General features: G+C 62.9%; 108 protein-coding genes, 1 tRNA gene, 3 pseudogenes and 1 riboswitch (2 of these 113 only partly in view). Of the genes and pseudogenes, 47 read left to right on the top strand and 65 right to left on the bottom strand.

Going from position 1 to position 112,789, the window contains the following annotated elements; translation table 11 throughout:
* The 4 genes in view from RX328_RS03765 to RX328_RS03750 are tightly spaced (at most 10 nt apart) and all read right to left on the bottom strand, a layout consistent with a single transcriptional unit that may run on beyond the window.
* Positions 1–114, bottom strand: partial view of an ABC transporter ATP-binding protein gene (locus RX328_RS03765; protein ID WP_213248751.1) — the 5' portion only. The gene continues 666 nt to the left of window position 1, outside the view; only the first 114 of its 780 coding nucleotides appear in the window; it begins with the start codon at positions 112–114; its stop codon lies beyond the left edge, outside the window.
* 10 nt (positions 115–124) lie between these two features.
* Complete coding sequence (locus RX328_RS03760; protein WP_213248753.1) at positions 125–883, bottom strand: ABC transporter ATP-binding protein; 759 nt, start codon at positions 881–883, stop codon at positions 125–127.
* Positions 880–2,031: a branched-chain amino acid ABC transporter permease gene (locus tag RX328_RS03755; RefSeq protein ID WP_213248755.1), complete on the bottom strand. Its 1,152-nt coding sequence runs from the start codon at positions 2,029–2,031 to the stop codon at positions 880–882. Before RX328_RS03755 ends, RX328_RS03760 begins: the two co-directional genes overlap by 4 nt.
* A complete protein-coding gene (locus RX328_RS03750; RefSeq protein WP_213248757.1) occupies positions 2,031–2,906 on the bottom strand; it encodes a branched-chain amino acid ABC transporter permease in 876 nt (291 codons plus the stop codon). The genes RX328_RS03755 and RX328_RS03750 overlap by 1 nt, the downstream gene beginning before the upstream one ends.
* Positions 2,907–3,194: 288 nt before the next feature.
* On the opposite strand from RX328_RS03750, the gene RX328_RS03745 reads away from it, so the two are divergent.
* Positions 3,195–3,947, top strand: coding sequence for an ABC transporter ATP-binding protein (locus RX328_RS03745; protein ID WP_213248759.1), 753 nt, complete (start codon positions 3,195–3,197; stop codon positions 3,945–3,947).
* The gene (locus RX328_RS03740) at positions 3,944–5,467 is read left to right on the top strand and encodes a permease (RefSeq protein WP_213248761.1); all 1,524 of its coding nucleotides are present in this window, start codon (positions 3,944–3,946) and stop codon (positions 5,465–5,467) included. The genes RX328_RS03745 and RX328_RS03740 overlap by 4 nt, the downstream gene beginning before the upstream one ends.
* 3 nt (positions 5,468–5,470) lie before the next feature.
* Here RX328_RS03740 and RX328_RS03735 read toward each other — a convergent pair whose 3' ends face one another.
* Both RX328_RS03735 and RX328_RS03730 read right to left on the bottom strand, forming a co-directional pair.
* A complete protein-coding gene (locus tag RX328_RS03735) occupies positions 5,471–6,436 on the bottom strand; it encodes a Bug family tripartite tricarboxylate transporter substrate binding protein (protein WP_213248763.1) in 966 nt (321 codons plus the stop codon).
* A 94-nt stretch (positions 6,437–6,530) separates the two neighbouring features.
* A complete protein-coding gene (locus RX328_RS03730; protein ID WP_409410749.1) occupies positions 6,531–7,415 on the bottom strand; it encodes an alpha/beta fold hydrolase in 885 nt (294 codons plus the stop codon).
* 205 nt (positions 7,416–7,620) lie between these two features.
* On the opposite strand from RX328_RS03730, the gene RX328_RS03725 reads away from it, so the two are divergent.
* Genes RX328_RS03725 through RX328_RS03715 form a run of 3 tightly spaced genes read left to right on the top strand, consistent with a single transcriptional unit; the run spans position 7,621 to position 10,592 of the window.
* On the top strand, positions 7,621–8,439 hold the full coding sequence (locus RX328_RS03725) for an MBL fold metallo-hydrolase (RefSeq protein ID WP_213248765.1): 819 nt from the start codon (positions 7,621–7,623) through the stop codon (positions 8,437–8,439).
* 44 nt (positions 8,440–8,483) lie between these two features.
* Entirely contained in the window at positions 8,484–9,485 is a 1,002-nt protein-coding gene (locus RX328_RS03720; RefSeq protein WP_213248767.1) for an alpha/beta fold hydrolase, read from the top strand.
* Between the two features lie 54 nt (positions 9,486–9,539).
* Positions 9,540–10,592 carry an amidohydrolase family protein gene (locus tag RX328_RS03715; protein ID WP_213248768.1) on the top strand — a complete coding sequence of 351 codons (1,053 nt, stop codon included), beginning with the start codon at positions 9,540–9,542 and terminating at the stop codon, positions 10,590–10,592.
* On the opposite strand, the gene RX328_RS03710 is transcribed toward RX328_RS03715, so the two are convergent.
* From RX328_RS03710 to RX328_RS03700, 3 genes are all read right to left on the bottom strand, one after another.
* A complete protein-coding gene (locus tag RX328_RS03710; RefSeq protein WP_213248770.1) occupies positions 10,593–11,849 on the bottom strand; it encodes an aminopeptidase in 1,257 nt (418 codons plus the stop codon). It abuts the gene before it with no gap.
* Positions 11,850–12,058: 209 nt separating this feature from the next.
* On the bottom strand, positions 12,059–12,346 hold the full coding sequence (locus RX328_RS03705) for a DUF1330 domain-containing protein (protein WP_213248772.1): 288 nt from the start codon (positions 12,344–12,346) through the stop codon (positions 12,059–12,061).
* 56 nt (positions 12,347–12,402) lie between these two features.
* Positions 12,403–14,274: a DEAD/DEAH box helicase gene (locus tag RX328_RS03700; protein WP_213248774.1), complete on the bottom strand. Its 1,872-nt coding sequence runs from the start codon at positions 14,272–14,274 to the stop codon at positions 12,403–12,405.
* Between the two features lie 303 nt (positions 14,275–14,577).
* Here RX328_RS03700 and RX328_RS03695 point away from each other — a divergent pair, with 303 nt between their 5' ends.
* Positions 14,578–15,294 carry a DNA-3-methyladenine glycosylase I gene (locus RX328_RS03695; protein WP_213248776.1) on the top strand — a complete coding sequence of 239 codons (717 nt, stop codon included), beginning with the start codon at positions 14,578–14,580 and terminating at the stop codon, positions 15,292–15,294.
* Between the two features lie 36 nt (positions 15,295–15,330).
* Here the strand turns inward: RX328_RS03695 and RX328_RS03690 are convergent, their stop codons facing one another.
* Positions 15,331–16,563 (bottom strand): rhodanese-like domain-containing protein, encoded by a 1,233-nt coding sequence (locus tag RX328_RS03690; RefSeq protein ID WP_213248778.1) that lies wholly within the window; start codon positions 16,561–16,563, stop codon positions 15,331–15,333.
* A gap of 59 nt (positions 16,564–16,622) precedes the next feature.
* Here RX328_RS03690 and RX328_RS03685 point away from each other — a divergent pair, with 59 nt between their 5' ends.
* Positions 16,623–17,546 (top strand): LysR substrate-binding domain-containing protein, encoded by a 924-nt coding sequence (locus RX328_RS03685; RefSeq protein WP_213248779.1) that lies wholly within the window; start codon positions 16,623–16,625, stop codon positions 17,544–17,546.
* Positions 17,547–17,677: 131 nt separating this feature from the next.
* Here RX328_RS03685 and RX328_RS03680 read toward each other — a convergent pair whose 3' ends face one another.
* Positions 17,678–18,277, bottom strand: coding sequence for a thiamine pyrophosphate-dependent enzyme (locus RX328_RS03680; RefSeq protein ID WP_213248780.1), 600 nt, complete (start codon positions 18,275–18,277; stop codon positions 17,678–17,680).
* Complete coding sequence (locus tag RX328_RS03675; RefSeq protein ID WP_213248781.1) at positions 18,274–18,840, bottom strand: thiamine pyrophosphate-binding protein; 567 nt, start codon at positions 18,838–18,840, stop codon at positions 18,274–18,276. Before RX328_RS03675 ends, RX328_RS03680 begins: the two co-directional genes overlap by 4 nt.
* 201 nt (positions 18,841–19,041) lie before the next feature.
* Between RX328_RS03675 and RX328_RS03670 the strand changes: the two genes are divergently transcribed.
* From RX328_RS03670 to RX328_RS03660, 3 genes are all read left to right on the top strand, one after another.
* Positions 19,042–19,722, top strand: coding sequence for an RNA polymerase sigma factor (locus tag RX328_RS03670; protein ID WP_213248860.1), 681 nt, complete (start codon positions 19,042–19,044; stop codon positions 19,720–19,722).
* A gap of 238 nt (positions 19,723–19,960) precedes the next feature.
* The gene (locus RX328_RS03665) at positions 19,961–20,482 is read left to right on the top strand and encodes a DUF4142 domain-containing protein (RefSeq protein WP_213248782.1); all 522 of its coding nucleotides are present in this window, start codon (positions 19,961–19,963) and stop codon (positions 20,480–20,482) included.
* Between the two features lie 10 nt (positions 20,483–20,492).
* Positions 20,493–20,813 (top strand): cupredoxin domain-containing protein, encoded by a 321-nt coding sequence (locus RX328_RS03660; protein ID WP_213248783.1) that lies wholly within the window; start codon positions 20,493–20,495, stop codon positions 20,811–20,813.
* Between the two features lie 146 nt (positions 20,814–20,959).
* Here RX328_RS03660 and RX328_RS03655 read toward each other — a convergent pair whose 3' ends face one another.
* A complete protein-coding gene (locus RX328_RS03655; protein ID WP_283772340.1) occupies positions 20,960–21,082 on the bottom strand; it encodes a hypothetical protein in 123 nt (40 codons plus the stop codon).
* A gap of 68 nt (positions 21,083–21,150) precedes the next feature.
* On the opposite strand from RX328_RS03655, the pseudogene lon reads away from it, so the two are divergent.
* Both lon and RX328_RS03645 read left to right on the top strand, forming a co-directional pair.
* A pseudogene (gene lon, locus RX328_RS03650) lies at positions 21,151–23,239 on the top strand (endopeptidase La); the annotation flags it as partial.
* 25 nt (positions 23,240–23,264) lie between these two features.
* Positions 23,265–23,735, top strand: coding sequence for an NUDIX domain-containing protein (locus RX328_RS03645; RefSeq protein WP_213248784.1), 471 nt, complete (start codon positions 23,265–23,267; stop codon positions 23,733–23,735).
* Between the two features lie 56 nt (positions 23,736–23,791).
* Here the strand turns inward: RX328_RS03645 and RX328_RS03640 are convergent.
* Positions 23,792–23,865, bottom strand: a tRNA-Gly gene (locus RX328_RS03640).
* Between the two features lie 69 nt (positions 23,866–23,934).
* Between RX328_RS03640 and RX328_RS03635 the strand changes: the two genes are divergently transcribed.
* The 5 genes from RX328_RS03635 to RX328_RS03615 all read left to right on the top strand — a co-directional run bounded on the left by RX328_RS03635 (position 23,935) and on the right by RX328_RS03615 (position 26,635).
* Positions 23,935–24,204 carry an MGMT family protein gene (locus RX328_RS03635; RefSeq protein ID WP_213248786.1) on the top strand — a complete coding sequence of 90 codons (270 nt, stop codon included), beginning with the start codon at positions 23,935–23,937 and terminating at the stop codon, positions 24,202–24,204.
* A gap of 9 nt (positions 24,205–24,213) precedes the next feature.
* Positions 24,214–25,053 carry a helix-turn-helix transcriptional regulator gene (locus tag RX328_RS03630; RefSeq protein WP_213248788.1) on the top strand — a complete coding sequence of 280 codons (840 nt, stop codon included), beginning with the start codon at positions 24,214–24,216 and terminating at the stop codon, positions 25,051–25,053.
* Between the two features lie 53 nt (positions 25,054–25,106).
* Complete coding sequence (locus RX328_RS03625) at positions 25,107–25,466, top strand: VOC family protein (RefSeq protein ID WP_213248790.1); 360 nt, start codon at positions 25,107–25,109, stop codon at positions 25,464–25,466.
* A 175-nt stretch (positions 25,467–25,641) separates the two neighbouring features.
* Positions 25,642–26,043, top strand: coding sequence for an SRPBCC family protein (locus tag RX328_RS03620; RefSeq protein WP_213248792.1), 402 nt, complete (start codon positions 25,642–25,644; stop codon positions 26,041–26,043).
* Positions 26,044–26,170: 127 nt separating this feature from the next.
* On the top strand, positions 26,171–26,635 hold the full coding sequence (locus RX328_RS03615) for a hypothetical protein (protein WP_213248794.1): 465 nt from the start codon (positions 26,171–26,173) through the stop codon (positions 26,633–26,635).
* 131 nt (positions 26,636–26,766) lie between these two features.
* On the opposite strand, the gene RX328_RS03610 is transcribed toward RX328_RS03615, so the two are convergent.
* Positions 26,767–28,206, bottom strand: a complete 1,440-nt coding sequence (locus RX328_RS03610) for an MATE family efflux transporter (RefSeq protein WP_213248796.1) — start codon at positions 28,204–28,206, stop codon at positions 26,767–26,769.
* Between the two features lie 207 nt (positions 28,207–28,413).
* On the opposite strand from RX328_RS03610, the gene RX328_RS03605 reads away from it, so the two are divergent.
* Complete coding sequence (locus tag RX328_RS03605) at positions 28,414–29,751, top strand: PQQ-dependent sugar dehydrogenase (protein WP_213248798.1); 1,338 nt, start codon at positions 28,414–28,416, stop codon at positions 29,749–29,751.
* A 370-nt stretch (positions 29,752–30,121) separates the two neighbouring features.
* On the top strand, positions 30,122–31,129 hold the full coding sequence (locus tag RX328_RS03600; RefSeq protein ID WP_213248800.1) for an acyltransferase family protein: 1,008 nt from the start codon (positions 30,122–30,124) through the stop codon (positions 31,127–31,129).
* Here the strand turns inward: RX328_RS03600 and RX328_RS03595 are convergent.
* A complete protein-coding gene (locus RX328_RS03595; RefSeq protein WP_317258814.1) occupies positions 31,117–31,299 on the bottom strand; it encodes a hypothetical protein in 183 nt (60 codons plus the stop codon). The two genes, RX328_RS03600 and RX328_RS03595, sit on opposite strands and share 13 nt — an antisense overlap.
* Here RX328_RS03595 and RX328_RS03590 point away from each other — a divergent pair.
* The 4 genes and pseudogenes from RX328_RS03590 to RX328_RS03570 all read left to right on the top strand — a co-directional run.
* Positions 31,240–31,758: pseudogene (locus tag RX328_RS03590) on the top strand (ABC transporter permease); the annotation flags it as partial. The gene RX328_RS03595 and the pseudogene RX328_RS03590 sit on opposite strands and share 60 nt — an antisense overlap.
* Before the next feature lie 259 nt (positions 31,759–32,017).
* Positions 32,018–32,275, top strand: a complete 258-nt coding sequence (locus RX328_RS03585) for an FtsX-like permease family protein (RefSeq protein ID WP_249726166.1) — start codon at positions 32,018–32,020, stop codon at positions 32,273–32,275.
* Positions 32,272–32,996: pseudogene (locus RX328_RS43230) on the top strand (ABC transporter ATP-binding protein). Before RX328_RS03585 ends, RX328_RS43230 begins: the two are co-directional and overlap by 4 nt.
* A gap of 14 nt (positions 32,997–33,010) precedes the next feature.
* Entirely contained in the window at positions 33,011–33,907 is an 897-nt protein-coding gene (locus RX328_RS03570; RefSeq protein WP_213248802.1) for an alpha/beta hydrolase, read from the top strand.
* A 20-nt stretch (positions 33,908–33,927) separates the two neighbouring features.
* Here RX328_RS03570 and RX328_RS03565 read toward each other — a convergent pair whose 3' ends face one another.
* A complete protein-coding gene (locus tag RX328_RS03565) occupies positions 33,928–35,034 on the bottom strand; it encodes a 2'-deoxycytidine 5'-triphosphate deaminase (RefSeq protein WP_213248804.1) in 1,107 nt (368 codons plus the stop codon).
* Between the two features lie 119 nt (positions 35,035–35,153).
* A riboswitch (SAM riboswitch) is annotated at positions 35,154–35,233 on the top strand.
* Between the two features lie 70 nt (positions 35,234–35,303).
* Between RX328_RS03565 and RX328_RS03560 the strand changes: the two genes are divergently transcribed.
* A complete protein-coding gene (locus RX328_RS03560; RefSeq protein WP_213248806.1) occupies positions 35,304–36,497 on the top strand; it encodes an O-succinylhomoserine sulfhydrylase in 1,194 nt (397 codons plus the stop codon).
* Between the two features lie 136 nt (positions 36,498–36,633).
* On the opposite strand, the gene RX328_RS03555 is transcribed toward RX328_RS03560, so the two are convergent.
* Genes RX328_RS03555 through RX328_RS03545 form a run of 3 tightly spaced genes read right to left on the bottom strand, consistent with a single transcriptional unit; the run spans position 36,634 to position 39,680 of the window.
* On the bottom strand, positions 36,634–37,665 hold the full coding sequence (locus RX328_RS03555; protein ID WP_213248808.1) for an SGNH/GDSL hydrolase family protein: 1,032 nt from the start codon (positions 37,663–37,665) through the stop codon (positions 36,634–36,636).
* Between the two features lie 12 nt (positions 37,666–37,677).
* A complete protein-coding gene (locus tag RX328_RS03550) occupies positions 37,678–38,439 on the bottom strand; it encodes an SGNH/GDSL hydrolase family protein (RefSeq protein ID WP_213248810.1) in 762 nt (253 codons plus the stop codon).
* Positions 38,436–39,680 (bottom strand): OpgC domain-containing protein, encoded by a 1,245-nt coding sequence (locus RX328_RS03545; RefSeq protein WP_213248812.1) that lies wholly within the window; start codon positions 39,678–39,680, stop codon positions 38,436–38,438. The genes RX328_RS03550 and RX328_RS03545 overlap by 4 nt, the downstream gene beginning before the upstream one ends.
* Positions 39,681–39,930: 250 nt before the next feature.
* On the opposite strand from RX328_RS03545, the gene apaG reads away from it, so the two are divergent.
* Both apaG and RX328_RS03535 read left to right on the top strand, forming a co-directional pair.
* Complete coding sequence (gene apaG, locus RX328_RS03540; protein WP_028351829.1) at positions 39,931–40,323, top strand: Co2+/Mg2+ efflux protein ApaG; 393 nt, start codon at positions 39,931–39,933, stop codon at positions 40,321–40,323.
* A gap of 980 nt (positions 40,324–41,303) precedes the next feature.
* Complete coding sequence (locus RX328_RS03535; protein WP_213248862.1) at positions 41,304–41,621, top strand: hypothetical protein; 318 nt, start codon at positions 41,304–41,306, stop codon at positions 41,619–41,621.
* 201 nt (positions 41,622–41,822) lie between these two features.
* Here RX328_RS03535 and RX328_RS03530 read toward each other — a convergent pair whose 3' ends face one another.
* Entirely contained in the window at positions 41,823–42,083 is a 261-nt protein-coding gene (locus tag RX328_RS03530) for a DUF1488 domain-containing protein (RefSeq protein WP_213248814.1), read from the bottom strand.
* A gap of 476 nt (positions 42,084–42,559) precedes the next feature.
* On the opposite strand from RX328_RS03530, the gene RX328_RS03525 reads away from it, so the two are divergent.
* The 6 genes from RX328_RS03525 to RX328_RS03500 all read left to right on the top strand — a co-directional run bounded on the left by RX328_RS03525 (position 42,560) and on the right by RX328_RS03500 (position 47,316).
* Positions 42,560–42,793, top strand: a complete 234-nt coding sequence (locus RX328_RS03525) for a hypothetical protein (protein ID WP_213248816.1) — start codon at positions 42,560–42,562, stop codon at positions 42,791–42,793.
* A 200-nt stretch (positions 42,794–42,993) separates the two neighbouring features.
* On the top strand, positions 42,994–43,380 hold the full coding sequence (locus RX328_RS03520; RefSeq protein WP_409410747.1) for a response regulator: 387 nt from the start codon (positions 42,994–42,996) through the stop codon (positions 43,378–43,380).
* Positions 43,381–43,487: 107 nt separating this feature from the next.
* Positions 43,488–44,267 carry a sensor histidine kinase gene (locus tag RX328_RS03515; protein WP_213248817.1) on the top strand — a complete coding sequence of 260 codons (780 nt, stop codon included), beginning with the start codon at positions 43,488–43,490 and terminating at the stop codon, positions 44,265–44,267.
* A gap of 1,003 nt (positions 44,268–45,270) precedes the next feature.
* Positions 45,271–46,034 (top strand): IS5 family transposase gene (locus RX328_RS03510; RefSeq protein ID WP_317258502.1). Its coding sequence is split into 2 segments (ribosomal slippage): positions 45,271–45,606 and positions 45,609–46,034, totalling 762 coding nucleotides; the frame shifts between segments, so codons are not numbered across the junction.
* A gap of 545 nt (positions 46,035–46,579) precedes the next feature.
* Positions 46,580–46,951: a signal transduction histidine kinase gene (locus RX328_RS03505; protein ID WP_213254740.1), complete on the top strand. Its 372-nt coding sequence runs from the start codon at positions 46,580–46,582 to the stop codon at positions 46,949–46,951.
* Between the two features lie 137 nt (positions 46,952–47,088).
* Complete coding sequence (locus tag RX328_RS03500) at positions 47,089–47,316, top strand: hypothetical protein (protein ID WP_213254644.1); 228 nt, start codon at positions 47,089–47,091, stop codon at positions 47,314–47,316.
* Positions 47,317–47,473: 157 nt separating this feature from the next.
* On the opposite strand, the gene RX328_RS03495 is transcribed toward RX328_RS03500, so the two are convergent.
* The 3 genes from RX328_RS03495 to RX328_RS03485 all read right to left on the bottom strand — a co-directional run bounded on the left by RX328_RS03495 (position 47,474) and on the right by RX328_RS03485 (position 50,785).
* Positions 47,474–48,475: an Hsp33 family molecular chaperone gene (locus tag RX328_RS03495; protein WP_213254646.1), complete on the bottom strand. Its 1,002-nt coding sequence runs from the start codon at positions 48,473–48,475 to the stop codon at positions 47,474–47,476.
* Positions 48,476–48,650: 175 nt separating this feature from the next.
* Complete coding sequence (argF, locus tag RX328_RS03490; protein WP_213254648.1) at positions 48,651–49,577, bottom strand: ornithine carbamoyltransferase; 927 nt, start codon at positions 49,575–49,577, stop codon at positions 48,651–48,653.
* A complete protein-coding gene (locus tag RX328_RS03485) occupies positions 49,577–50,785 on the bottom strand; it encodes an aspartate aminotransferase family protein (protein ID WP_213254650.1) in 1,209 nt (402 codons plus the stop codon). The genes argF and RX328_RS03485 overlap by 1 nt, the downstream gene beginning before the upstream one ends.
* 494 nt (positions 50,786–51,279) lie before the next feature.
* Between RX328_RS03485 and RX328_RS03480 the strand changes: the two genes are divergently transcribed.
* Positions 51,280–51,789 (top strand): GcrA family cell cycle regulator, encoded by a 510-nt coding sequence (locus RX328_RS03480; RefSeq protein WP_213254652.1) that lies wholly within the window; start codon positions 51,280–51,282, stop codon positions 51,787–51,789.
* Positions 51,790–52,015: 226 nt separating this feature from the next.
* Here RX328_RS03480 and phoB read toward each other — a convergent pair whose 3' ends face one another.
* The 10 genes from phoB to RX328_RS03430 form a co-directional block, all read right to left on the bottom strand.
* Positions 52,016–52,720, bottom strand: a complete 705-nt coding sequence (gene phoB / locus RX328_RS03475; protein WP_028351834.1) for a phosphate regulon transcriptional regulator PhoB — start codon at positions 52,718–52,720, stop codon at positions 52,016–52,018.
* 73 nt (positions 52,721–52,793) lie between these two features.
* Positions 52,794–53,510, bottom strand: coding sequence for a phosphate signaling complex protein PhoU (gene phoU, locus RX328_RS03470; protein ID WP_213254654.1), 717 nt, complete (start codon positions 53,508–53,510; stop codon positions 52,794–52,796).
* A gap of 11 nt (positions 53,511–53,521) precedes the next feature.
* Positions 53,522–54,343, bottom strand: coding sequence for a phosphate ABC transporter ATP-binding protein PstB (gene pstB / locus RX328_RS03465; RefSeq protein ID WP_213254656.1), 822 nt, complete (start codon positions 54,341–54,343; stop codon positions 53,522–53,524).
* Positions 54,340–55,185 (bottom strand): phosphate ABC transporter permease PstA, encoded by an 846-nt coding sequence (pstA, locus tag RX328_RS03460; protein WP_213254658.1) that lies wholly within the window; start codon positions 55,183–55,185, stop codon positions 54,340–54,342. The genes pstB and pstA overlap by 4 nt, the downstream gene beginning before the upstream one ends.
* A gap of 4 nt (positions 55,186–55,189) precedes the next feature.
* Entirely contained in the window at positions 55,190–56,188 is a 999-nt protein-coding gene (gene pstC / locus RX328_RS03455; RefSeq protein WP_213254660.1) for a phosphate ABC transporter permease subunit PstC, read from the bottom strand.
* 181 nt (positions 56,189–56,369) lie between these two features.
* Positions 56,370–57,380, bottom strand: coding sequence for a phosphate ABC transporter substrate-binding protein PstS (pstS, locus tag RX328_RS03450; RefSeq protein ID WP_213254662.1), 1,011 nt, complete (start codon positions 57,378–57,380; stop codon positions 56,370–56,372).
* 139 nt (positions 57,381–57,519) lie between these two features.
* The gene (locus RX328_RS03445) at positions 57,520–58,821 is read right to left on the bottom strand and encodes an ATP-binding protein (protein WP_213254664.1); all 1,302 of its coding nucleotides are present in this window, start codon (positions 58,819–58,821) and stop codon (positions 57,520–57,522) included.
* Positions 58,822–58,867: 46 nt separating this feature from the next.
* A complete protein-coding gene (locus RX328_RS03440) occupies positions 58,868–59,926 on the bottom strand; it encodes a lysylphosphatidylglycerol synthase domain-containing protein (RefSeq protein WP_213254666.1) in 1,059 nt (352 codons plus the stop codon).
* A 276-nt stretch (positions 59,927–60,202) separates the two neighbouring features.
* Entirely contained in the window at positions 60,203–60,499 is a 297-nt protein-coding gene (locus RX328_RS03435) for a hypothetical protein (RefSeq protein ID WP_213254668.1), read from the bottom strand.
* A gap of 2 nt (positions 60,500–60,501) precedes the next feature.
* On the bottom strand, positions 60,502–61,896 hold the full coding sequence (locus RX328_RS03430) for an OmpA family protein (protein ID WP_213254670.1): 1,395 nt from the start codon (positions 61,894–61,896) through the stop codon (positions 60,502–60,504).
* 167 nt (positions 61,897–62,063) lie between these two features.
* On the opposite strand from RX328_RS03430, the gene RX328_RS03425 reads away from it, so the two are divergent.
* Positions 62,064–63,122, top strand: coding sequence for a polysaccharide deacetylase family protein (locus RX328_RS03425; protein WP_213254680.1), 1,059 nt, complete (start codon positions 62,064–62,066; stop codon positions 63,120–63,122).
* A gap of 180 nt (positions 63,123–63,302) precedes the next feature.
* Entirely contained in the window at positions 63,303–64,103 is an 801-nt protein-coding gene (locus tag RX328_RS03420; protein WP_213254682.1) for an SDR family oxidoreductase, read from the top strand.
* 156 nt (positions 64,104–64,259) lie between these two features.
* On the opposite strand, the gene RX328_RS03415 is transcribed toward RX328_RS03420, so the two are convergent.
* From RX328_RS03415 to RX328_RS03390, 6 genes are all read right to left on the bottom strand, one after another.
* Positions 64,260–64,544 (bottom strand): hypothetical protein, encoded by a 285-nt coding sequence (locus RX328_RS03415; RefSeq protein ID WP_213254684.1) that lies wholly within the window; start codon positions 64,542–64,544, stop codon positions 64,260–64,262.
* Positions 64,545–64,569: 25 nt separating this feature from the next.
* Entirely contained in the window at positions 64,570–66,006 is a 1,437-nt protein-coding gene (gene boxB / locus RX328_RS03410; RefSeq protein WP_065731941.1) for a benzoyl-CoA 2,3-epoxidase subunit BoxB, read from the bottom strand.
* A gap of 158 nt (positions 66,007–66,164) precedes the next feature.
* Positions 66,165–67,853, bottom strand: a complete 1,689-nt coding sequence (boxC, locus tag RX328_RS03405) for a 2,3-epoxybenzoyl-CoA dihydrolase (RefSeq protein WP_213254686.1) — start codon at positions 67,851–67,853, stop codon at positions 66,165–66,167.
* A 107-nt stretch (positions 67,854–67,960) separates the two neighbouring features.
* Positions 67,961–68,299: a DUF309 domain-containing protein gene (locus tag RX328_RS03400; protein ID WP_249727006.1), complete on the bottom strand. Its 339-nt coding sequence runs from the start codon at positions 68,297–68,299 to the stop codon at positions 67,961–67,963.
* Positions 68,300–68,511: 212 nt separating this feature from the next.
* Positions 68,512–69,330 carry an alpha/beta fold hydrolase gene (locus RX328_RS03395; RefSeq protein WP_213254688.1) on the bottom strand — a complete coding sequence of 273 codons (819 nt, stop codon included), beginning with the start codon at positions 69,328–69,330 and terminating at the stop codon, positions 68,512–68,514.
* 208 nt (positions 69,331–69,538) lie between these two features.
* On the bottom strand, positions 69,539–71,095 hold the full coding sequence (locus tag RX328_RS03390; RefSeq protein ID WP_213254690.1) for a benzoate-CoA ligase family protein: 1,557 nt from the start codon (positions 71,093–71,095) through the stop codon (positions 69,539–69,541).
* A 128-nt stretch (positions 71,096–71,223) separates the two neighbouring features.
* Here RX328_RS03390 and RX328_RS03385 point away from each other — a divergent pair, with 128 nt between their 5' ends.
* The 3 genes from RX328_RS03385 (at position 71,224) to RX328_RS03375 (ending at position 72,892) form a co-directional block, all read left to right on the top strand.
* Positions 71,224–72,129, top strand: a complete 906-nt coding sequence (locus RX328_RS03385; protein ID WP_213254692.1) for a helix-turn-helix transcriptional regulator — start codon at positions 71,224–71,226, stop codon at positions 72,127–72,129.
* Between the two features lie 164 nt (positions 72,130–72,293).
* Positions 72,294–72,653 carry a PilZ domain-containing protein gene (locus RX328_RS03380; protein ID WP_213254699.1) on the top strand — a complete coding sequence of 120 codons (360 nt, stop codon included), beginning with the start codon at positions 72,294–72,296 and terminating at the stop codon, positions 72,651–72,653.
* Positions 72,654–72,664: 11 nt separating this feature from the next.
* Positions 72,665–72,892, top strand: coding sequence for a hypothetical protein (locus RX328_RS03375; RefSeq protein WP_213254701.1), 228 nt, complete (start codon positions 72,665–72,667; stop codon positions 72,890–72,892).
* A gap of 151 nt (positions 72,893–73,043) precedes the next feature.
* On the opposite strand, the gene RX328_RS03370 is transcribed toward RX328_RS03375, so the two are convergent.
* The gene (locus tag RX328_RS03370) at positions 73,044–73,835 is read right to left on the bottom strand and encodes an IclR family transcriptional regulator C-terminal domain-containing protein (RefSeq protein ID WP_213254703.1); all 792 of its coding nucleotides are present in this window, start codon (positions 73,833–73,835) and stop codon (positions 73,044–73,046) included.
* A gap of 97 nt (positions 73,836–73,932) precedes the next feature.
* Between RX328_RS03370 and RX328_RS03365 the strand changes: the two genes are divergently transcribed.
* Both RX328_RS03365 and RX328_RS03360 read left to right on the top strand, forming a co-directional pair.
* The gene (locus tag RX328_RS03365) at positions 73,933–75,291 is read left to right on the top strand and encodes an aromatic ring-hydroxylating dioxygenase subunit alpha (protein WP_213254705.1); all 1,359 of its coding nucleotides are present in this window, start codon (positions 73,933–73,935) and stop codon (positions 75,289–75,291) included.
* Positions 75,292–75,474: 183 nt separating this feature from the next.
* Entirely contained in the window at positions 75,475–76,911 is a 1,437-nt protein-coding gene (locus RX328_RS03360; protein WP_213254707.1) for a glutamine synthetase family protein, read from the top strand.
* Between the two features lie 135 nt (positions 76,912–77,046).
* On the opposite strand, the gene RX328_RS03355 is transcribed toward RX328_RS03360, so the two are convergent.
* From RX328_RS03355 to RX328_RS03325, 7 genes are all read right to left on the bottom strand, one after another.
* Positions 77,047–77,775: an ABC transporter ATP-binding protein gene (locus RX328_RS03355; protein ID WP_213254709.1), complete on the bottom strand. Its 729-nt coding sequence runs from the start codon at positions 77,773–77,775 to the stop codon at positions 77,047–77,049.
* On the bottom strand, positions 77,768–78,535 hold the full coding sequence (locus tag RX328_RS03350) for an ABC transporter ATP-binding protein (protein WP_213254711.1): 768 nt from the start codon (positions 78,533–78,535) through the stop codon (positions 77,768–77,770). Before RX328_RS03350 ends, RX328_RS03355 begins: the two co-directional genes overlap by 8 nt.
* A complete protein-coding gene (locus tag RX328_RS03345; RefSeq protein ID WP_213254713.1) occupies positions 78,528–79,475 on the bottom strand; it encodes a branched-chain amino acid ABC transporter permease in 948 nt (315 codons plus the stop codon). Before RX328_RS03345 ends, RX328_RS03350 begins: the two co-directional genes overlap by 8 nt.
* On the bottom strand, positions 79,472–80,389 hold the full coding sequence (locus RX328_RS03340) for a branched-chain amino acid ABC transporter permease (protein WP_213254715.1): 918 nt from the start codon (positions 80,387–80,389) through the stop codon (positions 79,472–79,474). The genes RX328_RS03345 and RX328_RS03340 overlap by 4 nt, the downstream gene beginning before the upstream one ends.
* Positions 80,390–80,642: 253 nt before the next feature.
* Entirely contained in the window at positions 80,643–81,818 is a 1,176-nt protein-coding gene (locus RX328_RS03335; RefSeq protein WP_213254717.1) for an ABC transporter substrate-binding protein, read from the bottom strand.
* 328 nt (positions 81,819–82,146) lie between these two features.
* Positions 82,147–83,034: a sigma-70 family RNA polymerase sigma factor gene (locus RX328_RS03330; protein ID WP_213254719.1), complete on the bottom strand. Its 888-nt coding sequence runs from the start codon at positions 83,032–83,034 to the stop codon at positions 82,147–82,149.
* Positions 83,035–83,364, bottom strand: a complete 330-nt coding sequence (locus tag RX328_RS03325; protein WP_213254721.1) for a hypothetical protein — start codon at positions 83,362–83,364, stop codon at positions 83,035–83,037.
* A 196-nt stretch (positions 83,365–83,560) separates the two neighbouring features.
* Between RX328_RS03325 and RX328_RS03320 the strand changes: the two genes are divergently transcribed.
* Positions 83,561–84,835 (top strand): NAD(P)/FAD-dependent oxidoreductase, encoded by a 1,275-nt coding sequence (locus tag RX328_RS03320; protein WP_213254723.1) that lies wholly within the window; start codon positions 83,561–83,563, stop codon positions 84,833–84,835.
* Between the two features lie 36 nt (positions 84,836–84,871).
* Here the strand turns inward: RX328_RS03320 and RX328_RS03315 are convergent, their stop codons facing one another.
* The 4 genes from RX328_RS03315 to RX328_RS03300 form a co-directional block, all read right to left on the bottom strand.
* Positions 84,872–86,452 (bottom strand): tannase/feruloyl esterase family alpha/beta hydrolase, encoded by a 1,581-nt coding sequence (locus tag RX328_RS03315; protein WP_249727012.1) that lies wholly within the window; start codon positions 86,450–86,452, stop codon positions 84,872–84,874.
* 339 nt (positions 86,453–86,791) lie between these two features.
* Positions 86,792–88,006, bottom strand: coding sequence for an ABC transporter substrate-binding protein (locus tag RX328_RS03310; protein WP_213254725.1), 1,215 nt, complete (start codon positions 88,004–88,006; stop codon positions 86,792–86,794).
* 78 nt (positions 88,007–88,084) lie between these two features.
* On the bottom strand, positions 88,085–88,408 hold the full coding sequence (locus RX328_RS03305) for a 2Fe-2S iron-sulfur cluster-binding protein (protein ID WP_213254727.1): 324 nt from the start codon (positions 88,406–88,408) through the stop codon (positions 88,085–88,087).
* A gap of 10 nt (positions 88,409–88,418) precedes the next feature.
* Positions 88,419–89,654, bottom strand: a complete 1,236-nt coding sequence (locus tag RX328_RS03300; RefSeq protein ID WP_213254729.1) for a cytochrome P450 — start codon at positions 89,652–89,654, stop codon at positions 88,419–88,421.
* A gap of 80 nt (positions 89,655–89,734) precedes the next feature.
* Between RX328_RS03300 and RX328_RS03295 the strand changes: the two genes are divergently transcribed.
* Positions 89,735–90,265, top strand: coding sequence for a MarR family winged helix-turn-helix transcriptional regulator (locus RX328_RS03295; protein WP_213254736.1), 531 nt, complete (start codon positions 89,735–89,737; stop codon positions 90,263–90,265).
* 243 nt (positions 90,266–90,508) lie between these two features.
* Here the strand turns inward: RX328_RS03295 and RX328_RS03290 are convergent, their stop codons facing one another.
* Positions 90,509–91,702: an ABC transporter substrate-binding protein gene (locus RX328_RS03290; protein ID WP_409410884.1), complete on the bottom strand. Its 1,194-nt coding sequence runs from the start codon at positions 91,700–91,702 to the stop codon at positions 90,509–90,511.
* A 162-nt stretch (positions 91,703–91,864) separates the two neighbouring features.
* Between RX328_RS03290 and RX328_RS03285 the strand changes: the two genes are divergently transcribed.
* On the top strand, positions 91,865–92,368 hold the full coding sequence (locus RX328_RS03285) for a MarR family winged helix-turn-helix transcriptional regulator (protein WP_213254738.1): 504 nt from the start codon (positions 91,865–91,867) through the stop codon (positions 92,366–92,368).
* A gap of 318 nt (positions 92,369–92,686) precedes the next feature.
* On the opposite strand, the gene RX328_RS03280 is transcribed toward RX328_RS03285, so the two are convergent.
* A complete protein-coding gene (locus RX328_RS03280; RefSeq protein WP_213251696.1) occupies positions 92,687–94,549 on the bottom strand; it encodes a feruloyl-CoA synthase in 1,863 nt (620 codons plus the stop codon).
* Between the two features lie 114 nt (positions 94,550–94,663).
* On the opposite strand from RX328_RS03280, the gene RX328_RS03275 reads away from it, so the two are divergent.
* Entirely contained in the window at positions 94,664–95,197 is a 534-nt protein-coding gene (locus RX328_RS03275; RefSeq protein WP_213251695.1) for a MarR family transcriptional regulator, read from the top strand.
* Positions 95,198–95,404: 207 nt separating this feature from the next.
* On the top strand, positions 95,405–97,213 hold the full coding sequence (gene atzF, locus RX328_RS03270) for an allophanate hydrolase (RefSeq protein ID WP_213251694.1): 1,809 nt from the start codon (positions 95,405–95,407) through the stop codon (positions 97,211–97,213).
* 131 nt (positions 97,214–97,344) lie between these two features.
* Here the strand turns inward: atzF and RX328_RS03265 are convergent, their stop codons facing one another.
* The 11 genes from RX328_RS03265 to RX328_RS03215 form a co-directional block, all read right to left on the bottom strand.
* Entirely contained in the window at positions 97,345–98,049 is a 705-nt protein-coding gene (locus RX328_RS03265; RefSeq protein ID WP_213251693.1) for a GntR family transcriptional regulator, read from the bottom strand.
* A complete protein-coding gene (gene hpxZ / locus RX328_RS03260) occupies positions 98,046–98,474 on the bottom strand; it encodes an oxalurate catabolism protein HpxZ (protein ID WP_213251692.1) in 429 nt (142 codons plus the stop codon). Before hpxZ ends, RX328_RS03265 begins: the two co-directional genes overlap by 4 nt.
* A gap of 2 nt (positions 98,475–98,476) precedes the next feature.
* Positions 98,477–99,874, bottom strand: a complete 1,398-nt coding sequence (locus RX328_RS03255) for an AtzE family amidohydrolase (RefSeq protein ID WP_249726394.1) — start codon at positions 99,872–99,874, stop codon at positions 98,477–98,479.
* Between the two features lie 7 nt (positions 99,875–99,881).
* Positions 99,882–100,067: a DUF4089 domain-containing protein gene (locus RX328_RS03250; protein ID WP_409410791.1), complete on the bottom strand. Its 186-nt coding sequence runs from the start codon at positions 100,065–100,067 to the stop codon at positions 99,882–99,884.
* Between the two features lie 132 nt (positions 100,068–100,199).
* Positions 100,200–102,002, bottom strand: coding sequence for an ABC transporter ATP-binding protein (locus RX328_RS03245; RefSeq protein ID WP_213251689.1), 1,803 nt, complete (start codon positions 102,000–102,002; stop codon positions 100,200–100,202).
* 115 nt (positions 102,003–102,117) lie between these two features.
* A complete protein-coding gene (locus RX328_RS03240; RefSeq protein ID WP_213251688.1) occupies positions 102,118–103,017 on the bottom strand; it encodes an ABC transporter permease in 900 nt (299 codons plus the stop codon).
* 9 nt (positions 103,018–103,026) lie between these two features.
* The gene (locus RX328_RS03235; protein WP_213251687.1) at positions 103,027–104,040 is read right to left on the bottom strand and encodes an ABC transporter permease; all 1,014 of its coding nucleotides are present in this window, start codon (positions 104,038–104,040) and stop codon (positions 103,027–103,029) included.
* 252 nt (positions 104,041–104,292) lie between these two features.
* Positions 104,293–105,912 (bottom strand): ABC transporter substrate-binding protein, encoded by a 1,620-nt coding sequence (locus tag RX328_RS03230; protein WP_213251686.1) that lies wholly within the window; start codon positions 105,910–105,912, stop codon positions 104,293–104,295.
* A gap of 229 nt (positions 105,913–106,141) precedes the next feature.
* Entirely contained in the window at positions 106,142–107,095 is a 954-nt protein-coding gene (locus tag RX328_RS03225; RefSeq protein WP_213251713.1) for an aminoglycoside phosphotransferase family protein, read from the bottom strand.
* Positions 107,096–107,208: 113 nt separating this feature from the next.
* Positions 107,209–108,579, bottom strand: a complete 1,371-nt coding sequence (gene ugpB / locus RX328_RS03220) for a sn-glycerol-3-phosphate ABC transporter substrate-binding protein UgpB (RefSeq protein ID WP_409410793.1) — start codon at positions 108,577–108,579, stop codon at positions 107,209–107,211.
* Positions 108,580–108,852: 273 nt separating this feature from the next.
* On the bottom strand, positions 108,853–108,993 hold the full coding sequence (locus tag RX328_RS03215; RefSeq protein ID WP_213251684.1) for a hypothetical protein: 141 nt from the start codon (positions 108,991–108,993) through the stop codon (positions 108,853–108,855).
* A 164-nt stretch (positions 108,994–109,157) separates the two neighbouring features.
* On the opposite strand from RX328_RS03215, the gene RX328_RS03210 reads away from it, so the two are divergent.
* Complete coding sequence (locus tag RX328_RS03210) at positions 109,158–111,152, top strand: sensor histidine kinase (RefSeq protein WP_213251712.1); 1,995 nt, start codon at positions 109,158–109,160, stop codon at positions 111,150–111,152.
* On the top strand, positions 111,122–112,789 hold the 5' portion of the coding sequence (locus tag RX328_RS03205; protein ID WP_213251683.1) for a DUF3369 domain-containing protein. Its footprint extends 78 nt past the window's final position; 1,668 of the gene's 1,746 nt are visible here — the first part of the coding sequence; the start codon lies at positions 111,122–111,124; its stop codon lies off the right edge, out of view. The genes RX328_RS03210 and RX328_RS03205 overlap by 31 nt, the downstream gene beginning before the upstream one ends.

Genomic DNA, 112,789 nt, shown 5'->3' with positions numbered 1-112,789 from the left:
CAGGGTGACAATGCGGCCGCGCGGCACCTCCAGGCTGATGCCGCGGATGGCCATGATCGGCCCGTAATAGCTCTCGATATTGCTGAGCTTGAGGATGATGTCGGAAGCGCTCATGGCATCATCCTCATGCGCCGAGATAGGCGGCAACGACGTCGGGATGGCGCTGCACCTCGGACGGCGAGCCCATCGCGAGCACACGGCCATAGTTGAGCGCAATCACGCGGTCGGAGACGCGATTGACCAGCGTCATGTCGTGCTCGACCATCAAGACGGTGATGCCGAGCTCGGTCTTCATGTCGCGGATCCAGAACGACATGTCCTCGGTCTCCTCGACATTGAGTCCCGACGACGGCTCGTCCAGCAGGATCAGCTTCGGCTCGGTACACAGCGCGCGCGCCAGCTCGATCACCTTGCGGACACCGTAAGGGAGCCCCGAGATCAGCTTGTCACGATAGGCTTCGAGGTCGAGAAATTCGATCACCTGCTCGACGCGGCGGCGATGCATCTTTTCGCCGGCGCGCACGCTCGGCAGGAACAACAGCTCCTGCCAGAGCCGCGTGGCGGAGTGGCGGTGCCGGCCGACCAAGAGGTTGCTCAGCATGGTCGCATTCTCGAACAGTTCGATGTTCTGGAAGGTGCGGGCGATGCCAAGCCCTGCAATCTCGTAGGCCGGCTGATTGGTAATGTCCTGGTCCTCGAAGAAGATCCTGCCTGAGGTCGGCGGGTAGATGCGCGAGATCAGGTTGAAGATTGAACTCTTCCCGGCGCCGTTCGGGCCGATGATCGAGAGGATCTCGCCCTTCTCGACCGCGAAGCTGACGGAATCGACCGCCTTCAGACCGCCGAAGTGCAGGGACAGGTTTTCCGCACGGAAATAGCTCATCGGTTCCGCTCCGATTTCACGTAGATCTTCTGGCGTTTGAAGGTGGCGCGCTTGTAGAGCGGGAAGAGCTGGAAGAAGAGTTTTATCTTCAGCCAGCGGCCGTAGAGACCGAGCGGCTCGAACAGCACGAACAGCACGATGATCACCCCGTAGATGGCGCCCTTCAGGCCGTTGGCGGATGCAATGGCGGCGACATTGCTATGAATTTTTCCGGCCGTAATGCTGTCGGCGCCGAAGGTTGCGGCAATTCCGGCGATAATGACGGGCAGGTCATCCTTCAGGTAAGTCAGGAACGGATCTATCATAACCAGGAAGATCGCGCCGAGCACCGCGCCGTGCAGGCTGAAGATGCCGCCGATCAGGATCACGATGATGAACTCGATCGAGAGCTGCAGCGTGAACATTTCCGGACTGATGAAGGACATTTTGTGCGCAAACAGCACGCCGGCAAATCCCGTGATGGCCGCGCTGATCGCAAACGACTTCACCTTGTAGAGCGAGACGTTGACGCCCATGCTGCGCGCCGCGGTTTCGCTGTCGCGGATTGCGACGAAGGCGCGGCCAGTCGGCGAACGCAGCAGATTGAGCGTGCCGACGATGGTCAGGATCAACACGCCAAGGCAGAGAAAATAGAATGTCGGGCCGTCGCGCGGCACCACGGCGCCGAACAAGCTCAAAGTCTTGACCCGCATGCCCTCGTTGCCGTGGGTCACCGTCTCCCAGCGTGCCAGGATTTCCTCGACGATGAAGCCAAAGGAAATCGTCGCAATGACCAGGTAGATGCCCTGCAGCCGCAGCGCCGGGAAACCGACCAGCGCACCGACCACGCCGGTGATCAGGCCGGCGGCCAGGAAGTAGACCGGAAACGGGACGTTGTATTGCTGCAGATAACCCGCCGTGTAGGCACCGATCGCCAGAAATGCGGCATGGCCGAGCGAGGCCTGTCCGGTGAAGCCGGTGAGAATCATCAGCCCGACACCCACAGTGGCGTAGATGCAGACGAACACGAGCTGGCTGACCAGGTAACTCGAAAGCACGAAAGGCGCGATCGCCAAGAATGCCAGCAGGATACCGTAGGAAACGATATAGCCGCTGTGCGGAAACAGTTTGATGTCGTCTTCGTAATCCGTCTTGAAGAGAAAACGCATTAGACCTTCTTCCGCATGTGAACACCGAACAGGCCTTCGGGCTTGAGCAGCAGCACCACCAGAAGGACGATGTAGGGCGCGACGTCCTTCCAGCCCTGCGGCAGATAGAAGCCGGCCATGCTCTCGATCACGCCGATCAGCACGCCTCCGACCACGGCGCCGGGGATCGAGCCGAAGCCGCCGAGCACAGCGGCGGGAAATGCTTTCAGGCCCAGCACCAGGCCGACATTGGAGTGAATGAAGGTGATCGGCGCCAGCAGCACGCCGGCGGCGGTCGCGACCGCCGCAGCGATCGCCCACACGATCGACACCACACGCTTGACCGGAATGCCCATGTAGTAGGCAGCGAGCATGTTCTCCGAACTGGCGCGCATCGCGGTGCCGAGCGTGGTGCGGTTGAAGAACAGGTACAACAGCGCGCAGAGGATGATGGTGGCGGCGATCACTGAGAGCTTGTCGTATGCCAGCACCAGTGAACCAATCCGCAGCACGCCGTCGCTGAACGGCGTCTCGATCTTGAAATCGTCGGTGCCCCAGATCATGCCGACCACGGAGCGCAGGAAGTATCCGAGCCCGATCGTTGCCATGATGATTGAAAACTGCGGATAGCCGAGGATCGGACGCACCACCACGCGTTCGGCCAGCATGCCGAACAGAGCCATGGCTGCTACCGCGCCGGCGAATCCAAGCCAGTAATTAAGGCCGAGCATGCCGATGAATGTGAAGGCGAAGAATCCGCCCAGCATCATCAAATCGCCTTGGGCGAAGTTGATAACCTCGGTTGCCTTGTAAATGAGCACGAAGCCGAGTGCGATCAGGCCATAGACGCAGCCGAGCGCGATGCCACTCACCAGCTGCTGAACGAAGTCCAGCATCATTTCCCTCCCCGATGCCGGGCGATTCTGTCGATCGCCTCTTTCGCATCTTGTGTCTACACGCTGCCGGGCATCGACGATGCCTGCAGCCGCATATGTCCCGTTGCATTGAGCCCAAAGCGCCGACCGCTGTCAACAAAGCGCTGCGAGCGGCGCCGTTAACAATTGCGGAGAAATGCCGCAGCCCGGGAAGTTGCGGGGTTTAGCGCGATTTGGTCCACCAGATTCACCGCGCCGAAAGTTCTTCGGTTCATTGTCCGCGACGAACAACTGGACCGTTCCGAAATCATGAAAGCGGATGTATCGGCGCTCGAGGTGCGAGGGTTAACGAAGCGTTTTGACCGCCCGGCGGTCGATGCGCTCGACCTCACCGTTCGCACCGGCGAGTTCTATGCCCTGCTCGGCCCCAACGGCGCCGGCAAGACCACGACCTTGCGCATGGTCGCCGGTCTGCTGCGGCCCGACGCCGGCGCTGTCTCGATACTGGGCATCGATGCGCTTGCCGATCCCGTCGCTGCCAAGCAGATCATGGCCTGGGTTTCCGACGAGCCCATGATCTACGACAAGCTGACGCCGCTGGAATATCTCGAATTCGTCGCCGGCCTCTGGGGCATCGCTTCAGCGGTTTCCGTAAATTCCGCTCACCAGCTTCTGGCGTCGCTTGGACTGGAGCCGCATCTCCACGAACGCTGCGAGGGATTTTCCAAGGGCATGCGGCAGAAGGTGGCGCTCGCCGGCGCACTGGTTCACGATCCCCGGCTGATTATCCTGGATGAGCCGCTGACCGGGCTCGACGCGCTGTCGGCGCGGCATGTCAAAGGATTGCTGCAGGAGCGCGTCCGCTCCGGCTGCACGGTGATCATGACGACGCACATTCTCGAAGTCGCCGAGCGGATGGCCGACCGGATCGGCGTCATCGCCGCGGGACGGCTGGTGGCCGAGGGTACGCTCAGCGAACTGCGCCAGCAGAATGGCCGCGGCGACACCAGCCTCGAAGACATGTTCATCGCGCTCGTCGACGCCGACGCGGCCGCCGCATGAGCTCGGCCGCCGCGCTCACCTGGTTTGCCCGGCACGAAATCCGGCTGGCCTGGCGCGAATGGCTGGCCATGATGACCGGCAGCCGCGGCAAGCGAAAGCGCGCCATCATCGCCCTGGTCGTGTTCGCCGCCATCATGCATTTGCCGGCCTATGCGGTGATCGGCCGCTTCGCCGATCTGCATGCCCCGCTCGGCAAGCCCGAACTGATCGTCATCACCGCGACCATCTTTCTCGCCTGGGCCTTGATGCTGTCGCAGGCGATCGAATCGGTGACGCGGGTGTTTTACGCCCGCGCCGATCTCGACCTCCTGATGTCGTCACCGGCGAACCTCGCCAACGTGTTCTCGGTGCGGATCGCGGCGATCGCGCTGTCCGTCATCGGAATGGCGCTGCTATTGTCGACGCCCTTTGTCGACGTTCTCGTGATCGGCGGCGGCGCGCGCTGGCTCTCGGCGTTCGGCGTCGTCGTCGCCATTGGCCTTTCGGCTGCAGCGGTAGCGATCGCGATCACCGTGCTGCTGTTCAGGCTGATCGGCCCGAGCCGCACCCGCCTCGTCGCACAGATCGTGGCCGCCGTCATCGGCGCCGGCTTCGTCATCGCGCTGCAGGTCGCGGCCATCCTTTCCTACGGCACGTTGTCTCGTTTTGCAGTGCTGACCTCCGATGCCGCTTCAGTCTATGCGCCTGATCTCGACAGTCCGCTGTGGTGGCCGGCGCGTGCGGCGATCGGCGACGGCATGGTGCTGTCATGGCTCCTGGCCGGCGGGCTCCTGCTGCTCGGCGCCGTGATGGCGGTCTTTTCGCCGCGATTTGCCGATACCGTCGTCCGTGTCGCCGCAACCACGCGCGCTGTCCGTTGCGGGCCGCGCCCGACGGCATTTCGCGGCGGCTCGCGGCAGCGGGCGCTGCGCACCAAGGAATTCCTGCTGCTGCGGCGCGACCCGTGGCTGCTGTCGCAAAGCCTGATGCAACTGCTCTATCTGGTGCCGCCGGCCCTGATGCTGTGGCGAAGTTTTTCCGAAAGCTCTAACGCGATCGTGCTGATCACGCCCGTCATCGTTATGGCGGCGGGCCAGCTTGCCGGCGGCCTCGCATGGCTGACGATATCAGGAGAAGATGCCGCCGACCTGGTCGCAACCGCACCGCTGCCGCCCTCGCGCGTGATCCGCGCCAAACTCGAGGTGGTGCTGATCGCCATCGGCGCCATCTTCACGCCGCTGATCGCAGCCCTTGCGTTTGCCTCCGTGACGCAGGCGATCGTCACCGCGCTCGGCGTCATTATCGCCACCGTCTCCGCCGCTGCGATCCAGCTCTGGTTCCGCGTGCAGGCCAAACGCAGCCAGTTCCGCCGCCGCCAGACTTCGTCGCGACTGGCGACATTCGCAGAAGCCTTCTGCTCAATCGGCTGGGCTGCGACTGCAGCCCTTGCCGTCACGATCCCAATCGCCGCCGTGATCAGCGGCGCGCTGACCGCCGGGATTCTGGCCGCGACGTGGAAGATCAGCCCGCGGCGGGGATGAGCCCTACTGCTTCTCCAGCCCTGCCCGCTCGATCACATCGCCCCAGCGTTTGATCTCCTTCTCGATGAAGGGAATCATCTCGGCCTTCTGCAACGTCATCGGGCGGGTGCCGACCTTTTCGAAATGCGTGCGCACGCGTTGCGACGTCAGCGCCGCGTGCGCGGCTTCCGCCAGTCTGTCGACCACCGCCGCGGGCGTGCCGGCGGGCACCATGATCGAGGACCAGCTCTGGGTGGTCATGTCCTTCATGCCGAGTTCGGCCATCGTCGGCACGTTCGGAAACGCACGCAGGCGTTCCGGCGCGGTGGTCGCCAGCAGCTTCAGCTTGCCGGCCTCGATATGGGGGCCGACCGAAACCGGATAATCGAACATCACGTCGACGCGCCCTGCGATCATGTCGTTCAATGCCGGCGCGCTGCCCCGGTAGGGCACATGCTGCATCTCGATGCCGGCAACCGTCTTGAACAACTCGGCGACCAAATGCGTGGCGGTGCCGACGCCGGAAGAGGAGAACGTCACCTTGCCCGGATTCTGTTTGGCATAGGCGATGAACTCCGGCACCGAATTATATGGCGCACCGTGATAGGCCACGAACAGGTTCGGGCTTTCTCCGACCAGATGCACCGGCAGGAAATTCGTGAGCGGATCATACGATAGGCTTTTGCGCAGTGTGACATTGGCCGCCATGGTGCCCTGCGTGCCGTAGATCATCGTGTAGCCATCGGGTTTTGAGCGCGCCACCTGCTCGGTGCCGACGGTGCCGCCACCACCGGCCCGGTTATCGATCACGACGGACTGGCCGAGCGTCCTCGACATTTCCTCGGCCACGATGCGCGACGTCGTGTCGGTGATGCCGCCCGGTGCGAACGGCACGACCCAGGTGATCGGACGGTTGGGGAATTCCTCGGCTGAAGCCGGTGTGAGTGCCAAAGATGCAAGCCAGATCGCAACGACGTGACGCTTTGCCATGGTGTTCCGCCCCACGAAATTTCGTCCTTCTTGGAGGACTTGTGCAGGGAAGATGACCGCTTTCGAAGCAGCTTGCCATGCGGCAAAGTTCGACTTATCCGCGAACCAGCTCCATCACAGCCGCAGCAAAAGCTTCCGGCGCTTCCTGCGGCAGATTGTGCCCGACGCGCGGCACCACGCGATGGACGCGGCGGCCGGTGAATTTCGACGCGCTGGCAGCACCATCGCTCGCGGGCGCCACGCCATCGTCGGCGCCGTCCAGCGTGATCGACGGCACGGTGATCGGAGGCAGCGTTGCCAGCCTGCGCTGGATGTCGGCATATTGCGGATCGCCCTCAGCCAGACCAAAGCGGTGGCGATAACTGTGGATCACCACATCAACGTAATCGGGATTGTCGTGAGCGCTCGCGGTCCGCTCGAAGCAGGCCTCCTCGAACGACCAGTTCGGCGACCACTGCGTCCACAATATTCGGGCGATCTCGCGCCGGTTGGCTGCAAGGCCGGCGCGGCCGCGCTCGAGCTGGAAGTAGTACTGGTACCACAGCGCCACCTCGCGTTCGGGGCGCATTGGCATCATCGCGTTGGCAATATCCTGGATCAGATAGGAATTGACACAGACGAGCCCGAGGCAGCGCTCCGGCCATAAGGCGGCGCCGACGCAGGCCGCCCGTCCACCCCAGTCATAGCCGGCGAACACGGCGCGGCTTATGTCGAGCGCATCCATCAGCGCCATCATGTCGGCGCCGACCGCCGCCTGCTCGCCCGAGCGCGGCGTTGCGGCATCGCGAAACCGGGTCGGGCCATAGCCACGCAGATAGGGAACAATGACACGGCAGCCTTGCGCGGCCAATTGCGGCGCAACGTCGACATAGGAGTGAATGTCATAAGGGAAGCCATGCATGAGCATCACGGCGGGGCCATCTGCCGGGCCTGCCTCGTAATAGGCGATGCTGAGCGGGCCGGCATTGACCTGGCGCAGCGGCTCCAACCGCTTCGATGATGGGGCAGGCGCAGCGGGGGCGTTTTCGGTCAAGACGAACTCCCTGGTTGGTTTTCACCATATGACAGGGCCGCCTGCCGATGAAGTGATTGCAGCGCAGGGCTGAGCGTGAATGTCATCATGACGGCTGCAAAATTCGGCGATACAGTGTCGCCCACGGTCTTCACCGCTGACGGGTCATGCCATGTTGCGATCCCTTGCCACAGCCCTCGCCTTCCTCGGTTCGCTGATCGTCCCGGCGGCCGCCCAGCAGCAGCCTTTACGCAGCGAGTGCCTCGCGATGGCGAACGCGCCGCCACGCGCCGTTCCGGTCGGCTTGCGCCGTACCGCCGCCAAAGTGGAAGAGGTCGCGATTACCTATGTCGGACACTCCACCTATTACATCGACACGCCCGGTGGCGTGCGGATCGGGACCGATTTCAACGGTGCCTACCGAACGGGGCGGCTTCCCGACGTCGTCACCATGAACCGCGCGCACTCGACCCACTACACATTATTTCCAGATCCAAAAATTACGCACGTCCTGCATGGCTGGGGCGAGAACGGACAGGCGGCGCATATCTCAACACGCGTCCGCGACGTTTATATTCGCAACGTGCCGACCGACATCCGCCGCTACTATGGCGAGGGCTCAAGCGGGGGTATGATCAAGGACGGCAACTCGATCTTCATCTTCGAAGTCGCCGGCCTCTGCATCGGCCATCTCGGACATCTGCATCACAAACTCGACGAGACGCATTTTGCGGCGATCGGCCGGCTCGACATCGTGATGGTACCGATCGACGGCACCTATACGATGTCGCTCGACGGCGTTTCCGACATCACCCGGCGGCTGCGTTCCTCCATCGTGCTGCCGATGCACCGTTTCGCCACACCGCTCGAGGAATTCATGCGCCTGATCGGGCAGCAGTTCCAGATCGATCAGCGGAGCGAGCGGACCCTGAAGATTTCGCGCGACACGCTGCCCGGCACGCCGACGGTGATCATTCTGGAAGGGGTGTGACGCGGCGCAAATGTGCTTTCGGAATCGAAGCAAGGAGGAGAAACTTGAGCGGACCGACGCAGCGGATCATCGAGAGCAACGGCATTCGCCTCAACATCGCCGAGCAGGGCGAGGGGCCGCCGGTGATCCTGTGCCACGGATTTCCGGAATCCTGGTATTCCTGGCGCCATCAACTCTCCGCGCTGGCCGCAGCGGGTTTCCACGCGGTGGCGCCGGACATGCGCGGCTACGGCAAGAGCGATCGGCCGGAGGCAATCGATCAATACACGATCTTCCATCTGATCGGTGACCTGATAGGGTTGCTCGATGCCCTCGAAGTGCCGACCGCCGTTGTCGTCGGCCACGACTGGGGAGCGCACATTGCCTGGCAGGCGGCGCGCCTGCGCCCCGACCGCTTCCGCGCCGTTGCAAGCCTCAGCGTACCGCTTCGGCCGCGCGGCCCTACGCGCCCGACCAGCGTGATGCCGCAGACCGCGGACGCGCAGTTCTACCAACTGTATTTCCAGCAGCCCGGCGTGGCCGAGGCGGAGATGGAGCGGGATCCGCGGGCTTGGGTGCTGAACTCGCTTTATGGCGCGTCGGGCGAAGGCGCCGCGGCATTTCGCGCGGCCGCAGCCCGCGGCGAGAAAACAGGAACCCCCGACATGGTGCCGCGCAACGGCAGTTGGTTGCGCGAAGCTGCGCCCCCGCCGAAATTGCCTGCATGGCTCAGCGACGCGGACGTTGATTTTTATGCCGAAGAATTCAAACGTACTGGCTTCCGCGGTCCGCTCAACTATTACCGCAACATCGATCGCAATTGGGAACTCATGGCGGCGTTTGCAGGCGTCACGGTAAACGTCCCCGCGCTCTTTATCGCTGGCGACCACGACATGGTGGTGGCTGCTCCCCCTGGCATGGACCAGCATATCGCCAACCTCCGGCAAATCGTCACGACGCTGCGTGACGTGCGCATACTTCCTGGCTGTGGGCATTGGACCCAGCAGGAGCGCCCAAGCGAGGTCAATGCCGCGATCATCGATTTCATACGCGGCCTGCCGGGCTGACAGTGTGGCCAACGGAAGGTCACGCCAACAATAAATCGAAGGGAGCGAAAATTCATGGCCGCCAGCACCGCACCCGCCTCCAGAAGCGGGCTCTACGTCGATCCGCGCGAAGACTGGCTGGCGCAGCACACCGAAGAGATCATCGATCCCGCCCGCCCGATCGTCGATCCGCATCACCATCTCTGGGACCGCGGCGGCCTGCGCTACATGATCGAGGAGATGGCTACAGACATCGCCTCCGGTCATAACATTATCGCGACCGTTTATGTCGATTGCCGCTCGATGTACCGCGCGCAAGGGCCGGAAGCGTTTCGCCCGGTCGGCGAGGTCGAGTTCGCCAATGGCGTTGCGGCGATGGCGGCGAGCGGCGGCTATGGCAAGGCTGCGATCTGCGCCGGCATCGTCAGCCACGTCAACCTGCTGCTCGGCGACGGCGCGAAGGGCGTGCTGGAAGCGGAGATCGCTGCCGGCAACGGCCGCTTCCGCGGCATCCGCCATTCCTCGGCCTGGGATGCCGATCCCAACGTCGCCGGTATGTATGCGACGCGGCCGCCGGGGCTGTTACGCGACAGCACGTTCCGCAGGGGCTTTGCCTGCCTCACACCATTGGGCCTGAGCTTCGACGCCTGGCTGTTTCATCCGCAGATCGGCGAACTCACCGATCTCGCCCGCGCCTTTCCCGACACCAAAATCGTGCTCGATCACTGCGGCGGCCCGGTCGGCATCGGCCGCTTTGCCGGGCGGCGCGAGGAAGTGTTCCCGGAATGGAAGGCTTCGATCCAGGAAATCGCGCGATGCGAAAATGTCGTCGTCAAGCTCGGCGGGCTCGCGATGTGCCTGCTCGGCTACGACTTTCACCTGCGCCCAAAGCCGCCGTCTTCGGAACAGGCCGCCACCGCGTGGCGTCCCTATATCGAAACCTGCATCGAGGCCTTTGGACCCGATCGATGCATGTTCGAAAGCAATTTTCCGCCTGATAAAGGTCAGTGCAGCTATCAGGTGATCTTCAACGCCTTCAAGCGGCTCGCCGCGCAGTACAGCGAAGCCGAGAAGACCGCGCTGTTTTCGAAGACGGCGACCAACTTCTACAAGCTCGAGCTGGGCTGATTACGCCCACTCGCCTTTGCGGAATACCGGCACGCGGCTTCCGTCGGCGTGAATGCCGTCGATGTCGGTTTCGGCCGATCCGATCATCCAGTCGATGTGAATGAGGCTCTTGTTGCCGCCCTGGGCCGCAATCTGTTCTGGCGTCAGCTTGTCGCCGCCGACGAAGCACTTCGAGTAGCACTGGCCGAGCGCGATGTGGGAGGCGGCGTTCTCGTCGAACAGCGTGTTGAAGAACAACAGCCCGCTCTTGGAAATCGGCGAGGAATGCGGCACCAGCGCCACTTCACCGAGACGCGCCGCGCCCTCGTCGGTGTCGAGCACCTTCTTCAGCACCTCTTCGCCGCGCGAGGCTCTTGCCTCGGCGATGCGGCCTTCCTCGAACCTGACCGCGATGTTGTCGATCAGCGTGCCCTGATAGGACAGCGGCTTGGAGGAGACGACATGGCCGCTGACGCGCCGGCAATGCGGCGTGGTGAAGACTTCCTCGGTCGGGATATTGGCGTTGCAGGCGATGCCGTTCTTCGCGGTCGAGGCACCGCCCTCCCATTCGTGGCCGTCGGCGAGCCCGATCGTCAGATCGGTGCCCGGGCCGGAATACTTCAGCGCATGGAAGCGCTGGCCGTTCAGCCATTCGGTCCGCTCGCGCAGCACGGCATTGTGTTTTTCCCAGGCGGCGACGGCGCCATCCTGATCGACGCGGGACGCTGCAAAAATCGCATCCGCCAGTTTTGCCACCGCGACGTCCTCGGAGACATCAGGAAAAACCTGTTTGGCCCAGGACGGACTCGGATAGGCGATGATGTTCCAGTTGGTATCGAAATTGACGATCTTCTCCAGCGCCGGCTGATAGGCGATCGAATTGGCCTTGCTGGCGCGCGCCACTTTCACCGGATCCTCGCCCGACAGCAGCATCGGATTGTCCCCGACGATGGCCAGGCGCGCGGTGTTGGCGCCGAATGCCTTCGCCATGCCCTCATAGAGCCAGCCGGCGGCACGATCGAATCCGTCGTTATGGCCGTAGCGGTAGCGCGCCAGCGTGATCGCCTCGTCCGACAGGAGTGGGGTCACCAGACCCGCGCCGGCCTTGTAGGCATGTACGGCAATCCGGCGCACCAGCGGCAGCGCGACCGAAGGCGCGGTCAGCAGCAGGTCCTGCCCCGGCTGCAGCCGCAAGCCGACCTTGACAGCCACTTCGGCGAGGCGGTCGAGCTTTACGGGATCAATCGAGACGGAGGCGTTGCGCTCTAGTGCGGTCATGATTCTTTCGGCCAATGCTGAAGGATTTTTAAGGCTTCGCAAGCTTCGGCATGATGACGCAATCATGTCCAAGCGAGCGAGGCGTCTGACAATAGCAATAGCACAAGAATGGTTCGGCGAAAGCCGGCCTCGTTGATGTTCCGGAATGCCATAATGCCTCGCGGGAACCCCCCGGCGCAGATCAAGTCAACGTGGCAAAGGCGGGCATCCTACAAACCCCTTACCGCCAGCACGATGGCATCGGCGCCGGCTTTGCGATCGACCGAGATCTCCTGATACTCCGGGGAATTCTGAAATTCCCTTGCCGAGGCGTCGTCAGGAAATTCCATGATCACGACCTTGTCGCGCGGCCATTCGCCTTCCAGCACGACCGGATGTGCGTCCGCCACCAGCAGCTTGCCCTTGAACTTCTTGAACACGCCCATGAAGCGCGATTGATAGCGGTCGTAGAGTTCGCGGCGGGTGAATTTCAATTGGGCGACGATGTAGACGCTCATGGCGGCTCCTCATTTGCGGGCTCCGCGACGGGCCGTTGAGGTCTCGGTCATGCCGGTCAGCCGCGAAACTTCTTCTTTTTCTTCTTGCCGAATGCAGGCGCCGCGGGCGCCTCGCGCTCGTGCCTCGGTTTTCCGGCGTGAGCCGGCTTGTCCCGATGCGGTTTCTTCCTATCGTAACGCACTTCCTTGTCAAACCCCGCCCGGTCGGAGCTCTTTGCGGTTTTGCCGTGCGGCTTCGGTGTCCATTCCTTTGCGCGAACCTCCTCGCGCTGCGGAGAATTCGTCATCGGCTCGATGCGAATGCTGTCTTCCTTATCGGGACGGCGAACCCTGGCGGCGAAGCGGTCGGCGACGCGCGCGGAAATCTCGAATTCGGTGACGGTATCGAGAATCCGGATGGCGCCGATATCTTCCTTCTTGATGCTGCCGCGGCGGCACAACATCGGCAGCAGCCAGCGCGCTTCGGCATTCTTCTTGCGTCCGATAGCGGCGCTGAACCACACGGTGTCCTCCGTCATGCGGTGGCGTGCGGAAGATTTGGCCGGCTTCGAACCGAGTCCGGACTCGCGATCGGCCCGCTCGTGGGCACGCTCGGCACGAGATTTGATGCGCTCCTCACCGGGATCGACGATGTCCTCGGGCGACGGGAGCCGCGCGCGATAGAGCCGCGCCAGCGCGGCGGCAATTTCTTCCGCCGACCGTTCGGCAAGCAGCGCCTGCGCGAGTGCCAGATCTTCGGGCGTTGTTTCAGCCGCGAGCAGATCGTCCTTCAGCAGCCGCTCCTGATCGAGCTTGCGTATTTCATCCGGCTGCGGCGCCAAGCCCCAGGCCGCGTCGATGCCGGCGAGCTTAAGCAGCATGTCCGCGCGCCGCCGCCGCGCCGGCGGCACCAGCAATATACTGACGCCCTTGCGGCCGGCGCGCCCAGTGCGGCCGGAGCGATGCTGCATGACTTCCGGATCGTTCGGCAGATCGGCATGGATGACGAGGTCGAGGTTCGGCAAATCGATGCCGCGCGCGGCAACGTCGGTCGCAACGCAAACGCGGGCGCGGCCGTCGCGCAACGCCTGCAGCGCCAGCGTTCGCTCGTTCTGGGTCAACTCGCCCGACAGCGCCACCACCGAAAAGCCGCGCTCCAGCAGCGTTGCCTGCAGGTGCCGCACGGCCTCGCGCGTGTTGCAGAACACCAGCGTGCCCGGCGATTCGAAGTAGCGCAGGATATTAACGACGGCGTGTTCGACATCACCAGCGGCGATCCGGATCGCGCGATATTCGATGTCGGCATGGCCGCCTTCGTCGCCCGCGACTTCGACGCGGAAGGCCTCCTGCTGATATTGCTTCGCCAGCGCAATGATGCCGCGCGGAAGGGTGGCCGAGAACAATAGCGTGCGGCGGTCGTCCGGCGTCGCCTGCAGGATGAACTCCATGTCCTCGCGGAAGCCGAGATCGAGCATCTCGTCGGCCTCGTCGAGCACGATCGCCTTCAATTCCGAGACGTCGAGCCGGCCGCGCCGCAGATGGTCGCAAAGCCGCCCCGGCGTGCCGACCACGATATGAGCGCCGGCGGCCAGCTCGCGCTGTTCGCGGCGCGGATCCATGCCGCCGACGCAGGAAACCACGCGCGCGTCCGCGTGCTGATATAGCCAGCCCAGTTCCCGGTGTACCTGAAGCGCGAGCTCACGCGTCGGCGCGACAATCAATGCAAGGGGTGCGGCAGCCCGCTCGAATCGTTCGGCGCCATCCAGCAGGTTCGTTCCAATCGCCAGACCATAGGCGACGGTTTTGCCGGAGCCCGTTTGCGCAGAAACGAGCAGGTCACGGCCGTCAGCGTCGTCGGCCAGCACCGCCGTCTGCACCGGCGTTAGCCGATCGTAGTTGCGTTCCGCCAAAGCTCGGGCGAGCGGCGCATTTGCGGGCAGTAATGTCACGAGATGTCAGACCTTGGTTGGCGTTGTCGGCCAGGAAATATGAAACGGCGCCTCGAACCGAAATGACTCAAAAGCTGCGCATTGACGACGCGCAGCCGCACGGCCTGACGGATTTAAATGAGGTGGGGATGCTTTAGGCGAAATCCAGCCAGGACGCCATCCATTCTTTGTAGATCAGCCGATCACTTCTGCGACGGTTAACCTTCCAGGCTGCCGGCTGGGAATTCCGGGACGATCCGCTACACTGGGGCTTTCCGGGTATTCAGCCGTGGTTTTCAAATTAGCCAGATGGGGCCATGCACCGTGACGGCATTCAAGACCATCCGCGCCCGCACCGAGAAGCGCAAGGGCGGGCCGAAGGCACTCGCCAAGCTGCTGCCGGCCAAGCCGGACCCGAAGGCGCTCGCCAAGCTCGGCGACGACCGAATCTTATCGGAAATGACCAAGCGGGTGTTCTCGGCGGGCTTTGCCTGGAGCGTGATCGAGAACAAATGGCCTGGGTTCGAGAAGGCGTTTCTCGACTTCAAGCCCGGGCCGCTGACGCTGCAGCCGGACGACTTCTGGGACGACCTGATGAAGGACACCCACGTCGTGCGCAACGGCGCCAAGATCATGTCGGTGCGGGCCAATGCCGGCTTCGTCCGGGATATCGCCAAGGAGCACGGTAGTTTCGGCAAGTTCCTTGCGAACTGGCCGTCGTCGGATCAAGCCGGATTGCTGGAACTGCTGGCCAAGCGCGGCAGCCGGCTCGGCGGCAATACCGGGCAGATGATGCTGCGCTTCCTCGGCTGGGACGGATTCGTCACCTCCCGAGACGTGGTGCTGTGTCTGCGCGACGCCGGGCTCGACATTGCAGAGACGGTTACCTCCAAGCGCGATCTCGCAAAGGTGCAGGCGCAGTTCAATGAATGGGCCGAGGAGACCGGCCTTCCTTATGTGCAGCTTTCGCGGATTTGCGCGCTGTCGATCGGCGAGAATTATTCGGCCGAGAAGTTGGCAAGTTTCGGCGCGGATGAATGATGGGTATCGCTTGCGCTCCACCCATCCTACGGGATCTCATATAACGAAAAATCCATGCGTGCCGTCGCGGCGGAGCTGCTCGACGAGGCCGTATTCCCAGTCGAGATAGGCCTGCATTGCGCTTTCCTTGACATCGGTGCCCTCATAGGGACGACGGTAGCGGTGTGACGGGTCGGGCTTTGGGATCAGGCGCGGCGGCCCGATTTCCAGCGTGGCGTCGTAGCCCCCTTCGAGCGCGTAAGTTTCCCAGCCCATCTGCGCCAGCCAGGACGCCGTCATGTCGGCGCGCACGCGCATGTTGTCCGTCAGCACGATACGGGCACCACGCACCGGCGCCGCCATATCGATCTCCTGCACCAACTGCCCGCCGGCGTAATGGCGGAAACCCGCGATATGGCCAGCCGTATATTCCTCCTCCGAGCGGACGTCGAAGCAGTAGAGCGTACGGTTGGCCTGCTCCCGCAACGCCGCCATTTCCTCTGATCCGATATGCCGGACGCCGGCGCGATAGGCAACGTCGCGCGCATTGGTTTCGCCGCCCTCGATGGCGCCGATCTCGCCGCGCCTGTCGCTGCCGTGTTCGAGACTTTGTTTGGCCAGGGTCCAGCCGATGGTACCGTTGCGCAGCGCCCGCACCTCGTTCGCGACGCCGGCATTGATCAGCGACTGGGTCCCGATAATCGAGCGGGTGCGCCCCGCGCAATTGACGATGATAGTAGTCTCGGGATCCGGCGCGGCGCGGCCGGCGCGCAGCACCAGTTCCGCGCCGGGAACGCTGATGGAGCCGGGAATGTTCATGGTGGCGTATTCATCGAAGCGGCGGACATCGAGGATCTGAATGTTGGCGCCGCTCGCAATCAGGGCGCCGACTTCCTCGGCGGCGAGCGAAGGCGTGTGCCGGCGCGACTCGACCAGTTCGCCGAACGCCTTGGCGTAGGAATTGACATCCTCGAACACCTCATAGCCCGCCGACTTCCAGCCCTGCAGCCCGCCGTCGAGCTGGCGGACATTGGTGTAGCCCGACGCGTTCAGGTGATCCGCGGCTGCGCTGACGAGGCCTTCACCAGCGTCATAGATCACGATCGGCACGTCCTTGCGCGGCAGCCGCGTCTCCGCTTCGAGCGCGATCCGGTCGGCCGCCATGTTGGCGGCAAACAGTGGGTGTCCGGTGGCGAAGACGGCCTCATGCCTGACATCGAGCAGCGCGATTTCCTCGCGCAGCAGCAGCGCGGTGCGGACTTGCGAGGGGCTGACTGAGGGTACGGTCATGGACGGAGATTCCGAAAACGGCATATGATCGCTTGCATAATAGGCACCCTGAGCACCCGATGGATCTCAAACAATTGCGGACCTTCCGGGCCGTAGCCGAACTCGGAAGCCTGAGCAAGGCCGCCGACCGGCTGCGTGCTGCTCAGCCGGCGCTCAGCCGGCATATCAAGCTGCTCGAGCACGAGCTTCGCGTCGAGCTGTTCGTGCGCAACGGGCGCGGCATGCTCCTGACCAGCGCGGGCCGGATGCTGCTCGACCGCACCACCGGCCTGATCCGCCAGATCGAGCAGGTCAGCGACGACCTCAAATCGGCGAACGGCAATCCGTCGGGCCGCGTCATCCTTGGGCTGGTGCCGACGGTCAGTGCCGTCCTGTCCGGACGGTTCGCCCGCCACGTCCTCAACGACTTTCCCGACGTCTCGCTGCGCATCGTGGAGAGCTATGGCGGGCACCTGGTCGAGTGGCTGCACCGCGGGGAGATGGACCTCGCGATCATCTATGGTCCGGCGGTCGACCTCCACCTTCAGGTCCAATCGATCGGCCGCGAGGATATCGTCGCGGTCGGGCCGCCAGGATCCGGCTTGAACAAGCGTAAGCAGGTCGATCTGAAGTGGCTGGTGAAGCAGAAGCTGATCCTGCCCAGCATCTCGCATGGCTTGCGGGCGCTCTTGGAAAAGGCGCTGGCGCGCGAAAAGCTGAAGTTAAACGCCATGATCGAGGTCGACTCCTACCGCGCCCAGATCAGCCTGATGGAGGAAGGGCTCGGCTATACGCTGCTGCCGCCCTCAGCGATCCGCACCGAGGTGGCGGCGAACCGCCTGGAGATGGCCGCGGTCAGTCCCGCCGTGTCGCGCGAACTGATTCTGGCCTCGCCGATCGCCCACCCGCCGTCGATCGCAACGACGACGATCGCGACGCTGATCGTGTCCGAGATTCAACAGCTTTCGAAGGAAGGACTCTGGAAGATCAACATGACGGCGTAGCGAGGGGTACGCATTCCCTTTCCGTCATGGCCGGGCTTGTCCCGGCCATCCACGTCTTTGATCCGGCCATGAAGGACGTGGATGCCCGGGACAAGCCCCGGGCATGACGATCTTTGTAGCAATGCCACTCCTCAATTAAACAGCGCGTCGTCTCCCAGCACCGATTGCCGGAAGCGTGTCGTCAGGATCACGCCATCGGCTGGCGGCATTACGAACACCAGCGCCTCGGGATTGATCTTGATCTGCGCAAAGGCCGTTCCGCGGCCTTCATGAACGAGGTCGCGCAGTTCGGTCACTTCAGCCATCGTGCGTACGATGCGGGAGGTGCGGATGCCGCAAGCGGTCGCGATGGCGGCAAGGTCAACGCCGGAGGCGGTGGGCGTCTTCTGCATGCCGGTCTCGCCGAAGCGCTCGTTGTCGAGGACGGCGATCGTGAGATTCTTCGGCGCCTCCACCGCGATCGTGGCGAGCGAGCCGACATTCATCAGCATCTCGCCATCCCCGGTGACGACGAGCACCTTGCGCTTCGGCTGCGCCAAAGCAAGGCCAAGCCCGATCATTGAGGCACCGCCCATCGCGCCCCACAGCGGGAAATTGTTGGGATGGTCGCCGGCGGCCGAGACGTCCCAGTTCGGCGCGCCGAGCCCGGCGACGACGAGAAGCTCGGCGCGGTCGCGCAACAATTCGTTGACGACATCGCGGCGATGCAGAAGCGCGTTCGGATTGCTCATTTGCGGGCAAGCTCCTTGAAATTCTTGGCGCCAAGCACACGCTGGCCGATCAGGACCGCCACCGGCTTCCAGGTATTGAAAGCGAGGTCCGCCGCGCCCTGCACCGCGGAGGCGACGAGATCAGGCTCGTCGACCTTGTTCACGATCACGCCCATGGCTTCAAGCGAGGGACGCGTGCCCTGCCCCATCGGGATCTGCCACGGATTGAACTCGCCCCAGTCGCCGCGCATGGTGACGATCATCAACAGCGGCATATGGCAGATGACCGGCAGCGACAGCATGTTGATGCAGTTGCCGACGCCGCTCGACTGCAACAGCAGCACACCGCGCTCGCCGCCGAGCCACGCACCCGCCAGCATCGCTACGCCCTCTTCCTCCGTCGTCAGGGTGACGACGCGAATCTCGGGATCGGCCTCGAAGGAGCGGATCAGGCGGCTGTGGCCGGCGTCCGGGACCATCGCAACCTGGCGAATGCCGGTGTCCTTGAGCACGCGGTAGATCTCGTCCGGCCACGTCGGCAGCGCCGGTGTGGCCTCGGCGCGTGATTTTGCTGCTTCCGCCATCAGGCTCAATTTCCTCCGCGATTCCCGGGTTGATTGGCGTGCAGAATAGATCGCGGCGAAGGTTCGAGGAATTTGAATGTCGACATGGCTTCTATCGCAAAATTGAAAGGCTCGGTGCAGCCCTCCATGTGGTCAAAATATTTCGGGAACCTGCCGGCTCCTGCAGCATCCAATCCCGATACCCTGCTATTGGTGGACATCATGCGCCAAGCCCACATACCGAGCATCGCGCCTCTCGATACCGGTGACGCCGAGTTGGTGCGCCGCGCTCTGGCCCGCGACGAGGCGGCGGTACGCGCCATCATGCAGGCCAACAACCGCAGGCTCTATCGCCTTGCCCGCGGCATCCTGCGCAACGATGGCGAAGCCGAGGACGTCGTGCAGGAGGTCTATGTCCGTGCCTTCACCCATCTGGAAAACTTTCGCGGTGATTCCAGCCTGTCGACTTGGCTGTCGCGGATCGCCATGAACGAGGCGCTCGGCCGCCTTCGGCGCCAGCGTCCTGCCGTCGAACTGGACTCCTTGCCGCAGGGCGCGCTGGAGGCCCAGATCATCCAGTTCCCTCTTGCCGCCGACGATCCGGAAAAATCCATGGCCCAGCGTGAAATTCAGCGTGTCGTCGAACACGCCATCGATGAATTGCCGGAAGCGTTCCGTCTCGTCTTCATCACCCGCGTGATCGAAGGAATGAATGTGGAAGAGACCGCCGAGATTCTTGGGCTGAAGCCGGAGACGGTAAAAACCCGATTGCACCGCGCCCGCACCATGCTGCGCGATATCGTCGAGAACAAGATCGGCCCCGTGGTGATGGAGGCGTTCCCCTTTGCCGGCAGGCGCTGCGAGCGGCTGACGGACGCCGTGCTGAAGCGGCTGGGGTATTAGAGGCAACTGACGGCGGGTCGCCTCATCCTTCGAGACGCGCGCTAGGCGCGCTCCTCAGGATGAGGGTGGTTTGGCACCTCATGGTGAGGAGCGCAGCGAAGCCGCGCGTCTCGAACCATGCAGGCCCAACTGCTGCGACAAGGCCGATTTCCGGAACCTCCAGCCGCCTTCTCCATCCAATTCCCTGTGCAACCAACATGCGCCGAGCGCGCGCCCGGCGCCACAGGAGTATCAAACCATGTTCATACGATTGAGCGCGGCGATCGCCGCATTGAGCCTTCTTGGCAGCGCCGCGCTGGCGCAAGGCGCAAAACCAACCGATCCCCAGATCGCGCACATCGCCTACACCGCCGGCGTGATCGACATCAACGCCGCCAAACAGGCGATCGCGAAAGCCAGCAACAAGGACGTCAAGGCATTCGCGGAAGACATGGTGCGCGACCACGAGGCCGTGAACAAGCAGGCGCTGGATCTCGTCAAGAAGCTGAAGGTGACGCCGGAGGACAACGACACCAGCAAGACGCTGTCGAAGCAGGCCACTGAGAAGCTTGCCGAACTCAACAAACTGAAGGGAGCGGAATACGACAAGGCCTATGTCGCCCACGAGGTCGCCTACCACAAGACCGTCAACAGTGCGCTGGAGACGCAATTGATTCCGTCAGCCAGCAATGCCGAGCTGAAGAGCCTGCTGCAGACCGGCCTGAAGATTTTTCAGGGCCACCAGCAGCACGCCGAGCAAATCGCCACCAAGCTGAAATAGGGAGCCCGCCATGCATCCGGGACGCTGTCTGCCTTTCATCGCTGCCCTGCTCCTGGGCGCGACGGTCGTCCCGGCGCATGCGGCGACGATCCAGATCACGATCGACGATCTGGTATTCGCGCCGGCAGAAGTTTCCGCCAAGGTCGGCGACACCATCGAATGGATCAACAAGGACGTGTTCGCGCACACCGCGACCGCGCGCAACGGCGATTTCGATGTCGCCACGCCGCTGAAGAAGACGGTGACGTCGGTGCTGAAGAAGGCCGGTAGCGTCGAATATTACTGCCGCTATCATCCGAACATGAAGGCGGTGTTGACGATTGCGCCGTAAGCTTACCGCGTCATAAGTTCCTCATGATGAGGAGCGCCAAATGCGTCTCCGGACGATGCTTCGCATCGCCGGGAGAACCATGAGGCCTGTCTGTGGCCGGCATCCTTCGAGACGCCCGCTCGGCGCGTGCTCGCTGGCAAAGCCGCTCAGGCGGCGCGCACCGAGTTGAGAAATTTTCCGACCTCGCGCTTCAGCCGGTCGCTTTCGCCCGACATCGCGCACGGCGAAGAAGGCCTGCACAGCCGGTACGATCGTGCTGGCGAGTTCATTAGAGCCAATCCCGTAATTGCCGTCGTTGCGGCCGGCTGCCATCACTTTTTCAAGCCGTGGCGCGGCCAGCCACCATATCGTCTGCCAAGGCGTGCAGCGAATGCGCGTGCTGGATTTCCTGCCGGGTACCCCGTATCCGGTAGCTCGCGTCCTTCACATACCGGAGCCGACGACCGGCTCACCCGAGATCGAAGCTCGTTTTCTCAATCTGCAGCGGCAGGCTATCAAGGCGGCACAATTGCTGCCGCAGGCGCAAGAATTGATCGCGGTGCTGCAAGGCACCACTTCCCCATCGACGCTAGCCGACCTCGCGACTTCATACATGGACATCAAGCCGCAGGAGAAGCAGGAAATTCTTGAGACGGTCGACCTCAGCCTTCGCATGGAAAAGGTCTCACGTCATTTGGCCGAACGCATCGAAGTACTCAGGCTGAGCAACAAGATCGGCCAGCAGACCAAGGCCACGTTCGATCAGCGTCAGAGAGAAGCAATCCTGCGCGAGCAGATGGCAACCATTCAGCGCCAGCTCGGCGAGGGTGATGGAAAGGCGCAGGAGCTAGCCGAACTGACCGAGGCCATTGCCAAGGCCAACATGCCACCCGAGGCGGAAAGCCAGGCGCGAAAGGAACTCCGCCGCTACGAGCGGATGACGGACGGAGCTGCAGAGGCCGGGATGGTACGAAGCTATCTCGACTGGTTGATCGAACTGCCGTGGGGCCTGCCTGAGGAGAAGCCGATCGACATCGTCAAGGCAAGACGGATTCTCGATGAGGATCATTACGGCCTGGAAAAGATCAAGAGCCGAATCATCGAATACCTCGCCGTCAGAAAGCTCGCGCCTGGCGGCAAGGCGCCGATTCTCTGCTTTGCCGGTCCACCGGGCGTCGGCAAAACATCATTGGGCCAATCCATTGCGCGCGCCATGGAGCGTCCCTTCGTGCGAGTCAGCCTCGGTGGCGTTCATGACGAGGCGGAGATCCGAGGCCATCGGCGCACCTATATCGGCTCACTGCCCGGCAACATTATCCAGGCCGTCAAGAAGGCGGGCGCTCGCAATTGCGTGATGATGCTTGACGAGATCGACAAGATGGGCCGCGGGATTCAGGGCGATCCCTCCGCCGCGATGCTCGAAGTGCTCGACCCCGAGCAGAACGCGACGTTCCGCGACAATTATCTCGGCGTTCCATTCGATCTTTCGCGCGTCGTCTTTCTAACCACCGCCAATATGCTCGATACTGTTCCCGGCCCGCTTCTGGATCGGATGGAGATCATCAGTCTCGCCGGCTACACTGAAGACGAAAAACTCGAGATCGCCCGGCGCTATCTCGTTCGGCGCCAACTGCAGGCCAACGGGCTCAAGACGGAGCAGGCCGAGATCGATCCGGAGGCGCTGAGACTGATCATCCGCAGCTATACTCGAGAGGCCGGCGTTCGCAATCTGGAGCGAGAGATTGGCAAGGCGCTTCGCAACGTGGCCGTCCAGATCGCCGAAGGCAGTACCGATCGGGTTCGCCTCTCATCGAACGACATCGCCACTATTCTGGGCGCGCCTCGGTTCGAAAATGAGGTCGCCATGCGTACCAGCATTCCCGGTGTGGCGACCGGATTGCATGGACGCCGGTCGGAGGCGATATTCTCTTTATCGAGGCTTCGCGAACGCCCGGCAAGGGAACGCTGATCCTGACGGGCCAGTTCGGCGAGGTCATGCGCGAAAGCGCGCAGGCGGCTCTGACCCTGGTCAAGAACCGCACATCTCAGCTTGGCATCGAAACCGCGCAGTTTGGAAAGACCGACATTCAATTCACGTCCCGGCCGGCGCTACACCGAAAGACGGACCAAGTGCGGGCGTCGCGATGTTCATCGCGCTGGCGTCCCTGCTGACGGATCGCACAGTGCGGAGCGATACCGCCATGACCGGCGAGATTTCATTGCGCGGTCTGGTGTTGCCTGTTGGCGGCATCAAGGAGAAAATCGTCGCCGCTGCGGCTGCAGGCCTGACCCGTGTGATGCTACCGGCCAGAAATCGCCGCGACTTCGAGGACATACCGGCGAGCGCCCGCTCCAAACTGGAATTCATCTGGCTTGAGCGGGTCGACGACGCGATCGCGGCGGTTCTGCAGGAAAAGGCCAAGGCGGCCAGTGCAGCTGCGGAATGATTTGGATATTCGCAGGTTAAGTCCGATGGTGGTCACCAGTGCTGGCATCCTGATGTACCGCCGTAAAGGCGGCATAGAGGTTCTGCTCGTCCATCCCGGCGGACCGTTCTGGCGCACCCGCGATCGGGGAGCTTGGTCGCTCCCGAAGGGAGAATTAGATAGCGAAGAGGATCCGGAAGTAGCAGCGCGGCGCGAGTTCGCGGAAGAGCTCGGGATCGAAGCCTCCGGCTCCCTGCAGTCCTTAGGCCAGGTACGACAGCGTGCCGGCAAGATCGTCTGGGGCTATGCGCTTGAAGGCGATCTCGATGTCAGCTCCATCAGATGCAATGAGGTTGCGATGGAATGGCCTCCGCAAAGCGGTCGAATCATCAACTTCCCCGAGATTGATCGGGCAGCGTGGTTTAGCCTGCCCACCGCTAGGGAGAAGATCCTCGCAAGCCAGCAGCCGTTTCTCGATCGATTGGAACGGCTTTGCGGAAAAGCATCAGAAAAATAATCGTTCTTGCCGACCTTTTGGAAGGCCGGCCGCTTCTCACGCGTTCTCGAAGGGGTTGGAGCGGGCGAAGGGAATCGAACCCTCGTATGCAGCTTGGGAAGCTGCCGTTCTACCATTGAACTACGCCCGCGGGTCGCTCTTTCGTATCGAGCATGATCTTGTCGGAAAACCGGCAACCACTTTTCCGGATCATGCTGCCATGATTAGCCGACCGCGCGCCATTCGCCAAGCTGTTCCAGCTTCGGGCGCAGTCTATTCGGTGGGGCAGGCAATCGGCCGCAATCCCTTCATGATCATCGCGCCCTGTCATCGCGTGCTCGAAGCCGGCAATTATGCCGACAAGATTTCGCCGCACGGCGGAGCGATCTCCAATCGCCGGCTGCTCTCGATCGAGGGCGCCAGCCAGACCTCCGGCAAGACGCTGTTCGACGTGCTGCTGCCGGTTGCACCGCCGCGCCCGCATCCTTAAGTAGGCGGGATGATCGCGACCACGCTTCTTGAACGCAAATCGATCTCCGTCTTCGACTTTCGCTGCACGGCAGGACCGGGCGACAAGCCGTTCCCGGAGCAGCATGGCGGCCACTCGATCTCCTATGTGCGCAAAGGCAGTTTCGGCCTTCGCAGCCGCGGCAAGTGCAGCGAACTGGTGGCGGGATCGGTGCTGATCGGCCATCCCGGCGACGAATATACCTGCACCCACGAGCACGTCTGCGGCGACGAATGCCTGTCGTTCTACTTCGCTCCCGAGCTGGTGGAAACCATTGGCGACAGCCGGGCGCCCTGGCAGATCGGCTCCGCGCCGCCATTGCCGGAACTGGTCGTGCTCGGCGAACTGGCGCAGGCGGCAGCAGATGGCAGCAGCGACATCGGTCTCGACGAAATCGGCCAGGTGCTGGCGAGCCGCTTTGTCGAGGTGGTGTCCGGCAAGCCGCGCAAACCCGGCCCTGATGCGGCACGCGACCGCCGCCGCGCGGTGGAAACCGCGCTGTGGATCGACGCCAATTCGCACCGTCAGATCAATCTGGAGGACGCCGCCGCGCAGGCCGGGATCAGCCCGTTTCATTTCCTGCGGCTGTTCTCGCAAGCGCTCGGCGTCACCCCGCACCAATATCTGGTGCGCTCACGGCTGCGCCATGCTGCGCGGCGGCTCGCCGACGACGACAGTCCGATCACCGATATCGCCTATGACGTCGGCTTTGCCGACCTCTCGAATTTCGTGCGCACCTTCCATCGCGCCGCCGGCGCCTCGCCGCTCAAGTTCCGGCAGGCATCGCGGGGCATGCGCAAGATTTTCCAAGAACGGCTGGTGCTCCACTAGCTAGGCTTTCTCCAGGCCGCGCGACATCAGCGCGCTTTTGACTGGAGAACATCATGTACGACCATATCGGATTACGCGTCGGCGACCTCGACGCCAGCGTGCGCTTCTATACGGCCGCGCTCGCGCCCCTCGGCTTCGTGCTGTGCTCGCGGGATGATTCCGGCGCAGGCTTTGGCCCGAAAGGCGCGCCCGCGCTCTGGCTGCATTTGCACAAGGGCAAGGCCGGCACCGGCGCCCATGTCGCATTTCGAGCCAAGGACCATGCGGCAATCAAGCAATTCCACGCCGAGGGCCTGAAAGCCGGCGGCCGCGACAATGGCGGCGCGGGACTGCGCGCGGATTACAGCCCAACCTATTACGCGGCGTTTTTGATCGACCCCGACGGCAACAATGTCGAGGCGGTCTGTACGTAAGGGCGCCCGCTCTCTCCACGTCATTGCGAGGAGCGAAGCGACGAAGCAATCCATGCCACGGCAAGCAGAGAGATGGATTGCTTCGCGGAGCCTGTCATCGGGCGCGCATTTCGCGCGACCCGTCGGCTCGCAATGACGGCTGAACGTCAATCGCCTTTCAAAAGGACTCATCATCATGGCTTCCATCCACAAAGACATCCCCCTCGACGCCTCCCCTAACGACGTCTGGGACGCATTGCGCGATTTCGGCGCGCTGCATACCCGGCTGGCGCCGGGGTTCGTCACTGACACCAAGCTCGACGGCGACGCGCGCATCGTCACCTTTGCTAACGGCACCGTCGCGCGCGAGACGCTGGTCGATTGCGACGACGAACGAATGCGGCTGGTCTATGCAATCAACAGCGATCGTGTGAGGCATTATAGTGCGTCGGCCCAGGTGTTCGCGGATGGCGACGCGCGCAGCCGGTTGGTCTGGATCGTCGACGTATTGCCGAACGAGATCGCGCCCTACGTCTCCTCACAGATGGATCAGGGCGTGCTTGCCATGCAGAAGGCGTTCGGACGAAACGCGGCGTGACCATGCGTTACCGGCACAAGCTGGCGTGATCCTTCTCACAGATTGGCTCCCTGCCCACTCCTAGCCTCACCCCATGCGTCCGAACGGCGCCGCGCCCGCGGCCGGCGGCGCATGAGGAGCAGAAACCATGACTGGAGCTGACAAGGTCGTCTGCCAGGCGGCCACGCTGCTATTGCTGTTCACCCTGACGTCGACGCCGGCAAAGGCGCAATTTGCCGGCATCGGCGGGGGCGAGGATATGATGACGCAGATGGCGCCGATGCTGGAAATGATGAAGGCGAAGATGGGCAAGCGCCGCTTCGCCATGATGATGCAGACCATGGGCCCGATGATAAGCCGCATGATGGAGGGCGGCGGTGGGCTCGGCGGCATGATGGGCGGCGGCATTCGCGGCGGTCTTGGCGGCGGCTATGTGCCCGAGGGTTACGGCGTGAACGCCGGTGGCATGAATTTCGGCGGCATTGGCGGCAGTGACTTCATGGGCATGCTCGGCGGCGCTGGCGGCGGCGAGCTGATGAGCATGGTCCCGCAACTGATGCGCATGGCCAACGTCGGCGGCGGCCGATCGGCCAAGCGTCACCGGCGGCGGTAGTCGTCACCGTCATTGCGAGGAGCGCAAGCAACGAAGCAATCCATATCTCCGCGAGTGGAAAGATGGATTGCTTCGCGGAGCCTGTCATCGGGCGCGCATTCGCGCGACCCGTTGGCTCGCAATGACAATCCTCACGACAGCACAGGCCTAACCACGGGCACCCGCTGCTTCGGCCCCCAGCGCGTCAGCACCACGCTGGCCCACGACAGCACGCCGAGCAGCACCATCGATGCAGCGGCGAGCATGAAGAAGTTCTGCGCGGTGGCGTCGTGCGTCAACAGCCACCAGCCACCGGCGCCGATGAACAACAGCCGCGCGGTCTGCGCCATCACCGGGCCGATCACCTTGGCCGCGCCCTGCGACGAAAAATACATCGCCGTGGCAAGGCCGAGGAAGGCGTACATCGGCGCTGCCGTCGAAAGATATTGACGGCTCGCGGCACGCACGGCCGCATCGTCGGTGAAGAGGTTGACCCAGATGTCGGGGAAGATTGCGATGAAGGTCGCGAACGTGCCGACCGAGGCGAATGCGACGAGCCCCGCCGTCCAGGCAATCTTGCGGGCCCGCGCGATGCGCTGCGCGCCGACGGCCATGCCGACCATCGGAACCGAGGCGATGCCGACCGCAAATGAGATCGAGGTCAGCATGAATTCGAGCCGCGCGCCGATGCCGTAGCCGGCGAGGACTTCGGTGCCAAAACTCGCCAGCATGTGGGTGAAGATACTGATCGTCAGCACCGACTGCAGCGGCGAGAAGCAGGCGATGGCTCCGACCTTCAGGATATCGGTGAACATCGACCACTGAATACGAAGGCCCCTGATCTTGGGAACGACACGCGCGCGGCCGGAAAACAGATACCAGGACATCACGGAGATGCTGATCAGGTAAGCGATCAGCGAACCGGCCGCGACGCCGCGCATGCCGAATTGCGGGATCGGGCCGAGACCCAAGCCAAGCGTGCCACCGAGAATGATCTGGCAAATCGCCGACGAAAGCATCAACAGCGACGGCAGCTTCATGTTGCCGGTGCCGCGCAAAATGCCGGCCATCGTATTCATCAGCCACGGCACGACCGCGCCGCCGAAGAAGATTTGCGTATAGGCCACCGCCTGGGTCAACACGTTGCCGCGGCCGCCGAGCAGTTCGAGCAGCTTTGGCCCGAAGATCAGCATGCCCAGCATGAAGGCCAGCCCGAAGCAAAGGCCAATCAGCAGCGCGTGCGCGGCAAGGGTCGAGGCGCGGTCGAGATCGCCCGCGCCGAGCGCACGTGCGATCGCGGACGCCACGCCGCCGCCCATGGCGCCGCCCGACATGGTCATGGTCAGGATCACGGTTGGAAACACCAGCGCCATCGCGGCGAGCGACTCCACGCCGAGCCGCCCGATATAGGAGGTTTCGGCGATGACGACACACGTGCCCGCGGTCAGCGCGATCACATTCGGCCAGGCAAGCCACAAAAGCGTGCGCAGGATCGGGCCGTCGAGCAGCGCGTTTTTCGCCGGAGCCGCCAGCGGCGGAAGCGGACGCTCGTTCTCGTCTACGGGAATTTCGGCAACGCCGAGATCGGACATTTCTGCTCCCGCGCGCGGACTTGGGTCGTCAGCGGCGCGCTGCTTCCTAGCATGGCGGAGGCTGATTCCACGTGCACGGGGCGCAATGGGGGCCTGCGGGATTGCGTGGCGGGCCTTCGGCCGGCCGTTTCACAGGGAATTCATGCCGGAACACGAACGTTCGGGCCGGCACTGCATTGTACGGGCGATATCCCGGAGAACCCTGCCATGCGCAAGACCCTCCTCCTGGCCATCTGCATCGGCGCGTTGGCGCTGCCGCTGGCCGCCTGTAGCGATCCCAAGGAAACCGCGACCGTGGCGCAGAGCTATGGTCCTTCGCCCAACCTGCCCCCGCCAGAGCATTCCTGGATCCCGACGGTAGACATCGCAACCGTCAGGCGTTGGCCGAACGGCGCCACGCCGACCGCCGCCAACGGCATGACGGTCAGCGCCTTTGCGCTCGACCTTGACCATCCGCGCACCGTCTACACGCTGCCGAACGGCGACGTGCTGGTCGCCGAGACCAACGCGCCGCCGAAGGAGGGCAGCGGCATGAGCATCAAGGGCTTCATCTACAAGCAGGCGCAGAACTGGGCCGGCGCCGGCGTTCCCAGCGCCAACCGTATCACGCTGCTGCGCGATGCCAACGGCGACGGCGTCGCCGAGTTGAGAAGCACCTTCATCAGCGGGCTGAATTCGCCGTTCGGCATGGTGCTGGTTGGGGACGAATTCTATGTCGCCAATACCGACTCGATCATGAAATTCCCTTATCGCGAAGGCGACACCACGGTCAGCGGGCCCGGCGTCAAGCTTGCAGACCTGCCTGCCGGCACGCTCAATCATCATTGGACCAAGGATCTCACCGCCAGCCCCGACGGCACGAAGCTCTATGCAACGGTCGGCTCGAACAGCAATGTCGGTGAAAACGGCATGGATGCCGAAAAGGATCGCGCGGCGGTACTGGAAGTCGATCGAGCCAGCGGTCAATGGCGCGTGTTCGCCTCGGGCCTGCGCAATCCGAACGGCCCCGCTTGGAATCCGCACACCGGCGAACTCTGGGTCGTTGTCAACGAGCGCGACGAGATCGGCAACGACCTGGTCCCTGATTACATGACGTCGGTGAAGGACGGCGCGTTCTACGGCTGGCCGTACAGCTATTTTGGCGACCATGTCGACACCCGCGTCGAGCCGCGACGGCCTGATCTCGTGCAGAAGGCGATGGTGCCGGATTATGCGTTAGGCGCGCACACGGCCTGCCTCGGGCTGGCGTTTAACACCGGCAAGCTGTTTCCGGCCGAGATGGAGGGCGGCGCCTTCATCGGCCAGCACGGCTCCTGGAATCGCAAGCCCCCCTCCGGCTACAAGGTGATCTTTGTCCCCTTCACGGATGGCAAGCCATCCGGACCGCCGCAGGACGTGCTCACCGGTTTCCTCAACGACAAGGGCCAGGCGCAGGGCCGCCCAGTCGGGGTGCGGCTCGACAAGCAGGGCGCGCTGCTGGTGGCTGATGATGTCGGCAACACGATTTGGCGCGTGACGCCGGCGGCGAGGTCGGCATCGCGGTAAAAGCAACACGGTCTCCCGGGGGTCGACCCGGCTGGGAGACCACGCTCCCGAAGGGGGCGCGGAGTTCCGCCCGTTAACAGGAACGAGCCCGCCGGCTCCACGTTGAACCCCTGCCGGTTCCCAAATCGGTGGGATGGCAGCGTGGACGAATGGCCGTGTCATCACAGGTCAATGTGCCCCTCAGCAACTTGCGCGCGATCACCATCGTCATCGTGGTCGCATTTCACTCCGTGCTGCCGTACCTCGCATCGCAACCGGCCGATCCCTTCCGTTCGACGCACCGCCCTATCGCTGGATCGCATTCCCAATCCTCGATAATCAACGCTGGTTCGGCTTCGACCTGTTTTGCGCGTGGCAGGATGTCAGCCTGATGTCGCTGATGTTTCTGCTGGCCGGTCTGTTCACGCCGTGCAGCCTCGGCCGCAAGGGGCCTCGCACCTACACCTTGGAGCGCTCGTGGCGGATCGGCCTGCCGTTCGTTATTACCGTCGGCGTTCTCAGCCCTCTCGCCTACTTCGCGTCCTATCGGCTGACCGCGGCCGATCCCTCCTTCAGCGCCTTCTGGCAACATTGGCGCGCGCTTCCGATGTGGCCTGCCGGGCCGCAATGGTTCTTGTGGCAGATCTTTCTGCTGGGCGCCGTTGCGGCCGCCCTCCACGCGTTCGTCCCGCATTGGCTTAGGGCATTTAGCGCGCTCGCGGCTCGCATTGCCGACCGTCCGCTATTGTTCTTCCTCGCGCTGGCGGCGCTCTCTGCGCTGGCCTATGTGCCGCTGGCGATGGTCTTCACACCGTGGGAATGGACCTTTCTCGGCCCATTTTCATTTCAGCTCAGCCGGCCGTTGCACTACGTGGTCTATTTCTTCGTAGGATTTGCGATAGGTAGCCACCGGCCCGAGCACAGCTTGCTGCGTCCCGATGGTCCGCTTGCACGTCATTGGCTGGCCTGGCTTGCGGCCGCCATCGCTAGCATGTCCGCGTGGGGTGGGCTCACATCGTTGACGATGCCGGAGTGGTGGGCAAGCGCACCGATCTTTCGCCTGGCTTCGGCGCTGGCGTTTCCAGTTGCTTCCGCGGCCGCCGCTCTGTGTCTGCTCGCGATCTGCCTTCGGCTGCTGCAATCGCGCGACCGCCTGCTCGATAGCCTCTCCAGCAATGCCTACAGCATCTATCTGCTGCATTACGTCGTGGTCGTGTGGCTGCAATACGCGCTGCTGGATATCGATCTCAATGCGATCGGCAAGGCAACGATCGTTTTTGCCGCTGCGCTCGCCGCAAGTCTGGCTGCAAGCGCCGGAATAAGAATCGGCGTGAGAGCTCTCGTTTCGCGCCATTCCGAGCCACGAGACGAGAGAGCCATCGCCAATCAACCGCGATAACGGATGCCGATATGTCGCTGGTACTGACACTTGCGTCCCGCAACCTGTTCCACGATCGGCTTCGCTTCGTCGCGACCATGGTTGGAATCGTCTTCTCGGTCGTCCTCGTCATGATCCAAATGGGCCTGTTCCTCGGGTTCGGCCGAATGGTCACGACGATGATCGACCATGCCTCCGCCGATTTGTGGATCCTGCCCAAGGGCGCCAAATGCTTCGAGGATCCTTCGCTGCTCGACGTCAAGCTGCGCGACCGCGTCGCCACGGTCGACGGCGTGAGTTCTGCGGTCCCGCTGGTGATCGGATTTTCGGACTGGCGCCTGGAAAGCGGCGAATTGACGCCGGTCTTCATTGTGGGAGCCGACCTGCGCGACGGCAGCCTGCAACCGTTCAACGTCGTGGAGGGCAACGTGCAGGCGTTGACGCAGGGCGCGAACGTTGTGGTCGACCGCTCCTACTTTGACCGGCTCGGTGTCAGCGGCGTCGACTCGACCGCGGAGATCCGCGGCCGCAAGGTGCGCGTGGTCGCGGTCACGGACGGTATCCGCTCGTTCGCCACAACGCCTTATGTATTTGTGGACTTGAAAAACGCGCGCAACTACACCGGCACGCCGCGCGATCGCGCCAGCAGCGTTCTGGTCCGGCTGAAAAGCGACGCCGACCGGGAGGAGGCGCTCAGCGCCATTCGCGCGCAAGTCGGCGATGCAGAGGTTCTTACCTCGGACGAATTCCGCAGCCGCAGCCGGTCGTTTTGGCTGTTTGGCACGGGGGCCGGAGCCGCGCTGTTTGCCGGCGCAATGCTAGGAGTGATCGTCGGCACCGTGATCGTCGCGCAAAACGCTTTACTCCAGCACCAAGGATCATCTGAACGAATTCGCCACCCTCCGCGCGATGGGTTCCTCGAACGCCTATATCTACACCGTGATCATCTATCAGGCACTCATCAACGCGGTGATCGGATTTGCCATCGCCGCCGGGATCGGCTCGATCGTCGTTCAGATGACCGCCAAAAGCGCGTTGCCGATAGTCATCACGCCATGGCTGATGGCGGCGCTGTTCGCGCTGACGGTGGTGATGTGCGTAGCATCCGGCATTGGGGCAATCATCCGTGTCGTTCGTATTGATCCAGCAACGGTGTTCATGCGATGAATGACTATGTGGTCGAAGCCAAGTCGGTCGAGAAGACGCTGGGTCGCGGCGCCGGCGAGGTGCAGGCGCTGCGCGGCATCGATCTCTCGCTGCGCCGGGGCGAGCTGACACTGCTGATGGGCCCTTCGGGGAGCGGCAAGACCACGCTGCTATTGATCCTCGGATGCATGCTGACGCCGAATTCGGGCACCGTTACCGTATGCGGGACGCCGACAGCGAACGCCGACAAGGAAACACTTGCCAGGATTCGGCGTGAGCATGTCGGTTTCGTATTCCAGTCCTATCATTTGTTCCCGACGCTGACCGCGACCCAAACGTGCAGTTGGCGCTGGATATTCGTGACGAGCACGGCAGGCGCGCGGCGCAGAAGTCGCGGGAGGCCCTTTCGATGGTCGGGCTCGAGCAGAAGGTGGACAGTTTGCCGGGCGGGCTCAGCGGTGGCGAACAGCAGAGGGTTGCGATCGCGCGCGCTCTCGTCGCAAACCCTTCTGTCGTTCTTGCCGACGAGCCGACCGGCGCACTGGATGGAAAAAACGGCCAGGGCATCATGCGTATTCTCGCCGATACCGCCCATGAGCGTGAGCGGGCGGTGCTGGTCGTCACCCACGATCCGCGCGTGGTCCCCTACGCCGATCGCATCGTCGAGATCGAGGACGGTCTTATCGTGCAAGAGCCTACCGACCGGCCGCGCCTGCCCACAGCCGTGCCGTTCAGAGCCTGAGCGCAAGGACGGCCATGAGCCTGCGGGCAGAACTTTTGCGCCTGGGCATTCGCATGTTGCTCAAGCGGCGCGGCGGAAGTCTCGATGTCGAGGAATGGCGGCGAAACATGCGTGCGATGGAGCGGTTTGTGCCGCATCCGCCCGCCCGGAGCGCAACGGTCGAGATCGAGGCCGGTCGGGTGCGGTTTCACCGGGTTACCACGCCGGCATCCCGGCCCGAACGTAACGTGCTCTATCTCCACGGCGGCGCCTATGTTTCCGGCGCGCCGGTCTATTACCGGCACTTCCTCTGGCGGATTGCCGACGCTTTGCAAGCCCGCGTCTGGGCGCTCGAATACCGCCTCGCCCCGGAACACGCCTTTCCGGCAGCGCTTGGGGATGCCGTGGAGGGCTATCGCTGGCTCGTCGACAACACGCCCGATAGCCGCCAGTTGTTCGTGGCGGGAGATTCGGCTGGCGGCGGCCTGGCGCTGGGTTTGCTGTTGAGACTGCGTGATGACGGCCAACGGCTTCCTGCCGCAGCCGTCGCCTTGTCGCCCTGGACCGATCTGGCCCTTACCGGCGCCTCGCTGAAGACGAATGCAGCGGCCGATCCGATGCTGAACGTCGAGGATCTTCCCGGCCTGACGAAGCTCTATCTCGGCGGAGCCGATCCGCGTACGCCCTATGCTTCGCCGCTCTACGGCGATCCCGCCGGATTGCCGCCGGTGCTTATCCAAGTCGGTAGCGATGAAATTCTCCGAGACGACGCGGTCCGCATGGCGGAGAAGCTTCGGTCACACGATCCGCGCAGCAAACTCGAGATCTGGCGGCGCATGCCGCACGCCTGGCAATTGTTCGTGCCGGTGTTGCCGGAGGCCCATCGCGCGATTGCGCAGATCGGCGAGTTTATCTCTAACGTGCGCGACTGAGGCGCGGTCCGGCGCAGGCGTCACACCCGGAAGTGCTTGGAGAGCTTCAACCCCTGGGCCTGATAGTTCGAGCCGATGCGCTGGCCGTACATCGCATCCGGCCGGGACAGCATTTTCTCGTAGACCAGACGGCCGACGATCTGGCCGTGCTCGAGGATGAACGGCACCTCGCGCGAGCGCACTTCGAGCACGGCGCGCGCGCCCTGCCCGCCGGCGCCGGCATAGCCGAAGCCGGGGTCGAAGAATCCGGCGTAATGCACGCGGAATTCGCCGACCAAGGGATCGAACGGCACCATTTCCGCGGCGTAATCCGGCGGCACCTGCACGGCCTCCTTCGAGGCCAGGATGTAGAACTCGCCGGGATCGAGGATGAGGCTACCGTCCGGGCGCGCCGGGATCGGCTCCCAGAATTCGTCGACCGCATAGCCGCCGCGGCGGTCGATATCGACCACGCCGGTGTGGCGCTTGGCGCGGTAGCCGACGAAGCCGCCCGTGTTCTCGCCGGAGAGATCGACCGACAGCGCCACGCCATTCGCGAGATCGGCATCGTCGATATCGACCAATCGCTCGGCGCCATGCAGCGCGTCGAGCTCGTCGGCATCGAGGATGGCGTCGCCGGTGCGGAAACGCACTTGTGATAGCCGCGAGCCCTCGCGCAGCAGCACCGGAAACGTCTTCGGGCTGATCTCGGCATAGAGCGGGCCGTGATAGCCGGCGCCGATCATATCGAAGCGGCGGGTGCCGTCGGCAATCACGCGGGTGAAAACGTCGAGCCGTCCAGTCGAACTCTTCGGGTTGGCCGCGGCCACGATCTGTGGCGGCAGCGCGAGGCTTTCCAGCAGCGGCACGATGTAGACGCAATTAGTCTCCAGCACCGCGCCGTCGGAGAGGTTTATTTCATGCAGCTTCAATTCGTCGATGCGCTCGGCGACGGTCGCGCCGGGACCGGGCAGGAAGCTCGCGCGTACCCGGTAGGCAACGTCGCCAAGGCGTAAATCGAGGCTCGCCGGCTGGATCTGGCTTTCGACAAACGGATAGGCCGGCAGGATCAGGCCCGCATCCGCCATCGCCGCGATCATGCGGTCGGGTAGAATTCCGTTACCGTCGGGCGGAAGCGTGAACGACACGGCGCGGTCCTCTGAGGTGGCCCTGGATGCCCAAATGTCATCCAAACCTCGTAAATATGGGCTTTTAGGGGTTATCCGATGGCTGCCTTGACTGAAAGGGCGCAAGCGAATATCAGCATGACTTATCCCGTGGTGATTTGAGCCGGCCGGCTTGCAGCCACGTTAAATAAATCGCTAAACAGGCCGGGGACACGTGTGATCCCGGCCTGTGGAAATTATTCCAGGCCGGTTTTTTGTGGCCATTTTCCGGTGGTCACGGCGGAGGTCACATGTCTGAAGTTGGTTCTACCAAGCGTTTTCGTCCCGAAACCCGCCTTGTCCATGGCGGCACGCTGCGCTCGCAATTCGGCGAGACGTCGGAAGCGCTGTTCCTCACCCAAGGCTATGTCTACGACAGCGCGGAGCAGTGCGAGGCGCGCTTCAAGGGCGAGGATCCCGGCTTTATCTATTCGCGCTATTCCAATCCCACGATTTCAATGTTCGAGCGCCGCATGATCGAGCTCGAAGGTGCGGAAGCTGCTCGCTCCACCGCCACCGGCATGGCCGCGGTGACGACCGCGATCCTCGCACCGCTCAGAGCCGGCGATCATGTGGTGGCATCGAAAGCCCTGTTCGGCTCGTGCCTGTACGTCGTGCAGGACCTCCTGCCGCGCTACGGGATCGAAACGACGCTGGTCGACGGCCTCGATCTCGACCAATGGCAGCGCGCATTGCGGCCTAACACCAAGACCTTCTTTCTGGAGAGCCCGACCAACCCGACGCTCGACGTGCTCGATATTCCCGCGATTGCCGAGATCGCGCACAAGGGCGGCGCGCGGCTGGTCGTCGATAACGTCTTCGCCACGCCGATCTGGCAGAGCCCGCTTTCGCTCGGCGCCGATGTCGTGGTCTACTCCGCAACCAAACATATCGACGGTCAAGGACGCTGCCTCGGTGGCATTATTCTCTCGTCCGAAGCTTTCATCGCAGAGCACATTCACAACTTCATGCGGCAGACCGGGCCATCGCTCTCGCCCTTCAACGCGTGGGTCCTGCTCAAGGGACTGGAGACGCTGGGAGTGCGGGTACGCGCGCAGACCGACAACGCGGCGAAAATCGCCGAGGCGTTGGCAAGCCATCCGAAGATTTCGCGATTGATCTATCCTGGCCGCGCCGATCATCCGCAAGCGGAGCTGGTGAAGAAGCAGATGCGCGGCGGCTCGACGCTGATCGGCTTCGAGGTGAAGGGCGGCAAGGCCGCCGCCTTCCGCGTCCTCAATGCGCTGCAGATCTCGCGCATCTCCAACAATCTCGGCGATGCCAAGAGCCTCGTCACCCATCCTGCGACCACCACGCATCAACGGCTGACACCGGAGGCGCGCGCCGAGCTCGGTATCAGCGAAGGCTTTATCCGTTTCTCGGCCGGGCTCGAGCATGCCGATGATCTGATCGAGGATTTTGAGGCGGCGCTGGAGAAGGCGTGAGCAGGCGAATGGACGGTGCTTCCGTCGTCATTGCGAGCGAAGCGAAGCAATCCAGAATCTTTCCTACGGGAGCAATGGATTGCTTCGTCGCTAGCGCTCCTCGCAATGACGGCGGATGGTTCGTCCGCACATCACCTCACATCGGCCGATACGCCCGCACGTCCGAGGGCACGGTGACGCCGAGCTTGATCTGGCCGACCGACTTGATGATGTCATCGCCGAGCAGTTGGGCGAAACAGGCATAGCCCCAATCGCTCATATGCAGGCCGTCGGCGATCACGAAATTCTCGATCGGAATCGCCTGCCGCTCGTGCCAGTCCTTCATCACCGCGAACCGCGGGAAGACGCCGACCTTGCGAAGCTCGGCCGTCTTGTTCAGCAGCTTCATCATCTTGCCGGCGCTTTCCGCATGCTCGTTGACCCGCGGCGAATATTGCGGATCGATCAGCACGACGTCGGAGCCTGCAGCCTGAATACGCGTGATGCCTTCGTCGATGAGCTTGGCAGTCTCGGCGGGATCCAGATTGCGCAGCACCGCATTGGTGCCGACCTGCCAGATCACCAGGTCAGGATGCAAGTCGATCACGGAAGTCTGCAGCCGCTTCATCATTTCCGGCGCGTCCTCGCCGCCTTTGCCGGCATTGATGACGGAGATGTCGGCCGTCGGATATTTGCGGCGTAGCTGCGCTGCGAGCCTGTTCGGATACGTAAACTCCGGTGAACTGGAGCCGTACCCCTGGGTCGATGACGATCCGAAAGCGACGATCACCACCGGCTGGCCCGCGACGAGCTTGCTCGCGACACGCGGCAGTGATCCCATCGATTTGGAAGCGCCCTTCGGCGGCAGGCAGGGAACGCGGCTGAAGATGTCGCCGGCCGATTTCGCGACTTCCTTCACCTTGTCGATCGCTTTGCCGGTGACGCCCTTCTGCGCGGCCGGATTGCCGGTGGCCGCTGGCGCAGCCTGCGGCGGGGCGCTTTCAGCCGAGGGTTTCTTTTCCGGGTTGTTTTCGGCTTTGGGGTTATCGGACAGCGCCGCCTGCTGGCCGGTTTGTTGCGAAGGCGTCTGGGCATTCAGCGGCAACACCGAGGCAGGCATCAGCAGCGCGAGGCCCGCGGCCGTGACAGCCAGCAATGTCGACAAACGAAAAGGGCAGTGAGAACTCATTAACGCTAGTTCCTAGTTCTGCTGCGCCTGGTCGAGGCGGGCGGCGTCGAGCACAAATTTCGACAGCGCGCGGCCGAGGCAGGCGTGAACTCTCTTGGCCATATCGGTGCCATGAAAGGTACTGAACAGGTCGAAATCTCCGGCGTCGTTCCAATGACGCATAATAGCGAACCGATCGAACAGCGGAACATTATGCTGCTGAGCCACTACGCGCATATTATCTAGGTACGGCGGTGCGGAAATCATAGTTTCCGTGCGCGGGCTGTATTGCAGATTGACCAAAACCACGTCGGCTCCCGCATTTTGCAGCGCAGCAACTCCCTCGTCGATGGCGCTGCGAAAATCGTCGGGATCAACAGATCGCATAGCATCGACGGTTCCCGTCTGCCAGATGACCAAAGTAGGCTTTTTTGCTTCCACCAGCTTAACGAGGCTGGGATCGACCTCCTCGGCGGTCTTGCCGGTCTGTAGTTCTACGGAGAGGTTGACTGGGGTGGAGGGCAGCTTCTCCTTCAGTGCCGCCTGCAGCTTGGCCGGATAGGCGCTGTTTTCGGAGGACAGGATGGTCGATGAGCGGCTCCCCACCACCAGGACGGTCAGCGGCCGGGCATTCTTGACGGCCTCGGCCACCTTCGGAAGCGTGCTCTCGGTGGAGAGGAGATGGGAGGGAACTTCGCAAGCCTGGGGAGCGGCATCCTGGGCACGAGCCAATCCGGCCGCTGCAAGACCCGCAAGCAGCGTCAGGACCAGCACAGCTCCCGAGCCGGGCCTCATGCGCTTCCTCCCGCCATGTCGGCGTTGATTGCCGTGCTTTTCGTCTTCGAGGCTCCTTTGTCGGCCGAATGCTTGTACCACGAAATCACCCACGCCACGCCCCACATGATGAGGATACCGGCAAGACTGACCAGGGCGTGCGTCAGGGCACCCCCACCAATTTCGGCCAGCACGAAGTGTCCTGCAAAGGCCAGGAAGACGCCGAGACAGAATACCTCAAGCGAATGCTGGCCACACAGGATCAATGGTCGCAGCCAGCGCGATTTGAGGCCCGACCAGTCCTTACGCAGGAAGCGCACGGTGAGCGCGGCCAGCGCCAGGAAATGGGCGAACCGCAGCACGTCCAGGTCGGTCTTGGTGATCGGATACATCCACTGCTCGATCCGCTTGGGCATCAGGAAGCTGAGCTGCGGAATGTGCCAAGTGAGCGTGACGAAGAATGCGGCCACCAGATAGGCGATGCAGATCCACATCGTCACTGGCGATGCCAGGATGCGGGACATGCGCTGCGCGCCGCCCAGCGCACACCAAGCACCGAATACGAACAGCAACTGCCAGCAGAACGGGTTGAAGATCCAGAAGCCGCTCGGATAGGCCGTGAGATACCAGTCGAAGTGCCAGGTCAGCGCGTACAACAGCACCGATAGCCCCAGCGCCACGTCGGCCCGCCACTTCATCAGCCATAGGATGATCGGCAGAAACAGCATCAGCACGATGTAGAGCGGCAGCACGTCCATGTTGACGGGCCGAAATCTCAGCAGCAGCGCCTGGATGATCGTGACATCCGGCTGCTTGAGGAAATCCATGATGCCCATTTCCTCGCTGTAGAGCGGGTTCTCGAAACGGGTGGCGACGTAGGATATTTCGGCGAGGAAGATCGTGAACAGGAACACATGGGCGACGTAGATCTGCCACACGCGCCGCATGATGCGCGCGGTCGCCACCACGAAGCCGGCCTCGAGCATCGCGCGGCCATAGACGAAGGCGGCGGTGTATCCGGAGATAAAGATGAAGATCTCGGTGGCGTCCGAAAATCCGTAATTGCGGATCGTGAACCAGGTCAGGATGTTGGTCGGCAGATGGTCGATGAAAATCAGCCACAGCGCCATGCCGCGAAACAGGTCGAGCCGCAATTCGCGCTCGCCGGCCACCGGGAGCGCAATCGCCGGTGCGGAAGATGCAGCGGCGGCCTTGGCATCGCTGCGTGGCGTTCCGGCGACTGGATCGGCAATGGACGACATCTGGCACCGTTTGGGCAGTTGAGCTTTTTCGCGCGCACTGTCCGGAAAAGATAATATCGGCCCGCAACTTGCACGCCAGATACGCAAGGAATACGCAAGCGGAAGGTACGGGGCCGGGCAGCGCGGCTGCGCTCTAGAACGGAACTATGTTGAAACCGCGATGAAGCAAGCGGCAACCCGGCGCAGCGGCGATTGGTTCCCCCGGCATTCCCGGCTATGATGCGAACAGGATTTCCGGAAGCTTGCCCGCATGTACCGCGCCGTCACCCGCCAGATCGAAGTCACCGTCGAACCGAACTTCCTCCCCGAACGCTCGTCGGTCGACAAGGGTCAGTATTTCTGGTCCTACACCATCGTCATCACCAATACCGGCGCCGAGACCGTGCAGCTTCGTACCCGGCATTGGATCATCACCGACGCCACCGGCCGCAAGCAGGAAGTGCGTGGCGAAGGCGTGGTCGGCGAGCAGCCAGTGCTCGCGCCAGGCGAGCGCTTCGAATACACCAGCGGCGTACCGCTGCCGACCGCGTCGGGCTTCATGACCGGGCGCTATCAAATGGTCAGCGAAAGCGGCGAGCGTTTCGAGATCGACGTGCCGACGTTCTCGCTGGACAGCCCCGATAATAAGCGGGTGTTGAACTAGGGCCATTGCCCACTCCCCGTCATTGCGAGCGCAGCGAAGCAATCCATGATCACCTCGCGCGCGGAAAGATGATTGCTTCGCTTCGCTCGCAATGACGGGTGGACATACGTTCGCCCTCTCGCGGCGCTCATCGCCCGAGGTTTGCATTGTCGTTCGGCCCTCTATGAGATCAGAGGGCGCAGGGAAGACCGGGTGCGCGCCGCACCCGCGGTCTCGTGTGCAATTTGCGCACTAAGAACGCGCACACGAGCATACAGGTACAGCGGGAGCATCCCGGCCTTCCCTGCGCAATGGCTTTACGGCTTACTTCGAGCTCTTCCCGGTGAACGGCTTTCTTGCCACCGTCATCGGCGGGACACTTCCCGCCAACTTAACGCCAGCACCGCGGCGCCAGAACCACACGACTTCGCCGTACGCCTCCTGCGCCTACGTCCTGCGCATTCAGCGTCCATCGCATCTCACCGCACGTTCGTGACGATCGCGAAGCGCCCCTCATCTGCCGTGAGACGAGCGGAGTTATGCGCGTGATTTGGGTGAGAACGAAAGCAGAATATTTTTGCGCGAAGGGCTGGACAGGTTTTAGTGATTTGCCCGTCGGGCAGTCACGCAAGAGATCACATATGCCAGTTGGTAGTCGTAGAGTTGGCAAAGCGAAGCGTGCCCATCATCGAGAAGCGTGATCGCTGATAGATGGTAGGCACGGCTTTCGCGCCTTTGCCCACCCTGCACCGCGATAGCGCCACTACTCCCTCCACGGCCGGCTTCATGCGGCGCGAACTGGTAGGCCGAGGAGCAGAACTCGGAGGGTCACCACCACCTTGCCGTCCTTGACCATCCCGGCAGCAGTCTTTTCCGGCAAACCTTTCAGCATCGACGAAATCCACCACCTGCGATCAATGACATTTACAGCTAGCTCCTGGAACCATTGCCTCGCGAGGCTATTTGGTCTCCTGACACAATTACTTTTGGAAAGAGACATTATGAAAAACCTCGCGATCTATCTGGCAGCCGGCGCAAGTGCCCTTCTTGTGACGGCCGCTTCCGCGGCACCGCTTTCCCCGAATGTATCAGTCGCTCCGGAGAGCAACATTCAGAACGTCCGCATGGTTTGCAATGAGGCAGGCCAGTGCTGGCGCCAACGTGGTGAACGCCGTGTCATTATCCGTGAGCACCGTCATTCATACGGGTATGCTCCCCGTCGCGAGCGTTACATCGAGCGCCGCGGCTATGAGGAACGTGGCGGCATTGGCATCCGCGCGCCCGGCGTCAGCGTCGGAATCGGCACCGATCGCTACTGAGAAAGCCGAAACCGTCTGAATACGAGCAAAGCCGCGGAGAAATCCGCGGCTTTTTCGGATGCGAACGAATCGCTCGGAGTTCAGCCGGCACTCCGATATGCGGCGCTCAACCTGGCCGGTTTTCACACGTGAGGGCGTTTGCTCGCTGCAGCCGTTCCGCGAACCATCGTAACGAACGGCGCTTCATAAAAAGCGCTCGTTTCAAAAATTTCCCGCGACCAGATCGTAAGAGCCCCGGCTTCCACGGACGTAAACCTTCGCGGCCGCCGCGCATATCACATCACGGTTGCAATCGAACGCATTCAAGAAACCGGACTCGTCGGGGCGGGCATCTGGCTGAATCCGCCTCAATGCGCCCTCGTCTATAAAGAATGTCGCTTCCAGCGCACTGTCGTGCCCCCAGAACCGCACGGCTCGCCGGGTTTGATCATATGAGCGGCTATGATTTGGAAACTCAACCATGGATGGTACCGATTGGATCAACAGCGGATGAACAACGCGCCTCACCGGCTCTTGCACGACCTGTGTCGAGGCTTCGTTCAAACCCAGGACGCGCACAGCGAAGCGATATGCGGTTGGTCAATATCGCTGACAAGATTTGGCGTGGCTAAGCTTCGCGCTGCCGTAAGGGCGATGCAGAAGCATACGATGGCGCTGGCATTCAGATGGCTATTCAATGCCGCATTACAATGCCTGCCGGGCAGCCCCGGAAAACAAATTGCGATTCTCCTCGCTATTCGGCAGACAGTCACTATATGTAAGATATCACCGCGCGCCCCGGGCTGTTATCGGTGACTGAGAGCGTTGCGCTCCCGCCTCAACTAAAAGGGCGGTCATATGCCAAAATTCCCTACATTCAATCTTCGTGAGTGGCTGGTACCCCCAGTATTGATGCCGATCTTTCTTGTGCTGCTGGTCGCCGCTGCGATGGTTGTTCAATGGTGATCGAGCGTAGCGCGGTTTCACTGCGGGACGGGCTATCTCTGATTAAACAATTCCAATCGGCGCTTGCGCGCGATCTGGATGCCAGGGCGGTGATCGCCCTGGACGAGGCTCGCAAGATGTTGCCGGGGGATGAGCGCACCGAAGCGTTTCACAAAGCAATCGTCCTTCGAAATGCCGTCGAGATTCACGAACTGCTCTGCGGCAAGCGCAACAGACCGGCCGAATAGCGACACCTGGTGGCTTTTGGAACGCTCTTTTTCAGAGCGGAAGCCTGGTGGAGAGCTGGCGATCAATTGCCCGAATCGCGAGTGTTGATGGCGACTTTATTGCGTCATTGTTGAGCCAGCGTGGATCATATGGACAGCGAGATGCTTGTCCCAAATCGAACGCCTGTCCGGTCGACGGCCGTTTCCCCCCGCGAGCGCTTATGATGGTACTTGATCATTCATGCATTCCCGCTGTCGTTCTCATTGTCGAGGACGAGATGGTGCTCCGCATGCGCGCGGTCGATATTGTGGAAGACGCGGGATACACGCCAGTCGAGGCGCTGGATGCAGCCGAAGCCGTCGCAATCCTGGAATCCCGATCCGACATCGTACTGATGTGCACCGATATCCAGATGCCTGGCCAAATGGACGGCGTCGGACTTGCGCATGCCGTGCATGAGCGTTGGCCGACCATCAGGATCATCGTGGTATCGGGGCAATTGAACCTGCCGCACCTCGATCTTCCTCCCCGCAGCAGGTTTCTCGGCAAGCCACTTAATGCCGAGCAAGTGATAGCCGAAATGCGCGACATGATCGGCTACGCCTGAGACGCCAGCGCTTTTCACTCCGACACGGCCCAAAGCGCGAGATTGCGGCAGAAACCCAGCCCCCCGAAGATCAGTGCGGTACCCATTCTATGATGATACAATCGGCGATGCCTGAAGCCGACCTCCGAACCGACCCGCGTCCTGCAAGCAGGGCAACATCATACCAGGACGATCTGGCGGCAGAAAATGTCAGCCTGCGGCTTCTGCTCGCGCAGGCTGAGATCAATGCGCAGAATTTGCTGGCCACGGCAGGCATCGACGCCAGAGAGCGCGAGGCGGCCGACAAGCTGCAGAAGCTGATCCTCGAGGAGTTGCACCACCGCATCAAGAATACGCTTGCAACCGTCGGCGCCATCGTCTCGCAGAGCCTGCGCGATTTGCCCGAAGCCGGGCACGCGCAGCACGCCATCGAGGGCCGGCTGCTCGCGCTCGGACGCGCGCACGATCTGCTTTTGCAGGCAAGATGGACCAGCGCGAATTTTGGCACGATCGTCCGCAGCGCTACCCAAGCCTTCGATGATCCCGACGAGCCGAAGTTCTCGATTTCGGGACCCGATATCCGGATGACGTCTGGTGCCGTCATTGCGATCGCGATGACACTGAACGAGCTTTGCACCAACACCACGAAATTTGGTGCCCTGTCGGTCCCGCAAGGACGCGTCGACATCAACTGGACGCTCGATCAACAGTCGCAGCGCCTGCGCCTCACATGGACCGAGAAGGACGGTGCGGCGGTCCGCCCGCCCGACAAGCGCAGTTTCGGGACACGGCTGATCGAGACGGTCGGCAGGCAGCTCCGGGGCGACGTGCGGCTGACCTATGCGCCGACCGGTTTCGTCTACGCACTCGACGTGCCGATGGCTTCTCTGACTTCAGCGGCCGCATAAGCTCGTATTCGGGTATTGCGGAAGCCAAATCGTATTTGGGAAAGAACGGCCCCAGCACGGGGGCGTACTGAGGCCCGTCATTCATCGGATACCAAGGGGTATGGCATCCCGTCGCCCCAATGAAACGATCCCGGCGACAACAGTTCCAACCCGTTTTCGTTAGAAACGGTTGCCCGCGACGAAGCTCGTTATGCGGCGCCCCACGCGCACTATCGAGTTCGTGCCCGTGACATCTGATGTGGTGATTTGTCACCGGTGCTCGTTATTCGACCACCCCATGATCCCCATAAAACCTATCCTCTAATGCCCACAGCAGGCGGACATTGCGACACGTCAACAATCCGAAAACAAACAAATAGAAATGACGCCGTGCGCGCTGCGAAAGCAGAGATAAGTCGTCGCCGATCACTCAAGAAACAGCGCGAAGAGCAAACGACTCATCTCTATTTTCGAGAATCCAGTTCGCGGTAAAGGTTTCGTAAATATGATAGGCCTTCCACGGTCAGACGGTGCTCGTCTCGTTCTCCTTCGATATACCTTTTCATAAGATGCTTGGACAGTCGCTCCCGCACACCTTCCAACTCGGAGCGGTCGGCGAGGGCCCCATAAATATTCAGCGCGCGATCAACTGGCAGGATATTCATCGGATTCCTCTAAGATATTTAGGTATTCAAGTAACAGGATGCTCAATCGTTCCCAAAATAGACGCTTAACGCCGTGACTTCTTCTGCCAGACAAGAACCATGTTGGCGCGGGTTACACCCGGCCCGATCGGCTTCGACATCCGGACGTTCGAATGCCTTGCGTGCGATCACCTCCATCGGACTGTGGTCGAACCACTAATCGACTCGGAAGTCCCTTAGGGCGGGCTAACCGCTTGCGGATCTCGGCAGATGTCCAAGTCCTCGAATTAAACTCGGACTGTATGCACTAGGTGGTGTGGACTCTAAGGATTCCTTTTTAGGAGCAAATCAGATTCAAGGCTGCTTTTGGGGAGGCAGCCTTGGGTGTGATGGACCGGTTGGTTTTGAGCGACGCGGCGTGGGAGCGGATGGCGCCGCTGATCATCGGCCGACCTGACCAGAAGGGTTCGACGGGCCGCGACAATCGGATGTTTGTGGAAGGTGTGCTGTGGATCGTGCGTACGGGCTCTCCCTGGCGTGATCTTCCGGAAGCGTTCGGGGAATGGAACAGTGTATTCCGTCGCTTCAGTAGATGGAGCGTCAAGGGTGTTTGGTGGCGCATCTTTGAGGCGATGTCCGATGATCCGGATTTCGAATATCTGATCGTCGACTCCACCATCGTCCGAGCCCACCAGCACGCTGCCGGGGCCAAAAAAGGGGGTCTGAAGATCAGGCGCTCGGCCGCTCGCGCGGTGGCCTGAGCACCAAGATACATCTGGCCGTTCGAGGCTTGGGATGTCCCGTGCGGTTCATCCTTACCGCAGGTCAGAAGGGCGATGCACCGCAAGCCGCCGCATTGATCGAGGGATTGGCCGCCGAAGTCGTCATGGCCGATACGGCCTATGACGCCGATCACTTGCGCCAGGCCATCGCTGCCAAAGGCGCGCTCGCCGTCATCCCTAACAATCCGTCACGCGCGCTCAAATATCCGCTCGACAAGCATCTCTATGCCCAGCGCCATCTCGTGGAATGCTGCTTCTCAAAACTCAAGCAATTCCGCCGCGTCGCAACCCGCTTCGAAAAGACTGCCCGAAACTACCGTGCCGTCGTCACTCTCGCAGCCATCATCTTATGGATGCGGTAAGTGTCCACACCACCTAGTGCTCTTATATTCGACGGACAGGATACCCATCTTCAAATCATCGCCGCCCCCTATGTGGCATCTATCGGTGACTGAGAGACAGTTGCGCTCCCGCCTCACTCGAAAGAGGGCGCAGAGCGATGCAGAAACAACGACACCGTTCCACACAGTACCGACACCGTTTCACACAGACGCAGCCTCTTGAAGAGCGGCTAATTGAACATGCGACGCGGCTGCGCGACGAAGCTAAATCGCTTCCCCCCGGTGTCCTGCGCGAGGCGATTCTAAGGCGGGCTGAGCAGGCGGAAACTGGCGCGCACATGACCCAGTGGCTGCGCTCGCCTGATTCAAAGAGTAACGCGTAACCTGCACAAGCATAAGAACCATGCCGGCCCACAAAACGGCTTCGACGGAGGATGCGCATCGCGACGCGAAATCGCGCGCCGCGGCTCTGTCGCGATGGGACGATGAGCTAGGCGCAGTCCCCGACGAACTGCCGAGGCGAACCAATTTCGGCAACAGGAGGATACCCCATGTCACGTAAAAACATGTCACTGACAAAATTCGGCATCGATGACAGCCCGCACAACATGGACGGGCTACGGCTTTTCGCGCGCGACGGAACTGAACGGGTCGAAGCATTCATAGGCCGCAAGGTGATGGACGTCTGGGTCGAATCCATCGAGCACCGGGGAGAACGGCAGAGTCTGTTTCGCGATCAGTACAACGCGTTGGGCAGACGCAATCTTGCGGCGATTGAGCGGATCGTAAGCGCGAAATACCAACGCGGCGCCGCTCATAACCGCCAGCATCCCTATGTCGAGGTGCTGTTCTCGGATATCACGGAAAGCGGCGAGGCCCTGGACCTGGGGGGCCTTGTACGCCTGCCCTTGCCGCCGGAGTTTCTCAGGCTGGGTTGAGCCGGGTCTGCCAAACGAGGCCCTACGATGTCTGACAGGATCAGCACGATTTCGGCAATGTGCCGCGCTGGCAGCACGGCCAGCGCCCCGCGCGATGCAGATCGACTTAAATATCGCGACGAGCCAAAGGACCAAGAATGAAAAAGCCCATTCTCTCAATTGAAGAACCGGAGTCGAAAAAAGCACCGCGAGCCGACCGGCTTCCTACCGAGGGCTTCGTGATGGTTGTCGACGGCCATTTCAAGTCAGAGTTCGACACTGCCGAGGCTGCCGAAGCAGCGGGCCGGAAACTGAAATCGGCTTATCCGATGCTCCAGATCGAAATCTATGATGCGGTCACCCAGGTCCGTACGTTGTTGAGCTGAGGCATTATCGATTCCGATTGAATCAGAACCGACGCTCTAGATTTTGTTTTGACGCGTTTCCCTCACGCGAAGCGATATCCACTTCGCGCGAAAACACTATACCCCAATCCGGCAATCCGGTTGGTTGCGGCGAACGCCTTGACACCCGGCGATCGCCCTACTCCTCCACGCCCGCTTCGTGCGGGGTGAACTGGTAGACCGAGGAGCAGAACTCGCAGGTCACCATCACCTTGTCATCCTTGACCATCTCGGCGCGGTCCTTGGGCGCAAAACTTTTCAGCATCGCGGAGACCGCCTCGCGCGAGCAGGAGCATTGTGCGCGCAAGGTCAGCGGCGAGAACACGCGCACGCCGCGCTCGTGAAACAAGCGATACAGCAGACGCTCGCCCGACAGATCGGGATCGATCAGTTCGACGTCCTCGACGGTGCCGATCAGCGACTGACCCTCGACCCACGCGTCATCCTCGGCGACGGTATGCGCCAGCGCGCCTTCCGGCGCATCGCCCGGATGCAGATCGGCCTGCCGCGCGCGCTCGGGCGCCTTCGGCAGGAATTGCAGCAGCATGCCGCCGGCGCGCCAGCGATGCTTGCCGCCGTCGCCGCCGCGCCATTCTTCGCCGACCGCGAGCCGCACGCGGGTCGGGATCTGCTCGGAGCGCAGGAAATATTCATGGGCAGCATCCTCGAGGCTGCCGCCGTCGAGCGCCACCAGACCCTGGTAGCGGCTCATGTCCTGCCCCTGATCGATGGTCATCGCGAGATGCCCTTTGCCGAGCAGCGCGCCTGAATCCTGCCCGTCCTTCAACCGCCTTGCGTCATAGCGCGCATAGGCACGGAGCCGATCCGGCGACTGGAAATCCACGATCAGAAACGATACCGGGCCGTCGGTCTGTGTCTGCAAAATGAAACGGCCGTCGAACTTCAGCGCCGAACCGAGCAGCGTCGCCAACACGATCGCTTCGCCAAGCAGTTTTCCGACCGGCGCGGGATAATCGTGCTTGGTCAGGATGTCGTCGAGCGCGGGGCCGAGCCGGGTCAGCCGTCCGCGCAGATCGAGCGAGGCGACCTCGAACGGCAGCACCGCATCATCGACGGGAACGGACGAGGGCGCGCGGATCGGCGCCTCGATTGTGATTTTGATGTCTGATTGTGAATCCATGGCGCCTTATCTGGGGGCTCGGAATGCAAAACGAAAGGGGTGATTCGTGTGCCGGACGCGGTGCAGCGTGCAACGCTGCTCCGCAGAGCCGGGACCCAATTGCAAGTGGTGTGGACCCCGGCTCTGCAGCGCACCGCTAACGCGCTGCGCAGCGTCCGGGGAACGCAACTACGGCTCACGCCACTTCGTTAAAGCACCAGGCCAGAATGCCCTTTTGCGCATGCAGGCGATTTTCGGCTTCGTCGAACACGACCGATTGCGGGCCATCGATCACTTCATCGGTGACTTCTTCGCCGCGGTGCGCGGGCAGGCAGTGCATGAAGATCGCGTCCGGCTTGGCCAGCGACATCAGCTTCGCATTGACCTGATAAGGTTTCAGCACATTGTGGCGATGTTCGCCGTCTTTGTCGCCCATCGAGACCCAGGTGTCGGTGACGACGCAATCGGCGCCGCGCACGGCGGCTTCGGGATCGGTGCCGAGCACGATCGGCGCCTGCGTCGCCTTGATCCAGTCCTTCATCGCCTTGTTCGGCGCGAGCTGCGGCGGGGTTGCGACGTTGAGCTTGAACTTGAAACGCTCGGCCGCATGCGCCCACGAGGCCAGCACGTTGTTGTCGTCGCCGGTCCAGGCCACGGTGCGTCCTTCGATCGGCCCGCGATGCTCCTCGAAGGTCATCAGATCCGCCATCACCTGGCAGGGGTGCGAGCGCCGCGTCAGGCCGTTGATCACGGGCACGGTGGCGTGCGCGGCCAATTCCAGGAGCGCATCGTGATTGAGGATGCGGATCATGATCGCATCGACATAGCGCGACAGCACGCGCGCGGTGTCGGCGATGGTCTCGCCGCGGCCGAGTTGCATCTCGGCACCGGTCAGCATGATGGATTCGCCGCCGAGCTGGCGCATGCCGACGTCGAACGACACCCGGGTGCGGGTCGAGGGGCGTTCGAAGATCATCGCCAGCGTCTTGCCTTCGAGCGGCTTCTTGCCTTTCTCATGCGCTTTCAGCTTCGCCTTCATGGTGGCGCTTAACGCCAGCATGCTGCGCAATTCATCTAACGGCAGTTCGTTGATGTCGAGGAAGTGACGGACGGACTTGCTCATCATCCCGCCGCCTTCTTCAACTGCGAGCTCGACAGCGCGACGCAGGCGCGCTCCAGCATCTGGACCGACTCGTCGATCTCGGCCTCGGTCACGATCAAGGGCGCCAGAAACCGCACCACATTGTCGCCGGCGCCGACCGTCAGCAGCTTCTGGTCACGCAACGCATTGACGAGATCGCCCGACGGCACCACGGCCTTGACGCCGACCAAAAGCCCCTCGCCGCGCACTTCCGAGAGAACAGTGGGATAGCGGTCGACGACGGAGGCCAGCTTCTGTTTCAACAGCAGCGACATCTTCTGCACGTGATCGAAGAAGCCGGGCTTCAGCATCACGTCGAGCACGGCGTTGGCGGCAGCGATCGCCAGCGGATTGCCGCCGAAGGTCGAGCCGTGCGAGCCCGGCGTCATGCCGCTTGCTGCTTCCGCCGTCGCCAGCACCGCGCCGATCGGGAAACCGCCGCCCAGCGCCTTTGCCAGCGACATCACATCCGGCGTCACGCCGACGCGCCTGTAGGCGAAGAGATCGCCGGTGCGGCCCATGCCGGTCTGCACCTCATCGAACGCGAGCAACAGGCCCTTCTCGTCGCAGAGCTGGCGCAGCGCCTTGAAGAAAGACTGCGGCGCCGAGCGCACGCCGCCCTCGCCCTGCACCGGCTCGATCAGGATGCCGGCGGTCTGCGGGCCGATCGCTTTCTTGACCGCTTCGAGATCGCCATGCGGCACCTGGTCGAAACCGTCCATCGGCGGCCCAAAGCCTTCGAGATATTTCGCGGAGCCGGTGGCCGCCAGCGTGCCCAACGTGCGGCCGTGGAACGCGCCCTCGAAGGTGATGAGGCGATAGCGTTCAGGATGGCCCTTGGAGAATTGATAGCGGCGCACGACCTTGATCACGCCTTCCATCGCCTCCGCGCCGGAATTGCAGAAGAACACCAGGTCGGCAAAGCTCTGCTCGCAGAGCCGCGCGGCGAGCTTTTCGCCATCGGGCGACTTGAACAGGTTCGACATGTGCCAGAGCTTCGTCGACTGTTCCTGCAACGCCTTGATCAGGTGCGGATGGCAGTGACCGAGCGCATTCACCGCGACGCCTGAGGTGAAGTCGAGATAACGCTCGCCATTGGTGGAGGTCAGCCAGCAGCCTTCGCCGCGTTCGAAGCCGAGATCGACCCTGGCGAAGACGGGGAGCAGATGCGACGTGGCGCTATTGGTCATGGCAATCACTGAGGTTTGAGACCTGCCTTTGAGACCTGCCGCGGGCGTGCATTGGCGCGAACGCGGCAACAGCCGGTCTTGCGAAAACGAAACGTGCCGCCTCTTAAGGGCGGCACGTGAGAGGCATTCTATGTGGGCGGGGAGCGCTGTCAACACGCCACGGAACGGCCTTTCCTGCCGTGCAAGGGGCTGAAATCCGTAGGATTGCGGTGTGGTGGAAACCACGCAGTGAAATGCCTAGATGTCAGAACATGTGGACGCTCGGGCCCGGACTCTTGCGCCGGAGTCACGCCATATTGTAGCGTTTGGGCTGTCGGATACGACATCTCGTGCGGCAGTTCTGATCCCTGGAGTCCTTTTGTGCAGGCGTAAACGTTCGGGCGCGGTTAGCGCGCCCGGCGAGGGCTAAGGGATTCTGACCGCAGGGATTTTTGAGACGATGACATCGCCAGCGCCGCCCCGATTGGCCGGCGCGATGCGAAGGGAAGATTACGATGACGGTTTTGACCTGGTCCGACGATCGCGTCGAGCAGCTTAAGAAGCTCTGGGAAGCCGGATTGTCGGCAAGCCAGATCGCCGCGGAACTCGGAAATGTGACGCGAAACGCCGTGATCGGCAAAGTGCACCGGCTGGGCCTTTCCGGCCGCGCCAAGAGCCCCTCCTCGGCCGCCCCGCGGCAGCGCAAGGCACGCCCCGCCCAACCGATGATGCGGGTTTCGCGCCCGGTCTCGCGCGGCAACACCGCGCTCGCGCACGCCTTCGAAGTCGAGATGGAGCCAGATCCGATCGCCTTCGACAACGTCGTGCCGATGAGCCAGCGGCTGTCGCTGCTCGAACTGAACGAGGCCACCTGCCACTGGCCGGTCGGCGATCCCTCGAGCCCGGAATTCTTCTTCTGCGGCGGCAAAGCGCTCACGGGCCTGCCCTATTGCGCCCATCACTCGCGCATCGCCTACCAGCCCGCGGCCGACCGCCGGCGTCAGCAACCGAAGACAACAAGGTAAGTCGCGGTTTGCCGTAGCCCGGATAGAGCGAAGCGAAATCCGGGACGATCTCGCGATGGGCTGACATTCCCCGGGTCGCGCTTCGCTCCACCCGGGCTACGCGTTCCACTGTCATCGCGAGCGTAGCGAAGCAATCCATACTTGCTTTGCCGCACGATGGATTGCTTCGCTTCGCTCGCAATGACGATGAGAGAGTCCCCGCTTTCGCGCGGACAACGATGGAGCCTTACGGCTCCACCTTCGCAAACCTATCATCCAGCGCATACCCCGCGCCGCGGACGGTGCGGATCGGGTCCTGCTCGCGGCCGGGGTTGAGCAGCTTGCGCAGGCGGCCGATGTGGACGTCGACGGTGCGCTCGTCGATATAGATGTCGCGGCCCCAGACGCTGTCGAGCAACTGCTCGCGGCTGAAGACGCGGCCGGGATGCTCCAGGAAAAATTCCAGCAGGCGATACTCGGTCGGGCCGAGATCGATCTGACGGCCCGAGCGCGCGACGCGGCGTTTTTCGCGATCGAGTTCGATATCGCCATAGGTCAGCACGGTGGCGAGCCGCTCGGGGCTTGCCCGCCGCAACAGGCCCTTCACCCGCGCCAAAAGTTCCGGCACCGAGAACGGCTTGACGATGTAGTCGTCGGCGCCGGTCGCAAGCCCGCGCACGCGCTCGCTCTCCTCGCCGCGCGCGGTCAGCATGATGATCGGCAATTGCTTGGTTTCGGGGCGCGCCCTTAAGCGGCGGCACAACTCGATGCCCGACAGCCCCGGCAGCATCCAATCGAGCACGACGAGATCGGGCACGCGCTCTTTCAGCCGTGTATCCGCATCGTCGCCGCGGCCGACGGTTTCGACCTCGTAGCCTTCTGCGTCGAGGTTGTAGCGCAACAGCGTGGTCAGCGCTTCCTCGTCCTCGACCACCATTATGCGCGCGCTCATCCTGCTCTTGCCTCTTCTGTTTGACGCGTTTTCTTCATGCGAACCGGTTTCCACGTCGCTGGAAAACACTATGTCAAGTGTTGGGTACGGTGGTCGCAAACGTCGTCATGTCGCCCTTCGGGCGCTTGTCGAGCATCTGCTGACCCTCGATCATGTAGAACACGGTTTCGGCGATGTTGGTGGCGTGATCGCCGATCCGTTCGATGTTCTTGGCGCAGAACATCAGATGGATGCAGAACGAGATGTTGCGCGGATCTTCCATCATATAGGTCAGGAGTTCGCGGAACAGCGAGGTGCAGATGGCGTCGACTTCCTCGTCGCCCTTCCACACCGCCATCGCCGCCGGCAGATCGTGCGCGGCATAGGCGTCCAGCACCGACTTGACCTGCGATTGTACCAGGTCGGTCATGTGTTCGAGGCCGCGCATCAGCTTCAGCGGCTGGAAATCGTTCTCCAGCGCCGCGACGCGCTTGCCCATGTTCTTGGCGAGGTCGCCGATCCGTTCCAGATCGGTGGCAACCCGCATCGAGCCGACGATTTCGCGCAAATCGATCGCCATCGGCTGACGGCGGGCGATGGTCAGCACCGCGCGCTCCTCGATCAGATGCTGCAGGCGGTCGATCTCGACGTCGGTGGCGACGACGTGCTTGCCGAGCGCGACGTCGCGGCGGACCAGCGCGTCGACGGATTCGGTGATCATGCGCTCAGCCAGGCCGCCCATCTCGGCGACCAGGCGCGTCAATTCCTGAAGGTCGCTGTCGAATGCCTTGGCGGTGTGCTCAGAAGCCATCTGTTATCTCCTTAACCAAACCGCCCCGTGATGTAGTCCTGGGTACGTCGATCGCGCGGCGAGGTGAAAATCTTGTTGGTATCGTCGAATTCGATCAGCTCGCCGAGATACATGAAGGCGGTCTTGTCCGAGACGCGCGCCGCCTGCTGCATATTATGGGTGACGATGGCGATGGTGTAGTCCTCCGCCAGTTCCTGAATCAGTTCCTCGATCTTGGCGGTCGAGATCGGATCGAGCGCCGAGCAGGGCTCGTCGAACAGGATCACCTCGGGCCTGACCGCAACGGTGCGCGCGATGCATAGCCGCTGCTGCTGACCGCCGGACAGCGAGAGGCCACTGGCGTTCAACTTGTCCTTGACCTCGTTCCACAGCGCGCCGCCGCGCAGCGCCTTCTCGACCCGGCCGTCCATCTCGGACTTCGAGATCTTCTCATAGAGACGGATGCCGAAGGCGATATTCTCGTAGATCGTCATCGGGAACGGCGTCGGCTTTTGGAACACCATGCCGACGCGGGCCCGCAGCAGATTGAGGTCGAGCTTCGGGTCGAGGACGTTGGTCTGGTCGAGCAAGAGCTGACCGGTGGCGCGCTGACCCGGATAGAGATCATACATCCGGTTGAATATCCGCAGCAACGTGGATTTGCCGCAGCCGGACGGGCCGATGAAGGCGGTGACGCGATGGGTGCCGAGCGTGAGATTGATGTCCTTCAGCGCGTGGTGCTCGCCATAGTAGAAGTTCAGGCCGCGGGCGGTCACCTTGGGTGCGGCCTCGGGCAGCGCCACCTGCGGAACTGGGCCGCTCGCGTTACTTACGGATACGGAGAGTTCGGTCATTTGGATATCCTCTCGGCGCCAAGAATGCGCGCGCCAATGTTCAGGGCCAATACGGTGAGCGTGATCAACAGGGCACCGGCCCAGGCGAGTTGCTTCCAGTAGGCATAGGGGCTCTGGACGAAGTTGTTGATGGTCACCGGCAGGTTCGCCATCGTCTTGGTCATATCCAGGCTGAAGAACTGGTTGGAGAGCGCGGTGAACAAGAGCGGCGCGGTTTCGCCGGCGACCCGGGCGGTCGCGAGCAGGACGCCGGTGATCAGGCCAGCGCGCGCCGCACGATAGGCGATGCGCCGGATCACCAGCGAGCGCGGCATGCCGAGCGCGGACGCCGCTTCCCGCAGGGGATTGGGAACCAATCCCAGCATGTCCTCGGTGGTGCGGACCACCACGGGGATCACGATCACGGCGAGCGCGAGACATCCGGCGAACGCCGAGAACCCGCCCATCGGCACCACGATGGCGCCGTAGATGAACAGGCCGATGATGATCGAGGGCGCACTCAACAGGATGTCGTTGATGAAACGGATCACCGAGGTGAGCTTGTCGTGCTTGCCGTATTCGGCGAGGTAGGTGCCGGCGAACAGGCCGAGCGGCGCGCCAATGCCGACCCCGACCATGGTCATGATGATCGAGCCGATGATGGCGTTGCGCAGGCCGCCGTCGGTCGATCCGGGCGGCGGCGTATCCTGAGTGAAGACGGCGAAATTGATGCCGGAAAGGCCATTGAAGAACAGCGTGAACAGGATCAAAGCGAGCCAGGTCACGCCGAACAGCGCGGCACCCATGCACAGGTACTTGACGATGATGTTGTTGCGGCGGCGAGATACGTAAATCGGGTTCATGATCTCAGTTCCCCGCTTTCTGTTCCAGCCGCATCAGCATCAGCCTTGCGGCAGCAAGAACGAAGAACGTCAGAATGAACAGCAACAGGCCGAGCAGGATCAGGCCGGACTGGTGCAGGCCGTCGCTCTCGGCGAATTCGGAAGCGATCGCAGCAGAGATCGTGGTGCCGGGCGCGAAGAGCGAGGACTGGATCTTGAACGAATTGCCGATGATGAAGGTGACCGCCATGGTCTCGCCGAGCGCGCGGCCGAGCGCCAGCATGATGCCGCCGATCACGCCGACCCGGGTATAGGGGATCACGACGTTGCGGACGACTTCCCAGGTGGTGCAGCCGACGCCGTAGGCCGCCTCCTTCAAAACCGGCGGCACCGTCTTGAACACGTCGACCGAGATTGCGGTGATGAAGGGCAGCACCATGATCGCCAAAATCAGCGAGGCATTGAACAGGCTGAGATAGGACGGCGGGCCGGCGAAGATCGTGCCGAGCACCGGGACGCCATCGAACACGCTGATCATGAACGGCTGGAAGTTGTTGGCCAGGAACGGCCCCAGCACGAAGAAGCCCCACATGCCGTAGATGATCGAGGGAATGCCGGCGAGCAGTTCGATGGCAAGGCCGATCGGACGACGCAGCCAGAGCGGGCAGATCTCGGTAAGGAACACCGCAATGCCGAGGCCGACGGGAATGGCGATCATCATCGCGATCACGGAGGTGACCAGCGTGCCGTAGATCGGGCCGAGCGCACCCAGCACCGGAGGATCGGCCGACGGCGCCCAGCGCTGCGTCCACAGGAATGCTGCGCCGTACTCCCGGATCGCGGGCCAGGCGCCGACGATCAGCGAAAGGATGATGCCGCCGAGGATCAGGAGGACCGAGATCGCGCAGGCGCGCGTGATCCAGTAGAAGGTAATATCGCCAAACTTGAAAGCGCCAAGGGCCCGGGCGCGGTCATAGGGTCCGGCAGCTTCCATTACGTCGCTTTCAACCGCCATTTCTGCCACGCTGGTCCCCTGTCTTTTACTTCAACGCCCGAAAAATGTCGCTTCTGCTTTGAGGCGATCTTCTTGACGATTTACCCGGCGTCATTCCGGGATGGTCCGAAGGGCCAGAAATCTCGAGATTTCGGATTCGCGACTTCGTCGCGCCCCGGAATGACGGGGCGCGACGTGCTCAACGTCTGCTTCAGCTCTTGATCTCGGAGGTCCAGGTCTTCTCGATCTGCTTGACGACCGAGTCTGGCATCGGGATGTAGTCGAGTTCTTCAGCCATCTTGTCGCCCTTCTCGAACGCCCACTTGAAGAACTTGATGGCTTCGGCCGAGGCCGCCTTGTCCACAGGCTCCCGGTGCATCAGGATGAAGGTCGCACCGGTGATCGGCCACGAGGCTTCGCCGGGCTGGTCGGTCAGAATCACGTAATAGTTCTTGGCGCCGACCCAGTCAGCGTTGGCGGCTGCGGCCTGGAACGCACCGATGGTCGGCTGCACGGTCTTGCCGGCCTTGTTGATGACCGCGCCATAGGTCAGCTTGTTCTGCTTGGCATAGGCGTACTCGACGTAACCGATCGAGTTCTTGGTCTGACTGACATTGCCGGCGACGCCTTCATTACCCTTGGCGCCGACGCCGGTCGGCCACTCCACGGCGGTGCCGGAGCCGGCTTTCGCCTTCCATTCGGCATTGGTCTTGGAGAGATAGTCGGTCCAGAGGAAGGTCGTGCCCGATCCATCCGAGCGGCGAACCACCGTGATGGCCTCGCTCGGCAGCTTCACTTTGGGATTGAGCTTGGCGATCGCGGGATCGTCCCACTTCTTGATCTTGCCGAGATAGATGTCGCCGAGCAGTTCGCCCGAGAACACCAGTTCACCCGGCTTGATGCCTTCGAGATTGACGACCGGCACCAGGGCACCCATTGCCTGCGGCCACTGGATCATGCCGTCCTTTTCAAGCTGCTCCGGCTTGAGCGGCATGTCGCTGGCGCCGAAGGTCACGGTCTTGGCCACGATCTGCTTGATGCCGGCGCCGGAGCCGATCGACTGGTAGTTCAGACCGTTGCCGGTCTCCTTCTTGTAGGCGTCGGCCCACTTCGAATAGAGCGGGAACGGGAAGGTGGCGCCCGCGCCGGTGATATCGGCAGCGAACGCCGAGGTCGACGCGGCGACTAGGCCGGCGGCGACGATTGTCCTGACGAAATTCATGGTTGATCTCCATCTCCTGAGCGAAGCGCTGTTGCGCCCGATCGCGCTCATGCCGCCCGTGTAGGCGCGGTCGATAGAGCTTTTACGAAGGTTTGATGACAGTTGGATGACACACCCAACTAATTGAACTTGCTTGTCTTTAGGCCGACGTCGAGGATTTCGCCGGAGGAAAACAGGCAGTAAAGGTGGCGCCGTTTTTCGGCACGCTTTCGATCAAAAGACGGCCGCGATGACGGTTAAGAATATGTTTCACCAAGGATAAACCGAGCCCGGTTCCACCCTGGGCCCGACTGTCGCCGACATCGACCCGATAGAAGCGCTCGGTCAGCCGCGGCAGATGTTCCGGCGCGATGCCGGGGCCGAAATCGCGGACCATGACGCGGACTTCCGGCGCGCCCTCTCCCGCGGCGACCTGGTTCAGCGAGACGATCACCCTTCCGCCGGACGCGCCATATTTGAGCGCGTTCTCGATCAGGTTCTCGAACAGCCGCAGCAGTTCCTCGCGATCGCCCGCAATCGAGACCGGCGTCTCCGGCAGATCGATCTGGATCGCGACCTGGCGTTCCCTGGCCAGCGGCTCCAGCCCGTCGGCGACCTGGCGAATGATCGGCACGATATCGACGCAAGCTTCGGGGCGGACATGTGCCGACAGTTCGACCCGCGACAGCGACAGCAGGTCGTCGATCAGCCGCGCCATCCGGGTCGCCTGCGTATGCATGATGGACAGAAAGCGCTCGCGCGCCTTGGCGTCATCCTTGGCCGGGCCCTGCAGCGTATCGATGAAGCCAGATAGGGCAGCCAGCGGCGTGCGCAACTCGTGGCTGGCATTGGCGACGAAATCGGCGCGCATTTCCTCGACCCGGCGCAACGGCGTCTGGTCGTGGAAGGTCATCAGCATGCACCGTTCGGTGCCGCCGAACAGCGTCGGCACCGGTACCGGCGTGATGATCAGTTCCATCCAGCGGTCGACCGGCACCTGGTCGAGATAGTTGGCGCGGCGCGGCTCGCTGGTCGCGATCGCCTCGCGCAATGCGGTGATGATCTCGGGAGAGCGCAGCGCGAACTGGGCGAGTTCGTTCTTGCGCAACGCCGGCGCGAGCTGGGCGGCCGCCGCATTGAGATGAATGACGCGGCCGGCGCGGTCGAGCAGCACGGCCGGGTCCGGCATGCCGGCAACGACGGCGCTAACGGCAGCAGATTCAACCGGACTGACGGCGCGGACATCCTCGCGGGAACCGACGGTGTCATGCAGCCGCCATGGCACCAGCGCTGCGGCGGCGATGCAGATGAAGACCGCAACCGCCCGCGCCAACGAGAGATCGGCCAGCAGCACCAGCGCGCAAAGCGCCAGCCCGGCGGCCAGCAGGATGATGGCCGAATGCCGCAGCCGATCCGGCCACGGTGCAAAAAAGGAGGAGGAGTTCGAATCGTCTATCGCCATGGACGCAGGCTTTCCTTCCGCTGTTCGCGAGGCGCCCGCCGCATCATCAGGCGCCGGTGTCTCCACGCTCGCGCACATAGACGGGGGCCTCATGCCTCGGCTCGGGGTCGGCGGCAGGCGCCAAATGGCGCAGGCGCTTCGATCGCGCGCCGATGATAATCTCCCGAAGCGTCAGCAAGATTACAGATATGACAAAAGGGCCAATATAATAGAGGACGCGGAACAGCAGCATGCCGGCGAGCAGTTCCTCCCGGTCCATCTGCCAGAGGCCGACCAGCATGGCGGCGTCGAAGACGCCGAGCCCGCCCGGCGAATGGCTGGCGAAACCCAATAGCGTCGCCGACACGAAGATGACCGCGACGACGACAAAGCCGATATCGGGTTCGTCCGGCACCAGCATGTACATCGCCAGCGCACAGAAGCCGAGATCGACGATGCCGATGGCGATCTGCAGCAGCGTCAGCGGGCCGCCCGGCAGGGTGACCGTCCACGGTCCGCGGCCGACGCTGCGCGGTTGGGCCCAGACCCAGGCGACATATCCGACCAGGGCAATGATGATTCCAAACGCCGCAACGCGGTTGAGCCAGGCCGGCAGTTGATCGATCGCGGCAGCGGCTTCCGGATGGTAGGCGATGCCGAGGCCCAAAACCGCGGCATTGCCGAGCCAGAAGGTCAGCCCGGCCAGGAAGCAGATTTTGGCCACGTCGATCGCGTTCAACCCCCAGGCCGAATAAATCCGGTAGCGCACCGCGCCGCCGGTGAAGACGCTGGCACCGACATTGTGCCCGATCGAATAGGAGGTGAAGGCCGCCAGCGCGTTGATGCGGTAGGGTACGTGGTGCTGGCCGATGGCGCGGACGGCGAACCAGTCATAGAAGGTGAGCGTGAAATAGCCCGCCGCCACGAACAGGGCCGCCAGCGCGATCCGGCGCGGCTCGGTGCCCTTGATGGCGTCGATCACCTCGTTGGTGTCGATGCCGCGGAGCATGTGATAGAGCACGTAGCACGCAACGGCGATGACCGTGATGCTGATAACGACCCCGAGCTTATGCAGGACCTGTTTCTGGCGCAGAAACGAAGTCGCCCTGCGTATTGCTTCCAGCATCTACACCTCGAATTGCGCTTCTGCGACGACGGCACTGGCGCGAACCCCGCCGCCGCTACGCGGCTCCCCTGCCCCTCTGGTAGCGCGTTTTGGGCCGAAGTGGAATTCGCCGGACGACAATAAAACGCGCTTCTTCAACATATTAGGCGCCGTTGATGACGGCGGTGGCACAGTTTTGCTGTATTCCGCCGCCTGATGGGGGTTCCGGACCATAGCCTGGACTGGTCAACAACCCGTGACGGTAACGGCGGTAAAACTAGCCGGCGCATCATGCAGTCAGGCCGGCGGCGCACTGCGCGAGACCACCCAGTTGCGCAACCATGATCCGACCGCACAGCCGCCGAGGTAGAGTGCGAACATGATCAGGCCGAGATCGAGCCAGTAGCCGAAACGGCCGGGCACGACGCGCGCGAGCGCGGCTGCGACCAGCGCCGCGACCAAAGCCGAAAGCGCCCACCGCCATTTTCGCGAGATGCCTTCGCCGTGCTGAACCACGGATATCCAGCCCATGGCGAAGCCGAGCAGCACTGATGCCAAGAGCCAGCCCCAGTAGAATGTGGTCAGATAGGCCATGCTCACTTCACCACGAAATCGATGCGGCGGTTCTGCGCCTTGCCCTGGTCGGTCTCGTTGCCCGCAATTGGCTGGGTCGAACCATAGCCGACCGCACTGAACCGGTTGGCGGGTAATCCCGCCTTAACCAGATAGTCGGCGACCGCCTGCGCACGCTTCTCGGACAGCGCCTGGTTGGCTGCCTCGTCGCCGTCGGCGTCGGTATGCCCTGATATCTCGATATTGGCGGCCGGACAGCGCAACGCGGTTTCGATCAGGCGGTCGAGCAGACCGGCGGAATCGGCGACGATATCGGCCTTGCCGGATTCGAAGCGGATCCGGGCCTTGCCGAGCAGCTCTGTAAATAATTGCTGGCAGACCGTCGCGTCCACCGGCGCGGCGGCCGGCTTGACCGAAATTTCCGGCTTGAACTGCCAGCCCTGCGGAAAGTCCTTGCCGAGGCCGGCGCGGATCTGACTGGCGGCGGCGTCATAGAGCGCATCGCCCGACAGTTTCACCTCGCGGTCGGAGACGACCAACGTACCGGTCGACAGCCGCGACAGCGCGCCGAGCGCTGATACCACCGCGTTGGCGAAACCTGCGGGCGCGCCGATGCTCGTCTTGAGGTTATCGACGACTTTTTCGCTGAAGAATTTGCGCCCCGCAGCCGCCACCAGCATGGCGTGGACGTTGTTGTCGGGCACGTTGCCGGTCAGCGTCAGCGTTACCGCGACGGGATCCTTGTAGGCCTGGAAAATATAGGGAGGCGCCTTGACGTCGTTGGCCGCGACCGAAAAACCCTCGGGCAGATTTTTCAGCGCCGCGGCGACGGCTTCCCGGCCGCCGAGTTCACGCGCCATGCCGGACAGGCTGACCTTGGTGTCCGACAGCGTGATCTTGCCTTCCTTCAGCTTGCCGACCTGGTCGAGCAGCAACAGCGCGGCATTGTCGAAATGCGGCGGCGCCCCGCGCGACAAATTCATCCGGTCGACCACTTCGACACCGCCGAGATTGGCGCGCGCCGCCTCCATCAACCGGCTCTTGCTCGCCGGCAGGGGCGAATTGCCCGAGAGCGTTACCCGGACGACGTCGCGTTCGGCCGACCAGACGAACGGCTTGGCTTCGGGAACGAGCCGGGTTTCGTCGTTAACCAAACGCACGCCCGGCACCGCTTCCACCGAAGCCACCGCACTCTGCCGGCCGTCTTCCGAGAATGCGTCTGCGGCCAGGGTCACGTCGCGGCCTTCGACCGAGATCCGCCGTTTATCGAGGATGGTGCCCTTGAGCGCGGCGGCCGAACGCTGCGCCAAGTCAACTTCCAGTGGTTCTGTACTCGTCCAGGCCGCGATAGCCCAACAAATGACCAGCGGAATGACACCCGGCCACCATTTGCTACTCCACCTGAAAAGTCCGCGCATTCGAGTTCCCGCCGGGTCTGGAACGGAGAGAAAACAAACCCTTGCGAGGCTGTCAAACCCGAAATGTCGCAGGCGAGAAAGGAGCGGAAATCGGTCCGGCTAACCGTTTCTTCAGCGCTCTGTCGCTAGTTTCGTCCCCGTAATTAACCGGGCAGCCCTGCATCTCGATGAAACTGCTTCGCAACACCGTCATTCGCGCCGGGCTGGAAGCGCTGTACTTCTCCCGAGCGCACTACCTGCTGCGACCAATCTTCGCAGGCATCGGCGCCATTTTCATGCTGCACCACGTCCGTCCGCGCCGCGACGGTGAGTTTCAGCCCAATCATCATCTCGAAGTCGAGCCGGAGTTCTTGCGTGCGATGCTGGCGCACCTTCGCACGCTCGACGTCGACATCGTCACCATGGACGAGGTGCATCAGCGACTCCAGAAGCGGAGTTTCGCGCGGCGCTTTGCCTGCTTCACCCTCGACGACGGCTATCGCGACAACCGCGATTACGCGCTGCCGGTGATGCGTGAGTTTGACGCGCCCCTCACCGTCTATGTCACGAGCGATTTCGCCGAGGGCACTGGAAGGTTGTGGTGGGTCGCGCTCGAAAAGGTGATCGCCAAGGCTTCCTCGATCGAGGTCCCGATCGGCGGCACAGCAATCCGCCTCGATGCCTCGACGCCGGTAGCCAAACAGGCCACCTTCGACCGCATCCACGACTGGCTGCGCCGACTGCCGGGAGAACACGACCTGCAGCGCGAGATCTCCGCGCTATGCACGCGCCATGACGTCGACGAGTATCTCATCGCCGGCGATCTCTGCATGTCCTGGGAGGAGCTGAAGGCGTTCGCGGACGATCCGCTGGTAACGATCGGCGCGCATACGGTTACGCATTGCAATCTGGCGCGGCAGAGCGAAGAAACCGCTTCGTTCGAACTGGCCGAAAGCCGCGCGCGGATCGAAGCGGCGTTGCAGCGGCCGGTGCTTCATCTCGCCTATCCCTATGGCGACCGGACCGCCGCGGGCCAGCGCGAATTCCGCCTGGCGAAGGCGGCAGGATTCAAGACGGCAGTCACGACGCGGCCGGGCATGATTTTTCCGGAAAGCGCCGACCACCTGACGGCGCTGCAGCGAATCTCGCTGAACGGCAATTACCAGGACGAACGGATCATCCCCATCCTGACCTCCGGCGCCGCCACCGCCATGTGGAACGGCTTTCGCCGCATCGACGCGGCGTAGATACAATTCGTAGCGCCGTAGCCCGGATGGAGCGCAAGCGAAATCCGGGACAGTCTCACAAAGTCGGCAGAGCTTCCCCGGATTGCGCTGCGCTCCATCCGGGCTACGGGTCCATTTCCCTTTCTTGACTCGCCCTGCTCCCACGCCCAAAACCTCCGGCAATGCAAATGGAGGAACGCAATGTTCAAGGATCTGTTCTCGCTTCAGGGTCGCGTCGCGCTGGTGACGGGCGGGTCGCGCGGCATCGGCAAGATGATCGCGGCCGGCTTTCTCGCGCAGGGCGCGGCGAAGGTTTACATTACCGCGCGCAAGGCAGGTCCCTGCGAGGCGACCGCCAAAGAACTCACCGCCGCCTATGACGGCGAATGCATCGCGCTGCCGATCGACATCTCGACGGTCGAAGGCTGCGAAAAGCTGGCTGGCGAAATCATCAAGCTGGAGCCGAACCTCGACATCCTCGTCAACAATGCGGGCGCGGCCTGGGGCGCGGAATTCGACGAATTCCCGGAAAGCGGCTGGGACAAGGTCATGGACCTCAACGTCAAGTCGCTGTTCTTCCTGACCAAGGCGCTGGCGAAGCCGCTGCGCGCAGCGGCCTCGCCCGATCGTCCTGCCAAGGTGATCAACATCGCCTCCATCGACGGCATCTTCGTCAATCCGACGGAGACCTATTCATATGCGGCAAGTAAAGCCGCGGTGATCCATCTGACGCGGCGCATGGCGGCCAAGCTGATCAAGGACAATATCAACGTCACCGCGATTGCGCCGGGCGCCTTCAAATCCGACATGAACCGCGCCGCGCGCGATCACGCCGATGAAGTGGCAAAGCGCGTTCCGGCACGGCGCGTCGGCACCGACGAGGATATGGCGGGTGTCGCGATCTACCTTGCCTCGCGCGCGGGGAATTATGTCGTCGGCAATACGATCGCGGTGGACGGCGGCGTGGTGTATGCGACGGCGGGCAGCGAGATCGCGGGGTAGCCCCACAGCGTCATACCCCGCGAAAGCGGGGTATCCAGTACGCCGCGGCTTCAACTGGTTGACCGCGGCGTTTCTGTTATTGACGCTGGTGTTTACTGGATCACCCGCTTTCGCGGGTGATGACGGCGTGCATTGAGGATGCCGCTTGCGCTTCCCTCACGGCTCGTCCTTTTCATACTCGAAATCAGCCTGCGGCGCGTTGGGCAGCTCGCGATCCAGCGCTTCACGGTATCGCAGGCATCCGCGCAGGAATTTCGGCCAGGGCGGGACGGCTACTTCCGGAGCGACACGCTCGGGCAGCAGTCCCCAGAGATCGGGATGATGCCAGCACAAATCATGACCGGTGCTGTCGCGGTGCGTGCGGATGCCTGCCCTTAGACGCTTCACCTCCGCGACCAGTTGGTCGCGGTCCATTGCTTCGAGGTCGTTGTCGGGGTCCATGTGCTGCTCCCCGATGCGGGGCGGTTCAGGTCTCGATCTTCACGTACTCGAAATCGCCGGGCTTGTTGTCGATGCCGACTTTCGGCGGCGAGATCCAGGAGGCGTACTGGCCGGCTTCGGTGACCGGCTTCATCAGCGAGGCGATGAAGTCGCCGTCCTGCGACGAAGGCAACCATTCGCCCTTGCGTTGGTTCCAGGTGGCGTCGTCGATCAGGACGCCGTCGGGCGTCGCGTGCACGTCCTTGAATTCGCCGATCTGGCGGTGGAACGCGACGTTCGGCAGGGTCAGCTTGTACTGATAGCCCGCGGTCGAGATCACCTTGTTCCAGCGCAGCATGCCCTTGACGCAATCCTGCGTGTAGTCGTCGCGCAGCCGCATGTTGAGCGCGGTCAGCGCCGGCTCGTCGACCCGCTTGATCACGCCGTCGACCAGCTTGAGCACCGGATAAGTGGCGTTCTTGAGCTGGTGGTCGTCGTCGATCTGGGTTTCCTTGTAGCGGCCCTTGATGCCGGCGTTGAAGGCATTCGCCGCGTTGGTCGATACTTCCGAGCCGAACAGATCAAGCGACAGCGAATAGTGCAGGTTCAGCTTCTTCTGGATGGTCGGCAAGTCGATCACGCCGAGCGCGCGGACCTTGGCGACGTCGGTGGGATCGGTGATGCCGGCCGCCTTCATCGCCTCGCAGGTGCGCTGCACGACGCGGCTAATGCCGGTCTCGCCGACGAACATGTGATGCGCCTCTTCGGTCAGCATGAAGCGGCAGGTGCGCGAAAGCGGATCGAAGCCGGATTGCGCGAGGCTGTGCAACTGCATCTTGCCGTCGCGATCGGTGAAATAGGTGAACATGAAGAACGACAGCCAGTCCGGCGTCGCCTCGTTGAAGGCACCGAGCATGCGCGGGGAATCCGCATCGCCCGAGCGGCGCCGCAACAAATCGTCGGCCTCCTCGCGGCCGTCGCGGCCGAAATATTTCTGCAGGAGATAGACCATCGCCCAGAGATGGCGGCCTTCCTCGACATTGACCTGGAACAGGTTGCGCAAGTCATAGAGCGAAGGCGCGGTCTTGCCGAGATGGCGCTGCTGCTCGACGGAGGCGGGCTCAGTGTCGCCCTGGATCACGATCAGGCGGCGCAACGTGGCACGGTGTTCGCCGGGGACTTCCTGCCAAGCCGGCTTGCCGTAATTCTCACCAAAGGGAATGACGCGGTTTTCTTCCTGGGGAGCAAGAAGAATGCCCCAGCGGTATTCCGGCATCTTGACGTAGTCGAACTTGGCCCAGCCGCGCGGATCGACCGAATAGGCGGTGCGCAAGTAAACCAGCGACTGCTGAAAACCTTCCGGCCCCATGTCGCCCCACCAATCCATGTAACCGGGATGCCAGCCCTCCAGCGCCTTCAGCACCTGGCGGTCTTCACTGAGATTCACGTTGTTAGGGATTTTGGTCGAGTAGTCGACGTTCATGAAGTTCATGGCGTGCTCCTTGGAGTCGTTATGGCGTCTTGCTCGACCGTCATCCTGAGGAGCGGCGGCTTCGCCGCGTCTCGAAGGATGCTGGCTTGGTCCCAACCATCCTTCGAGGCTCGCTTGCGCTCGCACCTCAGGATGACGGCGGTTTTCCGCTACACTCTCGTCATATCGAATTGCGCCTTCTGGCCGGTGCCGTAGCGGCGCAGCGCGCCTTCTTCGCCGACCGCGTTGGGGCGCTGGAAGATCCAGTTCTGCCACGCCGTGAGGCGCGAGAAGATTTTCGATTCCATGGTCTCGGGACCGACGAAGCGCAGATTTGCTTCCATGCCGGTGAGGCCGTCGGGCGAGAAGGAGGTTCGCTCTTCCAGGAACACCCGCACCTCGTCGTCCCAATCGATGTCGTCGAGCGCGAAGGTGACCAGACCGAGCTCTTCGGCTTCCTCAGCGTCGAGCGTGGTGCCGATGGTGGCTTCCGTGCGCTCCAGATCGGCCGGATCGGCCTGGAAGCGCGATTGCAGCCGGGTCAGGCCATGGCTCATCGGATAGGGGCCGAAATTCAGCGCGGTGAGCTGGATCGCCGGCGGCGGGCGGTTGTCGCCCTGGCGTGAGCCGATCAGCATATAGGAGCGGTCGGCGGCGAACACGAGTTCGGCGAGCGTGCCGGCGAAGCAGGAGCCGGGCTCGACCAGCGTCACCAGCGTGCGCGAGGTGACGTCGATGCGCTTCAACACGCGTTTCCAGTAATGCCTGATTTCGTTGACCAGCCAGTGCGCCTTGTTGGCTTCGAGGAAGGCGTCGCAGGCTACCACATTGGCGGGATCGCCATGCGACTTGAACACCAGCATCGCGATTTCGAGTTCGTTGATGCGCAGGTGAAGAATCGCATCGTCCAACTCGCGCGCCACCTGCAGCGGCCAGAACGACGCGCCCTGCGCGATCAGGCCATCGATATCGGCCGGCGGCGCGGCCTCCGGCGCCTTGATCGAAATGGTGGCGATCCGCGCGGCGCGGTCGATGTCGATGTTGACAAAGCCATAGCGGATTCCGCTGTCGTCAATGGTGCGGTTGAGCGGCGTCAGCGTGACGCCCTTGCCGCTGCCGTTGCGCTTCGAGGCGGCGGCGAATTCTTTTGCACGCTCGGCGACCTTGGTCTCCAACTTACTGTTCGGCGCGATCTCGTCGACCAGCCGCCACGCAACCGCGCGCTTGCCTTTAATTCCTTCCTCGATGGTGCAGAAGAAGTCGGCATGGTCGCGGCGCACCTTGCGCTTGTCGACCACGCGCGTCAGACCGCCGGTGCCCGGCAGCACCGCGAGCAGCGGCACTTCCGGCAGCGCCACGGCAGCGGCGCCGTCATCGGCCAGGATGATGTGATCGGTCGCGAGCGCCAACTCATAGCCGCCGCCGGCCGCCGTGCCGTTGACGACGGTGATGAAGCGCTGCCCGGAATTTTCCGACGAATCTTCCAGGCCGTTGCGGGTCTCGTTGGTGAATTTGCAGAAATTGACTTTATGGGCGTGGGTCGCGCCCGCCAGCATGCGGATATTGGCGCCGGCGCAGAACACGCGGTTCTTGCCGGAACGCATCACCACCACTTTTACTTCAGGATGTTCGAACCGAAGCCGCTGCACGGCGTCGGCGAGTTCGATATCGACGCCGAGATCATAGGAATTCAGCTTGAGCTGATAGCCCTCGAACAGGCCGGCATTCTCATCGACGTCCATGGTGAGGGTTGCGACCTCGCCCTCGACCGCCAGCTTCCAGTGCCGGTAGCGCGACGGATCGGTTTGAAAATCGATGTATTTCGCGCCGCCTGCGAGGACGCGATCTTCACCGGCCATGAGCCACCCTCTGTCGTTTTTCTCAGGATTTGCTTGGTTCGCTGCATGCACAATAATGCATGTTTTCGGTTGAGTCTAGCGTAAAGCGCTGGAACATGCATTTTGTTTCATGTTCGGCCGGCGGCCGCGAAAGCTACCCAATAGGCCGGGGCGAGCTGCGGCTGCTCCAATTTGGCCGTGATGAGGCCCGCCAGGGCCGCAACCGGAAAGCTGTCGGCAAAGCCGTCGCTACCGGCATTCCGCATGCTCAGCCCCTCGAGTTCGCCGAGCGCTTCACCGAACAGCCGCACCGCGACGTGCGGCTTGTGCATCCGCAGATTGGCGGTCGCAATCAGGATGCAGGCGCGCAACAATATCCGCTCGCGGCCGCCCTGCGGCGCCGCCGCCCATACCGCTTCCAGGATTTCTTGCGATTCCCAGAAGTAGCCATGGTCGTTGAGCGCCATGCCGTAGCGCAGGCCGGGTGGCGCGCCGGCACGTAGCCCTGAAAGCGCGCCGGCACCTGAGTGGCGATTTGGGCCAGCGTTTCGTAATCGGCGGCGACTTCCTTGGACTGGTCGGGCACATAAGCCCATCGCGGCAGCGGCAGATGTCCGATGCCTGAGCGCGGCGCAGTCATCGGAACAGCGCCTCGGCAAGCACAGAAGAAGAAAATGCGTTACGCGGCCCGTCCCTGCGAGCCGTCCTGCACCTGCAACACCGCCTTTGCGAATTCCGAAATCGCATCGAGCGTCGCCTCCGGCGCTTCGCGATGCGGCTGATGTCCCGCGCCCGGAATCACAGTCACATCGACCGGACAGTAGCACTCTTCCCTGGCGATCTCGACCTGGCGCATGGTCCCATACTGGTCATCCACGCCTTGCAGGATCGCGACCGGCACGCGGATATAGGCGAGGTATTCGGAAATATCCCAGTTGCGGAATTTCGGATCGAGCCAGGCGCCGTTCCAGCCATAGAAGGCGTTGTCGACGTCCCGGTGCCAGCGCGACAGCTTCCCCTTCAGGTTCGTGGTCTCGTAGGCGGTCCGGATCGCCGCAATCGAGGCCACCGAAATATCCTCGACGATGAAATGCGGGGCGATCAGCGCGAGGCCCTGCACGCGGTGATCCTGATGCGAGCCCGCATAGATTGCCGCGATCGAAGCGCCATCGGAATGGCCGAGCAGCAGGCCGCGGCGAAAGGCGATCTTGTCGAGTAGTTTTGGCAACACGTCGAGCGCCTCGACATGCATGTAGTCGAGCGGGCGCGGCAATTTCACCGGCGTCGATGCGCCGTAGCCCGCGCGCGAATAGACGAATACGCCGGCGCCGGTCGCGGCCTGGAGCTTGTCGGGAAAATCGCCCCACAGGCCGGTCGAGCCGAGGCCCTCATGCAGCATCACGATAACAGGCGCGTGCTCGGGCGACGGGCCGATCATGCGATATTCGAGATGCGAGGCGCCGACGGTGAGGAAGCCCTGGGAGGTAAGGGTTGTCATTGTAACCGCTCCCCTCACAACACGGCGCGGTGAGCTCCCTCCCCCCTTGCGGGGGAGGGTTGGGGAGAGGAGTAGCCACGCGCACCGCCGTTGCGGCTTACCCCTCTCCCTAGCCTCGAGAGCGAGCTTCGCTCGCCTCGGACCCCGCAAGGGGGGAGGGAACGAGCGCCACTTGCAGCAACGCTTTGCATTTCGAACGACAAGTCCATCATGCCTTCGCCGTCTCGCTATCCCGCAGCTTGAACCGCTGAATCTTCCCTGTCGCCGTCTTCGGAAGGGATTCCACCACGTCGATCCAGCGCGGATATTTCCATGGACCGATCTTCTGCTTGACGTGCTCTTTCAACACCTCATGCAGGTCATCGGTTTTCGCGCCGGCGCGCAGCACGACAAAGGCTTTCGGCTTCAACAATCCTTCGGGATCGGCTTCCGGCACGACGGCGGCCTCGAGCACGGCCGGATGGGTGATCAGCGCGCTCTCGACCTCGAACGGCGAGACCCAGATGCCCGAAACCTTGAACATGTCGTCGCTTCGGCCGCAGAAGGTGTAACGGCCGTCGGCGTCGCGAATGTATTTGTCACCGGTGCGGGTCCAGTGGCCCTCGAAGGTTGAACGGCTCTTGGCACGCTGATTCCAGTAGCCCTCGCCGGCCGAGGGCGCATCGACCAGCAATTCGCCGACCTCGCCGTCAGCCACCTCGGCGCCGGCTTCATTGACCAACCGCACCTTGTAGCCGGGCACTGGACGGCCCGATGAGCCGTATTTGATGTCGCCGGGCGCGTTGGAGAGGAAGATGTGCAGCAGCTCGGTCGAGCCAACGCCGTCGAGGATGTCGACACCGAAACGCGCCTTCCAGGCGTTGCCGACCGATTCCGGCAGCGCTTCGCCGGCTGAGGTGCAGATGCGCAAGCGATTGCCGGCGCGGGCATCCTTCAGCGTCTCGTCATTGAGCATCGCGGCGAACAGCGTCGGCACGCCGTAGAAGATGGTCGGGTTGTACTTGTTCATCAGCGCGAACATCGCCGCCGGCGTCGGCCGTTCCGTGTGCAAGACCGTGGAAGCGCCGACCGACATCGGAAACGTCAGCGCATTGCCGAGGCCATAGGCGAAGAACAGTTTTGCCGCCGACAGACAAACATCGTCCTCGCGAATGCCGAGCACCTGTTTAGCGTAGGTGTCGGCCGTTGCGGCGAGGTTGGAATGCAGATGCCGCACGCCCTTGGGCATGCCGGTCGAGCCCGAGGAATAGAGCCAGAACGCCGGCTCATCGGGATGCGTCGCCGCGGTCGCAAACGTATCGCTCTCTCGCGCCAGCTCATCGGAAAGTTTCCTGTGGCCGTGCGCGTCCCTGCCTGACACGACAACATGCTCGAGGTCGGGCATCTGCGCGACGATATCTTTGACGACCGGCAGCAGCGCTTGGGAGACGAACAGGACGCGCGCACGGCAGTCTCCGAGAATGTAGGCATACTGTTCGGCCGTCAGCAGCGTGTTGAGCGGTACCGGCACGACGCCGGCGCGGATCGCGCCGAGAAACACACACGGGAAATCCACCGTATCCAGCATGATCATCGCCACGCGCTCTTCGCGGCGGACGCCGAGCCGGCGCAGCATGTTGGCAACACGGCGGGTCTGCCGCTGCAGCTCGCCATAGGTGAGTTCGGTGACGGTGTCGGTGAAGACGAGCTTGGCGCCGCGCCCCTCCTCGACATTGCGGTCGAGCAGCCAGGTCACCGCATTGTACGAACCGGACGTGCCGCTCACGACGCTTCTCTCCTGAGTTTTTAAGAATTATAATTCATACAAAGACACCGGCCGCGCTTGCTGTCAATCCTCATCGGCATTATGTTTCCGAAATCCGTTCACCCCGACGCAATGCCCGAACGAGGGAAATGACCGAGGCCAGTGACCCCGAATCCGGCTTTCTCGAGCAGCTTGGCCAGCGTGTGCGCACCATGCGCGCCCTTCGCGGTATGTCGCGAAAAGTGCTCGCCAAGGTTTCAGGAATATCCGAGCGCTACATCGCGCAACTCGAAAGCGGCAAGGGCAATGTCTCGATCGTGCTGCTGCGGCGCGTGTCGAACGCGATGGGCGCGCATCTCGAAGACCTGATTCCCGCAACGGAGCCGGCGCCTGACTGGGCCGTGATCCGCGACCTCCTGCGCAAGGCAACGCCGGCCCAGATCGCGCAGGCCAAGAATGCGCTGGCCGGCGGCGGCCTGTCGGCGCAGCGGCGGATCTCGTTCGCCGGCATCGCTCTGATCGGCCTGCGCGGCGCCGGCAAATCCACGCTCGGCAAGATGCTGGCGAAGAAGATCGGCTGGAAGTTCGTCGAGCTCAACAAGGAAGTCGAGGCGCAGAACGGATTGTCGGTTGCCGAGATCATCGCGCTCTACGGCCAGGAAGGTTTTCGGCGCATGGAGCAGGCGGCGCTCTCGCAATTGCTGGCGCGCAAAGAACTGATGGTGCTGGCGACCGGCGGCGGCATCGTCTCCGAGCCACTCACCTTCGACCTGATCCTGTCGTCGTTCTACACCATCTGGCTGAAGGCCGAGCCGGAAGAACACATGGCCCGCGTCCGCCGCCAAGGCGATTTGCGCCCGATGGCGGACGATCGCTCCGCGATGGCGGAGCTGCGCAACATCCTGGTCAGCCGCGAGCCGCTTTACGCCCGCGCGTCAGCCGTGGTCGACACCGCGGGGCTTTCGGTGGATGCCGCCGCCGCACGACTCAGCGATGCGGTGGCGCCGGTGCTGCATGACAAGCACGCGTTCGGCCTGCGCAGCGCGGTGTCCTGATCGCTTCTACGAAAGCGCCATTCGTAAACGCTTGATTTCCGGACAAACCGACGTTGCATGACGGCAAGCGCGACCGTTAACCACCGCACAAGTTCCATGCGAGCGGCGACTGCAATACACGCTGAAGGAGTGTTACTAAAGCGTTAATCGCATGGAGGACAATGATGCTGGAGCGCCGTCAACACCAAAGAGCCCGCGTCTATTACGGCGGGATGGTCGCGTTCAACGCGCGCAATTCGACGCTTGCCTGCGTCGTCCGCAATTTCAGCAGGCGCGGCGCGAAGATCGAATTCGAGAACTCGGCCATCATCCCCGACCGGATCGATTTCGAAATCCAGCGCAGGGGCCTCTCCTGCCTGGCACGTCTCGCCTGGCGCGACCATAACGCGGCCGGGCTGGTGTTTTCAGATGTCGAAGAGACGAGCGACGTCATTCCGCTGGAATGGGCCCGCAAGCTGCGCGCAACCGAACGGGCCAACCGGCGGCTGCAGTCGCGCCTCGATCAGCTTCTGTCCGAGCATTAGACCGCGATCTCATGAGCAGCGTTGAAGGCGAAGACGACGCCCTCCTTGCCGCCAAGCCGCCGAAGATCCGGCGGCGCCGGCTGCGGGCGATATTGCTGGCGTTGATGACGCAGTACGCGATTATCGCGATGATTGTCGGCCTGTCAGTCGCGGCGACGCTGCATTATCTGGTGACACCGCAGATCGTCGCCAAGTTCGAAGCGATCGAAGCCGCGTTCAAACGCTTGCCGCCGTCTTAAGCGGGCCTGATCAGACGACGCGGCAAGCTTCCTCGGGTCCTGATTCCGTCATTGCGAACGAAGCGAAGCAATCCATCGCGCGACTCGGGATAGAATGGATTGCTTCGTCGCTTCGCTCCTCGCAATGACGGCGGAGATAGTGAGGCTCCCGTCAGACCAGCATCGATTTGACCGATGCCGCCGCCTCGCGCAGGCGCGGCAGGAAGCGTTCGATCATCTCGGCAGACGACACGCGATCGACATGCGCGCCCATGTTGATGGCGGCGACGATGGCGCCGTCGTAGCGGCGGACCGGCACCGAGACCGAACGGAATCCCGGCTCGGCTTCTCGATCGACCAGCGAATAGCCTTGCACGCGATCGGCGATGATCGTCTTCAGGAGCAGCTTCTTGTCGGTGAGGGTGAACGGCGTCAGCGGCGCAAGCTCCATCCCGTCGAGCGCGGCGGCCAGTTCGTCGTCGGCCAGCCGCGACAGCAGCACGCGGCCGACCGAGGTGCAGAATGCCGGCAGCCGGTAGCCGATATCGATGCCGGCGGAAAATATCCGCGTCGGGCTGGCGCGCGCGATGAAGACGACCTCGTTGCCGTCAAGGATCGCCATCGACGCGATCTCCTGCGCCTCGCTCGACAGCCGATCCAGCGCCGGCTGCAGCACCGAGACGACATGGTTGGAAGCGAGAAAGCTTGACGCCAGCACCAGCACGCGCGGCATCAGGCGGAACAGCTTGCCGTCGGTTACAACGAAGCCGGCGCGTTCGAGCGTGAAGAGGATGCGCCGTGCGGTCGCGCGCGGCAGGTCGGCGGCCTTGGCAAGGTCGCTCAGCGTCATCGGCTGCCGGCTGCCGCCAAATATTTCGAGCACGCGCAGGCCGCGGTCGAGGCTTTCGATGAAATCGGTGGCGCCGCGGTTGTCTGCGCCCACCGCGCGCTTCAGCTTGGGCATCACTGCCTCCATAATCCGCTTGCCTCACGCCCAGCCTACGTTAAAATCGCACAAAAGTTCAATAGGCGAACAAATCCAATCACCGGAGATTCTCGCCATGATGAGCCAGGAAGCGAACGACCTGATCACCCGCACCGGTCGCAAGGACCCCTGCGGCAAGCTGATGCGCATGTACTGGCAGCCGGCGGCGCTGGTGGATGAGCTGCAGGGCCCGCGGCCGGTGCGGCCCGTAAAACTGCTCGGCGAAAACCTCGTGCTGTTTCGCGACGAGCAAGGCCGCTATGGCCTGATCGACCGCCACTGCGCCCATCGCGGCGCCGACCTCGCCTTCGGACGGCTGGAGAACGGCGGCTTGCGTTGCGCCTTCCATGGCTGGCTGTTCGATGTCTCCGGCCAGTGCCTGGAGACGCCGGCCGAGCCGAAGGACTCAAAGCTCTGCCAGGGCATCAAGCAGCGCTCCTATCCCGTGGTCGAGAAGAGCGGCATCCTCTGGGCCTTTCTCGGCGAAGGCGAACCGCCGGCGTTTCCGGAGATCGACTGTTTTGTGGCACCCGACAGCCATACCTTTGCATTCAAGGGCCACATCAATTGCAACTGGCTGCAGGCGCTGGAAGTCGGCATCGATCCGGCGCACGCCTCGTTCCTGCACCGCTTCTTCGAGGACGAGGACACTTCCACCGCCTACGGCAAGCAGTTCCGCGGCGCGTCCGCCGGCAGCGACATGCCGATGACGAAGATTTTGCGCGAGTACGATAACCCGATCATCAATGTCGAACATACCGAATACGGCCTGCGCCTGATCGCGCTGCGCGAGATCGATGAAGAGCGGACGCATGTGCGCGTCACCAATCAGCTCTTCCCGCATGGCTTCGTTATCCCGATGAGTACGGAGATGACGATCACGCAGTGGCACGTGCCTATCGATGACGAGAACTGCTACTGGTACGCGATCTTCACCAGCTATACGACGCCGGTCGACAAGAAGAAGATGCGCGACCAGCGCCTCAAACTCTATGAACTGCCGGATTACAAGTCGCGCAAGAACAAGAGCAACGATTACGGCTTCGACCCGCACGAACAGGCCACGGAAACCTATACCGGCATGGGGACCGACATCAACGTCCACGACCAGTGGGCGGTGGAGTCGATGGGCGCGATCCAGGACCGCACCAATGAGCATCTGGGACAATCGGACAAGGCGATCGTGCAGTATCGCCGCCTGCTGCGGCAGGAGATCGAGAAGGTCGCCGGCGGCGAGAAGCCGATGCTGTTCCTCGACGCGGCCCACGCGCGGAGCATCCAAGGCCCGGCAACGATGGACGGCATCGGACCCACGCAGGGCTGGGAAATCTACTGGATGGAAATCGACGTCAAGCGCCGCCGCGGCGCGCCGTGGGCCGCGCCGGTACCGACGGAGATTGCCGGCAAGGTCCCCCACCTCACGGCAGCGGAGTGATGGTCTCTCCTCCGTCATTGCGAGGAGCGCAGCGACGAAGCAATCCATGCCAACGCTTGCGGTGCTATGGATTGCTTCGCGGAGCCTGTCATCGGGCGCGCATTCGCGCGACCCGTTGGCTCGCAATGACGGCCGATATAGCGCCGTTTCAATTATTCAGTTCAGACTCGCGGGGGTGACGCGTTGAGTTTTGTGGAACGTCACGGGATGTGGTCTGGGGAGCAGCAGGAGGCGGCGGGCCGCCTGCGCAAGATCGTCGAAGAGAAAAATCTCGAAGTCATCCGCCTGTCATTCCCCGACCAGCACGGCATTTTGCGCGGCAAGACGCTGGTGGCCAGCGAAGCGATTGCCTCGCTCGAAAGCGGCTGCTCCATCACCACCACCATGCTCGCCAAGGATACCTCGCACAAGACGGTATTCCCGGTGTTCACCGCCGGCGGCGGGTTCGGCATGAAGGAGATGGAAGGCGCCGCCGACGTCTTGATGGTGGCGGATCCCACCACCTTTCGCGTGCTGCCATGGGCGCCGACCACCGGCTGGCTGCTGTGCGACCTCTATTTCAACGATGGCCGTCCGGTGCCGTTCGCGACGCGACATCTCTATCGCAAGGTGATCGACCAGCTCGGGCAGCGCGGCTACGATTTCGTGGCCGGGCTCGAAGTCGAATTCCATCTCTTCAAGCTCGACGAGGCGCATATGGCGCCGGAGCATGCCGGCCAGCCCGGTACGCCGCCTTCGGTCAGCCTGCTCTCGCACGGCTACCAGTATCTGACCGAGCAGCGCTACGACCAGATGGAGCCGGCGCTGGAAATCATCCGCCGCGACGTGCTGGCGCTCGACCTTCCCTTGCGTTCGATCGAGGTCGAGTTCGGCCCGAGCCAGTGCGAATTCACCTTCCAGCCGACCAAAGGCCTCCTGCCCGCCGACAACATGGTGCTGTTCAGATCGGCCGTAAAACAGATCGCACGCCGCCATGGCTATCACGCGACCTTCATGTGCCGGCCGAAACTGCCCAATGTCTTCGCCTCCGGCTGGCACCTGCATCAATCGCTGGTGTCGCGCGCCAGCGGCGAAAACTCGTTCATGCCCGGCGATAAGGGCGAGGTGCTGAGTCCGTTTGGCCGGGCCTATCTCGCGGGACTGCTGGAGCACGCCCGCGCGTCGACCGTGTTCACGACGCCGACCATCAACGGCTACAAGCGCTACCGCTCCTATTCGCTGGCGCCGGATCGCGCGATCTGGGGCCGCGATAACCGCGGCGTCATGATCCGCGTGCTCGGCGGTCCGGGCGATGCGGCCACCCGGCTGGAAAACCGGATCGGCGAGCCGGCGGCGAACCCATATCTCTACATGGCCTCGCAGATTCTCTCAGGGCTCGACGGCGTCGACCGTAAGCTCGATCCGGGACCATCGGCGGATACGCCCTACGAGACCAAGGCGGCGCTGTTGCCAAAGAGCCTGCGAGAAGCGGTGTTCGCGCTGCAGGACGATCCGTTCTTCCGCGGGGCGTTGGGGGCGGAGTTCGTGGACTATTACGTCCACATCAAGAATGCGGAGATCGAGCGGTTTCAAGCCGAGGTGTCGGACTGGGAGCACCGCGAATATTTTGAGATGTTTTGACTGTTAGAGCCGTCATCCTGAGGAGCGCGTCTTCGCGCGTCTCGAAGGATCGACGGCCACCAGCCGGGCCGTGCATCCTTCGAGGCTCGCTCTGCTCGCGCCTCAGGATGACGGTGATAGATCTCGCCTCCAGTCTCAAATCCCGAGATACCGGTGCTGCAAATCCGGCTCGGCAATCAACTGCTCGCTCGTCCCCGTCCATACCGTGCGCCCGCGCTCGATGATGTAGTGGCGGTCGGCGATGCGGGAGAGGTTGGCGACGTTCTTGTCGATCACCAGCACCGATTGGCCGCGGCCCTTCAGCATCGAAAGGCAGTTCCAGATTTCCTCGCGGATCAGCGGTGCGAGGCCTTCAGTGGCTTCGTCGAGGATCAGAAGCTTCGGGTTGGTCATCAGCGCGCGACCGATCGCCAGCATCTGCTGCTCGCCGCCGGACAGCGTCACGCCCATATTGTTGCCGCGCTCGGCGAGCCGCGGAAACAGCGCGTGGATTTTCTCGATGGTCCAGGGATCGGCATTGCCGGCGCGGTTGCCCGAGGCCGCCACCAGATTCTCGTATACCGTCAGATTCGGAAAGATCTGGCGTCCCTCCGGCACCAGGCCGATGCCCAGTTTTGCAATTCGGTAGGACGGCAGGCTGCGCACTTGCTCACCCGCGAAGCGGATATTGCCCGCGCGGGCCGGCGTCATGCCCATGATGGAACGGACGGTCGTGGTCTTGCCCATGCCGTTGCGCCCCATCAGGGCGACCATCTCACCCGCACGCACCTTCAGCGACAGGCCGAAAAGCACCTGGCTGAGGCCGTAGCAGGTCTCGATCCCCTCAACTTCGAGCAGGGTTTCGGCGGCTTTTGACTCAGCCATGGCTGACCACCACATGCTGATCGCCGAGATAGGCGCGCTTGACTTCCTCATTATTCCGGATGGCGTCGGGATCACCCGAGGCGATCACGCGGCCATAGACCAGCACCGTGATGCGGTCGGCGAGGGCGAACACCGCCTCCATGTCGTGCTCGACCAGCACGATGGTGACTTCCTTCCGCAGCTCCTTCAGCAAAGCCACCATGCGCGCGGATTCGGTGGTGCCGAGGCCGGCCATAGGCTCGTCGAGCAGCAGCAATTGCGGCTTTGTGGCGAGCGCGACCGCCAGCTCGAGCTCGCGCTGTTCGCCGTGGCTTAATTCCGACACGAGTACGTCGGCGCGCCGCGCGAGCCCTACCCGGGTCAACGCGGCCTGCGCCGCGTCGCGCAGATGCCTCTCTTTGCGCGCCGAGCCCCAGAAACGGAACGAGTGACCGTCATGGGCTTGGGCTGCGAGCGCGACATTGTCGGCTGCGGTAAAATCCGGCAGCAGACAGGTGATCTGGAACGAGCGCGCCAGGCCAAGCCGGCTGCGCTGATAGGGCGGCAGCCGCGTGACCTCGCGGCCGGCGAAGTGAATGGTGCCGGAATTCGGCATCAACTGTCCAGTCAACTGGCTGATCAGCGTGGTCTTACCGGCGCCGTTCGGGCCGATGATGGCGTGCAGTTCGCCCGGCACGACATCGAGCGACAGATTGTCCGTCGCGAGAATGCCGCCGAAGCGCCGGATCAGGTTTTCGACGCGGAGCAAGGGTTCAGCCACGGCTCCACCTCCCGAGCAGGCCCATGATGCCGCCGCGCGCGAACAACACGATCAGCAGCAATAGCGGGCCCATGATCAGCGCCCAATATTCGGTGAATTGCGACAGGACTTCTTCCAGCAGGAGGAACACGATGGTGCCCAGGACGGGACCGAACAGCGAGCCCATGCCGCCGAAGACCACCATCACCATGAGTTCGCCGGAGCGGGTCCAGTACATCCCGGCCGGGCTGATGAAATCGGTGTTGTTGGCGAGCAGCGCCCCGGCGAGGCCGCAGATCGTGCCAGAGATGACGAAGCAGACGAGACGATATCGGTTGGCGTGAAAGCCGATCGCCTGCATGCGTTGCTCGTTGGAACGGACGCCCTGCACCACCATGCCGAACCGGGAGTTGATGATGCGCCAGATCAGATAGACGCCCCCGAACAGGCAGAAGAGGCAGAGATAGTAGAACTGCACGCGGTTCGACAGGTCGATCAGGCCGCCGAAAGTGCTGCGCTTGTAGATGGTGAGGCCATCGTCGCCGCCATAGCGAGAGAGACCCGAGGCGATGTAATAGGCCATCTGCGCGAAGGCGAGCGTGATCATGATGAAGTAGACGCCGCGCGTGCGGAGGCTGAGCGCACCGATCACGAGCGCATAAAGCGCCGACAGCGCCAGCGCGACCGGCCACTGGATGAAGCCGGAGCCGATGCCTTCATGGGCGAGAATGCCCACGGCGTAGCCGCCGATGCCGAGATAGGCGGCGTGGCCAAAACTCATCATGCCGCCATAGCCCATGATGAGATTGAGGCTTGCGGCAGCCAGCGCGAAGATGACGATCCGGGTGAACAGCGTCAGGATGAAGATGTCGCCGGTCAGCGCCGAATAGACCGGCAGCAAGGTGAGGCCAAGCGCGACGAGCGCCACGATGACGTTGCGGGCGTTGATGTGAGATTTCATCGTTTGGTAGCCGGAAACAGCCCCTCCGGCCGCACCACGAGGACGATGGCCATCAGGAGATAGATCAGCATCGACGACAATGCGGGTGCGGCGGTCGAAGCGGCGGCGGAACTCAGCACGGTGCGCAGGAGATCGGGCAGGAAGGCGCGGCCGAGCGTATCGATCATCCCGACGAAGATCGCGGCCATGAAGGCGCCCCGGATCGAGCCGATGCCGCCGATCACGATGATAACGAAGGCAAGGATGAGGATGTTCTCGCCCATGCCGATCTGCACCGTGAGGATCGGCGCCTGCATCAGCCCGGCAAGGCCCGCGAGCGCCGCGCCAAGCCCGAACACCAGCGTGAACAGCAGCTTGATATTGATGCCGAGCGCGCCGATCATTTCACGGTTGGAGGCGCCGGCGCGGATCAGCATCCCGATCCTGGTCCGCATCACCACGATGTAAAGCAGGGCTGCGACCGCCAGCGCGACCACGATGATCGACAGCCGGTAGGCCGGATAGAACACGCCGGGCACGATCTGGACCGGCACGGTCAGCCAGGCCGGCAGCGGCAGCGACAGGCCGGCGGGGCCCCAGATCAGCCGCACCGCGTCGTTGAAGAACAGGATCAGCCCGAAGGTCGCCAGCACCTGGTCGAGATGGTCGCGGCCGTAGAGATGCCGGAGCGCTACGAACTCAAGCAGAGTGCCGAGCAGCAGCGTGGCGCCGAGCGCGAGCAGGATGCCGAACACGAAACTGCCGGTCCACGCCACGAAGGTGGCCGCGAAATAGGCGCCCATCATGTAGAGCGAGCCGTGCGCCAGGTTGACGAAGTCCATGATGCCGAACACCAGCGTCAGGCCGGCTGCCAGCAAAAACAGCAGCAGGCCGAACTGCAGGCCATTCAGCGATTGTTCTACGAGGACGAGCATGAATCCTTAAACTCTGGATCTAACGCGGGATGACTCGTCGTCCCGCTCCATCTTTGGGCATGATCTTTTCGGAAAACCGGTTCCCACTTTGCACTAACGTGGCCCTCCGGGTCCGGATCATGCCCTAACAAAACAGCGGCAGCACATCTGCGCCGCCGCCATTTTTCTTGTTGGGCGGATGATCTGTCGTTAACCGCCCTCGGGTCAAGCCCGAGAGCACGTCCGCGAGATCATGCACCGGCCATGCCAACAATCACTTCTTCATCGGACATTTGTCGTGGAAGCGATCCTGGTCGTTCTCGACGATGGTCGCCACCGTCTTCAGCGAGAGCTGTCCGTCGGCATCCTTTACCACGTCCTGCAGGTAGAAGTTCTGGATCGGAATGTGGTTGTTGCCGTATTTGAACGGGCCGCGCACGGACTTGAAGTTGGCCTTCTCCATCTCGGCCTTCATCTCGTCCTTCTTCGAGGTGTCGCCCTTCACCGCAACCACCGCACTGTTGATCAGGTTTGCGGCGTCATAGGACTGCGCGCCGTAGAAGGTCGGGCGCAGGCCGGTGTACTTCTTGCGGTAGTCTTCGACGAACTTCTTGTTCTCGGGGAACGGCAAATCGTTGACCCATTGCTGCGCGCCGGGCACGCCGATCGCGTTTTCCTTCTGCAGCGGCAGCGACAATTCGTCGATCGTGAACGCGGTATAGAGCGGGATCTGCCCCTTCAGTCCGGCCTGGGCGTATTGATTGAGGAACTGGACACCGGCCGCACCCGGATAGAACACGAAGATCGACTCGGCCTTGGAATTCTTTGCCTTGGTCAGCTCGGCGGAGAAGTCGAGCTGGCTGGGCCACACCGTATATTCCTCGCCGACGACCTGGCCCTTGAAGGTGCTCTTGACGCCGGCCAGCATGTCCTTGCCGGCGGCGTAGTTCGGGCCGATCAGGAACACTGATTTCACGCCCTTCTGGTTCATGTAGGTGCCGACCGCCTGCGGGGTCTGGTCGTTCTGCCAGGAGGTCGAGAATACGTAGGGCGAACAGAGTTCGCCGGCGAGCTGCGATGGGCCGGCATTGGCCGTGATCAGGAAGGTTTTGGAATCGACCGCGGTCTTCAGCGAGGCGAGCAGCACGTTCGACCAGATGTAGCCGACGATGAAATCGACCTTGTCGGACTGGATCAGCTTTTCGGTCTTCTGCTTGCCGACATCGGGCTTCTGGCCGTCATCCTCATAGATCACCTCGACCGGCTTGCCGCCCATCTTGCGGCCGAGATGGTCGAGCGCCAGCTCGAACGAGTTGCGCATGTCGTTGCCGATCACAGCGGTCGGGCCGCTGAAGGTCGAGACAAAGCCGATTTTGATGGTGTCGCCCGCGAGCGCGGGCTGCGCCAGCGCCAGAACCATAGCGCCCGCCAGCCAGAATGCCTTTTTCATAATCACTCCCCTCCTGTTTATCACTCAAAACCCGGTCAACCGGGCGACCGGCAACGCTTGCTCCGCGCGCCTCTTATCTGTGAGGTGTTTTGTGCGCGAAATCGCCGGTCAGCGGCAAGCATGAACCCAAGGCTCCGGTTAGAACCTTCGGCGCATGCTTAAGCCACCTGCACCATAATTCGCGGATGGCGGGGATGGCAAGAAATATAATGCCGGTTGCCCCGGCAACAATTGTCGCGGTTTTGAGGGGCCGGGGAAGCCTGATGGGTCGACTGCTGCAGCCGGGCTGGCGCGCCGTGACGATGGCGCAACTTGCAGAAGCGCTCGTTCAGATCAGGTATTCAGCGCCATCAACGACGTAGGGCGCGTGGCGGAAATCCCTGATGGTCGCAACCTTGCCGGCCGACCAGCCGAGCAGCACGAAATATTTCGGCTTGGTGTCGCCTTCGTTGGGATCGAACACCAGGATGGCGGGGCGCCCCTCCACCAGCCCCGGCACCAGATGCCAGTCGCTGACCTTGTCGTAATTGCCGAAATAGCGGGACACTTCGGCCTTGCCGTTCAGGCGGGTTCTGCTGACCAGGTCGAGCCTGACATCGTCCGAGATCATGGCGCGGATGGCGTCGAAATCGCGCGCGTTGAAATGGGCCACATAAGCGCCGAGCCGCTCGCGATCGGCGTCGGATAGTTTTTGTTGCGGCGTGTCGTCCGGCTCATCGGCGATTTCCCGCAACTGCGCGCGGCCGCGATGCAGCGCAGCCTTGGCCGCGGGCAGGCTGCAATCCATCACCTCGCAGATTTCCTTCAGCGAGCAGCCGAGCACGTCCATCAGGATCACGCTCGCACGCTGTGGCACCGGCAACCGCATGAAGGTGCGCAAGGAGGTCGCGGCGATCTGGCGGCTCGCCACGGCATCGAGCTGGTCAACGATCATGTCCACCTCCGCTGGTCCCCGGAACGCTTCCTGGCGGTTGCGCCGGCGCAGAAAATCCAACGCGGTGTTGTGCGCAATGCGAAACAGCCAGCCTTCGGGATTGCCGAGCGTGCCGGCGGAGGCATGCGCCTCCACCGCCTTGATCATGGCGTCCTGCAGCACGTCCTCGCCGTCGATGACGGAGCCCACCATGCGCGCGCAATAGCGATGCAACCTTGGGCGCATCGCCACCAGCAGGCGCTCGATGTCAGAGCCGGCGGACGTCTCGGGAACCACTGTCATTCAGACTCCGGCAAGCGCGCTCTCGGTCTCACGCAACATGCGATAATTGCCGACGATGGTCACGCCTTTCGGCAGCGGCGGTTCGGCGCAACGCTCGCGAATGCCGTTCTGGAACGCCTGAAACGCCGCCAGTTTCGGCAAAGCGCTGGAGCCGTCATCGGCTGCGGTCTCGACGAAATGGATGAACGTATCATCCTCCAGCCGCAGCGACAGATAGCGGAATCCTTCCGGTTGCGCCGCCTCCAATTCGGCAAACACCGCCGCCACCAATTCGGCGTTCCTGTCGCTCATTTCCGGCTTGGTTTTGTACCTGATTACGGTCCGTCTCATGGTTTTCTCCTGTTCTGCGGCCATCTCGAGCCCAAGGACGTTTCGGAACAGGCAAAGGATGCGGTCCCGGAAAGAATCTTTTCGCCTTCCGCGATGCACTTTCGCTATCGGCCGATTAGCAAAGGCGTTTGGACCGCAGGCGAGAATGGCTACATAATCCAATGCGTTGAGACATCTGAAACCGGGGTCGCGTTCCATGACAACAGTGCCGAAAGAACCCCATCATGTCGTGATCGTCGGCGCCGGTTTTGGCGGTCTGGAGACCGCCTTTGGCCTGGCCGGGGCGCCGGTCCGGATCACGCTGATCGACCGTCGCAACCATCATCTGTTTCAGCCGCTGCTCTACCAGGTCGCGACCGCTTCGCTGGCAACGTCGGAAATTGCATGGCCGATCCGCTATCTCCTGCGCGACCGCCCCGAAGTGACGACGCTGTTCGCCAACGCGAATGGCGTCGATACCGAGGGAAAGCGCGTGCTGCTCGAAGACGGCGATACGATTTCCTACGACACGCTGATCCTCGCCACCGGCGCCCGCCACGCCTATTTCGGCCACGATGAATGGGAGCCGTTCGCACCGGGCCTGAAGACGCTGGAGGATGCCACCACGTTGCGGCGGCGCATCCTCGTCGCCTTCGAGCGCGCCGAGCGCGAGAAGGATCCGGCGCGGCGCGCGGCGCTACTCACCTTCGTTATCGTCGGCGCCGGCCCGACCGGCGTCGAAATGGCTGGAACAATTGCCGACCTCGCCAGGGACACGCTGCCGCCGGACTTTCGCAACATCGATACCCATAAGACCCGCGTTGTCCTGATCGAGGCCGGCCCGCGCGTGCTCGCCGGCTTTCCCGAGGATCTCTCCGCCTATGCGCAGCGCGCGCTTGAGGAGCTCGGGGTTGAGGTGGTGCTAGGGCAGCCCGTCACCGAGTGCGCCATCGACGGCGTGGTCTATGGCGGCAACAGGCTGGAGGCCAGAACCATTGTGTGGGCGGCCGGCGTGCGCGCCTCGCGCGCGGCGGAATGGATGAAGGCGCCGGCCGATCGCGCCTATCGCTTGAAGGTCGAGCCTGACCTGACCGTGCCCGGCCATCCCGATGTCTTTGCCATCGGCGATACGGTGACGATCGCAGGCCCCGACGGCAATCCCGTGCCCGGCATCGCGCCGGCGGCCAAGCAACAGGGGCGCTACGTGGCGGCGCTGATCAAGGCGCGCCTCTCCGGCGGCACGCTGCCGCCATTCCGCTACAAGCATGCCGGTAGCCTGGCGCAGATCGGCAAGAAGAAGGCCGTGATCGATTTCGGGCGCATCAAGCTGCGCGGCAATCTCGCCTGGTGGATCTGGGGCATCGCCCACATCTACTTCCTGATCGGCCTGCGCAACCGCCTGAGCGTCGCCTTGAGTTGGCTGTGGATCCACGCCCGCGACCAGCGCGCCGCGCGGCTGATCACGCAGGGCTCGAGCAAGGTCACGGGATAGGTTTCGCCTCGCAGGTATCCGTGCGGGCGGAGCCCCTCACGGCGCACAGGCGAAACTGGCGGCACTACTCGTCGGCCCCGATTTGTAATGCGGCCAAGCCGGCCATTGGCACAATGGCAACGCGCGCGTCGTCTCGAAGGCCGGCGCTTCGACCTTCTGCTCGATCACCTCGAGATCGCCAGGCGCCTTGCCGTTCTCGACCCAATCAACGAGCACGGCCAGCATATCGACATTGGCGGGCGCGCCGGAGCCGACATGGTCGACGCCGGGCGCCGTGTAGAGGCGGGCGAACTCCGCGGTCTTTTCCTTGCCCAATGTGCGCTGCACGTTCTCGAAGTAGCGTATCCCCGCGTAAGGGCTCTGGGCATAGTCGGCCATGTTTTCGAGAATCACGAGCTTGCCGCCGCGCGCGGCAAAGCGGCTCAGATCCGGATTGGTTGAATCCATCAACCGCGATACCTGCAGCAGCCGCTCCTTGTGATCCTCGGGTCTGTAGGTCGTGACGTCGAGCTTCGGATCACGCGCGAACACATATTGAATGCCGCCAGCGCCGTAGATCCAGGCGATGCCGTTCTGAGGCAGCGGCGGCTGCGCCGGCGCCGCCTTGCCTAGCCACCAGGCGACCCAGCCGCCGGTCGGACCGAACGCAGGAATGTTTTCGCCGGAGACGCCCCAGCCCGGATAATCATCAAGGCCGTTCTCCAGCGGAAACGAAAACTTGTACGTCGAATGCAGCGTCTTGATCGCCGCAATCTGCGCCTCGCTCAGGCACTGATCGCCGTTTTGGCCCGCCGCGCAGCGCAGTGTGCCCGGCTGGAATTTCGCCTTGCAGCCAACCGGGTCCAGCACCAGCGAATCCTCGGCGCCATCGGCCTTGTCACAAGCAGCAAGCACCGCCTTGGCCACAAGCTCGACCTGCGGGGGGCGGATCCAGCCCTCGCCCATCGTTGCAAGCCCCGACCGCGTCCCGGCGTGCTGCAGCCCAACCCAGTTGATGACGGGCACGCGGGCAAAGATGCCGTCAAAATCGTCGGGATAGCGCTGCGCCATCATCAGCCCCTCGCGGCCACCTTCCGACGATCCCATGAAATACAGCTTGGCCGGCGGGTTGCCGTAGGCACGCACCATCAGGGCAACCGCGGCGTCGCGCACGCGCTTGTAGGAACGATGGGCGAAATTCTCAAAGGCTTCGTCGTTGAGCGCAAACGTCTGCGGCGGCTCGCCCGGCTTGGTCTCGTGGCCGGAATCCGTGCCGTAGGTGACGAACCCGCGCGCCAGCGGCGACGGCGCGCCGAACGGATAAGCCGGCGGCAAGGCAAGCCCGGTGATCAGCACACCGTTGAAGCCGCCGCCGCCATATTGCAGCGAGCGGCCGTTCCACTCGACCGGAAGATTGACCTGAAATTTGATTGGCGGCGCCTTAGGATCTAATGGCGCGATCTGGCCGAGCACCTTGCAGAATTCCGGGTTGGCCGGGGTTATGCGCGCCGCCGGCGTCGGTGCTCTTTCGGCGACGGCGAGCGGCGATGGCGCGACCATGGTCGCAGAATCGATCCGCACGGCATTGTCGGTCGGCCGGATGAGATCGCTGCAGGTCGCGGCGGGATCGCCGGTCATCTTTGCGGCTGTCGCATCCGCGGCAAAGAACGAACTCGCAGCGGCCAGCGCAGCCAACTGAACCCACGCACGCATATCGAACTTGAGGCGTTGCATCGTTTCCTCCACTCTATCGTCCTGCAGCCGCGTTTTTCGGCCGGCCGTCAGGCCAACAATGGTTCGCGCCGTGCGGACGTCAATCGAAATAAGATTGCGCTGTGCCTGCCTCGCGTCTGACATCGATTATGCGGCGACGCCCTCACCCATAGCCGATGCTCCGCATCGGCGTTCTTCTGAAGAACGGCGGCCACAGGCCGCCTATGCCTCTCCCGCAAGCGGGAGAGGGCGCAGCAGTTCCTTTCACTTCACCAGCGAGCAGCCGCCGTCGGCGAGCGGGCGGAAGGCCTGGTCGGCCGGAATGGTCGAGACCAGCTTGTAGTAATCGTAGGGATATTTCGACTCTTCCGGCTTTTTCACCTCGAACAAGTACATCGGGTGGATAACGCGGCCGTCCTGGCGGATGGTGACATCGCCGAACAGCTTGTCCTTGCCCTTGAACTTCTTCATCTCGGGCACCGCATCCTTGGCGTGATCGCTGCCGGTCGCTGCCACTGCGTTGAGATAGGCGAGCGTGGAAGCATAGACGCCGGCCTGATTGCCGCTCGGCATCTTGCCGTTCACGCCCGGCCGCGCCGCGAAGCGCTTTGCAAACGCGCGGGTGTTTTCATCCATGTCCCAGTAAAACGCCTCGAACAGTTGCAGGCCCTGGCCCACCTTCAGCCCCATCCCATGGACGTCGTTGATGAACAGCAGGAACGCCACCATTGTCTGTCCGCTTTGCTGAAGCCCGAACTCGGCCGCCTGCTTCACCGCATTGACGGTGTCGCCCCCGGCATTGGCGAGGCCGATAACCTTGGCCTTGGAATTTTGCGCCTGCAGCAGAAGCGAGGCAAAGTCCGGCGTGTTGAGCGGATGCTTGGCCGAGCCCAGCACCTTGCCGCCGTGCTTTTCGATGTAGTTGGTGGCCTCGGCCTCGATGCCCTGGCCGAGCGCAAAATTCACCGTAATGAAGTACCATTCCTTGCCGCCGCGCGCCATCATCGCCGCCGCGGTCGAGTTGCCGGTCGCCCAGGCGTCATTGACCCACTGGATGGTGTTGGGAGAGCAGGACTTGCCGGTCAGGTCGGAGCTCGCCGTCGACGAAGCAAGGAACGTCATGCGGCTGTCGCGCAGCAGCGAATTGATGGTGAGCCCAACGGCGGAATTCGGCACGTCGACCACGGCATCGACACCATCGACGTCGAGCCATTTGCGCACGATCGCCGAACCGACGTCGGCCTTGTTCTGGTGATCGGCGTAGACGATCTCGACCTTGATACCCTTGCCGCCGCCATTGAAATCTTCCGCCGCCATGCGCGCGGCTTCCACCGAGCCCATGCCGTTGGTGTCCTGGAAGATACCGGAAATGTCGTTCAGCACGCCGATGCGCACGACGTTACCGGAAATTTCCGCGCGCGCCGCGGCCGATGCCACGCAAGACAAGGCAAGCGCCAGACCTAACCTGAAACCCCTCATTGTTCTCTCCCTTTCGAATTGGCTCTTGAGCGTTCCCGGACTTCGCCGGGTCTGACTTCAGTTCAGGCGATTAGGCCGTCACAATTGCCGGTCCGGCAGATTGAGAACCAAACCATCGAGATCGGCAGCAAGCTTGATCTGGCAGGACAGACGGCTGTTGGTCCGCCGTTCGGCGGCGGCGCCGTCCAGCAGCGCGTCCTCGTCGTCGCCGATGCCCGGCAGGCGGGCGAGCCAGCCCTCGTCGACATAGACATGACAGGTGGCGCACATCGCGTTGCCGCCGCATTCGGCCAGAATCCCACCGACATCGTGGCGCGTCGCGGCCTGCATCGCGCTTTCGCCATCGCCGGCGTCGATGCGCTGCGCCCGGCCGTCAGGGTGAACAAACGTGATGCTCGGCATGGGTGGTCCGTCAGGCCGGAGAAATCGTGATGGGGAGACTTTCGAGGCCGCGCAGCGTGTTGTTGTAGCGGCGCTTCACCGGGCCTGATATCTCGATACTTGCGATCTTGCGCGCGATCGCTGCCAGCATCACCTCGCCTTCGAGGCGCGCGAGAAGCTGGCCGACGCACATATGAATGCCCGAGCCAAAGCCGACATGGCCGGAGGTGCGGCGGGTCACGTCGTAACTGTCAGGATTTTCCCAGCGCCGCGGATCGCGGTTGGCGGCACCGAGGAACATCAGAACCTTTTCGCCTTCGCCGATGCGATGGCCGGCGAGTTCGACCTCGCGCGTCGTGGTGCGGAAGAAGGTCTGTACCGGGCTTTCGAAACGGATCGCCTCTTCGAACGCGTTGCGCGCCAGCGTCGGATCGCTGCGCAGCCGCGCAAGCTGATCGGGGAAACGCGCCAGGCAGTAGACGGCGGCGCCGATGCCGTTGACGGTGGTGTCGAGTCCTGCCGAAAGCAGCGAGCGCACCAACAGAGGGGCCTCTTCCGCCGTGATGTCGCCGGCATCGGCGCGGGCATGGATGCAGGCGCCGAAGCCGCCGGGCGCAAGATTTTCACGCTGGCATTGCGCGGCGACATATGCCTGGTGCGGCGCGGAGCGCTCGATCGCCTCCTGGCGCAACTGGTTCGGCGGCCCAAACGCGTTGAAGACCAGGCTAGCATAGGGCAGCAGGTTCTCCCGCCCCTCCTGCTTCAGGCCCATCGCATCAGGAAATACCGAGAGCGGATAGGCCTCCGCGAGATCGGCAACCGCATCGAAACTTCGACGCGCCAGCAATTCGTCGACCTTGGCCGCGGCCATCGCCGTGAAATGTTCGCGGACCTGCTTCATCGCCGTCGGCGACAGCACCTGGGCGAGCACCGCGCGCGTCCTGGTATGCGCCGGGGGGTCCGCTTCAAGGATGATGCTTTGCGGTCGCCACGGCTTCTCCTTGGCGAAATCGCTCAAGCCAACGCCGCGGCTCGAACAGAAGGTCAGGGGATCGTTGAGGACGGCGTGCACCTCGGCATAGCGTGCGACGCCATAGACGCCCCACTTTTCGAGCCAGACCACCGGCCCGGCCTCGCGGAGGACATTGTGGATCCGGTGCGGATCCTCGAAAAACTCGGTCGAGAACGGATCCACGTCCAGATGGGGCACGCCGGCCGGCGCACTCGGCTCCGGGGTTGCAGAATCGATCCGGGATGTCGCGCTCATGTGGGTCTCCTGCATAATGTTCTTGCAGAGCGGCGTGCGCTGTCTCTATGTCTGGAACGCTGGAGCAGCATCGGAAAAGCATGAGCAGGAACAGACAGGCGCGCGCGCCCCGTGCGGGCGCGGCAGGCAGGAGCGGACGGGCCGAACAGGTGCTCGACCTCGACCGTTACGTTCCGGCCCTCATCACCTTCATCGCCAACAAATTGTCGCGCAGCGCGACCGTGGTCTATCAGAAGCGCTTTGGGGTCAACGTCACGGAATGGCGGATCCTGTCGCTGCTCGCAATCGAGCCGGAAATTTCTGCGGCGCGGATCTGTCACGTGATCGGTTTCGACAAGGGACCCGTGAGCCGGACCCTGGCCGGCATGGAAGAACGCGGGCTGGTCAGCATCAGGGCCGACCGCGAGGACGGTCGCACCCACTCGATCTCGCTGACCCTGAAGGGCTATGCCACCCATGACCAGGTCATCGCGGTAGCGCTCGAACGCGAGCGTCGCCTGCTCTCCTGCCTGAGCAAGCCGGAGCGGGAGACCCTGATCGCGCTGCTGCTGCGGGTGCACGGCAATCTCGACGCCGTGAAAGGCGCGGGCGAAGTCAATACGCAGAGCTGAGCGGCGCCTATTAGCTACGCCGCGGCCACCCGACTGCGCACGCGACATCGCATAGCGTCGCGACGATCCGACACGCCCAAACATCCGTTTCTCCCTGTGCGGCCCGGCAATCTCCGTGCTCTGCGATCGGCCGCTCTTGTGAAAACACGCTCGCATAAATTGGTTGCCTTGGCAACATATACGGCAAGCCTCCGCGACCGATTTTCGGCGGCGGCCCGTTCGTACCGGCCGCCGCCAGTCAGATCATCTCTTGACCAGTGGGCAGTTACCGTCGCTTTCGGGACGAAAGGCCTGATCGCCCGGGATCGTAGCGACAACCTTCAACAGATCCCATTTTGACGTGGATTCGTCAGGCTTCTTCACCTCGAGCAGAAACAGCGGGTGAATCTTACGCCCATCGGCGCGGATGGTTCCCTTGCCGAACAGCGGATCGTCGGTTGGCATCGCCTTCATCGCCGACACTACGGCTTTGCCGTCGGCGGCACTGCCGACCTTGTCGACGGCCTTCAGATAATGCAGCACCGAAGCATAGACGCCGGCCTGCATGTCGTTCGGATAATTCTTTTGCGGATGGCGTTCGGCGAACCGTTTTGCAAAAGCGCGCGTGCCGTCGTTCAAATCCCAATAGAATGGATTCATGATCTGCGCGCCCTGGGCTGCCTTCAGGCCGAGCGCGGGAATGCCGTTCATGCCGAGGATCAATCCGACCAGCTTCTGCTTTTGCGTCAGCCCGAACTCCGCCGCCTGCTTGATCGAGGTGATGGTGTCGTCGCCGGCATTGGCGACGCCGACGATGTCGGCACCCGAGGCCTGCGCCTGCAGCAGGAAGGAAGCATAATCGGCGGTGCCGAGCGGATGGCGCACGGCGCCGAGCACTTCGCCGCCGGAGGCCTTGACGCCTTCCATCGCCTGCTTCTCCAGGTCATGGCCGAAGGCGTAATCGGCGGTCAGGAAGAACCATTTCTTGCCGCCTTGGGCTACCACGGCTTTGCCGAGACCGCGGCCATAGGCATACGTATCGTAGGTCCAGTGCACGGTATTCGGCGTGCACTTCTCGCCGGTGAGAAGCGCTGTGCCGGCGCCCGAGCCGATGAAGACCTTGTTCTTCTGCTCGCTCATATTGGCAACCGCGAGCGCAATCGCCGAGTTCGGCAAGTCGAAGATGGCGTCGATGCTTTCGGTGTCGTACCAGCGCCGCGCGATGCCTACGCCGACGTCGGTCTTGTTCTGGTGATCGGCCGTGATCACGTCGACCACCTTGCCGGCGGCCTTGCCGCCGTAATCCTCCACCGCCATTTGCGCGGCGATGACCGAACCGACGCCCTGGTACGTCGAGAACACGCCCGACTGGTCGTTGAGCACGCCGATCCGGACGCGGTCTTGGGCTTGGACTTGGGAAGCACTGGCGAACATTCCGCCGAGCGCGACCATGAGCATTCCTGTGCGAAAAAACTCTCGCATGCGTTTCCCTCCGGTATGGAAAAAGGCGGCCTTCGCGACCGCTTCGAAATTACTTATAACTTATAAGCATTTTGAGGATTGTCAATTCATGTGATGCCGTGCGAGCTATTGCCCATGGAACGAATCGGAAAAGTTTCGATGCGCAGGGGCAACGGAGCGGCCAGACCGGCCGTGCCGGACTCGGCGCGAAAACTCGATCTCACCGCGCTGCAGCAGACCCCGGGATTCATGATCCGGATCCTGCAGTTGGAAAACTTCGAGGCGTTCTATCCGTATTTCGAGTCCTTAAAACTTTCGCCGCTCGAATACGCCATCCTGGTTACGGTGCGGGACAACAAGACGGTGACGCAGAGCGAACTCGCCGCCGTGCTGAAGATGCAGCTCCCAAACCTCGTGAAAATCCTGTCGCGGATGGAGGAGACCGGCGTCTTGAAGCGGAAGCGATCCGCGCGGGACAAGCGCGCGGTCGAGCTCAGCCTCAGCGCGGCAGGCGAGAGGCGCGCTGACGAGGCCAGCCGGCTTGGCGAGAGCTTTAATGCGCAGACGCTTTCCGCGCTCAGCAAGAGTGAGCAGACAGCTTTCTTGCAGATGCTGGTTCGGCTGGTCGAGGCGCACAAGCACGCGGCGTCCCGACGCGCCTAGAGCATGATGAAATTGGGTTTGATTGCGACCACGAAGAAAGTGCGCTCCCTCTCCCGCTTGCGGGGGAGGGCTGGGGTGGGGGTGTCTCCGCGGGCGACACTGCCCGAGTGGAGGAAGCCCCACCCGGCGCTTCGCGCCGACCTCCCCCGCAAGCGGGAGAGGTGAAGCGCGTCTGCGGCCCAATCTTCCAACCAAAAATCATCATGATCGAGAGCCTTTTCGGTTCTGATTCAATCAGAACCGGGCTCTAGATTCTTGTTTTGACGCGTTTTCTTGACGCGAACCGGTGTCCACTTCGCTTGAAAACGCTCTGGCATTTCAGCCCGCGCAGCCGATCCATTCGGCCGAGGCGTCGTCGTCCAGCGTTGCCACTGCGCTCGCGCGCCGCGTCAACACCGCGCGCTGATTGATATAGCCCTTGTCGGTGATCTCGCCGCCGTCGACGGACGCAGGTTCGGCCAGCAGCAGCGCGCGTGTTGCGTGGCCGGACGAATTGCCAGCTTGCGCCTTCAGCCTCGCGAGCCCTTGGGCAATCGCACTTCGAACCTTGTCGTGGCCAATCACATCTTTCACGTCGGCGCTGTCGGGCAAACCGGCGTGTGCACGGCAGGCCGCAATATTCGGAAACACGAGGAAGCGAACCTCGTCGCTGCCATGGCCGGTCACGACAATGTCCTGCGCCAGCGACGCCAGAGCCGCGATGCCGGCGACGCGCAAGGTGCCGACGCTGACCCAGGTGCCCGAATTGAGCTTGAAGTCCTCGGCGACACGGCCATCGAAGAACAGTCCGAGTTCGGGACGCGCCGGATCGGCAAAGGTCACGGCGTCGCCGATGAGATAAAAACCCTCTTCGTCGAACGCCTGCGCGGTCAATTCCGGCGCCTTCCAGTAACCGGGCGTGACATTCGGGCCGCGCACCCGCACCTCCAGCTTGTCGCCTGACGGCACCAGCTTCAGTTCGGTCCCGGGGATCGGCACGCCGATGTTGCCGGAGCGCTTGGCCTGGAAGTGGCAATCGGTGGCGAGCGGCGAGGTTTCGGTCGAGCCCCAGGCCGACACCATCGGCAGCGCACGGCCAATGGTCTTGACCGAGAGTTCTTCCAGCGCGTCCCAAAGATTCTGCGGCAACGCTGCGCCGGCGTAGAAGGCGAACTTCACCTCGCTGAAAAACTTCTTCCGCAACTCGTCGTCGCCGCGCAGCGCCGCGATCAGCATGTCAAAGCCGCGCGGCACGTTGAAATAGACGGTTGGCATCACGCTGCGCAAATTGGCGAGCGAGGTCGCGAACAGCCCCGGTGCCGGCTTGCCGCCATCGACATAGAGCGTGCCACCGTTGCGCAACACCAGATTGAAATTGTGGTTTGCACCGAAGGTGTGGCTCCACGGCAGCCAGTCGAGGATCACGAGATCCTCGCCGATATCTTCGAGGAACGTCCAGGTCTGCGCTTTGGCCTGCTGGCTCGAGGTCAGCATGCGCTGGGTATTGATCACGGCCTTTGGCGTGCCGGTCGAACCCGAGGTGAACAGGAATTTTGCGATGGTGTCCGGCGTGACCGCGGCAAAAGCCGTTTCGACATCGGGTGTTTCCGGCGTTGCCGTGATGGCGCGGAAGGAGATCGCGTCGGCCGCGTCCGCACTGCCGCTGACGATGGTGGCCGAATGCAGTGGCTTGATCGCCGCCAGCGCTGCGGCAAACGGTTTTGTGCTGGCAACGTAAATCACGCCAGGCTCGAGCAACTCGACCATGCTCTTGAGCTTGTCGAAGTCCTTGGACATCAGCGAATAGGCCGGCGAAATCGCGGCCGATGGCACGCCGACATGCTGGGCGGCGAGCGCGAACAGCGCGTGCTCGACGCTGTTGTCGGACAGGATCACCAGCGGACGCTCGGCGCTTAACCCCTGCGCGAGAATCCAGCTGGCAGCCGAGCGCACCTGCTTCAACGCATCCTTGTAGGTGACGGTGCTCCACGGCGCATCAACGCTGGCGCGATCGGCGAGAAAGATCCGGTCAGGCGCCCGCCGCGCCCAGTGCTCCAGCCAGTCGCCGATGCAGCGCGCACTCGGCCGCAGCGGCGTGGTCGATTTCAGGATGATGCTGCCATCGGTCCGGCGATCGGCAACGATCGTGGGCGTCGCAAAAAGGTTTGGGGATTCGGCACCGCTTATGGCGGCGATGGTCATGGGCTTCCTCCTGCAGCCTCGAAAGGGCTGGCTTGAAGCTAATGTTTGAGCACAACAATTGTTGTCGTCAACAACAATCTTCCCCTTAGCTGCGTGAAGCGCTAGAAGGGAACGATGGCGAGGAACAGTCAGGCACCCAGAATTGCCAACTCACGCGCTGGTATTCGGCCGCGCCCTGGCCGCGCGCGAAGTGAAAACGGCAACGCGCACAGCGATCTAGTGAATGGCGAAATCGGCCTCGACGCGCTGGCGGGCCACGCCGGCTATGCGGTGCGGCGCTTTCAGATCTGGATTTTTCAGGATTTCATTCGCACGCTCGGCGCTGTCGATATCCGGCCCACGCAGTATTCCGTGATGACGGTAATCGGCGCCAACCCGGGCCTGAGTCAGATGGCGGTGGCCAAGCGGCTCGGCATCGAGCGCGCCCGGCTGGTGCATCTCCTGGACAGTCTTGAACAGCGCGATCTCGTCAGCCGCATCAAATCCGCCACCGACCGGCGCTCCCACGCGCTGCACCTGACCGCGCGCGGCCGGACCGCGCTGGCGCAGTTCAAGCGGCTTGCCGCCGAACATGAGCGCCATGTGGCCGAAAAGATCGGCAAGGAGAACCGGGAGAAACTGCTGCAGATACTCTCGGACTTCACCTGATCGCGGCGGCGCCGCGCCTTGAGCTTCTCCGCCCAAATTTTAGGCACGTGCTCGACTGCGCGGCCCTCGCACAACACACGCTATTGCACAGTAAGTGTCTGAAATTACGTTTCTATCTTTGACACCTACCCTGACCGAGCCGTTGTACACAATGGCACATCGCTTGCTTCAGTCCGGGTAGCCTTTGCTCGCTGGAGTTTTGCTGCCATGGGGTCCGACGCGCCTGAAACCATTGCCGCCATCGTCGCCGCGCACCGCGCCGGCGCGTTCACCCCGGCGCAAACCGTCGCGCGCAGCTATCAGCGCATCCGCGACCATAATGATCCCGCCGTGTTCATCAGCCTGCGCGACGAGAAGGATGCGCTTAGCGAGGCTGAAGCGCTGGCCTCGAAAGATGCGGCATCGCTTCCGCTGCTCGGCGTGCCGGTGGCAGTGAAAGACAATATTGATGCGCGGGGCATGCCGACCACGGCCGCCTGCCCGGCCTTCTCGTATTCGCCCGCACAGGATTCCACGGCCGTCGCAAAACTGCGCGCGGCCGGCGCCATCGTGATCGGCAAGACCAATCTCGACCAGTTCGCGACCGGCCTGGTGGGCGTCCGCTCGCCTTACGGTATTCCCGTCAACCCGATCCGCGCTGATCTCGTTCCGGGCGGGTCGAGTTCAGGCTCGGCGGTTGCGGTTTCCGCCGGCTTGGTGCCGCTGGCGCTCGGCACCGACACCGCGGGCTCGGGCCGCGTGCCGGCGATGCTCAACAACATCGTAGGACTAAAGCCGAGCCTCGGGCTGATCTCCAACGCCGGGCTCGTCCCCGCCTGCCGCACGCTGGACTGCATTTCGGTGTTCTCGCTCACCGTCGACGACGCGATGATGGCACTAGCCGCGATGGCCGGACCCGATGGTGCCGATCCGTTTTCGCGCGACCGCCCGCTCGGACCCATGTCAGCATTTCCCGATAAACTCCGGCTTGGCGTGCCGCGCAATGGCCAATTGGTTTTCTTCGGCGACGCGGTTTCCGAGAAAGCCTATGACGAGGCGCTCAAGCGCTGGACGGCGCTCGGCGCCACGCTGGTCGAATTCGACCTCGAACCTTTTTATGAAACCGCGCGGCTGCTCTATGAGGGACCGTGGGTCGCCGAGCGTTACCTCGTCATCCGCGACCTGCTGGCATCCTCGCCGGATTCGATTCATCCGGTGACGCGCGAGATCACAGTGGCCGGCGCGCGGCTGACTGCGGCCGATACCTTCGCCTCGCTCTATCGCTTGCAGGCGCTGCGGCGGACGGCCGAGCAAACTTTCGCCAGTTTCGACGCGATGGTGCTACCGACGGCGCCGACCGCCTATTCGACGGCGCAGGTGCTGGCCAATCCGATCGAACTCAACAGCCGGCTCGGTACCTACACCAATTTTGTGAATTTGCTCGATCTCTGCGGGCTTGCGCTGCCGGCCGCGATGCAGCCCGACGGCATCCCGTTCGGTATCACGCTATTGGCGCCTGCGGGACGCGACGCGCAACTCGCCAGCATCGGTCGCATGTTTCATGCCGATACAAAACTGAAGATGGGAGCCAAGGGCGTGACCCAGCCAACGCTTGCTTTGCTACCGCCAGCGGCGGGCGGCGATGAAATCACCCTCGCCGTGGTCGGCGCGCATCTTTCCGGCATGGCGCTCAACGGCGAGCTGCAGGCGCTCGGCGCCCGCCTGCTTGAGGCGACCACGACAGCGCCGGACTACAAGCTCTACGCGCTCGATATCATGCCGCCGAAACCCGGCATGCTGCGCGTGGAGCAAGGTGCAGGCAGTTCGATCAAGCTCGAGCTTTGGGCGTTGTCGGCGACAGCCTTCGGCAAATTCGTCGCCGCTATCCCGCCGCCGCTCGGCATCGGCACGATACGGCTGGCCGACGAAAGGGGCGTAAAGGGATTTCTGGTCGAGCCCGCCGCAATCAACGGCGCGCGCGATATTTCGGCCCACGGCGGCTGGCGCGCGTTCATGGCGGAGAAAGCGGCGGTGTAGCCCCTCGTGTCCCGGACGCGGCGCGGCGTGCAACGCTGCTCCGCAGAGCCGGGACCCACTTCTGGACCCCGGCTCAGCAGCGCACCACTACGTGCTGCGCTGCGTCCGGGGAACGCATAGTGAGAGAATTCTTACACCGACACCGCGTAAATTTCGTACTCCCCGCGCACCAGCTCGATATGCGCGCGCATCGCGGCCGCCGCACCGCTCTTGTCGCCGCGCATGATCGCAACCACGACGCGGTCGTGCTCGGCGTGCGACTTTGCCAGCCGCCCAAGATTGCGGAACTGGGCGCGGCGGAACGGCTGCACGCGCACCCTTGTGGCCAGCGTCATCTCGGCGATGTAGCTGTTCTGCGAGCCGGCATAGATCGCGTTGTGAAAGCGCTCGTTGACCGCGTGAAAGCGTTCGGGATTGCCGGCATGGCTCAGCACCCGCAACTCCTCGTGGATTGCTTCCAGTTTCTGACGGTCCCCCGGCGGCATCCGTTCGGCCGCGAGCCCGGCGCACAGCGCTTCCAGCTCCGCCATCGCTTCGAACATTTCGGTCAGCCGGTCCAGCGAGGGCTGCGCCACCACGGCGCCGCGATGGGCGCGGGCTTCCACGAGACCACTTGCCACCAGTTGGCGCAACGCTTCACGTACCGGCGTGCGGGACACAGCAAAGCGCCGGGCGATATCGGTCTCATCGAGCGCTGAACCCGGCGGCAATACGCCGCGCACGATCTCATCGGCAAGCTGCAGCCGCAGTTCTTCCGCGCGCGTGACCTTGTCCAGCTGCGACGAAGGGCGATCGACGCGGCGAACCGTGGCTTCCGGCAGATCTTCCAGACTCATGGCGTTTGATCCGTTTGGTTGGAAGACGCTTGCTCGGAAGATTTGGGCTCGTCGATGATGCTGACATGGGCCGCGACGATCTTCCAACCTTCGGAAAACCGTATCCAGGTTTGCATCTGCCGCCCTACCCTGCCGGGTGCGCCATCGCGATAGAACAGCGTCGAGGCAACGGCGGTATCGCGGCCATAGGTCGTGATCACGGTCTTGTCGGTCCGCCGCATCAACCCGACCGGCGAGCGTGCGGCGCGGAAGGCCATGATGGCGTCATAGCCGTAGAGATTTTCGCCGATGCCATAGCGCAGCGTGCGGGGATCGTTATGGAACAGCTCGTCGAGCACCGCGACATCGTTCGACACCAGCGCCTTTTCGTAGCGCTGGAATTGCGCGGTGACTTCGGCCACTACCTCGGGAAGATCGATCTCCATGGCTACAGTCCTCTCGGCGCAGGCGCTGCCGCAACACCCATCCGCTCCAGCGCATGCGCAACTCGCAGCGCGATGTCTTCCCGCCAGGGCGCGGCGATGATCTGCACGCCGATCGGCATCGGCTCTAGCGGCACCGGCACCGCCACCACCGGCAGGCCGATGAACGAAATCGGCTGGGTGTGGATGCCGATATTGGCGCGTACCGGCAATTCGACGCCGTCGAGCACGAAGTTTACCTGCCCGAGCTTGGGCGCGATGCAGGGCGTCGCCGGTGCGATGATCACGTCCACCGATTGGAACAGCTCCAGCACCCTTGCCCGATACCAGCGGCGGAATTTTTGCGCGCGATCGACCAGCGGCGCCGGAACCATGGCACCGGCGATCAGGCGGTCACGCACGGCGGGGTCGAAATCGTTCGGACGCTTGCGCAGGCGATCGAGATGCAGCGATGCGCCCTCGGTCGTGGTGATCACGTAAGCCGCGGCGCGGGCGCGCGCGGCCTCGGGAATCTCGACTGTCTTGGTCGCGTTCAGCGCCTTGGCGATGCGCGCCACGGCCTCGACCGCTTCCGGAAAGACGTTCTTCTGAAAGTACCCGCCGGCCACCGCGACTCGCAAGCCGTCGATGCCTTGGGCCAGCAGCGGCGCAACCGGTTCGACCGGCCGTGTCGTGCAGGCGGCGTCATCGGCATCCGGTCCCTGCAGGGCGTCATAGGCCAGCGCGAGGTCGCCGACATTGCGCGCCAGCGGCCCGAGATGATCGAGGCTTGCGACAAAGGGAAACGAGCGGGCGCGTGACAGCCGGCCGTAGGTCGGCTTCAGCCCAAAGATGCCGCAGAACGACGACGGCACGCGGATCGATCCGTTGGTATCGGACCCCAGGGCGATCGGAACAAGAGCGCCGCCGACCGCACTGCCCGAGCCACCCGACGAGCCGCCGGTCATCCGCGTCGGATCATGCGGATTGCGCGACGGGCCGTCATGCACGTTCTCGCCGGTAAAGTCATAGGCGTATTCGCCCATGTTGAGCGCGCCGACCAGCACGGCGCCGGCCGCTTCCATGCGTTCGATCAGCTTAGCGTCGCGCGGTGACGGGGCAAGATCACGGTTGATCTTCGATCCGGCGCGGGTGGCAAGACCCTTCACGTCGAACAGGTTCTTCACCGCGAACGGCACGCCGGCAAGCGGCCCCACGTTCTGGCCGGCGGCGATGGCGGCATCAACTGCGCGGGCTTTTGCGCGCGCGCGATCAGCGGTGATGTCGGTAAACGAGTTCAGCACGGAATCATGTTTGGCGATTCGCGCCAGTGCGGCTTCGGTCGCGTCGATTGCGGATAGCTTGCCGCCTGCGACGGCCTGCGCGATTTGTTGGGCCGATAGCCCGTCACTGTTCACGGTCATAACCTTATCACGCTGTGTAGACGCTGGCCGGCTCGGTCTCGTCCAGCAGCGGGAATTCATCGACCAGCCGCGCCAGCCTCAGCGACACTTCGAGGTTCGCCCGCACTGCGGGACGCCAGGCTTCCTCGACCGGCAGCGCCAGCGCCTTGGCGACGGCATCGATGTAATTGTCCAGGGGATTCTCGGTCGTCACGGCTCTCTCCTTCTTGGTCATCGCCCGGCTTGACCGGCGATCCAGTAACCACCGGCGGTGATTACTGGATGCCCGGTCGGAGCCTGTCATCCGGCCGGCCAATTGGCCGGACCGGGTGGCGGGGCATGACAACTAAACCGGCAACGGCGGATGCGGGATCGCCGTCAGCAATTCCTTGGTATAAGCGTCCTGCGGATCACCGAGCACGCGTTCGGATGGACCCTGCTCGACGATTCGCCCCGCCCGCATCACGATGACACGATCGCAGAGCAGACGCACCACATTGAGATCATGCGACACGAACAAATAACTCATGCCCATGGATTGCTTGAGGTCCTGTAGCAGATTGAGCACGACGGCCTGAACGGAGACGTCGAGCGCTGCCGTGGGCTCGTCGAGGATCACCAGTTTGGGATGCAGCGCAATCGCGCGCGCGATGCCGACGCGGGCTTTCTGGCCGCCGGACAATTGGTGCGGGAAGCGATCAAGCAGGTCGATCGGAAGGCCGACCAGGCCGACGAGTTTCTCGCAGCGGGCACGCAGGGCGTCGCGGCCCTTGATGTCGCCGAGCTGCAGAAGCGGATCGGCAATGGCGCGCGCGGCGGTGAAGCGCGGATTGAGGCTGTCGGTCGGGTCTTGAAATACCATCTGGATGCTCTTGCGCAGCGGCAGCCGCGCAAAGGCCTGCGGCAGAATGGCGCCGATCTCCTCGCCATCGAAACTGATGCGTCCGGACGTCTGGTCCAATAGCCGCATCACCATCATCGACGTCGTCGATTTGCCGCAGCCGGATTCACCAACGAGGCCAACGCTCTCGCCGTGGCCGACAGTGAAGCTGATGCCGTCGACGGCGCGGAAGACTTCCGCTTCCACCGGCGGCTTGCGGGAGAACAGCTTGCCGAGCACGGCAGTGGCGCCCTGGCGCGGGTATTCTTTCACCAGCTTTTCGACGAGGAGGAGGGGTTTCTGCTCCCTCTCCCCGCTCTTCGCGGGGAGAGGGTCGGGGTGAGGGGCTGTTTCAGCGAGCACGTTGTGCGGAGAGTGCCCCTCACCCGCCGCACTTCGCGCGTCGACCTCTCCCCGCGTGCGGGGAGAGGTAGAGACTGCCGCCTCGTCTTCGGGAAGCAGATCCCGCAACGACACCCCGATCCTCGGCGTCGCGCGCATCAATTTCTTCGTATAGGCGTGCTCTGGCTTCGCAAAAATATCCGCCGACTTCGCCGTCTCCACCACACGGCCCTTTTCCATCACCACCACGCGGTCGCAATAGGCGGCGGCGAGGCCTAGATCGTGCGTGATCAGGATCGTCGACATGTGCCGCCGCTTCGTCAGCTCCACGATCAGGTCCATCACCGCCTTCTGCGTGGTGACGTCGAGGCCGGTGGTCGGCTCGTCCGCGATCAGGAGCTGCGGATTGCAGGCCAGCGCCAGCGCGATCACGACGCGCTGGCACATGCCCCCCGAAAGCTCGAACGGATAGGCATGATAGCGCTCGCGCGGACGAGCAATCTTGACCTGCTCCAGCGCCTCGATCGCCTTCTCGCCGCGGTCGCTCGCCGCGCTCTGCACATGCTGGCGCAGTACGTCCTCGATCTGGTCGCCGACTTTCCGGATCGGGTTCAGCGCCGCGCGCGGGTTCTGGAAAATCATCGAGATTTCCCGGCCGCGCAAATCGCGCATCTCGTTCTCGGTCGCAGCCTTGACGTCAATGCCGGAGAACATCACCGAACCGGCGGCGATCCTGCCGGCGCGGTCGAGGATCCGCATCACCGCATATGATGTCACCGACTTGCCGGAACCGGATTCGCCGACGATGCCCAGCGTCTCGCCCTTGGCCACGGAGATGTTGACGTGCTGTACTGCTTTCACGATGCCGCGCCGGGTAGTGAATTCGACGGTGAGGTCGTGGACATCGAGAAGGGGCTGGGCCGTCATGATGACCTCCGCAAAAATCTCGAAAACAACCCCATGCAAAGTAGAACGATCAGCACTCCTGTCGCATTTCCTTCCCCCATGCGGGGGCAGAGGCGAGTGAAGCTTGAATCAGCCATCACGTCCTCCGCTGCGGATCGACGATGTCACGCAGGCCGTCGCCGAGCAGGTTGAAGCAGAACACCGCGATCATCAGCGCCAGCCCCGGGAACAGCGCGATCCACCATTCGCCCGACACCATGAAGGTGGCGCCTTCCGCGACCATGATGCCCCATTCCGCCGTCGGCGGGCGCACGCCAAGGCCGATGAACGAGAGACCGGCGGCGTTGAGGATCGCGTAGCCCATGGTCAGCGACATCTGCACGATCATGATCGGCATGATGTTGGGCAGGATGTGGACCAGCAGGATCCGCATCTCGCCATTGCCGGACAGCCGCGCCGCCTGGACGAAGCCGGCGTTGCGGCGGACATTGGCTTCGGCGCGGGCGACGCGGGCGTAGAGCGGAAAGTTCACGATCGCGGTGGCGATGATGATGTTCTGTACGGTATTGCCGAGCGCCGCCACGATGCCCATTGCCAGCACGAACAGCGGAAAAGCCATAATAGTGTCGGCGATGCGCCCGACGATGCGGTCGGTCCAGCCGCCGAAATAGCCGGCGGCGATGCCGGCCAGCCCGCCCATCAGGAACACCAGCGCCACCGAGGCGACCGCGATGAACGTATCGAGCCTGGTGGCGACGATGACGCGGCTGAAGATATCGCGGCCCAATTGGTCAGTGCCGAACCAGTGCGCCGCCGACGGCGGCTTCAAGGCTGAAGCAGTATCGCTGGCGAGCGGATCGTAGGGCACGATGTAGGGGCCGAAGATCGCGGCAAACAGGATGATGACGAGCAGGCCGAAAGCAAAGGCGGTGACGCGGTTTTCGCCGAGCACGTAGCGGGTGTGCTCGAACATCGCAGCGAACCCCGAGGTACGCGCGGGAGCAGCAGGCTCAACGGCAGGCGCAACGCTACTCATCTTCGAACCTCATCCTTCAAGCCGCACGCGCGGATCGATCACGCCGTAGAGAATGTCGATGACCAGATTGAGCAGGACGTACATGACCGCCATGGTCAGCACGAAACCCTGCACCGGCGCGAAGTCCGACGAGATCAGCGCTTCCACCGCATAGGAACCGATGCCGGGCCACGCGAACACCTTCTCGACCAGCACGTTGGCCCCGAGCAGAAACGAGAACACCATGCTGAGCGTGGTGATAACCGGCAGCATCGCGTTGCGAAACGCGTAGGTGACGATCACGGTCGACGGCGAAAGCCCACTGGCGCGTGCGGTGCGGACGAAGTCGGACGCCAGCACCGCCAGCATCGAGGCGCGCGTCATGCGCGCGATCGGCGCCAGCGAGAAGATCGCCAGCGTCGCCGCCGGCAGGATGAGCTGGCTCAGCGCCGAACGGAACGTCTCGAACTCGCGCGCGATCAGGGCGTCGATGAGGTAAAGACCGGTCACGGTCGGCGGCGCGCTGTAGAACACGTTGAGCCGCCCAAGCGGCGCCGGCGACCAGCCGAGCCTGAAATAGAACACGTAGACCAGCACGAGACCCGTGAAGAACACTGGCAGCGACACGCCAGCCGTTGTCGTGATTCGGCAGAGATGATCGATCCAGGAGCCAGGCCGGGTGGCGGCGAGCACACCGAGCGGAATCGCGATTCCGATCGAAACCATGAGACCGAGCAGCGTCAACTCGGCCGATGCCGGCAGGCGGTTGCGGATTTCGGTCGCGACCGGCTGGCCCGTGGTCAGCGAATTGCCGAAATCGCCATGCGCGAGATCGTTGGTGTAGCGGAAGAACTGCTCGATCAGCGGCTTGTCGAAGCCGAGTTTCTTGCGGATCTGCTCGATGGCTTCCTTGCTCGCCGCGGGTCCGGCGAAATAGGCCGCAGGATCGCCCGGCAGTGCGCGCGTCAGCAGGAACGTGACGATCACGACCCCAATCAGAGACGGGATCGCAAACATCAGCCGCTTGCCGATCATTGTCAGCATGATGCGCGCTCCGTAATTGGCTGAGAGCGCGCCGCAAGCTCTGCTGCGCTCCCTCCCCCCTTGCGGGGGAGGGCTGGGGAGAGGGGTAAGCCACACGCACCGCCCTTGCCGCCACCCCTCTCCCTGCCCTCGAGAGCGAGCTTCGCTCGCCTCGGACCCCGCAAGGGGGGAGGGAATGAGAGAGTTGTGCGCACCTCACCGAAGAGAGCGAGAGCAACACACGCGGACATGTCGCGCGCGCCCATCATCACATCACGCCTTCACCAGCGCGCGATAGTCGAGCCGGCGGTGGAACCAGTACTGATAACCCGACACGTTCTTCTGCATGGCGACGTTGACGTAGGGCTGATAGAGCGGGATGCGCGGGATGTCGTTGAAGGCGAGATCGACGAAGCCCTTGACGTCGGCGTCGTACTTGGCGGTGTTGCCGATTGCCGCGGCGTCGACGGCGCCGTGGATGAATTCGTCCATCGCCTTCGACTGGTAGCTCATGGTGTTGAAGATCGAATTCTTGCCGTCGTAACACCAGATGAAGAAATACTCGGGATAGTCGAGCCAGCCGGAGAACACGTTGGTGTAGAGCGGCAGCACCTTCTTGTTCAGTTCGGTGCGCCAGTTGGCGCCGGGGATCTTGTTGATCGTGGTCTTGATGCCGATTTGCGCCAGGCTCTCCTGCACCAGAATACAGAGCGGCTCGTTGACACCGGCAAAGCCAAGGTCAAACGACAGCGTGGTCTCGAAGCCGTTGGGATACCCGGCTTCCGCCAGCAATGCCTTGGCTTTGGCGATATCGGTGACGTATTTGGTCGGCTGCGGCCAGGCCACCTCGGTTGCCTTGTCGGCTGCGGCGCCGAACATCGGCTTGGCCAGGCCGAACAGCACCGCATCCATGATCTTCTGGTACGGAATCGCGCAGGCGACGGCCTCGCGGACCTTGACGTTGTCGAACGGCGCGATCTTCACGTTCATGCCGATATACTGGACGCCGTTGGAATAGGGCACCGAGACGATGTTGAGCTTGCCGCTGTCCTTCAGCTCGACGAAATCCTTGTTCGGCAGATCGTAGGAGATGTCGGCGTCGCCGCGTTCCAGCAGCGCGCGGCGGTTGCCGGCCTGCGGCACCATGCGCCAGATCACGCGCTTGACCTTCGGCAAGGGACCGCCGACCCACTCGTCGTTGCGCTCCATGATGACTTCGGTGCCGGCCGTCCACTTCACCACCTTGTAGGCGCCGGAGCCCGCGGTCTGCTGCTTGGTGTATTCGAGGCCCCACGGATCCTTCTCGGTGGCGTTCTTCTTCACCAACTCGGAATTGACGATGCACGGTACGATGACCGCGAGATCGGGAATGGTGAGACGGTCTTTCTTGGCAAAATCGATTCGCACCGTGTTGTCGTCGACGATGACGAACTGCTCGGTCTTGGTCAGCGAGCCCGCGCCCATCTGGAACGTCGGAAAGCCGCCGACGCTGACGGCGCGATCGAGCGACCATTTGACGTCCTTCGCCGTGACCGGCGCACCGTCATGGAATTTCGCGTTCTTCTTCAATTTGAAGGTCACCGACATGTCGCCGACCTTCATGTCCTCGGCGAGCTCGGGCTTGAACTTGTCGCGGTCGTAATACGGCACCCCGCCCGGACCGCTCTTCATTTCGTGGCTGATCAGCCGGTCGTAGCAATTCCACGACACCTCATAGCCGGGCACGTTGGTGCCGACGCCGTGAATGTCGAGATTGTTCGGCCCGCTTTCCGAGACGATCAGCAGCGTTTCCGACCGCGCTTGCGCCTTGGCGGAGGACCAGATCGCCGGCGCGGGCACCATCGCGCCCGCGGCAACTCCGGTGACGGATTTCAGGAAATCGCGACGCTTCATGGGTGATGCTCCAACGCCCGAGGGGAAACGGCTTTGGAACTGGAATCGCAAGGTTCGTGCCAACCGTTAAGGGAAGCTTTCTTTCGCGCCAACTCATTGATGCTGCGGGCGAATGCACCCGAAACGAATAGCGTCCGGGGATGCGACATTCGTTGCGGATTGCATACAAAGGTGCATATTTGCTCATAAATTATGCAGATATTCGACGCTTTATTGCTGAGCGGCGCACTCAAACCGGCCAAAGCAGATCCTGCAATTCGTGGAGACTGCCGGCCCTCTGTTGCCAGCCCTCGATACAGATTTGCTTGGCCGGGTTGCCGAAGCGATGCAGCAGCATCAGCGCCATCAGCCGCCGCTTAAGGTCGGTCGTGATATATGCGGCTGAGTATCCGTAGCCCTCAAACAGGCTTCGCACGCGACGCGGCATGCCGGCGGTCATGAAGGCGCTCGGACCCAGCAGGTCATATTCGCCCCTCCCCGTCATCACGTCGCCGAAATCGATTAGCCCCGCGAGCCGCCAACCTGAGGGGCCGCGGCTCAGCAGAAAATTCTCCGGGATATATTCGCCGGTCAGGATCACCGCTGGCCCGTCCAGCGCGACCAGCAAGCTCGCATCGCGCAGCAATTCGGCCAGGCCGTCGAGAAATTTCTGCGGCAATCCGAGACGCGCGTGCCGGGCGCGGCATCCCTCGATCTGCCGGCGCATGAAGACGTCCCAGCCCGGCTCGACCGAGGCGAGCGGTCCAACGGGAACGCGCTGCACCTCGGCGATGGTCTCGCCAATCTCGGCAAGCACACGCTCCTTGTCCGTTTCCGGCAGCGATGGCCAGGCATCTGCGCCCAAGACGCCCGATAGCCGCGTGATGACGAGATATGGCCACCCGTCGCGCTCGCCCTCGACGACGATTTCGGGAATCGCGACACGAAGCCGTCCGTGAAGCTGTGCCAGCGCGCCACGTTCCGAGACGAATTGGGCGCGAAGAAAAGGCGGGAAGATTTTCAGGATGAGCTTTTCGTCGAGGGCAACGACGAGATTGGTGCCGGTGGAGAAAATGTGCGGCGCCGCGCATGCCAGGCCGTGGCCGCGGGCGATATCGCGCGCGATCGGCAGCCATTGCGCCGGATCGGTGCGCCACGCGCGGAAGGACTCGTAGTCGGTGAAGGCCGGAAGTGATGCGATCATGCTGGCACTGAACTTTTCCGCCGTCATTGCGAGCGAAGCGAAGCAATCCATAGCTCAACTCGAGGACAGATGGATTGCTTCGTCGCTTCGCTCCTCGCAATGACGGGTGGAGACTACCGATCCGGATTGGCCCGCTCGAACTGGCGCAGCAGGCGGTTGCCGCGCTCGACGGCTGCATCGAGCGCTGCCTGCGCCGACCGCTTGCCGCTGAAGACATGCTCCAACTCGTCCTCAATGGCGTCGCGGATCAGCACAAAGGACCCAAGCCGGATTCCTTTCGAATTCTCGGTCGGCGGCTTCAAGGTCATCTGCTCGATTCCGATCGCAGTACCCGGATTGCGATCGTAGAAGCCCTGCGCGCGGGTGAGGTCGAAGGCGGCGCGGGTGATCGGCAAATAGCCGGTGTTCTGGTGCCAGGCGGCCTGAATCTCGGGTTTGGAGAGATAGGCGAAGAACCGCGCAACCCCGGTGTATTCGGCGCGCGGCCGGTCGCGCAGCACCCATAGCGTGGCGCCGCCGATGATCGAATTTTGCGGGGCGCCGGCGATGTCGGGCCAGTACGGGATCATGCCGTAGCCGACCTCAAACTTCGAATTGGCCTTGATGTCGGCGCGTGTCCCGGACGAGCCGATGAAGATGGCGCATTCACCCCTTTGAAAACGCGGCTCGGCCGATTGCCCGCGGCCGCTATAGTCGAAAATTTTCGTCGCCTGCCATTCCGCGAGTTGCGCGATGTGCCGAACCAGGTCCGGATTGTTGAAGGTCAGTTCTGCATCGAGTCCGCCAAAGCCGTTGCCACGGGTTGCCAGCGGCAGATTGTGGAAGGCAGAAAAATTCTCGACATGGACCCAGGACGGCCAGGATGTGGTGAGCCCGCAGGGCGAGCCGGCCGCACGCAGGCGCTTCGCCGCGGCTCCGACCTCGACCCAGGTCTTCGGCGCCACCTCGGGGTCGAGGCCCGCGGCGCGGAACAGATCCTTGTTGTAGTAGAGAATCGGCGTCGAGACATTGAACGGGAATGAGAGCATGTTGCCGGCGACGTCGGCATAGTAGCCAGTGACTGCCGGCAGATAGGCCTCCGGCGAGAACGGCTCCGACTGGTCGCGCATCAATTCGAACACCGGATAGATCGCGCCTTTTGCCGCCATCATGGTTGCGGTGGCGATCTCGTTGACTTGAACGACGGCCGGCTGGGTTCGCGATCGGAATGCGAAGATCGCCGCCGTCACCGTCGCGGTGTAGTTGCCCTTGTAGGTTGGCACGATCCGATAGTCGGACTGCGACGCATTGAAATCGGCCGCCAGCTTTTCCAGCTGCTTGCCGAGTTCCCCTGACATCGCGTGCCACCACATGATCTCGGTGGCGGCGTGGGCGGGGGACGCAAGCGCCACGGCGGCGAGCGCTGCGAATTGCAAGAACCTCAAGGCCGATTTCACCGGTGACACCCTGCTCTGCCGCGCGAGCGATGTACCCGTTCGCCGCATCCTCATAAATGCCTGCGACCGCGGTTTCAATCCGCCGACATCGCCGCAATGCACAATTAAAGATTGCAACCGGCGCCTGAGGATAACCCCAGGCTAGCCGCCGCCCCGCCGTGTCCCTGATAGCCAAGCATCGGCAAACTCTGCTAAAAATTGCGTTGAACCTTTTCTCTCCGCCGCAGACTCCATCTCTAAGGGGATTTGTCGCCTGTGTATCGCCGCGCCAACCTTTCGCGGACTTTTGTGCTTGTTGTCGCGCTGTTGCTAACGGCGGTCTCAATGGGCGTTTTTGCGCGCGGATTTCCTGCCGCCGATCCCCGAAACGACAGGCATCGGGACGAAATGTTCCATTCCCGCCAGTTCGGCGCGGAACAGGACCGTCCCGGACAGACCCGGACCGGTGCGATCGATCTCCACCGTACCAACGTTGCATTGATCGGGACGGTGGCGCCGTTATTGGTCGGGCGCCTTCGTAGAGTGGAGTGGATTTGACCGGCGCGCCGCAACAGCAGCAAACAGCGCAACGGCCGGCGAGCTTCGCCGCGCGCGGGCGCTTTCGCGTCGTGCAATGGCTCCGCGCGGTGCCGATCCGATGGCGCATTCTGTCGATCGCGGGATTGAACTCCGCCGTCGTCATGGTGCTCGCCGTCTTGATCTGGAACGGCGCCAACGTGCTGGGCTCTGCATGGGACGACGTCCGGCAGGTGCGGGAGTCCGATAAGATCCTGGCCCATCTCGAAAGCGAAACCAGCCGGCTGCAGAACCTGATCCATCGCTACATCAATCAGCCGAGCCCTGAACTGTTCGCCGAGATCCTGCTGCTGCGCGAAGCGGTGCTCGGTACGCTGACCACGCGCGCCTCGAACGACCCGATGCTATCAGGGTCAGTCGAGCGGCTCGAACAGGTCACCGACCGTTTCCTCAACGGCTTCGGCGAATTGCGCGCCGTGCAGGCCACCATCACCAAGACCTATGAGCAGCAGGTGCTGGGGCCGGCCCGCGAAATGGCCGGGCTGTATTCGATCATCGAGGGCGCCACCGGGCATCGCGACGCGCAGATCTGGCCCGCGCTCGGGAAGTCACGCGAGGCGTTTACGGCCCTGCTGGTCGCCGCCAACGCCTATTACCTGTCGCCGGCCTCGGCATCTGCGGAAGACGCCCGCAGGAATACCGAGACGATCGAGAAGACGATCCCCGCGATGACCGATCTGGCCGATAATGATCTGCAGCGCATGGCGCTGACGCGGCTGCAGGCGCGGACGGTGGCACTGCGCGAGGGCATGGCCAAGCTGACCGAACAACTCGCGGTCCGGACCGAACTTTTGCGCAACACTATCGATGCCAGCCAGGCCGAGGCCATCGCGGTGATCGACGAGCTATCGGTCAAGATGCGCCAGCGCGAGCAAAAGGCGCAGGAGACTTTTGACAAGACGCTATCGAGCATCTCGCGCCGGGTGCTGTCGATCGCCGTGATGTTCCTCGGCATCATCCTGTCCGCCGGCGTCCTGATCGCGCTCTCGATCCGCCTGCCGCTGCAACAGATCCTGGCTTCGATGCATGCAATCACGTCGGGCAATTACGATCGCCGCGTACAGGGCACTACCGCCCGGGACGAGGTCGGCGCCATGGCGCGCGCGGTGGACGTCTTCCGCGAAAACGCCATCGCCAAACGCAAAACAGAGGACGAACTGCGCGCCTCGAAGGAAAGAGCGGAGAGCGCATTGCTCGAGCTCAACGCCGCGCAGCAGAACCTGATCGACGCCGAACGGCTGGCGGCGCTCGGCGGGCTGGTCGCCGGTGTTGCCCACGAGGTGAACAACCCGATCGGCATCAGCCTGACGGTGGCGTCGAGCTTTGCGCGGCGGGCCGAAACATTCGAGTCCGAGTTGCGCACCGAGCCGCTCCGCCGCTCCAAGCTCGACGAATTCGTCAAGAGCTCGCGCGACGCAGCAGGGCAACTGGTGGCGAACCTGCATCGCGCCGGCGAGCTGATCCAGTCGTTCAAGCAGGTGGCGGTCGACCGCTCGCACGCAGAGCGCCGGCAATTCAGCCTGAGCGAGGCCACTGACCAGATCGTCGCGAGCTTATGGCCGGTGTTGAAGAAAGCGGCGATCACGCTGTCGGTCGAGGTGCCGGAAGGGCTCGTCATCGACGGCTATCCCGGCTCCTACGGCCAGATATTAACCAATCTTTTCCTCAATGCCGCCAACCATGCGTTTGCCGATGGCCGCTCCGGCGCGATCACGATCTCGGCCCGGGCGCGCGGCAGCGACGACGTAGAGATCATCTTTGCCGATAACGGGGCCGGAATGACGCCGGACGTGCAACGGCAGGCATTCGACCCCTTCTTTACGACCCGCCGCAACGAGGGCGGCACCGGACTGGGCTTGCATATCGTCTATAATCTTGTCACTCAACAGCTCGGCGGCCGGATGATGCTGGAGTCGAGGCTGGGACAAGGCACCACCTTCCGCATTATCATGCCGAAAGTCGCCAAGGGCGGATCCACGAATACAGACCAGACAGCAGCCGACGGAACTTCGCAATGGCCGAACAGGACGATGTCCTCCACCTGATCGACGATACCGGACTGGCTCCGGAGGACTCATCCGCGCGCAAGTGGAAGATCGCCGTCATCGACGATGACGCCGCGGTGCACGAGGGCACCCGCTTTGCGCTCAGCGACTACAGTCTCAACGGCGCGACGCTGGAAATCCTGTCGGCCTATTCCGCGGCTGAAGGCCGCATCTTGATGCGCGACAACCCGGACGTCGCGGCCGTGCTGCTCGACGTCATCATGGAGACCGACGTTGCGGGCCTGGACCTGGTCGAATACATCCGCAACGAAATCAAGAACGAGACCGTCCGCATCATCCTGCGCACCGGCCAGCCCGGGCAGGCGCCCGAGCGCCGCGTCATCGTCCAGTACGACATCAACGACTACAAGGCCAAGACCGAGTTGACAGCCGACAAGCTGTTCACCTCGCTGACGGCGGCGCTGCGCAGCTACCAGCAGCTTGAGCGCATGGTGCAGACAAGGCGCGGGCTTGAGATCATCATCGACGCCGCCTCGACGCTCTACGACTTCAAATCGATGCAGCGGCTGGCGGAAGGCGTTTTGACGCAGCTCGCCTCGCTGCTCAATGTCGACTGCGCCGGCATCCTGGTGCTGCGCGACGACGGTGCCCCGGGGAGCGAATTCTCGGTGCTGGCTGGCTCGGGCTGTTACAGCCGGTTTATCGGCACGACGAGCTCCAAGGCGCTCGATCCGGATTTGCGGCAAATGGTGGAAGCGGCCTTCCAGCGCCGCAAGAACGAATTCGCCGACCATCGCAGCGTGCTTTATTTGCGCACCGGCAGCGGCCGCGAAGTGGTGGTGCTGTTGCAGGCCGAGCGCCAGCTTTCCGACACCGACCGCGCGCTGGTCGAGATCTTCTCCAGCCGGCTGTCGATCGCGTTCGACAATGTCATCCTCTATCGCCAACTGCACGAGGCCAACACCCAGCTCGAGGACCGCGTCGCCCAGCGCACCCGCGCGCTGATGCAGGCCAACCGCCGCCTTTCGGCGCAGTGGCTGCGGCTGCAGCGCGCCAACGGCTTCAAGAACGAAATTCTCGGCACCGTGGCGCATGATTTGAAGAACCCGCTCGGCGTGATCCTCGGCCGCACCGAGATGCTGACCGAATTGATCGGCGCAGGCTCGCCGAAGGAGAACGTCACCGCACAGGTCGAGCACATCAGGGATGCCACCAAACGCCTGACCTCGATGGTCGACCACCTGATTTCGGATGCGATGGCGGATGCCTTCGACATCACCATCCGCCGCGAACCCGTCGATGTCGGAGCCCTCGTGAACGAGGTCACCGACTCCAACCTGCCCTCGGCCGTCAACAAGCAGCAGGCCATTACGGTATCGGCCCCGTCGAACATCGTTACCATGTGCGACGCCGACCGGATCCGCGAGGCGATCGACAACCTCGTCAGCAACGCCATCAAATATTCGCCGATCGGTGGCAAGATCACAGTCACTGTGAGCCATGAAGGCAGCGACACGGTGATCCGCATCGCCGACCAGGGCGCCGGCCTTTCGCCGGAGGATCTCGGCCGGCTGTTCGGCCGCTTCCAGCGGCTATCGGCCAAGCCGACCGCCGGCGAAAGCTCGACCGGCCTCGGTCTGTCGATCGTCAAACGTATTATCGACATGCATGGCGGC

Origin of the sequence: Bradyrhizobium sp. sBnM-33 (assembly GCF_032917945.1) — a bacterium.
Lineage (GTDB): Bacteria > Pseudomonadota > Alphaproteobacteria > Rhizobiales > Xanthobacteraceae > Bradyrhizobium.
The sequence above is the reverse complement of the archived record's forward strand: the minus strand, read 5'-3'. Positions and strand labels throughout refer to the sequence as shown.

Excerpts from the sequence above, each read along its gene's own strand:
- boxC (WP_213254686.1), bottom strand. The coding sequence starts at position 67,853 with ATGGCCGGTGAAGATCGCGTCCTCGCAGGCGGCGCGAAATACATCGAT.
- RX328_RS03520 (WP_409410747.1), top strand. The coding sequence starts at position 42,994 with ATGATGGTACTTGATCATTCATGCATTCCCGCTGTCGTTCTCATTGTC.
- RX328_RS03325 (WP_213254721.1), bottom strand. The coding sequence starts at position 83,364 with ATGAGACGGACCGTAATCAGGTACAAAACCAAGCCGGAAATGAGCGAC.
- RX328_RS03285 (WP_213254738.1), top strand. The coding sequence starts at position 91,865 with ATGCGCAGGGGCAACGGAGCGGCCAGACCGGCCGTGCCGGACTCGGCG.
- RX328_RS03645 (WP_213248784.1), top strand. The coding sequence starts at position 23,265 with ATGGTGGTCACCAGTGCTGGCATCCTGATGTACCGCCGTAAAGGCGGC.
- RX328_RS03370 (WP_213254703.1), bottom strand. The coding sequence starts at position 73,835 with ATGCCCAAGCTGAAGCGCGCGGTGGGCGCAGACAACCGCGGCGCCACC.
- RX328_RS03530 (WP_213248814.1), bottom strand. The coding sequence starts at position 42,083 with ATGGTTGAGTTTCCAAATCATAGCCGCTCATATGATCAAACCCGGCGA.
- RX328_RS03685 (WP_213248779.1), top strand. The coding sequence starts at position 16,623 with ATGGATCTCAAACAATTGCGGACCTTCCGGGCCGTAGCCGAACTCGGA.
- RX328_RS03610 (WP_213248796.1), bottom strand. The coding sequence starts at position 28,206 with ATGTCCGATCTCGGCGTTGCCGAAATTCCCGTAGACGAGAACGAGCGT.
- RX328_RS03535 (WP_213248862.1), top strand. The coding sequence starts at position 41,304 with ATGAAAAACCTCGCGATCTATCTGGCAGCCGGCGCAAGTGCCCTTCTT.
- RX328_RS03255 (WP_249726394.1), bottom strand. The coding sequence starts at position 99,874 with ATGACCGTGAACAGTGACGGGCTATCGGCCCAACAAATCGCGCAGGCC.
- RX328_RS03725 (WP_213248765.1), top strand. The coding sequence starts at position 7,621 with ATGTTGCGATCCCTTGCCACAGCCCTCGCCTTCCTCGGTTCGCTGATC.
- RX328_RS03295 (WP_213254736.1), top strand. The coding sequence starts at position 89,735 with ATGAGCAGGAACAGACAGGCGCGCGCGCCCCGTGCGGGCGCGGCAGGC.
- RX328_RS03620 (WP_213248792.1), top strand. The coding sequence starts at position 25,642 with ATGGCTTCCATCCACAAAGACATCCCCCTCGACGCCTCCCCTAACGAC.
- RX328_RS03305 (WP_213254727.1), bottom strand. The coding sequence starts at position 88,408 with ATGCCGAGCATCACGTTTGTTCACCCTGACGGCCGGGCGCAGCGCATC.
- RX328_RS03550 (WP_213248810.1), bottom strand. The coding sequence starts at position 38,439 with ATGAGGCCCGGCTCGGGAGCTGTGCTGGTCCTGACGCTGCTTGCGGGT.
- phoU (WP_213254654.1), bottom strand. The coding sequence starts at position 53,510 with ATGGCTTCTGAGCACACCGCCAAGGCATTCGACAGCGACCTTCAGGAA.
- RX328_RS03485 (WP_213254650.1), bottom strand. The coding sequence starts at position 50,785 with ATGACCAATAGCGCCACGTCGCATCTGCTCCCCGTCTTCGCCAGGGTC.
- RX328_RS03740 (WP_213248761.1), top strand. The coding sequence starts at position 3,944 with ATGAGCTCGGCCGCCGCGCTCACCTGGTTTGCCCGGCACGAAATCCGG.
- RX328_RS03665 (WP_213248782.1), top strand. The coding sequence starts at position 19,961 with ATGTTCATACGATTGAGCGCGGCGATCGCCGCATTGAGCCTTCTTGGC.
- RX328_RS03585 (WP_249726166.1), top strand. The coding sequence starts at position 32,018 with ATGGGTTCCTCGAACGCCTATATCTACACCGTGATCATCTATCAGGCA.
- RX328_RS03440 (WP_213254666.1), bottom strand. The coding sequence starts at position 59,926 with ATGCTGGAAGCAATACGCAGGGCGACTTCGTTTCTGCGCCAGAAACAG.
- RX328_RS03605 (WP_213248798.1), top strand. The coding sequence starts at position 28,414 with ATGCGCAAGACCCTCCTCCTGGCCATCTGCATCGGCGCGTTGGCGCTG.
- RX328_RS03500 (WP_213254644.1), top strand. The coding sequence starts at position 47,089 with ATGAAAAAGCCCATTCTCTCAATTGAAGAACCGGAGTCGAAAAAAGCA.
- RX328_RS03480 (WP_213254652.1), top strand. The coding sequence starts at position 51,280 with ATGACGGTTTTGACCTGGTCCGACGATCGCGTCGAGCAGCTTAAGAAG.
- RX328_RS03430 (WP_213254670.1), bottom strand. The coding sequence starts at position 61,896 with ATGCGCGGACTTTTCAGGTGGAGTAGCAAATGGTGGCCGGGTGTCATT.
- RX328_RS03300 (WP_213254729.1), bottom strand. The coding sequence starts at position 89,654 with ATGAGCGCGACATCCCGGATCGATTCTGCAACCCCGGAGCCGAGTGCG.
- RX328_RS03670 (WP_213248860.1), top strand. The coding sequence starts at position 19,042 with ATGCGCCAAGCCCACATACCGAGCATCGCGCCTCTCGATACCGGTGAC.
- RX328_RS03635 (WP_213248786.1), top strand. The coding sequence starts at position 23,935 with ATGATTAGCCGACCGCGCGCCATTCGCCAAGCTGTTCCAGCTTCGGGC.
- RX328_RS03335 (WP_213254717.1), bottom strand. The coding sequence starts at position 81,818 with ATGAAAAAGGCATTCTGGCTGGCGGGCGCTATGGTTCTGGCGCTGGCG.
- RX328_RS03365 (WP_213254705.1), top strand. The coding sequence starts at position 73,933 with ATGATGAGCCAGGAAGCGAACGACCTGATCACCCGCACCGGTCGCAAG.
- RX328_RS03515 (WP_213248817.1), top strand. The coding sequence starts at position 43,488 with ATGCCTGAAGCCGACCTCCGAACCGACCCGCGTCCTGCAAGCAGGGCA.
- RX328_RS03600 (WP_213248800.1), top strand. The coding sequence starts at position 30,122 with ATGTCGCTGATGTTTCTGCTGGCCGGTCTGTTCACGCCGTGCAGCCTC.
- RX328_RS03705 (WP_213248772.1), bottom strand. The coding sequence starts at position 12,346 with ATGAGCGTCTACATCGTCGCCCAATTGAAATTCACCCGCCGCGAACTC.
- RX328_RS03760 (WP_213248753.1), bottom strand. The coding sequence starts at position 883 with ATGAGCTATTTCCGTGCGGAAAACCTGTCCCTGCACTTCGGCGGTCTG.
- apaG (WP_028351829.1), top strand. The coding sequence starts at position 39,931 with ATGTACCGCGCCGTCACCCGCCAGATCGAAGTCACCGTCGAACCGAAC.
- RX328_RS03495 (WP_213254646.1), bottom strand. The coding sequence starts at position 48,475 with ATGGATTCACAATCAGACATCAAAATCACAATCGAGGCGCCGATCCGC.
- RX328_RS03330 (WP_213254719.1), bottom strand. The coding sequence starts at position 83,034 with ATGACAGTGGTTCCCGAGACGTCCGCCGGCTCTGACATCGAGCGCCTG.
- argF (WP_213254648.1), bottom strand. The coding sequence starts at position 49,577 with ATGAGCAAGTCCGTCCGTCACTTCCTCGACATCAACGAACTGCCGTTA.
- RX328_RS03505 (WP_213254740.1), top strand. The coding sequence starts at position 46,580 with ATGTCACTGACAAAATTCGGCATCGATGACAGCCCGCACAACATGGAC.
- RX328_RS03375 (WP_213254701.1), top strand. The coding sequence starts at position 72,665 with ATGAGCAGCGTTGAAGGCGAAGACGACGCCCTCCTTGCCGCCAAGCCG.
- RX328_RS03560 (WP_213248806.1), top strand. The coding sequence starts at position 35,304 with ATGTCTGAAGTTGGTTCTACCAAGCGTTTTCGTCCCGAAACCCGCCTT.
- RX328_RS03735 (WP_213248763.1), bottom strand. The coding sequence starts at position 6,436 with ATGGCAAAGCGTCACGTCGTTGCGATCTGGCTTGCATCTTTGGCACTC.
- pstB (WP_213254656.1), bottom strand. The coding sequence starts at position 54,343 with ATGACCGAACTCTCCGTATCCGTAAGTAACGCGAGCGGCCCAGTTCCG.
- RX328_RS03625 (WP_213248790.1), top strand. The coding sequence starts at position 25,107 with ATGTACGACCATATCGGATTACGCGTCGGCGACCTCGACGCCAGCGTG.
- RX328_RS03745 (WP_213248759.1), top strand. The coding sequence starts at position 3,195 with ATGAAAGCGGATGTATCGGCGCTCGAGGTGCGAGGGTTAACGAAGCGT.
- RX328_RS03595 (WP_317258814.1), bottom strand. The coding sequence starts at position 31,299 with ATGGTCGATCATCGTCGTGACCATTCGGCCGAACCCGAGGAACAGGCC.
- RX328_RS03630 (WP_213248788.1), top strand. The coding sequence starts at position 24,214 with ATGATCGCGACCACGCTTCTTGAACGCAAATCGATCTCCGTCTTCGAC.
- RX328_RS03415 (WP_213254684.1), bottom strand. The coding sequence starts at position 64,544 with ATGGACCCCGACAACGACCTCGAAGCAATGGACCGCGACCAACTGGTC.
- RX328_RS03240 (WP_213251688.1), bottom strand. The coding sequence starts at position 103,017 with ATGAGTAGCGTTGCGCCTGCCGTTGAGCCTGCTGCTCCCGCGCGTACC.
- RX328_RS03280 (WP_213251696.1), bottom strand. The coding sequence starts at position 94,549 with ATGACCATCGCCGCCATAAGCGGTGCCGAATCCCCAAACCTTTTTGCG.
- RX328_RS03400 (WP_249727006.1), bottom strand. The coding sequence starts at position 68,299 with ATGGCGCTCAACGACCATGGCTACTTCTGGGAATCGCAAGAAATCCTG.
- RX328_RS03385 (WP_213254692.1), top strand. The coding sequence starts at position 71,224 with ATGACCGAGGCCAGTGACCCCGAATCCGGCTTTCTCGAGCAGCTTGGC.
- RX328_RS03655 (WP_283772340.1), bottom strand. The coding sequence starts at position 21,082 with ATGAACTCGCCAGCACGATCGTACCGGCTGTGCAGGCCTTCTTCGCCG.
- RX328_RS03420 (WP_213254682.1), top strand. The coding sequence starts at position 63,303 with ATGTTCAAGGATCTGTTCTCGCTTCAGGGTCGCGTCGCGCTGGTGACG.
- RX328_RS03545 (WP_213248812.1), bottom strand. The coding sequence starts at position 39,680 with ATGTCGTCCATTGCCGATCCAGTCGCCGGAACGCCACGCAGCGATGCC.
- RX328_RS03710 (WP_213248770.1), bottom strand. The coding sequence starts at position 11,849 with ATGACCGCACTAGAGCGCAACGCCTCCGTCTCGATTGATCCCGTAAAG.
- RX328_RS03660 (WP_213248783.1), top strand. The coding sequence starts at position 20,493 with ATGCATCCGGGACGCTGTCTGCCTTTCATCGCTGCCCTGCTCCTGGGC.
- RX328_RS03290 (WP_409410884.1), bottom strand. The coding sequence starts at position 91,702 with ATGCTCATGGTCGCGCTCGGCGGAATGTTCGCCAGTGCTTCCCAAGTC.
- RX328_RS03750 (WP_213248757.1), bottom strand. The coding sequence starts at position 2,906 with ATGCTGGACTTCGTTCAGCAGCTGGTGAGTGGCATCGCGCTCGGCTGC.
- pstS (WP_213254662.1), bottom strand. The coding sequence starts at position 57,380 with ATGAATTTCGTCAGGACAATCGTCGCCGCCGGCCTAGTCGCCGCGTCG.
- boxB (WP_065731941.1), bottom strand. The coding sequence starts at position 66,006 with ATGAACGTCGACTACTCGACCAAAATCCCTAACAACGTGAATCTCAGT.
- RX328_RS03340 (WP_213254715.1), bottom strand. The coding sequence starts at position 80,389 with ATGCTCGTCCTCGTAGAACAATCGCTGAATGGCCTGCAGTTCGGCCTG.
- RX328_RS03265 (WP_213251693.1), bottom strand. The coding sequence starts at position 98,049 with ATGAGTCTGGAAGATCTGCCGGAAGCCACGGTTCGCCGCGTCGATCGC.
- RX328_RS03230 (WP_213251686.1), bottom strand. The coding sequence starts at position 105,912 with ATGAAGCGTCGCGATTTCCTGAAATCCGTCACCGGAGTTGCCGCGGGC.
- RX328_RS03690 (WP_213248778.1), bottom strand. The coding sequence starts at position 16,563 with ATGACCGTACCCTCAGTCAGCCCCTCGCAAGTCCGCACCGCGCTGCTG.
- RX328_RS03445 (WP_213254664.1), bottom strand. The coding sequence starts at position 58,821 with ATGGCGATAGACGATTCGAACTCCTCCTCCTTTTTTGCACCGTGGCCG.
- RX328_RS03320 (WP_213254723.1), top strand. The coding sequence starts at position 83,561 with ATGACAACAGTGCCGAAAGAACCCCATCATGTCGTGATCGTCGGCGCC.
- RX328_RS03345 (WP_213254713.1), bottom strand. The coding sequence starts at position 79,475 with ATGAAATCTCACATCAACGCCCGCAACGTCATCGTGGCGCTCGTCGCG.
- RX328_RS03275 (WP_213251695.1), top strand. The coding sequence starts at position 94,664 with ATGGCGAGGAACAGTCAGGCACCCAGAATTGCCAACTCACGCGCTGGT.
- ugpB (WP_409410793.1), bottom strand. The coding sequence starts at position 108,579 with ATGCGGCGAACGGGTACATCGCTCGCGCGGCAGAGCAGGGTGTCACCG.
- RX328_RS03395 (WP_213254688.1), bottom strand. The coding sequence starts at position 69,330 with ATGACAACCCTTACCTCCCAGGGCTTCCTCACCGTCGGCGCCTCGCAT.
- hpxZ (WP_213251692.1), bottom strand. The coding sequence starts at position 98,474 with ATGGAGATCGATCTTCCCGAGGTAGTGGCCGAAGTCACCGCGCAATTC.
- RX328_RS03755 (WP_213248755.1), bottom strand. The coding sequence starts at position 2,031 with ATGCGTTTTCTCTTCAAGACGGATTACGAAGACGACATCAAACTGTTT.
- RX328_RS03380 (WP_213254699.1), top strand. The coding sequence starts at position 72,294 with ATGCTGGAGCGCCGTCAACACCAAAGAGCCCGCGTCTATTACGGCGGG.
- RX328_RS03245 (WP_213251689.1), bottom strand. The coding sequence starts at position 102,002 with ATGACGGCCCAGCCCCTTCTCGATGTCCACGACCTCACCGTCGAATTC.
- RX328_RS03225 (WP_213251713.1), bottom strand. The coding sequence starts at position 107,095 with ATGATCGCATCACTTCCGGCCTTCACCGACTACGAGTCCTTCCGCGCG.
- RX328_RS03570 (WP_213248802.1), top strand. The coding sequence starts at position 33,011 with ATGAGCCTGCGGGCAGAACTTTTGCGCCTGGGCATTCGCATGTTGCTC.
- RX328_RS03435 (WP_213254668.1), bottom strand. The coding sequence starts at position 60,499 with ATGGCCTATCTGACCACATTCTACTGGGGCTGGCTCTTGGCATCAGTG.
- RX328_RS03425 (WP_213254680.1), top strand. The coding sequence starts at position 62,064 with ATGAAACTGCTTCGCAACACCGTCATTCGCGCCGGGCTGGAAGCGCTG.
- RX328_RS03675 (WP_213248781.1), bottom strand. The coding sequence starts at position 18,840 with ATGGCGGAAGCAGCAAAATCACGCGCCGAGGCCACACCGGCGCTGCCG.
- pstA (WP_213254658.1), bottom strand. The coding sequence starts at position 55,185 with ATGAACCCGATTTACGTATCTCGCCGCCGCAACAACATCATCGTCAAG.
- RX328_RS03525 (WP_213248816.1), top strand. The coding sequence starts at position 42,560 with ATGGTGATCGAGCGTAGCGCGGTTTCACTGCGGGACGGGCTATCTCTG.
- atzF (WP_213251694.1), top strand. The coding sequence starts at position 95,405 with ATGGGGTCCGACGCGCCTGAAACCATTGCCGCCATCGTCGCCGCGCAC.
- RX328_RS03555 (WP_213248808.1), bottom strand. The coding sequence starts at position 37,665 with ATGAGTTCTCACTGCCCTTTTCGTTTGTCGACATTGCTGGCTGTCACG.
- RX328_RS03310 (WP_213254725.1), bottom strand. The coding sequence starts at position 88,006 with ATGAGGGGTTTCAGGTTAGGTCTGGCGCTTGCCTTGTCTTGCGTGGCA.
- RX328_RS03315 (WP_249727012.1), bottom strand. The coding sequence starts at position 86,452 with ATGACCGGCGATCCCGCCGCGACCTGCAGCGATCTCATCCGGCCGACC.
- RX328_RS03680 (WP_213248780.1), bottom strand. The coding sequence starts at position 18,277 with ATGAGCAATCCGAACGCGCTTCTGCATCGCCGCGATGTCGTCAACGAA.
- RX328_RS03715 (WP_213248768.1), top strand. The coding sequence starts at position 9,540 with ATGGCCGCCAGCACCGCACCCGCCTCCAGAAGCGGGCTCTACGTCGAT.
- phoB (WP_028351834.1), bottom strand. The coding sequence starts at position 52,720 with ATGAGCGCGCGCATAATGGTGGTCGAGGACGAGGAAGCGCTGACCACG.
- RX328_RS03615 (WP_213248794.1), top strand. The coding sequence starts at position 26,171 with ATGACTGGAGCTGACAAGGTCGTCTGCCAGGCGGCCACGCTGCTATTG.
- RX328_RS03355 (WP_213254709.1), bottom strand. The coding sequence starts at position 77,775 with ATGGCTGAGTCAAAAGCCGCCGAAACCCTGCTCGAAGTTGAGGGGATC.
- RX328_RS03235 (WP_213251687.1), bottom strand. The coding sequence starts at position 104,040 with ATGCTGACAATGATCGGCAAGCGGCTGATGTTTGCGATCCCGTCTCTG.